Origin of the sequence: Kitasatospora sp. NPDC097643 (genome assembly GCF_040302625.1) — a bacterium.
In the GTDB taxonomy this organism is placed as follows: Bacteria; Actinomycetota; Actinomycetes; order Streptomycetales; family Streptomycetaceae; genus Kitasatospora.
This window is the reverse complement of sequence record NZ_JBEOSA010000003.1, coordinates 1-114,385: the sequence shown is the minus strand read 5'-3', so window position 1 is coordinate 114,385 and position 114,385 is coordinate 1. Positions and strand designations below refer to the sequence as shown.

The following is a 114,385-nucleotide window of genomic DNA, read 5'->3' as shown; positions in this document are numbered from 1 at the left end:
TCCCACATAAATCACATGGGACTACCGCCTGAACTTCAGAACGGCAGGCCAGGGATGCCGCCACCCAGGCCCTGGGTCAGCGGGCCCATCCGCTCGGCCTGCATCTTCTGGGCCGACTGGTTGGCGTCCCGCACGGCCGCCAGGATCAGGTCGGCCAGGGTCTCGGTGTCCTCCGGGTCGACGGCGGCCGGGGCGATGGTCAGCGCCACCAGCTCACCGGCACCCGTCACGGTCGCCTCGACCAGGCCACCGCCCGCCGAACCGTTCACCTTCGCCTCGGCCAGCTCCTGCTGCGCCTTGGCGAGGTCCTGCTGCATCTTCTGCGCCTGCTTCAGCAGCTGCTGCATGTTGGGCTGGCCACCACCGGGGAACACGGCTCACTCCTCGCTGTCGGGCTCGCGCACCGCGCTCGTCGGCGCGGTGCGCTCGCGTTCTGCGCTTGCGTACTGCGCGTGCGTTCTGCGCTTGCGTACTGCGCTTGCTTCGTCACCGGCGAGCCTACGTGCTGCGGTGGCCCATCGTCGCTCAGTTGCCCCGGTGGTGGATCTCCTCCAGGACCGTCGCCCCCAGCTCGCGGATGATCAGGTCCTGACCGGAGAACGCCTCCTCGTTGAGGTCCGGGTCGTCCTCCTCCGGGATGTCGTCCTCCGGCGCCACCTGCTGCGCGGGCGGCGCGGACACCGGCGGCGCGGCCTGGACCGGCGCCGACGCCGGCACCGCCTGCGGAGCCGGGACCTGCGGCGGCGACTGCGGCTGGACGGGCATCGGCGCCGGGGCGGACGCGGGGGCCTGCACCGGGGGCGCGGCGGCGGCCGGACGCGCCGGGGCGCCCCAGCCACCGCTCCCTGCGGGCGGACCGCCGTAGCCGCCGCCCGTACCGCCGGCGGGGGCCCCTGCGCCCGCGCCGCCGGACGGGTCGACGATGCACTCGATCCGCCAGTCCACGCCCAGTGCGTCGGCCAGCGCCTGACGCAGCACGTCGTCGCTGTTGCTGCCGACGAAGCTGTCCCGGGCGCCCGCGTTGATGAACGACACCTGAAGCACGCTGCCGTCGAAGCCGGCCACCTGGCCGTTCTGGCTGAGCAGGATCCAGGTGAAGCGGCGGCGGTTCTTCACCGCCTCCAGGATCTGCGGCCACAGCTGCCGGACCTGCGCGGCACCCTGCTGCGCGGCCGCCGACGGCTGACCGCCCGGCCCGGCGGGGGCGGCGGCGGGAGCCGGGGTGGGCGCCGGGGCCGGAACCACCGGGGCCGGGGCCGCCTGCGGCTGCGGGGCGGGGGCCACCGGGGCCGCCTGGGCCGCGGGAGCCGGAGCCCCGCCGGCGGGCGGGAAGCTGCGCGGGATCGGCCAGGCACCCGGCGCGGGCCCGGCGGGCGCCGCCGGGGCGGGCGCGGGCGGCGGGGCCTGGACCGGCGAGGCCTGGACCGGCGGGGCCTGGACCGGCGCGGGCGCCTCCACCACCGGGGCGGGGCCCTGCGCCTGCACCGGCGCGGCCATCGACACCGGCACGGACATCTCCGGCGCACCCATCGGCGCGGCGAACCCACCGGCCGCCGCCCGGCGCTCCAGCTTGTCCAGCCGTGCCTGGAGCGAGAGCTCGTCGCTGTACGCGCCCGGCAGCATCACCCGGGCGCAGATCAGCTCCAGCTGGAGCCGGGGCGCCGCGTTGCCGCGCATCTCGGTCAGCCCGGTGTTGACGAGGTCGGCCGCCCGGCTCAGCTCGGCCGCGCCGAACGCGTCCGCCTGCGCCTGCATGACCGCGACCCGGTCCGCCGGGGCGTCGATCAGCCCCTTCTCCCCGGCCTCCGGCACGGTGGCCAGGATCACCAGGTCGCGCAGCCGCTCCAGCAGGTCGGTGACGAAGCGGCGCGGATCGTGCCCGCCCTCGACCACCCGGTCGATCACCTGGAAGACCGTCGCCCCGTCGTGCGCGGCGAAGGCGTCCACCACCTCGTCCAGCAGCGCCGAGTCGGTGTAGCCGAGCAACGCCGTCGCCATCTGGTACGTGACGCCGCCCTCGGCGGCACCGGCCAGCAGCTGGTCCATCACCGACATCGAGTCACGCACCGAACCGGCACCGGCCCGGACCACCAGCGGGAACACCGAGTCCTCGACCTGGATGCCCTCCCGGCCGCAGACCTCCGCCAGGTAGTCGCGCAGCGTGCCCGGCGGGACCAGCCGGAAGGGGTAGTGGTGCGTCCGGGACCGGATCGTCCCGATGACCTTCTCCGGCTCGGTGGTGGCGAAGATGAACTTGAGGTGCTCCGGCGGCTCCTCCACCACCTTGAGCAGGGCGTTGAACCCGGCCGAGGTCACCATGTGCGCCTCGTCCAGGATGAAGATCTTGTACCGGCTGTGCACCGGCGCGAAGAAGGCCCGCTCGCGCAGCTCGCGCGCGTCGTCGACACCACCGTGCGAGGCGGCGTCGATCTCGATCACGTCGATCGAGCCTGGCCCACCGGTCGCCAGGTCCCGGCAGGACTGGCACTCCCCGCAGGGCGTCGGCGTCGGCCCCTGCTCACAGTTCAGGCATCGGGCCAGGATGCGCGCACTCGTCGTCTTGCCACAGCCGCGCGGGCCGCTGAACAGGTACGCGTGGTTGACCCTGTTGTTGCGCAGGGCCTGCTGGAGCGGAGCGGTCACGTGCTCCTGCCCGATGACCTCCGCGAAGGTCTCGGGGCGGTAGCGGCGGTACAGGGCTAGGGACACACCCCCGACGATATCGGGACGCACCGACAAACGCGTCGCCCCTCGTCCGCCCCCACCCCCGCGGCGCCCCCCGGTACACCCCCCGGGAACGCAAAGACCCCCCGCGCACCCGCCAGAGCCCTCCTACCCTTGCTGCCTTCCGGCCCTGGGGGGGTTCAGAGAGATAACGCCACACGAGGGGCTGGTCCCCACAGTACCGGATCCCGGCCCCGAGGATCCACAGGCACCCCCCGCCCTCCCGCCTGCGGGATAGCTGGTCGCGACCACCCCGAAACATGTACTAAGCTCTCCCACGGAGGATTCGCCTAGAGGCCTAGGGCGCACGCTTGGAAAGCGTGTTGGGGGCAACCCCTCACGAGTTCGAATCTCGTATCCTCCGCCAGCCTGACCAGGCAAAACGCGGGCCCCGACTGTGCGCAGTCGGGGCCTTCGTCATCTCGTGGTTGCAGTTTTGGTTGCAGTTCCATCGCTGCCGCCGTTACGCCCTCCCACATGCGCTCCTTGCTCGCGGTTCACGAGTTCAATTACGTAGCCCCCACCGAGAAAGGTGGGGGACACGCAGCGGGCGGCCTCCCGAGCCGGGAAGCCGCCCACCGACGCGCACCAGCGTGCCGTCAGTCCCTCACTGCCAGCAGGCGCACGGCCATACGGCGCCCGTCGTGCTCGTACTCGACGCGACTGCCGGCCGTCCGGCCGAGCAGGGCCTGTCCGAGCGGGGTAAAGGGGCTGAGCTTCTCCACGTCCGCCGAGTGCGGCTCCTGGGACGTGATCTCGTACTCCTGCTGCTCCCCGTCGAAATCCACCCGGACCAGACGGCCGGGGCACACGGCGTCCGCCGCGGCCCTGCGGTCGCCGGTCAGATACGCCTTGAGCAGGGCGGCACGCTCCTCCAGCTGTTCGGTGCGCCCGCGCTGCCTGCGCTGCTGGTCGGTACGGGCCCGCGGGCGCGAGTCGTGCCCGGATGTACCGGACTGCTGCTCCAACTCCGCTCGCAGCTGCTCCAGTTCGTGGCGGATCCGTTGTTCCGCGGACGCTGGCAGAGCAGCCACAGTCGACACCTTGCCGCTGGGCGAGGACCGCCGGGGTGTGGGCACGGCCTGCTGGGCGAGCGGTGCTGCCGACGCCCTGGCATCCTCCGACGCAGCGGCGACAGGCGCGGCGCTCCGGTCCGGGGCGACGCTCACGCTCCGGGCGGCAGCCCGCTCGACGGCGGTTTTCAGCCGGGCCTCCGCCTCCGCCCGGTTGCGGTACCAGTCGGTGCCCCAGATACGGTGCAGCGTCCAGCCGAGGCCGGTGAGCATGGCCTCGCGCAGCCGGTCGCGATCGCGGGCGGCCTTGGAGGAGTGGTACATGGCGCCGTCGCACTCGATGCCCAGGGCGTAGCGGCCGGGGCGCTGCGGGTCGCGTACCCCCAGGTCGATCCGGTAGCCGGCGACGCCCACCTGTGGCTGGACGGTGTAGCCCCAGCCGCGCAGAACCTCCAGCACCGATTCCTCGAACGGGCTCTCGGGCACGGCGTCAGCGTCCTCGGCCTCTTGGGCGAGGACGGCGGGCCCGTACTTGGCGTACTTGAGGTAGCGGGCGAAGTGTTCGAAGCTCTCACTCTCGGACGGCCGGAGGTTCTCGGGTTCGAAGGAGGCCACCACCTCGACACGGTAGCGGGCGCGGGTGACGGCGACGTTGAGCCGCCGCCAGCCGTCCTTGCGGTTGATCGGGCCAAAGTTCTGGTTAATCTTGCCGTTCTCGTCCGGACCGTAGCCGACCGACATGACGATCACATCGCGCTCGTCGCCCTGCACGGCTTCGAGGTTCTTGATGAAGAAGCCGTCCAGGCGGTCGTCGGAGAAGCACCCGTCCAGGTGGGGATGCCGCCTGCGCTCCTGATCGACCGCCTCCCGGATCACCTCGGCCTGGGACTGGGAGAGCGCGACGACGCCCAGCGAGCGGTTGGGGCGAGTGCGGAAGTGGTGGATGACGCGCCGGGCGACCTCCACGGCCTCGCCGGGGTTGTTGCGGGCCGCCGCACCGGAGCGGTAGACGCCTTGCTCGGCCTTGAAGAAGGCCACGCCCACGTCGGGTCCTTCGGAGAACGCGCCGGGGAAGGTGGTCATGGCACCCCGGTAGAACTGCCGGTTGCTGAAGGCGATCAGGTGTTCATGGCGGCTTCGGTAGTGCCAGCGCAGCGAGAGCTCCTTGAGCATCCCGTTGCCCTTGGCGAGGGAGAGCAGCGACTCGTAGCGGGGCACCTCCTCCTTGGCGTACGGGTCGTCTTCCTCGTCCTCGCCGGCGGTGAAGAACGCGGTGGGCGGCAGCTGGTTCTCGTCGCCGGCCACGATCAGAGCCTTGGCCCGGTAGATGCAGTTGATCGCGTCCTGCGGCAGGACCTGGGACGCCTCGTCGAAGATCACGACGTCGAAGGTGAAGTCCGGCGGCAGGAACCGGCTGACCGTCAGGGGACTCATCATGAAACAGGGCTTGACCCGCAGCGCCGCCTCGCCGGCCTCCCGAAGGAGCATGTGCACCGGCTTGTGCTGCCTCTTCTTCTTGCCCTCGTACTGGATCAGCCTGGTGCCGGGGCTGCTGAGTACATCGGGCCGGTTCATGTCGCAAGTGCGCGCCACCCTGATCCGGGCGTGCTCGGCCAGGGCATGGTCGACGTCGCGGAACGCGGCGACCTTGTCGTCGCGGTCCTTGGCCCGGTTCCACACCAGGCGGGGGTCGCTCTGGATGACGCGATCGGCCCAGGAGTGCAGCACGGACTTCTCCACCACCAGCGGGAAGTCCTCCGGCGTGACGCCGGCCCGGACGGCGCGGGCGGTCAGGTCGCCCAGACCCGCCTCCTCCAGCGCCCGCTGGCCTCGCTGGTAGGCCGTCCACTCGTCGGGGCCCCCGCGGTCGCCGTCCAACAGGGCCAGTAGCTGCTCGGCCGACGCCGTCACGGACAGGGCGGCGCGCAGCCTGCGGCCGCGTTGCTCGTCGAATATCCCGACCAGCCGGACACAGGAACGGTCCCAGAACCGCTTCGCCTCTTCCAACGCGCTGTCCGGAAGTGCCTGGTGGAGGATCCGAGCCGCCTCGGCAGGGAACACCCCTTCCTCGAGCATGCAACTTTCCCGCAGCCGCTGCAGCCAGGCCGCCGCCTGCCCCAGCGCGGCACGCACGGTGGCGCGGCCGGCATACAGCCCGCCGAGGAAGTCGCGATCCTGCTCGGCATGGACGGCGAACTCCTCGTCGGCGGCGCGGGCGGCCCGAGCAGCCGCGATCGCGGCGCGCGCCTCGGCCAGGGTCCGGCCGTCGCGCCCGGAGACACTGCTGACGTGCTCGAGCAGCCGCGCGGCCTCCAGCAGCGGCGCGACGTGTGCGCTGCTCCAGCAGGCGGCGTCCGCCAGGGTGCCGTCCTCCAGATCACAGGGGGCGCCCAGGAGCGGTGGGAGCACCAGCGAGTCGCGCCACGCGGTGAGCAGCTCTCCGGCGTCCCGGGCTGCCTCGCGGGCCGCCGGACGGGGCTGGCCGCCGTGCGCGAGCTGGGCTCGGAGCGCCTCGGGGTCCAAGAGCTGCGGGGCCAGTTCGGCGGCCCGCTCGGCGCAGCCGAGTGCCTTCTCTGCGGCAGCGAAGTCAGTCTCCTCACCCCGCCAGAAGTGACCGAGGAGCTCACCCTCGCGACGGCCCTCTTGTTCCAGCCGCTGCTGAGCCTGCTGCCAGGCGACGGCGTCCGGCAGCGCCATCAGGACCTGCTTGGTGCACTTGGCACCCTCGGGCAGCAGGGTACGCACGGTGCGGCGGTCTGCCCGGTAGGAGGAGGACATCCGCGCCGTGAGCGAGCGATGCACGGTGGCGAAGCGCTGGGCCACGTCCACCAATGCAGCCTCTTCCAGGACCCGTTCGGTGAACTGCCGCCGGGCCCTGTCGCGGGCCGTACGCAGATCGGCGACTGCGTCGGACAGCCGGTGCAGGGCAGTACGGGCCTGGGCCGCGCCCGCGGGGGTCAGCCACCGTGCGGGGGGCTTCTCGTCCTGCTCCGGCAGGGAGAGCTCGGTCAGGCGGACCAAGCGCAAACCCTGCGCGCAGGTCTCCGGCGTGGGGACGCCGTAAACACGGGCGGCGTTGGCCAACAGCTGCAGTGCACGCTCCAGGTTCTGCGCGTCAGCCGCCAGCCGGTCTGCAAGGGCGGTGGCCTGCTCGGCGGTGGCTCCGGACAGATCCAGCCCGGACGGGATGAGCCCGGCGAGCGCTTGCTCCTGCGGCCCAGGCTCGGAAGAGATGGAGGGACCGGTCAGCTCGGCCCAGTGCGGTCCGAGCAGTTCGTTCGCCACCCGTTCGGCAGTCTCCACGGTGTCGAGCCGCCGCTCGAACGTCCGGATGCCGTTGGCAATCCGGGTCGGATCCGTCTCCAGCCAGGACAGCGGCAGGACAGGCCTTCCGGCACCCAACCGCAGCACCTCAATGAGGCATTCGGCGTCATACAGGCCGTCCCACCCCATGGCCTCCATCAGTGGGGCGTGCGGTGCCAGGGCACCGCGCAGGGCGGCGAAGTCCTCCAGGGCCCTCGCCAATGCGTCCAGTTCGCCGCCGGTCTCGCCCAGTCCGCGCCAGGCGAACGCCTCCCCCTCCAAAGCGGGGCGCCAGGAACGGGACACCCAACGTGCTCCGTCGAGGATGCCGCGCAGGCGCTCCTCGGTGAGGCCGGCCGCGTCGAACTCCGGCTCCGGGGCGAGCTGCTGCAGGGTGTGCAGCAGCGAGACGCGTCCCAGAACCGCGTGCAGGGAGCGGTTCATCCCCTCGTGGTGCTCGTTCATCGCCGCGGCGTAGCCGGAGAGCTCCCGGCGCAGTTCCTTGGCGGTGAGGAGCTCGTCTCGGCGCGCGGCCGGGAAGGAACGGCGGGGTGCGCTGAGCGACCGTCCGAGCTCCTGGGCGACCTGCTTGCGGTTCGCGGTGTTGCTGTGCAGGGCGAGCACGTAATCGTCCAGGCCGACCTCATCGAGGCGGTTGCGCACCACGTCCAGTGCGGCGGCCTTCTCGCTGACGAACAGGACGCTTCGGCCCCTCTCCAACAGACCCGCGATCATGTTGGTGATGGTCTGGCTCTTACCGGTACCGGGCGGGCCGTCCATCACGAAGCTGCGGCCGTCGAGCGCGGCGGCGACGCACTGGCGCTGGGACGAGTCTGCGTCGAGCACGAGCGGAGCCTGCTCCGGTGGCTGATCCTGGTCGATCAGGTCCAGCGGTACCGGATCGAAGTCGAGCGAGTCCGCGGTGCCGGCCGCGTCGGCGCCCAGGCCCAAGGAACGCACCAGCGGGCTCCCCAGGATCCGTTGCATGTTGTCCCGCAAGTCCCGGTACATCACCTCCTTGCTGGAGTTGAAGGCGTCCAGCACGATGCGTTCGCTGACCTGCCAGCCGGTACGGGCCGAGACGGCCCGCCGGACCTGTTCCAGCAGGGCCGGAGCGTCGGTGGGCTCGATCTGCTCCGGAGCGGGCCACTCGATGCCCATCTCCTCCATCTTGACGGCCAGCGCGGGGTTGAAGCTCAGCTCCTCGTCCCCGTTGAGTTCCAGGAGGAAGGAATCCCCCTTCCATCTGCGCAGCCGCACCGGCACCAGCAGCAGGGGCGAGGCGACAGGATCGGCGTCGACAGCCGGACGCCACTGGAGGAAGCCCACGCCGAGGTACAACACCCACAGGCCGTAGTCGTTGTACTTCTCCTGCGCGACCGTAGCCAGGCGCTTGAGATGTCTGTCCTGTTCGGCCTGGGTGACCTTGGTAGTGCGCAGCGCGAGCCGGGTGGTGCTGGCCCCCGTCCGGGAGGCGGGGGTGTCGATGGGGCGGCTTCCAGCCAGGGGCGCGACCACATCGCCGAGGTACCCGGACAAGTCGGGCTTCGGCTGGACAGCAGCGGGGCTTTTCTCCGGCACCGGGGCGAACAGGCAGCCTTGGGGCAGAGCGTCCAGCACCTGCGCCAGCCCCGGTCCGATGATGTCCGCACCCGCCTGCCTGCTGCTGCGCCGGTAGTGCACCAGGCGGTTGCGGAAGCCCAGGTCGATCAGAGACTTCTGCCAGGACTCCAGAATCGACCTCAAAGGGTCGGCGGCGCTGTGCTGTCCGGAGCGGCGGTGGGCCATGCTGGTGACTCCGTTCGAACCGATCAGATGGTGCGAAAATCGTGCATGCTGGGTGGCGGAAGCATAGTGCGTCCGCCCAGTAACCCAGAGAAAAAGTGCGGCGGTCCGTACCGTCCGTCAGAGTGTCATCGGCCGGGGCGTCGTGACGGCCGCGCACCATCGGGCCACAGGTTTCCCGGACGAGATCGTCGACGTCGGCACGCCATTCGGCGACCTGGTAGGGGCCGGGCCCGATCTCGCACTGCTGGTAGTGGCAGCCCAGGCGCGCGTGCGCCCGCAGGGCATCAGTGTGGCGGCCGGTCGCCGCATCCGCGCAGTGCGGGAGGGAGGGAAGCCGCACACTGCGGTCGCACCTCGATCAGGCGATCCGGGGCTGAAGGACCGCACCTGACCACGCCGTCGCCAACGTTGGTAAGGACCTTGCCAACAAAGTAACTTCAAGCGACCTAATCGGACCCGGCCCCCAGGGGAGCCGGGCCCGAAACGGCGATCACCAGTCGCTGGCATCACCGTACTTACCGGGGTTCTGGGCGCGGTCCACAGCCTGCGCCTTCGCCAGGGTGTACGCACCGATGACCGCGTCCTTGTCCGTGCCACGCACCTGGGCTTCCACCAGCTGGTCGCGTCCCGGGCGGCGAGTGGTGCGCCAGGAGACGGGCCGGTCGGTGTAGAGGTCGGTCTCGAAGTCCCACGCGGTGACCGCCCATTGTTCCGGCATCGCCAGGTCAACGCGCTCGCCACCTGGCCGGAACACCGCGAAGGCGTGGAAGACCATGCGTCGCTCCGGAAGCCGGTCACGCGCCACGCGCGACTCGGCAGGGCCGTCAGACTCCCGTTCCGTCCGATCCCACTCCTCCACCCCAGCCACACGGCCCGGCTGCTCGGAGCCCCACTGCTCGACCAGGGCCTGAGCATGTGCGCGGCGGAGGAACGGGATGCGGCGCTCATCGAGGCACGCGACGAACAGCATCGACGGGTCCGAATTGGGCTCGTGGTCCGCCTCGGTGGCGGTCGAGTCCACGTCGGCATCAGCCGGCGTCGTCGGCTGTGCGGGCACAGGAGCATCATCGGCGTTCGGCGGGGCAGGCCAGAGCAGGCCGCCGACCTTGGCTGCGGTCTGCTGGAGCACGGGGCTGGTCATGTGCTGGTAGCGCCGCCGCATCCGGGCGGACTTGCCGGGCTCCCAGCCCATGATGGCGTCGACCACGGCGTCGGGGACGCCGAGGATCAGCAGCACGGTGGCGGCGGTGTGCCGGGCGTCGTGAAGGCGAGCGTCGCGGACCTCGGCGGCCTTCAGCAGGTCCTTCCACCGGTGATAGTCGGTGTTGGGGTTGAGCGGTTCGCCGACCTCCGAGGTGAAGACGTACCCCTTCTCGACCCACAGGTCGCGCGCACGCAGGCGCTCGCGGTCCTGCGTCTCCTTGTGCTGGGCCAGGAGCTTCATCAGCTCCTCGGGCACGCCGATCGGCCGCTTGCCGGCCTTCGACTTGGTGGACTTGGTCTCGCGCCGAATGTTGATCTTCGTCGGGCAGTAGCCGGGCCTGCGCCCGCAGCGGTCACCGCAGCCGTGCTTGTAGCGGGGCCGCAGCCGACCGCGCCGCACGAGGATGACGCCGGCCTCGAAGTCGACGTCCTCCCACTGCAGTCCGAGCACCTCGCCCTGGCGGAGACCCAGCGCGAGGGCGATGACCCAGCGGGCGGTGTTGCGGACCTTGGCCGCTTCGAGCAGGAGCCGCTGGACCTCCTCGACCGAGTACGGCTCGACCTCCGTCTCGTCCAGCACCGGAGCCTTGGCGATCGTCGCCGGGTTCTCGGTGATGGCCTTGCGGCGGACCGCCTCGTTCAACGCCACGCGGACCGTGCGGTGGACCTGGTGAGCCGTCCCCGCCGAGCTGCCGGCCTTCTGCATCTTCGCGTAGAGGCGTTCGAGGTGCTCGGGTTCGAGCTTCTCCAGGCGGTGTGCCCCGAGGCCGGGTATGAGGTGGTGGTAGACGGCGACGCGGTAGCCGTCGATGGTGTTCTCGCCCACGGTGAGGGCCGCGATGTTCTCGACCCAGTGGGTGAGCCAGCTCTCGACGGTCCAGCGCTGGCCGGCCTTGGGCACCTTGCCCTTGTCGCGCTTGGCCTCCAGGTCTCGGACGGCCTTGGTGATCTCCGGGCGGGTCTTGCGGGTGACGTGCCGGCGGTCGGGGCTGCCGTTGTCCTTCACGCCGACCGTGACGTAGCCGTGCCACCGCCCGTCCTTGGCCTGGTAGATGGTCGAATCGCCGTTGGGCTTGCGGGACTTGGTCATGAAGTCCCCCTCAGGCCACGAGCGCGACGGTGGCACCGGCACGGTCGGCGATGTAGTCGCTGAGCGCCTGGGCGGGGATCCGGCGCAAGCGGCCGATCATCACGGACGGCACTTCGCCCGAGGACACGAGGCCGTACATCGTGGTGCGGCCGACGCCGAGGCGGCGGGCGGCTTCCTCGACCGTGAGGGCGACGAGCGTGGGGTCCGGAGCCGTGTCGCAGTTCGCAACGAGGGCGAGCAGGCTCTGCTCGGGCAGGCCAAGGGCCTCCGAGAGGCGGGCAAGGGAAAGGGCGGGCTGAGGCATGGGACTCCTCGTCGACCGCGCAGGGCTGGCACCCCGGGCGGTCTGATCGTGTGATGGGTGGTCATGGCGGCGCGATCCCTCGCCCAGGCGCGCTAACACCTGGAGCGAGACGCGGACGGGTCTGGCGGACCGTCACGCGTGCCGCGCGGTTCGGGGAGCCGGGTCAGATAGGCACTCCCAAGTGCTTACTGCTTGCTGGACAGCCTCGCGAGATGGGTGCCTGAGCACGCCACTCGGCTCTAGATTTCCCCATCCGCAGCAGGCTGGCTGCCGGACGCGTCGGGGGTCTCCTCGGAGACATGCCCCCAGTCGTCGTGGTGGCTGAGGTCGAGGTAGGCAAGTTCTGACGGCAGGGCCGGCGGAGTGATGCCATTCCGGCGCATCGTCGATCTCTGGTCCTGGACGTCCTGCGAGTAGTCGCCGATGATCTCGTCGAACTGGTTGACCAGCTTGACGTTGGCCTCGCGGGTCTGCGGATCACGGGCCGTGGCGACTTTGCGGCGGTACTCCTCCGAGCTGTTGATCGTCTTCTGCAGACCGCGGAGCGTCTCGCTGTAATTGCGGATCGCGCTGAACCGCAGCTCCAGGTCATTGGTCGGCTCGTGATCGAACGGCTGCTCCCCGCAGACCCACTGGAGCGCCTCGCCGGTGGAGTACATCAGGCCCGGGAGAAGCTCGACCTCCCCGACCTCACCCAGGGGAACGAGGAAGACCACCGGGGGAACCTCGAGCACTTTGGCGAGGACCAACACCTCGGCCACGTCGACGCTGGAACGCCGGCCGTTCTCAAGGTTGGCGATGACGTTCCGCGCGATCGGGTAGCCCAGCTTCGCGCAGGCCGCAGCGACGTCCTGCGCGCTCATCCCCCGCTCCTCGCGGAAGCGCCGGACCGCCTCGGCAACGCGGCCCGTCACGCCGGCCTGCCAGTCCTTGGGGTTCGTCATGGCAGCAAGATAGCGAGCCGACACAGGTGAAGTCAACATCCAGCACAGTCACCGTGTCGTAGCGACACAACATCTGCCTTGACGAAGCACAGCAGGTGTGTGTTTACTCTGCGTACGTTGACGGACTCAGGCCAGCACGATCGGCCGCGCGAGCCCGGAAACGAGGGCGGCCCCCGGTGTTAGCGCACCGAGGGCCGTGAAGGCTCCCTATGTGACCACCCATCAAGACGATCAACCGCTGTGCGGCCTGCCAGGGCCTGATGCACGGCGGGAGGGAATCCATGTCCCAGCCTACGGGCCCGGCACACGGGCCGTCGAGCTCCGGTGCGGCCGACGCCGTCTTCGACGACGACCACGCGGTGTTCCCGAAAGGGACACCGCCGAACGACCTGGACGCCGAGAGGGCGGTCATCGGCGCCTGCATGGCGCTGGGCGCGCCCGCCATCGACGCGGCGCGCGCCATCCTCGACGCCGGCGACTTCTACCGGCCCGCTCACGAGACCATCTGGCGCGCGATCCTCGACCTCGCCTTCGAAGGGGCCCCGACAGCTGCGGTGGCCGTCGCCGACCGACTTCGAGGCGCCGGTGTCCTGGACCGCGTGGGCGGCGTGGACTACCTGGTCCGGCTCGCCGCCGAGGCGCCGCCATCGGCGAACAACGCCGACTACTACGCGGTCATCGTGCGGCGCGAGTCGGAGCTGCGGAAGCTGCACGCCACGGGCATCCGGACAGTCCAGCAGGCCCTGTTGCCCGGCGCCCAGCCGGACGAGATCCGCAGCGCGCTCGATGCCGAGGTCCGCGAGGGACGCGAGCGGGCACTGGCCTCCGGGAACAGTCGCCTGTCGCGCTTCATGGTGGACGGCTGGGACTTCGTCACCAAGACCGGGGCGGACAAGGAGCCTCTGTGGGGCACCCGCGGGGAGACCGCGTGGGCAGCCGGGGAGAGCCTGATGATCGTCGGTGCCCCCGGCGTCGGTAAGACCACCATCGCCCACCAGGTGATCTTCGCCCGGATCGGCTTGGGCGAGTCGGCGCTCGGCATGCCCGTCGCCGAGAGCAAGCGCGTCCTGTACCTGGCGATGGACCGGCCCCAGCAGATCGCCCGCGCCATGGCCCGACTGGTCCGGCCCGAGCACGAGAAGCTGGTCCGCGAGCGACTCCTCATCTGGGAGGGCCCGCTGCCGAGCAGCCTGGACAAGGAACCCGGCCTCCTCGCCGAACTGGCCACCGCACACGGCGCCGACACCATCGTCATCGACAGCCTCAAGGACGCCGTCAGCACCCTCGTCGACGACAGCCTCGCCATCGCCTACAACAGCGCCCGCAACCGGGCCCTGCGCGAGGGCATCCAGGTCCTGGAGCTGCACCACCAGCGCAAGGCCACCGCGGACGCCCCGCGCGGCCAGCGCCCCACCCTCGACCGCGTGTACGGCTCCACCTGGCTGACCTCCGGCGCGGGCAGCGTGCTGTTCGTCGCCGGTGAGGCCGGCGACCCCGTCGTCAACCTCCACCACCTCAAGACCGTCACCGGCGAGATCGGCCCGCTCACCATCGTCCACGACCACGAGGCGGGCACCAGCGCCGTCGAGGAGACCATCGACATCGCCGAACTCCTGCGCGCGACACCGGACGGCGTGACCGCCAAGCATCTGGCCACCGCCATGACCGGCGACAAGAAGCCCGATGCCGCAGCCATCGGACGGGCCCGCCGGCGGCTGAACACCCAGGTCAAGTCCGGGCTCGCCGAGGTCGAGAAGGGCTCCGCCGGCGGCATCGGCGGCGGCAAGGAGGACCGCTACTTCACCTCCGCCCGCCACATCAGCGCCAGCGCGCCGCTGACCGCTGTCGAGCAGCCCGCGATCCCGCTGACCGTCGTACCGGCCACACCGCCCACCGGCACCTCACAGGCGTCCTCCGAGCCTCCACTGACCGATGCCGAGAGCCGCCGAGTCGCAGCCGCGACGGCTGCGTCACCGGGAACAGGGCGTTTTCGCGAGCGTTCACGCACCTCCACCACCGCAACCGTCGTACAACCCGTTGTCGCGCCGGACGCTCCCAGGAAAAACCGCAGGTAGAAGCGTTTTCGCGACCGTTTACGCCGTTGTCGCACCCGAGCGTTTTCGCGCGAACCCCCCTTTAGAAGGGGGTTCGCGTAAACGCCCCCGGCAAGCGCGCACCCACCACGACTCGACCCGCGAGGATCACCTTCCGCATGACCGCCACCAACCCCATACGCCCCCGCCTGGACGCCGTCCTCGTACAGGCCGCCATCGCGGGCGCCCTGTCCTTCGCCCACCTCCACGACATCGCCGAAGCCGCCGGACAACACGGCTGGAAAGCCTGGGCCTACCCCGTCTCGGTGGACCTGCTACTCGTCGCCGCCTGGCACCGCATGCGGACCTTGCGCTCCACCGGACGCCCGGCCAGCATCGCCTGGACCTGGTTCGCCATCGCCCTGACCGCCTCCCTCGGCGCGAACATCGCCACCGCCGGGCTCCTCGACCTCGCCCACGTGCCAGCATGGCTGCGGATCCTGGTGGCCGGATGGCCCGCCCTCGCCTTCTTCGGCGGCACCCTTCTCGCACACGGTGCCAGCTCGACCACAGTCGTCGCCGAGCCGCAACCCGCCGAGGCCGAGCCCACGCTCCACGAAGACCTCGAGCCCACTGCTCCTCCCCCAGCGGGCGCACCAGCTCCGCTCACGGAAACGGACCACGACGACCCGCTCGACGACGGGCCGGACGCCGCCCCCGACGACGATGTCCAGCCCGGTGACCGGGAACCGGTGGTAGGGACCAAGCGCACCGGACGCAGGCCCGCCGCCACCATGGACGAACTGGCCGAGATCGTCCGCCCAGCCGTCGAAGAGCACGGCCCCACCCAGGCCGTGATCAAGACGGCCCTGCGCGAGGCCGGCATGCCGATCGCCAGCGACCGCCTCGGGAAGCTGACCCAGCGCTTCAAGGACGAGCAAGCCACGCGGCAAGCAGATGCGCAGGCCAGCCTCTCGGCCGCCTGAAGCCCCTGCCGCTCACCGTGGCTCGCCCGAGCACCGGCCGCTGCCGGAACAGGCGGGCCGCCCACTCTTCCGCGCTGGTGATCACCAACACCCCGCATGCCATTGGCGGGGACACCGGAAGTCCCGAAGCCCGCCTTCTACACCGGACATCCGGCACCGCCAAACCGGACTCCCTGCCCGACCATCACCCCGCACGCCGCATGCACTCCGCGCCTGCACCCGCCCGCCCCGACAGGAAATCCGGAGGACTCCTTGCCCGCCCCTCAGCCCCGCCGCGCTCCCGCCCGTACCGTGCCCGAGGAGGGCACCAAGGGCGGTAGGCTGATCGGCCGTCTGCTCCGCGCGTTCGGTAACTCGGCTCCTGGCGGAGCCAGTTGTACCCAGTCTCCGACACTTCGCGCGGGCCTGGGATCCTCCGCCCCAGGGGTGGCGGAGGAGGCCCGGCGCGAGGGCGCGCCAGACCAGGAAGTCCAGGCCGAGGGCGGCCTGGACCCGGAGAATCTTGACGCGCTGCAGCGCGACATCCTCGCGCGCGTCCGCGCCGACCAGCCGAGCACCGAGACACCCGTCGCCGTCGCCGACGACGAAAGCGTTCGCGCCGCGCGCGCCGCGTTCCTACACGAGAACACCGCAGCCCTCGACGTCCCGAAACTGAACGCTCCCGAAGGCGCCCAACCGATGCCCCAGGGAAAGATCCGGCCGCACACCGGAACCCGCCGTACAGAGCGGGTCGGCCCGGTCGGCTTCACCGAAGCGGAACTCGTCGAGCTGAAGGACGCCGCCGCGCGCCACGGCTACAAGGACACGATCTCCGGATACCTCGGCGACATCGCGCTCGCGTTCATCCGGGGCGAGTTCACCGTCGACCTGCCCCTGCACACCGACCGCCTCGCCCTCCAGGAGTTCCGCGCGGAGGTCCTGCACCAGATCGGCCGCATCGGCAACAACATCAACCAGATGGTCCACGTGCTGCACCGCGACGACCGCGTCGAACCCGACATCGGTGAACGCCTGCAACGCCTCGAAGAGCTGCTGACCGACATCGCCCGAGCCCTGCTGATACCCACGCCCCAGACCGGCCTCGAAGAAGGAGGTGCCAGCGCGTGATCCCCTCCATCAAGGCCCCCGGCGGCAACACCCGTGGCCTGCTCGCCTACCTGTACGGGCCCGGCCGCCACGACGAGCACCTCGACCCGCACATCGTCGCCTCCTTCAGCCCGCTCGGCCTGCGCGATCCCGGCCGCGACCCGGACGCCACCCTCACCCAGCTCGCCCGGATCCTCGACGAGCCGGTCAACCTGCACAACAGCGGCTTCGGCCGGAAGGTCACCGACCACGTCTGGCACTGCCCCGTCCGCGCCGCCAAGACCGACCGCTACCTCTCCGACGCCGAGTGGGGCGAGATCGCCCGCCGCATCGTCCACGCCGCCGGCATCGCCCCCGACCGTGACCCGCACGGCTGCCGCTGGATCGCCGTCCGCCACGCCGACGACCACGTCCACATCCTCGCCACCACCGTCCGCGAGGACGGCCGCCGCCCCAAACTCCACAACAGCGGCAAGCGCGCCCAGGCCGAAGCCCGCGCCATCGAGAAGGAACTCGGCCTCCACCAGGTCCAGCCCGGCGACCGCACCGGCGAGCGCCGACCCACCCAGGCCGAGATGCACAAGGCCGACCGCCTCGGCTGGCAGCAGACCAGCCGCCAGTGGCTGCAGGACCGCATCCGCGACGCCATCCCCCACGCCGCCAGCGTCGAGGAACTCCTCGCCTACCTCCAGGCAGACGGCGTCGAGGTCAAGCCCCGCCGCCTTCCCTCCGGCGACCTCCAGGGCTACGCGGTCGGACGGCCCGGCGACACCAACGCCAAGGGCGAGCAGATCTACATCCCCGGCAGCAAGATCGCCCCCGACCTCTCCCTGCCCAAGCTCCAGGCCCGCCTCACCACCGGCACACCGGAGGAACACCCCACCGCCCGGCGCAACCGACCCTTCACCAGCTGGCAGCGCACCACCGACGCCCTCGACCACGTCCACCAGTACCTGACCGAGGACACCGCCGGCGGAACGGGCTGCGAGGACGGCGGCGCGCTGGCACAGGCGCAGATCACCGCGCTGGGCGACATCATCAACGCCACCGCCCAGACCGCCCCGCACGAGCTGCGAGCCGAACTACGGGACGCCACACGGGCATTCGCCCGCGCCCAGCGCTCGCAGATTCGCGCCGACCACCAGGGCGCCGCCGACCTGCGCCGGGCTGCCCGCGACATCATCCACGCCGGCGACGGGCCAGACGGCAACGCCCTCACCGTGATGATGGCAGCCCTCGTGTGGGCGGCAATCCTCACCAGCCGCTGGCACCAAGCCCGAGGCCACGCCCAGCAAGCCCACGCCGCCCAGCAGGCCGTCCAGCACCTCCAGGCCGCCTACGACCAGGCCGCCGCCGACCAGCTCACCGCCCTCACCCACCGCCAGCCCACCAAGGAGATCACCAATACCCTCGCCGGCGACGTCCGCTCCGCCGTCCCCGACCACGCGAAGCGCATCCTCGCCGACCCCAACTGGCCCGCCCTGGCCACCGTCCTCGCCGACGCCAAGGCCCTCGGCCACCAGCCCCGACAGCTCCTCCAGGAGGCCGCCGCCCGCCGAGAACTCACCACCGCCCGCCTGCCCGCCAAGGTCCTCCTCGGCCGCATCCAGCACACCAGCCGCAACCCCAACCACAACTCTGCCGCCGAAGCCGCTCGCGTCCGCGCCGCCACCGCCCGAACTTCCGCGCATGCCACCCCCACCGACCCGGTCACCCCGATCCCCCGGGCCGCTGCACCGGCGGCCAGCTCTCAGCACCGCACCCGCTGAACCCTCCCGGCCAGGGCCCCCAGGTGCCCAGTCGACCCCTCCCGCACCCCAAGCCACACGAACGCTCATGCGCACAGATGTCGGTTCGATGTCTTCTCCGGCGGCCGGGAACCATCCCGGCCGCCGTGCGTCTTGTGTGCTTGCCAACCGACACCCGACACCGAAGGGCACCACTTGACCAACCCCGACACCGACCACGACGGCCATCACAGAGCCGTCATCCGAGCCGTCCCCCACCCCGGCGAACTCGACGCCCGTGGCATCCCCATCACCTGCCCCAACTGCGGTGCCCGCCGGGACTGGCTCCTCCTCAACGTCCGTCGCCAGGTCTTCGTCCGCTGTCGCTGCGCGGCCGAGTGGCACGAGCCCGACCTAACCCGCGCCTACTTCGACCTGCACTTCGCCGCTCCCGAATACGAATGGGACGACTACGACACCGCCATGCGGGCACTTGCCTTCGACGGCCTGCTCGCCGGCACTACCTGGGACTGATCCTGGAACACCTTCGGGGCCAACACCGGACGACGGTGCTGGCCCCGAAGGAACGGGTGCAGCCCTGCGCAGGCAGTGCACCGGAGGTTGAATCTGCCAGTCCCGCAAGGGTGATGGACCTACCGGCGAGATAGCTGCCAGCCTGCGCGACGGTGGCGGCCGACCCGACGTCCAGTCGCTTCACCGTCACGCCCGCGCGGGAGTGGGCTCGCAGCCTGGCACGATGGCTCGTCGTTGAGCAGGATCGAGCGCCAGACGCGTTCCTGGAGTTCACGGATGCAGGGATCACAGGCATACATGGGCGCCTGCGCTCCGGCGACGGTGGCGGGGCCGATCCACAACACCCGGGTCCACTGCTGGCCGCAGTACAGCCAGCAGAAGCCGTCGACCCAGGGGTTGCCGTCATCGCTCGTGGGCGGGTCAGGCACGCCACCGCGAGCGAACTCGGCGATACCGGGTATCACCATGTGCGACACGGCCGATCCGGGCAACACGGGTCACCTCCCCGGCCTGCGTCCACCGCCGAGCTCGACGCCCCCGCTGGACTCCAGCCCGTCGATCGGCACCCACTCGTGTTCCAGGATTGAGTAGGTGATCGAGTCGCGCCAGGCGCCGCGGACGAAGACGTGGTCGCGGATTCGCCCGTCCTCGGTCATACCGGCTCGCAGTAGGGTGCGCGCCGATGCCTCATTGAGGGGCGACCGGGCGGCCCAGATGCGGTGCAGGCCGAGGACGTTGAAGCCGAGGGCACACAAGAGATGGACGGTCTCCGTGCCGAGTCCCTTACCCCACTCGGCCTGGTGGAGGGCGAAGCCGATGGTGGCGGCCTCCTGCGGCTCGGTGGCCAGGCGGGCGTACCCGACCAGCCGGTGCTCGCCGGGACGGGTGATGGCCAGGCAGTACTCGGTCCTGGGGCTGGCATTCGCGGCGGCGATGGAGCGGTCCGTGATCGCCTGGACCTGCTCGCGGGTGCGGGGTTCGAAGCTGAGGTGTCGGGTGGCCTCGGGGTCGCCGTAGACGGCCAGGAGGTCGTCGGTGTCCTCGGATTCGACTTCGCGCATCGCCAGGCGGGGGCCGGCCAGGTGAACTGGGGTCATGGCCGCGGAGCCTACCTGCGCGTTCACCGGATGAGGACGGACGTCGGGCTGGCGGTGAACGCCTCGATCTCCTCGCGCAGGTCGGCCGCCACGCCGGTGGCCCGTCGACCGCCGGAGGGCAGCGCGGCGTGGACGCGCTGGGCACTGCTGGTGATGCCGAAGTTCCGCTGCTCGATGGGGAGGTCGAGCACGGGGCGGACGGCCTCGGCGGCGCCGTCGATCTCGCCGCGGGCGAGGCGGGCGAGCGCGAGGTCGCTCTGGGCGCCGGCCTCGTCGCCGAAGGCCCATTCCTCCTCGGAGGCGGTGCGGTAGGCGGTGACGGCGGCCTCGGACTGGCTCTCACCGAGGGCGGCGTCCTCGCCGAGCTGCACGGTGGCCTCGGCGACGTAGTAGAGCTGTCGGGGCTCCGGGAAGGTCATGATGCCGCCGAAGCCGTCCAGGTCATCGGGCTGGACGGCGGCGCGGGCGTCCTCGGCGCGCTGGATGGCGGCGCGGGTGGCCTCCCCGTCACCGAGGAGCGCGTGGGCGCGGGCGGAGAGACAGGCCAGCCACACGCTGGTGGTGCCCCGGACGCTGCCGGCGGCAGCCTGCCCGAGGTCGGAGTAGTCGGCGGCCTCAGTCGGACGGCCGGCCCAGTAGGAGATGAGCGACTGGAGCGAGCGGACCCAGGCGCGCATGGCGTGGTGGTCCGCGTTGTCGGCGCAGACGAAGGCGGTGCGGGCCTGCATCATCGCGGCGCTCGGGTTGCCCAGGTCGTGGCTGGCCTTGGCGAGCATGCCGGAGGTGATCCCGGCGAGCAGGTACAGCTCGCGGGCCTGTAGGGGCTTGACCCGGCCGTGCTCCAGCAGCCGGAAGGTGAGGTCCTGGACCTCGACCAGGTCGCCGAGCAGGGTCGGCAGCGCCAGCTTCGGGTAGGCGACGGTCAGCCGCCGTACCTCGTCGTGGATCTGTCCCAGGGTCTCCGGGCCGATGCTGCTGCCCTCCGCCATCGCGGTGAACCGAAGTGCACGACGAGCCGCCATTGCGACCTGCCTTTCCAATTCCGTGGTGCCCGCGTCGAAGCGGGTCTCGCTGTTGGACGGGCCACCAGCAGGCAGTACCGCTGCCTGCTCGGAGGGGAGGAGGACAGGGACCGGCCGTGGCGGCGGGACGACGAACGAGGCGGCGGTTGCGGGCGCAGGCAGCGAAGCGTTCGGTGCGGGCGCGAGGAGCTGCGCGACGCTGACACCGAACATGGCCTCCAGCACTCGGCACTGATCCGGGTAGGGACGGGTCTTCACCGCGCCGCCGTACCAGCGCTCGAACTGCCGCTTGGAGACCGACAAGCCCCGGAGCCGGGGGTCGTTCTCCTGCTCGGCGGCCGAGTTCGCGGTCGCCTCGAACCGGAGGCGGAAGGTCTCGTAGACCTGCCAGTGCCGCTGCAGCGTCAAGACCCTTAAGAGTGTGGGAGTTTCGACCACTGCGGATCCTCTCCGTCCCCGTTCGTCTGCTCTGACGATAGCCATGGTCAGGCGGCAGGAAACACGTTCGAGGACCGTACGGGCCAGATGACGGTAGCCATGACGGCGGTCATGCCGCACGACGCCGTCTGCCACGCGAACCAGCTCCGGTGACGACGCCGCCATGACGGCGGCGATGTCGTATCCATGCCCAACCGCCCGCCGCCATGCTGAACAGCCTTCGCAATCCGCGCACAACCGACAGCGAAGCGTGAGATCGAGGTGGGAGGGATCCGATGGACAACGCCACGACCGAACACACCGCCGAAGCGCGGTCCCTGGCGGATACCGAGACGAACGCAACTGCCGACGAAGGCCGCGTCACTCGCACCGGGCGTCGCCCGGGTCTGACCGTCCGCACTTTCAGCGTCGCCCAGGACGGCACCCGCTACGACGACTCCGGCGTGACCAGCGCCTACCCGGGCCCCGACGAGTACGTCGCCCGGATCGAGGTCTGGCCCGCCTGCACCTGCCCGCAGCATCGCGCCGGCTGATCCGCGCGAGTCGCACCCGCCAACACGGGGGCGCAACAACGCCCCAACCCTTTTCCACTCGCTCGCCCGAGAGGAGAACCAGCCATGCACCGGCTGACCGACGCGCCCGCGCTGCACACCGAACTGGAGCGCATCGACTACCGCACCACCCCCGCGTACTACTTCGACACCGAGCAGATCACCGACCCGGTGGTGCTGCACCTGCTGAGCCGTTGCCCGACCGTTTTCGGCATCAAGAAGGCCATCACCGACCTGCTGGCCGGCAACCTGGACGTCCCGATGCCGGAGGCCACCGGGGCCATCGAACCCGGCGCCACCGTTCGGGGCCACGTGATCGTGGCGCCCGGGGCCGTCATCGCCGAAGGCGCGTTCGTCACCGGCCCGGTGCTGGTCTGCCCCGGCGCGGTGATCGAGGCTGGCGCCCGGGTGCGCGACAACACCGTCGTCGGCCCCGGCTGCCGCATCGGCTTCGGCGCCGAGGTCACCCGCTCCTTGCTGACCGGTGGCGTCTTCATGAAGCACACCAGTTTCGTCGGGGACTCCGTGCTCGGCCTCGGCGTCAACATCGGCGCGTTCGTGTCCACCACCGGCCTGCGGGTCACCTCCGGGCCGGTCACCGAACCGGCCACCGAAGAGGTCTGCGCCCACCTCGACGGCCGGCGCGTCGCCACCGGCCAGACGAAGTTCGGCGCGGTGGTCGGCGACGGCGTGATCGTTCCCGCCGGCACCGTGCTCCAGCCCGCCACCCTGATCGGCGCGCACACCCTGCTCTACCCGAAGACCCAGGTCGGGGGCTTCTTCCCGGCCGGAAGCCAGGGAAGGTGACCATGCCCACCACCGACACCACGACGACCGACCAGCGGGCCGTGCGGATCACCGGAGGCCGCCGCCTGGCCGGCACCGCCGCCGTCCAGGGCAGCAAGAACATCGCCCTGCACCTGTACGCCGCCGCGATCCTCGCCGACGACCCGCTCACCCTGGCCGGTGCGCCCGAGATCCTGGACACCCAGGTCGTCGCCGACATCCTGCACCGCACCGGCACCCGCGCCACCATGACCGGCGACGAGTTCGCCACCCGACCGGCCGACTCCTACTTCCCCGTCATCCCGGACGACCTCGGACGGCGCATCCGCACCACCGCGGTGATGGGCGGAGCCCTGCTGGCCCGCGCCGGCAAGGTCACCTTCCCCACCCCCGGCGGGGACGCCTTCTGCGCCCGCTACATCGACCGGCACCTGGCCGCGATGGAAGCCGCCGGGGCCGAGGTCGAGGTGTACCGGGGCCGGGTGCGGGCCCGCTTCACCGGCAAGCGGCTGCCGTTCATCACCGACGCCGAGACCCGCTCCTGGGGGCCGAGCCTGGGTGCGACGGTCACCGCGATGCTGCTGGCCGCCCGCACCCCGGGCACCTCCGCGATCCTCAACCCCAGTGTGGAGCCCGAGGTCACCCACACCGCCGCCCTGCTCTCGCAGGCCGGCGTCGGCATCGAGTGGCGGGGCAGGACGGCCCTGAACGTCACTGGCACCGACCGCATCCGGGGCGGGGTGTTCACCGTGCCGCCGGACCGGCTGGAGGCCGCCACCCTCGCGCTGGCCGCCGCCATCACCGGCGGCACCGTCCACCTGGACGGCTTCCCGCCGGCCGCGTTCCCGGACGGGCTGGTGTCGGTATTCGCCGACGCCGGAATCCAGCTCGACCCGCTGGACGGCGGCACGGCCGTCAGCCTCCCGGCCGGGCCTCGGCCGGTGCAAATGGCCACCGGCCCGCACCCTGGCTTCCCGACCGACGTGCAGCCGCAGCTGACCGCCTTCCTCACCCAGGCCGAGGGCACCTCCCGCATCGACGAGCGGATCTACACCCAGCGCGACACCCACCTGCCGGCCCTGGCCGCGTTCGGCGCCGCCGTCAACGCGACCGGCTCGGTCATCACCGTCCGGGGCCGGTCCGCCCTCACCGGCGCCGGCGTGGCCGGGGAGGACATCCGGGCGGTGACCGCTCTCGTGATCGCCGCCCTCGCCGCCGAGGGCACCTCTACGATCCGAGGGATGTATCACCTGCGGCGCGGATACGGCAGCCTGCTGCCGAAGTTGGCCGCGCTCGGTGCCGACCTGACGATCGACCAGGAGTAGCCGTGACCAACACCGTGCCGTGGACCCCGAACGCGCTCGCCGACCTGCGCGAGTGCCTGGACCTGATGACCGCAGACGGCACCGTGCCCGGCGGGGTCATCGCCCACGGCACCTTCGACACCGAGCCCGGCTACCTGGCCTCCGGCGTCGTCGCCCCCGAGTGCGGCGACGCCCAGCCGGGGCCGGACACGGTGTACGACGTGGCCTCGCTGACCAAGGTTCTGGCCACCTGGCCGCTGGTCGGTACCTCCCTCATGGACGGCTTCACCCTGGACACCCCGATCCGCGAACTGCTGACCGGCATGCCGACCGAAGCGCCCGGCAGCCGGGTGACGGTTCGCCAGGTCCTGGCCCACACCTCCGGCCTGCGGGCCGACACCCGCCTCGACCAGTACCGCAACCGCGCCGAGCCACTGGCCGAACTGATCTGCGGCGAGGACCTGATCGCAGAGCCCGGAGCCGGTCACCGCTACATCAACCGCGGCTTCATCCTCCTCGGCCTGGCCCTGGCCCACTACCGCTGCCAGCGCCTGGACGAGCTGGCGGCCGAGCTCTGGCAGCACCTCGGCATGACAAGCACGACCTACGGACCGGTGCCCCGCTCCGCTCAGGTCGCTCCGACCGAGCAGCGGTTGACCGGCGGGCCCCGGCTGTGGGGGATGCCGCACGACGACAACGCCGCCCTGCTCGGCGGAGTCGCCGGCCACGCCGGGGTGTTCACCACCCCGGCCGACCTCGCCACCTTCGCCACCCACCTGCTGACCTCGCACGCCACCGATGGGCCCCTGGGCCGCTGGCTCGCCCACAGCATGCAGCCGCAGGCCGAGATCGAGCCCGGCCTCGACCGTGGCCTGGCCTGGATCCTCGCCGACGAGGGCCGGATCGCCTACCACCACGGCTTCACCGGAACCAGCCTCTACCTCGCCCCGGCCACCGGCCGCTACCTGGCCATCTGCACCAACGCCGTCTACCACCACCAGGACAATCGCACCCGCCTCGCCCCGCTGCGGACCCTCGCCCTCAAGGCGATCACCGACGAACCCTAGGAGGGCCACCCGTGCCCCGCACCACGCTCGCGTCCCTCACCACCCTGCGGCTCGGTGGCCCGGCCAACAACGTCCTGCAGGTCGCCTCCCCTGATGACTGGTTCGAACTGGTCCGTACGATCGGCGACCGGCAGGAGGACGCACCCCTCACCCTCGGCCACGGCAGTAACGTCATCGCCTCCGACACCGGCCACGAGGGCACCGTCGCCGTGATGAACGCCCGAGGCATCACCGTGAAGCGGGTGGACGACGACACGGTGGCCGCGACCGTCCAGGCCGGCCACCCGCTCGCCGACCTCGTCCAGTGGGCCGCAGCCGAACAGCTCGCCGGAATCGAGTGCCTGGCCGGCATACCCGGCACTGTCGGGGCTGCCCCCGTCCAGAACGCCGGAGCCTACGGCCAGCAGGTCTCCGACACCCTCGACCACCTCACCGCCTGGGACTGGGACATGGGCCGCCTGCGGACCCTGCCCGCCCAGGCATGCCGCCTCCGCCACCGCGACAGCCGCTTCAAGAACGACCCGGACCGCTGGACCATCCTCACCGCGACGTTCCACCTCACCCGCTCACCGGCTGCCCCGATCAGCTACCAGCCGCTCGCCGAAGAACTCGGCGTCCACGTCGGCGCGCGACCGCCCGTGGCCGAGGTAGCCGCCGCCGTCCTCGCCAACCGCCACCGCCGCGGACTCCTCCTCGACCCCCACGGCCCCGACGCCCGCCAAGCCGGATCGGTCTTCCTCAATCCGCCCGTCACCGCCGCCCAGGCCGCCCGCTGGTCAGCTGCCGGCTGCCCGGTCCACACCGACAGCGACGGGCAGCTGCGGGCCAGCGCCGGCTGGCTGCTCGAGCACACCGGCTACCGCCCCGGCTACAAGATCGCAGGCGGCATCCGCTGCTCGGAACGCCGCACACTCACCCTCACCGCCCACGACGAAGCGACGGCAACGGGCTTCGCCCAGGCCCTCACCGAGCTCTCGGCGCAGGTCGAGATCGCAACCGGGATCAAGCTCCGGCCCGAGCCGACGTTGGTCGGCGCCTGGCCGTGAGGCCCGACGCTGGTTGCAGTTTTGGTTGCATTCACCCCCGTCCGGGGGCGTTCAGCGTCTGACCAACGAGGCGCTCCGCCGCAGGTCAGGACACCTACGGCCGTACCCGGACAGTCGGACGAACATTTGGAAAGCGTGTTGGGAGCAATCCCTCACGAGTTCGAATCTCGTATCCTCCGCCTTGATCGAAGGCCCGGACCGCATCAGCGGTCCGGGCCTTCGTCGTTCACCGGTCTCCTCCACCGGGCGACGGCAGCTACCGCCCCCGCGCAGGCACGTGCCAGGAGGGGCTGCTCGTCAGACGCCGGGGAGGATGTCGGGGAGCACGTCGGCAAAGCGAGGCGCGCCGGGCTCGTACGGCACACGCGCGGCTCGCGCGGCGAAGCTGACCGCGTGGTACCAGCCACACAGCAGGAGCAGGTCGAGCAGCTGGACGTCGTCGAAGACCGAGGCGAGCCGTGCCCACAGCGCGTCGTCGATGTCGGAGTCCTCGTGCAGCGCGTCGACGGCGAGGATGAGCAGCCGCTCACGTTCGGATGTCCAGCACTCGTCGGCGGGGCCGCCGTGGACCAGCGACGCCGTCTGCTCGCGGGTGAGGCCGACCCGCTCGGCGTAGACCATGACGTGGACGCCCCACTCGTACTCGCAGCCGCACCGCGCACACGTTCGGTCGATGACGATCTCGCGCTCCCGCATGGTCAGGGCAAGCTGCCTGCCCAGCTCGTACCGGCCCCACCCGTGCAAGGCGCTGCTCATCGGCAGGTTCCTGGCGAACAGCCGGAACAGCCCGATCGGCGGGACTCCCGCAGGCATCATGCTCGTGAGCTGTGCGCCGACCTGGTCGGTGTACGGCGGCTCCAGCGGCGCTATCCGCGACATGGTCCCTCCCGTTGTCGTGTTTCGAAATCAGAAACGCTACTCGAATGCTAGTGTTTCTGATAACGAAACACAAGGAGGGTCATGCCGACACCGCACCCCGGAACGCCGGTTCGCGGCTCGACGACCGGCCGCCCGATCATGGCCGCCATGGATCTGTTCGGCCGCCGCTGGGCGCTGCGAATCCTCTGGGAGCTGCGCGCGGGCCCGCTCGGCGCCCGCGCGCTGCTCGCCCGGTGCGAAGGCCTGTCGTCCAGCGTCCTCTACCAGCGACTACGCGAACTCACGGCGAACGGGATCATCGCCCCCACGGCCGACGGTTACGACCTCACTCCACTGGGGGCGTCCCTCGGCCACGCCCTCCGACCGCTCGACGAGTGGGCGATCGCCTGGGCGCAGGCACAGGACGCCCGGCCCGAACAGGCACACTGACCTCTGGTTGCAGTCCTGGTTGCATTCGCCCCCGTCCGTCAGCATCCGAGGCACGACGGTCGATTCACTGCAACGCAGGTCAGGACGTACGCGGGCTCCCAAGCCCGGCCTCCCCACCGACAACCCACGCGCTCACCCCACAGGTCCAGCGGTAGAGCCGACTCTCGGGGCCGTAGCCAGGGCTGACTCGGGGCCCGGTCAGGGTTGACCCCGGATGGCCGGGCGGGCCCCGACCGGCAGACTTCTCGGCATCACCAACCGGGCCACGAACCGCTGCCGAGGAGTATCGAGATGACCACCACCGCCGTAAACCGCCGTTCCACCCAACGTGGTTGGGCCAGCGTGGGTGCGATCGGCGCGCTGGTGGTCGCGCTCGCCGCCGGGGCCACGACCGACGCCCAGGCTGCAGGCACGCTACCGCCCCCGAATGCCCAGGCTCTGCGCGCCTCGATATCCGGCCTGCCGAACGCCCAACTGACCAGCGCCGTGGTACTGGTGGACGGTAAGGATGGCCGCTGGTCGGGCACCTCAGGCAGCGGCGAATTGGCCACAGGTCGTCCGGTGGCAGCCGACGGGCGGTTCCGGATCGGCAGCATCTCCAAGGTCTTCACCGCCACCGTGGTACTGCAACTGGCCGCCGAGCAGCGGGTCGACCTGGACGGCACCATCCAGCAGTACCTGCCCGGCACCCTGCCTGCCTCCTACCCGCCAATCACAGTCCGCCAGTTGCTCAACCACACCAGCGGTCTACCGACCGGCGGCAACCTCGGCGAGGACGACGGCAGCGCGCGATGGTTCGTCGACCACGAGGACGAGAGCTGGACGCCGCAGCAGGTGGTGGCCGAGGCCGGCAGCCATCCGATGCAGTTCCAGCCGGGCACCGCCCAGCAGTACAACGGCCTCAACTACTTCCTGGCCGGCCTGCTGATCGAGCAGGTCACCGGTCGCTCCTACACGCAGGAGGTAAACGCGCGGATCCTGCGCCCGCTCGGGCTCCACAACACCTCGGTCCCGGCTGCCGACGACGCCCGGCTGCCGCGCCCGACCGCGCACGCCTACCTGACCGTCACCCGGCCGGACGGCTCCACCGACCAGGCCGACGTAACCGAGCAGAGCCCCTGGCCGTGGGCCGAGGGCGGCATGATCTCCAGCGCGCCCGACCTGGACCATTTCCTGAGCGCCCTGCTGCGTGGCCGACTGCTGCCGCCCGCGCAGCAGGCCGAGCTGTACTCGGTACCGGACGTGCCGAACTTCAAGAACCGGAACTGCGACATCGGCCCGACCACCGGGCGCGCCTGTTTCAGCACCGGACTGATGCGGTTCAGCCCGTCCGACGGTGTGGTGCTCTGGGGCAAGACGGGCAGCCGCCCCGGCTACACCAGCGGCATCTTCGCTACCCGGGACGCGACCCGCGAGCTGGTCTACTCACTCACCCCGACCAGCCGCAATGGCGCCTCTTTCGCCGCCCAGTACGGGATCGCCAGCGCCGCCTTCGACCTGGCCGGCCACTGACGCTCCCCGCACCGACCAGCCGCACCACCGGCATCGGCGGGTTTGGGTCGGTCTCAGTTCTGGTCTCATTCACCCCGTCCAACGGAGTCCAGACCTCACCCAAGAGAAACCTCCGCACCAGGTCAGAGCAGGTGCGCACGTTGCTGAACAGCGCCGCGCAGAATTGGAAAGCGTGTTGGGAGCAATCCCTCACGAGTTCGAATCTCGTATCCTCCGCCTTGATCGAAGGCCCGGACCGCATCGCGGTCCGGGCCTTCGTCGTTCATCCCCCCTCCCCTGTGGTGAATCCTTTCCGGGCCTCCCGGCCTCTCATGCACGTGACCGGCCGGACGGGCCGGTGGACATGTGGACAGCAGGAGGAGAAGCACCATGGTGGTCGTCGGGATCGCAGTGATCGGCACGCTGCTCGTGGGTACGTGCACCTGGCACCTGGTGAAGCGCGTCAAGGGCCGGGTCTGACGAGTGCGCTCCGGGAGTGAGGAGGGCACATGAACCAGCGTCTGCGCTGGCCGGACGAGCGGCTGATCGAGGCCGCCCAGGCCGGCGACATCGCGTCGCTCACCGCCGTCGTCATGGAGTCCCAGCCCCATGTGCGCAGGTTCGCCCTGTCCTTGTGCGCCTCGCCGCAGGACGCCGAGGACGCGGCGCAGGAGGCGCTGATCATCCTGTACCGGAAGATCGGCAGCCTGCGGGCGACCGGTGCGCTCGCCTCGTGGGTGTTCCGGATCGTCCGCAACGAATGTCTCCGGCAGGTGCGGCTGCTCGTCTCGCGCGCCGACGAGGCGTCCGTCGAACCGAAGGCCGGCGCGGAGCCGTCCGCCGAGGAGGCGGTGCTGCGCAGGGTGGAGGCGGAGCGGATCGCCGCCGCGGTCGGGGCGCTGCCGCGCGACCAGCGGCAGGTCCTGATCATGCGGGACGTGCAGGGCCTGCCGGGGAAGACCGTGGCCCGTTCGCTCGGTCTGAGCACGCCGGCGATGAAGTCGCGGCTGCACCGGGCCCGCGCGGCACTGCGCCACGCCTTGGCCGTGACCGATGACGCCGTCGATCCATCAGTCGATCCATCAGTGGAAGGAGAACGGTGACCGTGCCACCCACCGAGGTTCCCACCGCGCCCGGGGCGGATTTCGCCAGCAGGTCCGTTCCGCGCCACCTGGCACGCGGCCTCGTCGGCTTCGGGCTGATCACCGGCTCGATCGCGCTGACCCCGCTGGTCGGCCCGGTCGTCCTGCTCGCGGCGCCGCTCGGCCTGCTCGCGCTGCGCGGCTGCCCCGTCTGCTGGACCATCGGCCTGGTGCAGACGATCTCCCGCGGCCGTCTGAAGCGCGAGTGCACGGACGGTGTGTGCACCCTCACCGCTGTGCGGCGGCCGGGCTCGGCGGGCTAGCCCCGGGCTCTACCCGGGGGGGGCAGCACGGGTCAGTCGGGTTCGTGGCCGGGCCACGGGCGGAGTTTCTCCGGGTTGCGGACGGCCCAGATGTGGGTGATGCGGCCGTCGGTGAGGCCGAAGGCGGCCACGGTCACGGTGACGCCGGTGTGCTGGGCGACCAGGCCGGGGCGGCCGTTGACGGTCCGCTCCAGGAGGGTCAGCCCGGGGGCCTTGCCGGCGATGTGGATCAGGTACTGGGCGATGCGCTCGCTGCCCTCGACCGGGCGGAGGACGGCCCCGACCAGTCCGCCGCCGTCCGCGACCATCGTGGCGCCGGGGTCGAGCAGGCCGACGAGGGCGGCGATGTCCTGGGCCTCCCACGCCTCCTTGAACCGCCGCACCAGACCGGCCTGTTCGGCGTCCGGAGCCGACGACGCCCGGGCGGCGCGGACCCGTCGACGGGCCGACGAGGCCAGCTGCCGGCAGGCCGCCGGGGTCCGGCCGACGATCCCGGCGATCTCGGCGAAGGGGTACCGGAAGACGTCGTGCAGGACGAACGCCACGCGTTCGGCCGGTGTCATCGACTCCAGCACGACGAGGAAGGCCATGTGCACCGACTCGTCCAGGGTGACCCGGTCGGCGGGGTCCGCCGTCCCGCCGCCGGCCGGCGCACCGGTCCACTCCGTACGGTCGGGCAGCGGCTCGGGGACCCATGCGCCGACGTAGCGCTCGCGCCGGACCCGCGCCGAGCCGAGCTGGTCCAGGCAGATGCGGCCGGCCACCGTCGTGAGCCAGGCGCCGGGCGACTCGACGGCCTCCTGCCGGCGGCGCGGCATCGCGTACCAGCGAGCGTAGGTCTCCTGCACGGCGTCCTCGGCCTCGGTCAGCGAACCGAGCAACCGGTAGGCGAGGTTGATCAGGTGTCGGCGCTCACCGACGACGGTGCTGAGGCTCGGCTCGGGATCGGTCGGGGTGCTCATCGTCGGCGCCGTTCCCTGACTCCTCGTCGTCCTCCGGTCGACTTCGCCTCACATTTCGCGGGCCCATGTCGTCGGACTACCGAGACACTACCGATCCATGCCGAGAGGCAGAAGAGGGGACCGTGCCATGGCCGTCCGGACGACAGCAGCACCCCGCACCCCAACGTTCCTTCAGATCACCATCTCGCTACAGACCTTGGCCATCCTCTTCCAGGCGGTCACCGCCCTGGTGACGGTGACCACGGCGCACGGCGAGGTGCTGCACAGCGTCGGGGCGCGGGTGATGTACGGCGCGTCGATGGTGTACCTGCTGGCCGCGGTCCTGGCGTGGCGGCCCGGCGGCGGACCGGCCCGCCCCGTCCTGTACGCGACCGGGTTCCTCGTCCTCGCCTCGGCACAGGTGGTACTGGGCATCGCGCACGTGCTGTGGGTCCATGTCCCGCTGGGCGTCCTGATGTTCAGCCTGAGCGTGCTGGCGCTGGGCCGGTCGCTGTCCGGGCGCCGGCTGTCGGCACGCCCCGTCGCCCGGGTGTAGCCAACACGGTGGTGACGGGCGCGGCGGCTCCCCTCGTGACCGCCGCGCCCGGACCACACCGACCCCGACCGGCTCCCGGTCAGCCCCGCAGGTGTCCGAGGACCGACGCGGCGGCCCGCGCCACGGCCTCCCGGACCTCGTCGGTGTGGTCCGTCGCCTCGAAGCCGTGCCGCCCGTTCGGCACCTCGACCAGTTCCAGCTCGGCCTTCCGCTCCTCGGCCGCCGCGACGAAGCGCTCGACGGTCTCCGCGATGGCCGCCGTCTCCAACCCGGCCCGGGTCAGCACGATCGGCAGCCGTCCGGCCCCGGCGAGCGCCTCGACCGGGCGGAAGCGCCGGTCCACCCCGTCCCAGCCGGGCAGCGGTGCCAGGATCGGGTAGCTGGCGGCCAGGCAGCGCAGCCAGGACGGCGGCGCGGCCAGGTAGTCGGTGGTCAGCAGGCCCGCGCCGGAGAAGAACCAGAGGGCGATCCGGTCGCCGTCGACCCGGGGGTCGGCGCGCAGCGTCTCGACGGCGGCGGCCAGGGCGTCGGCCGCCCGCGGGTAGCGGTCGAGGTCGTGCAGCGGGTGGTCGACGACCGCGCCGACCACGCCGAGGCTCGCCGCGTACCGCCCGTACCCCGTGAACGTCGGCCAGTCCCGCGGGGTGGGCCGCAGGTCGGCGGGGACGGGGCCGCCGTGGACGAAGAGCACGGCCGGCTGCGGGCCCTCGGCCGGCGGCAGGTACAGGTCGAGGGTGCCGATCCGCTCGCGCGGGCAGTCCGGCAGCGGACGCTCGGGCGTGTCCAGGACGCTCGGCCGCAGGAAGGACGGCGTCTCGTCGGCGGCCGGCGGGGTGATCGAGTGGCCCTCGCCGGCGGCCGCCCGCAGCAGTGCGTCGGCCAGCTCGCCCGGGCGGGAGAGCATCGGCCAGTGGCCGGTGTCCAGGTCGAAGAAGGTGATCCGCGGGTCGGCGAGCGGCCGGAACTGCGGCAGCCCGGACGCCACCATGGCCTCGACGGTGGCGGTGCTGACGCCGCCCGCGGTGCCGAAGATCCCGGAGGTCGGCACGGTGGCGAGGGCGCCGGTCAGCCGCAGCGGTTCGGTGAGGGTGGCCACCGGCTGGCCGGCGGCGGCCGCCGTGAGCCGGTCCACGTCCTCCTCGGTGAGACCGGCCACGCTGCCCCAGCGGTGCCACTCACCACGGCCGGGCGTCGGCAGCAGGCCGTCGGCGGGGGTGCGGGCCGGGTCCAGCAGGAGCTCGCGGACCGTCTGGTCGGGGACCAGCTGGACGGCCCGGTCGCCGTCCTGCGGCAGGCCGGCGTCGAGGTGGACGATCCGGGCGATCCGCCCGGCCCGCTGGTCGGCGGCGCCGAGCACCGGGTGGATGCCGTACTCGTGGCCGACCAGGACGAGTTCGGGGTCGGCCACCAGGTCGATCAGCCGCAGCACGTCCGCGATGTGGGTCCGCAGGCCGGCGTCCGGCGCGGCCCGCTCCCCCAGCCCGGTGAGCGTCGGCGTGTGTACCTCGGCGCCGGTCGCGCGCAGCCGCTCGGCCACCTCCTGCCAGATCCAGCCGCCGGTGAAGTGGCCGGGCACCAGTACGAACGCCGTCATGGTGGTCTCCTCGCAGGTCGTCTCTCTCCCCGGCGGCCGACCGGCCGTCCGGGCTCGCCGGTACGGTAGGAACTCCCCCTGAGGGAGGTTCAAGTCGTGCCACCAGTCACGTTGTGGAGCATCGGGGAGCTCGCCGAGCACGCGGGCGTCACGGTCAAGACGGTCCGCTTCTACTCCGACCGCGGGCTGCTGCCCGAGGCCGGCCGCAGTACCGGCGGCCACCGCCGGTACGGGCCGGAGGCGCTCGACCGGCTGCGGCTGATCCGGTCGCTGCGCACGCTCGACCTGCCCGTCCCCGAGGTCGGGCGGCTGCTGGAGCAGGACGAGGTGCTGGGCGACGCCCTGGAGGACGCGGTGGCCCGGCAGTTGCGCGAGCTCGGCTCCCAACTCACCGCGCTGCGCTGGCGCGAGGCCGCGCTGAAACTGCTGCACGACTGCCCGCCGCAGGAGCGCGCCGAACGGCTCACCCTGATCGGCGGGTTGAGCACCCCACCGGACACCACCGCGCTGGCCCGCTTCTGGCGCCGCACGCTGCCGCCCCGGATGCCGGCCCGGCTGACCGCCTCGATCGTCGAGGCGGCCGTCCCGCAGCCGCCGGACGACCCGGCGCCCGGCCAGGTGCTGGCCTTCGCCCGGCTGCACGCCCTCGCCCTCACCGGCTGCTCCGGACAGGGCCACTGCCCGAACGAGAAGGCCCGCAGCAACCAGGACTACCGGGCGGACGTGCTCTACCAGGGCCTCGAAGAGGCGTACGCGCTGGCCTCGACGCAGCTGCTGGCCGGGCGCGACCCGGACGAGGGCGAGGCGCTCGACAGCTTCGTCGCCGCCCACGCCGCCTCCTGGCGCACCCGGGACACCCCGGCCTTCCGCACCCGGCTGAGCGCGCTGCTCACCCTCACCGATGACCCGGTGATCGACCGGTACTGGCGGCTCGCCGAGGAGCTCACCGGGCCCGGCGAAACCACCCTCGGCACCGCCCACAGCTGGCTGCGCACGGCGCTGGACGGGCAGTTGGGCCGGGAGGGGCTGACGGCACCCGAGCCGTGGATGCCACTGCCGAAGGCCCCGGCGGGAGCTCCGGCAGGAACCCCGGCCGCGTGACGCGGGCGGGGGCGAGTACCTGCCGGTACGAGGAGGCACGGCGGGCCGACCGCTACCGCTCACTCAGCGCCCGTACCTCGGCGTAGCCCGGCACCGGCCCGACCGGCCCGCCGGTCGCGACGGCCGTCGCCGTGGCCACCGCCGCCGCGAGCGCCGAGCGGTACAGCAGCGACCCCAGGCTGACCCGGGCGACCCCCAGGGCCCCGAGTTCGGCGACGCTCGGGCCGGTCGGCGTCCAGAGGACGTTGAGCGGGACAGCCAGCCCCTCGACCAGCCGGGCGACGGCGTCCCGCTCGCCCACCCCGGGGGCGAACACCCCGTCCGCGCCCGCCTGTTGGTAGGCGAGGAGGCGGCGGAGCGCCTCCGGCCCGGGGTCGGGGTGGCCGACCCAGTAGGTGTCGGTACGGGCGTTCAGGAAGAGCTCCGGTACGGCCGACTTCACCGCCGCGACCTTCGCCGCATGCTCGGCGAGCGGTGCCATCGTGCCGTCCGCCCGACCGTCCTCCAGGTTGATGCCGACCGCCCCCAGCTCGGCCAACTCCACGGCCAGGTCGGCGACTTCGGCCGGGTCGTCACTGAAGCCGGACTCCACGTCGACGCTCAGCAGGAAGTCCCCGCCGCCCAGCCGGCGGACCAGCCGGACGGTCTCCGCGCGGGTGGCGGCCGCACCGTCGGGCAGACCGGCGGCGGCCGCCACGCCCAGGCTGGTGGTGCCGATGGCGGTGAAGCCCTGGGCGGCGAGGGCCACCGCCGAGGCGTGGTCCCAGGCGTTGGGGAGCAGCAGCGGGCGGCCGGGGCGGTGGTGCAGGTCGGCGAAGGGGGTCATCGTGCGGTCTCCAGTCCGTCCGGGGTGTCGGTGGCGACCTCGTCGGAACAGGCGCCGAGGAGGATGCCGGAGGCGATGGCCAGGGCGTGCTCCCGGCCCGGGCAGCGCCGGGGCGGCGCGCCGAAGGTGAGCGGCTCGCGGTCGGGCGCCCCGCCCTCCCGCTGCGCCGCCGCGATGTCGAGCAGGACGTGCGTCCCGGCGGGCACCGGGATCCCGCCGATCTCGGTGTCCCGGACGGCGAGGCGTCGCATCGCCCGTACCGGCGGGTCGTCCCGGAGCGTCGGCTCCGGTCGGCCGGTGCCCCGGCGGGCGTTCTCGACCAGGGTGGCGGTGGCGTCGCAGGCCTGGACGAGCAGGCCGATCCGGTTCGCGGCTGCCTCCGCGGCCCGGCCGGCACCCGAAGAAGCGTCCGACGAGGCTCCGGACGAGGCACCCGATGGCGCCCCCACCGCAGGCAGCAGCCGGGCCACCGCCGCGTCCGCCGCCGGATCGTCCGGCGCGTCGGCGAAGTACGCCCGGGCCACCAGTGCCACGTCCCGCGCGACCGCCGCCGGATCGGCCAGGCCGAGCGCCGCCGCGAGCACCTGGACGACCCGCAGCCGTGGGTCCGGCTCGGTGGCCTCCGCGGCGGCGGCCCGGAGCGCGGCCGGGTCGAGCCGGTCCAGCTCGACCTGGACCAGTCGTCGCCGCCGGACGTGCGGCTCGCCCGAGCTGAACCGGGCGACGGAGGCCCGCAGCCAGGCCACTCCGCCGGGTGGTCCGGAGGTCGTCGCCGGCACCGGCACCAGCGCCGGGTCGGCCAGGGCGAAGGTCACTTCGTCGTACCGGTCGAATTCGTACCGGTCGGAACCGCGGCCGGAGTCGCCGCCGGAACCGCGGCCGAAGCTGCGGCCGTGGCACCGCTCGGCACCGCCGTCGAACACCGTGGGGTCGCTCATGCCGCCATCCTGGCGCCGGCTCGTTTCGGTCCCGGCCGAAGTGTTCCGGCGCCACCATGGAGCCATGTCCTTCGCCCCGCTCGCCGCGCTGCTCGCCGACCCCACCCGCGCCGCGTTCTGCACCGCGCTGCTCGACGGCCGCGCCTGGACGGCCGGTGAGCTCGCCCGGCAGGCCGGGGTCGCGCCGTCCACCGCGAGCGAGCACCTGTCGCGGCTGATCGCCGGCGGGCTGCTGGTCGAGGAACGGCAGGGCCGGCACCGGTACGTCCGGCTGGCCGGCCCGACGGTCGCCACCCTGATCGAGGACCTCGCCGGCTTCGCCGCATCCACCGAGGGCGGCGGCCCGCCCGCGCCTCGGAGCCTGCGCGAGGCCACCCGGCAGAGCGCCGAGGCCCGGGCCCGGACCTGCTACGACCACCTGGCCGGCCGCCTCGGCGTGGCCGTCACGGACGCGCTGCTGGACCACGGCCTGCTCACCGACGACGCCGGGCTCGCCGTCACCGAACGCGGCCGGGCCTGGCTCGCCGCCCAGGCGATCGAGCTGCCCGAGCGGCCGGGCCGGCGGAGCGGCCGCCCGCTGGTGCGCAGCTGCCTGGACTGGACCGAGCGCCGCAGCCACCTGGGTGGGGCGCTGGGCGCGGCGCTCTGCCGGACGGCGCTGGACCGCGCCTGGGTGGAGCGGATCGGCTCCGGCCGGGCCCTGCGGGTCACCGCGGACGGCGACCGCGCCCTGCGCGAACTCCTCGGCGTGCGGCTCTGATCCGCCTCCTCGGCGTGCCGCTCTGATCCGCCGGACGACCCGACCGCATTGCCCGGCCTAACCCATCGTCTTCTGCCCGTCCAGCGACTCCCGGATGATGTCCGCGTGCCCGGCGTGCTGCGCCGTCTCGGCGACGATGTGCAGCAGCACCCGCCGCACCGACCAGGTCGCCCCCGGCTCGAACCAGGGCGCCGACGGCAGCGGGTGCGCCAGGTCGAGGTCGGGCAGGGTCCGCAGCAGCTCGTCGGTCTCCCGGGCCACCCGCTCGTAGTCGGCGAGCAGCCCGGCCAGCGTCTCGCCCTCCGCCATCCGGAACTGGCCCGCCCAGTCGATCGCCTCGCGGTTCATCGCCTCCGCGCCGCCGACCGCGAACCGCATCCAGCGCGCCTCGACCCCGGTCACGTGCTTGATCAGGCCGCCCAGGCACAGTTCGCTGACGGTGGTGCGCCGGGCGGCCTGCTCGTCGGTGAGGTCGCGGACGGTGTACCGGAGGAAGCCGCGGTGCTTGTCGAGCGTCTCGGCGAAGTCCTCGCGCTCCCCCATCAGGCGTCCGTCATGGCCGGCACGTCGCCCTCGGTGGTGCCCAGGTCGATGATCCCGAACGCCGCACCCTGTGGGTCGCCCACCACCGCGAACCGGCCGAACGGGCTGTCCATCGGGCCGAAGTACACCGTGCCGCCGCGCGCCTGCAACCGCTCGATCGCGGCGTCGGTGTCGTTCACCGCGAAGTAGACGCTCACGTACGAGGGCACCTCGGGCGGCAGGGAGGCTTCCGCCGCCGTCATCCGGCCGAGCACCGGCTGCTCGCCGGCGTGGAAGATCTTGTAGTCGACCTGCTCGGAGTCCATCCGCTTCACGGTGAGCGGGAAGACGGCCGGGAAGAACCGGTCGGTGGCCGCCGGGTCGCGGCTGATCACCTCGGCCCAGCTGTACGCGCCGGGTGCGGCCTGCTTCTCGAAGCCCTCGTGGGTACCGGCCTGCCAGACGCCGAACACCGCCCCGGCGGGGTCCCTGGCGATCACCATGGTGCCGAACTCGCCGACCGCCATCGGCCCCATCACCACCTCGCCGCCGTTGCCGCGGATCCGCTCGGCGGTGGCGGCGGCGTCCGGCGAGGCGAAGTACAGGCACCAGGCGGACGGGGCCTGTACACCGGGCTCACCGGGCATCGGCGGGACGATCGCGGCCACCGCCTTGCCGTCCGAGTACGCCTGCGTGTAGTTGCCGTACTCCGACGAGCTCTCGCCGAAGGTCCAGCCCAGCACGTCGCCGTAGAACGCCTTGGCCCCCTCCAGGTCGGCGAACATCGCGTCGGCCCAGCAGGGTGTGCCCTCAGGTAGCGCAGCCATCTCTCTCGCCCTCTCGTGCGGTTGAGGTGCGCGCGGGGGGAACGGCGCGCACGGCCCCCCGGATGGCCACCCTAGCCAGTGCCCGGCGTACCCGCGCGCTGCCCGACCCGCGCGGGTACACCGCCCGACCCGCGCGGGTACACCGCCACCGGTCAGCCGAGCAGCACGCGGGCCGCCGCCGTCCCCAGCCCGGTCGGTCCGAGCGGCACCACACCCGCGGCCGCCACGGGCACGGCAGGCACCACCGCCTCGGCGGCGCGCCCCGCCAGCACCCGCTCCTCGCCGAAGTGCCGCCGCAGGTCCTCCTCCCGGTACCGCCGGCAGCCCTCGTGCCAGACCAGGATGCCCGCGAGCCAGTTCTCCAGCTCCTTCAGGTACCCGTCCAGCACCGCCCGGGCCTCCGCGTCCAGCGCGAAGTCCTGGTACAGCAGCGGGAGTTCCTCCGCCCCGACGTGCTGGAACTGGGCCAGCCGCGAGTGCATCAGGTCGTCGACGATCCGGACCGCGGACGGGTAGTCGCAGTTGAAGAAGTTCTGCACCACCAGGACGGCGTTGTGCAGCTCGCCCTCGTACTCGACCTCCTTCTGGTACGAGAAGAGGTCGTTCATCATGGCCGCGTAGTCCATCGCCGAGTTCTCCAGCGAGCGCATCGAGCCGTGCTCGTACACCTCCTGCGGGACGGCCCGCCCGTGGCCGAGGCGGCTCAGGCTCATGGTCAGCTCGGAGCCGAAGGTGGCGCGGCGCATCTCCAGGTAGTCGACCGGGTCCGGAATCCGGTTCTGCACCTGGTTGTTGAGCTCCCAGGTCCAGCTGAGCGTCATGCTCTCCACGGCCTGGCGGAACCGGCCCCGGGCCTCGACGGTCATCGGTCCGGCGGTCCGCTCCCAGAGGTCGGCGAGGCCGCGTTCCAGCGCGTTCGCGGGCTCGGGCACGGGGGTGCCGTCCAGCGGCATGAACAGCGGGAGCCGCTCGTTGGCGCGCTTGGCGCCGGCCAGGTCGCGGGTGCGCCCGAAGACCGCCGGGAAGTAGTCGTCGGCCCAGGTGCCCCAGGCCAACCAGGCGGAGTCGAGGTCGAGTTCGTCGGCGGTGGCGTCCGGGTGGATCCCGGCGGCGCAGAGCGGGAGGTCGTAGTCCCGCATGGACTCGGCGTCCCAGACGTCCGACCCCGGGACGCCGGGCTGCTCCCGTAGGAGGCCCATCCGCTCGGCCCACTCGACCACCCGGTCCCGAGCGCCGTCCAGGTGCGGGCTCAGCTCGACGCCGAACGGCAGCTTGAACTCCGGCAGTCGGGACGGCCCGACGGCCTGGAACGGCACATGGGCGTGCGAGCGCGCCCGCCGGACGGCCGGGTCGACGCCGCCGGAACGCACCGGCGCGGCGACCGGAACGTCGACCGGGACGGCCCGCATCGCCCCGGAGCGCAGGATGTCCAGCGCCGAGGTGCCCACCCCGCCGATCGCGAACGGGTCCCACCAGTTGCCCGACCCCGGCAGAGCACCCGGCGGAGAACCCGGCAGCGCCTCAGCCGCCTCAGCCACCTCAGCCGCCTCGCCGGCCGAACCCGCCGCCGCGCCACCGCCGTTCATGTACCGGCTGGAGCGCAGGTGCCACTCATGGCCACCGGCCTGCCAGTCCTGCAACCCCTTGACGTACGCCATCACCCGCGCGCAGCCCACCGGACCGAGCCCGGTCTCGGCGAACAGCACGGGCAGTTCGGTGAACACGGTGTTCTCGAACTGCTGGAGCCGTGAGGTGAGCAGGTCGTTGACGGTGTCGGCGGCCTCCTGGGTTGAGCACTCCAGGAACTTCTCCAGCACCAGGACGCCGTTGCTCAGCTCGCCCTCGTCCTCGACCTCCCGCTGGTAGGAGAAGAGGTCGTTGCGCAGGTGCACGCCGTCGGCGAAGGCGTCCATCAGCACCCGCAGCGCGCGCGAGCCCGAAACCTCCTTCGGCACCTCGGCGTTGGCCGCGAACTCGACGAGCTGCGCGGACCAGGGCGCGCCGCCGACCTTGCGGCGCATCTCGATGTACTCCAGCGGGTTGGCGACCCGGCGGGCGTTGATGTTGGCGAGCTCCCAGTCGGACTCGTTGAGCAGGTTGCGGGTGCTCTCGGCGAACCGGATCCGCCAGTCCTCGCCCATCGCCGGCACGGTGCGCCGCCACAGGTCGGCCAGGCCCGCCTCGACCGGGTTCTCCGGCTCTGGCACCGGGGTGGCCGGGTCGGCGGGCATGAACAGCGGCAGCCGGTCGAGGTGCGCCTTGCCGCCCTCGCGGTCGTTGGTGCGCTTGTACAGGTCGAGGAAGTGGTCGTCGAAGAAGAAGACCCACACGTACCACTCGGTGACCAGCGACAGCACCTCGGCGGAGGCGTCCGGGTGGGTGTAGGCGCAGAGCAGCCCGTAGTCGTGGGCGTCCAGGTCCGCCTGTTCCCAGATGCCGGACCCCTCCAACATGCCCATCTCCCGGGCCCACGCGCTGGATTGGGCCCGGGCCCGGTCCAGATGGGGGTTGCGGCGGGCCGGGTGCGGCACGTAGAAGGACGGCAGTTCGAACGGCTGTGTCACGGCGGCGAGCCTTTCTGGACGCGTCGATTGGACCAAGAATGACCCGCCGCCGGGGCCCCGCAGGGGCACAACGAGAACAGTCATATGAAATGACCCATCCGCTCGAAACGGCGCCCGGGCCGCCGGGCCCACGCCGGGCAACACCCCGCGACCACCCGCCCGGCCGAGCGCGGCCCGACCTCGCGAGCGCCCCCGCGCGATCCGGCGCGCAGAACCGCTCCGCCAACGAACAAAGCAGTCCGGCCAAGGCCGGGAACACCAAGACTTCCCCTGCTACGGGCGTGTTGACCGCACCCGGCCCCACCCCGTCGATCAGACTGGGCGCCGACCCGACGTCAACTCCGAGGAGGGCACGCCCATGAACGTCACCGTGCGGCTCGCACAGCAGCCCGAGGCCGACGAACTGCTCGGACGGAGTGCGCTCGCCGCGCTCGTCGGCATGCTGCTGGACCAACAGGTGCCGATGGAGTGGGCGTTCACCGGCCCGCTGACCATCGCGCAGCGCCTGGGCCGGGACGACCTGGACGCCCACGAGATCGCCGTGTACAACCCGGAGGAGTTCGTCGCCCTGCTCTCCGCGAAGCCCGCCGTCCACCGCTACCCGGCGGCGATGGCCAAACGGGTGCAGCAGCTCTGCCAGTTCCTGGTCGCGCAGTACGACGGGGACGCCGCCGCGCTGTGGAAGGACGCCCGCTCCGGCAAGGAGCTGCTCAGCCGGCTCAACGCCCTTCCGGGCTTCGGCAAGCAGAAGTCGCAGATCTTCCTGGCCCTGCTCGGGAAGCAGTACGGCGTGCGGCCCGAGGGGTGGCGCGAGGCGGCCGGCGGGTACGGCGAGGAGGGCGCGCACCGTTCGGTCGCGGACATCACCGGACCCGAATCCCTGGCCCTGGTCCGGGAGTTCAAGCAGGAGATGAAGCGCGCCGCCAAGGAGGCCAAGGCCGCGGCGAAGCCGCGGACCACCACCCGTACGACGGCCGTCACCCCGACCGGCGCGCGCTGACGCCGGTCGCCCCGAGCAACCCGCCGACCGACGCGCGCGGGCCCCGGCCGCCGCAACGCGACGACCGGGGCCCGTTCCGGATGCCATCAGACCAGCGCGGGCTCCCGCTCCTGCGCCTCCGCCACCGGCGCGGCGGCGGCCGCCTTCCGGCGCGGCAGCGCGAACATCAGCAGGAACACCGCCACCAGCACCCCGGCGACCCACCACATCGCGTGGACGAACGCCCCGCTGAAGGCCGTGCCCACCGCCTCCGGCGCGACCACGTCGTCCATCGCCCCGAAGAAGGCCACCGACACCAGCCCGAGCCCGAGCGCGTTCCCCACCTGCTGCACGGTGTTGATCAGGCCGGACGCCGAACCGGCGTGCTCGCGCGGCACCTCGGCCAGCACCGCGTCGGTGATCGGCGCGACGATCAGGCCCATCCCCAGGCCCATCACCACCAGCGGCAGCGCCATCTGCCAGGGCGCGATCGCCGTCCCGTACCGGTCGGCCTCCCAGATGTAGGTCAGCACGCCCGCCGCCATCACCAGCGCACCGGCCTGGAGCACCTTCCGCCCGAACCGCGGCACCAGCTTCTGCACCGAGAGCCCGGCCGCGGTCGAGACCGCGAGCGAGAACGGGATGCCGGTGGAACCGGCCTTCAGCGGGCTCCAGCCGAGCCCGATCTGCATGTAGAGCGTCCAGACCAGGAAGAAGATCCCGCAGACCACGCCGAAGGTCAGCTGCACACCGATGCCGGCCGCGAAGCTCTTGACCCGGAACAGCGACAGCTCGACCAGCGGCGAGCCGTCCCGTCGCGTCTTGACCCGCTCGTACGCCACGAACAGCGCGAACACCGGCAGGCTGCCGACCATCGACACGTACCCCCAGAGCGGCCAGCCGGCCTCCCGCCCGTGCGTCAGCGGGTAGATCAGCATCAGCAGGCCGACGCTGGCCAGCGCCACCCCGACAAGGTCCAGCTTCAGCGCGCGCTCGGCCCTGGACTCGTCGATGAACCGCCGCCCGAGCAGCAGCCCGGCGACGCCCACCGGCAGGTTGATCAGGAAGATCGGCCGCCAGGCCAGGCCGAGGAGGTCCCACTCGGTCAGCAGCGCGCCGATCATCGGACCGGAGACCGCGCCCAGCCCGACCACCGCGCCGAACATCCCGAACACCTTGCCGCGCTCCTCCGCCGGGAAGGTCGCATGGATGATCGACAGCACCTGCGGCACCATCATGGCCGCCGTCCCGCCCTGCAAAAGCCGCATCGCGACCAGCATCTCCGGCCCGGACGCCAGACCGCACAGCGCGGACGCCAGGGTGAACCCGCCGATGCCGATCAGGAACAGCCGCTTGCGGCCGTAGATGTCGCCCAGCCGGCCACCCGTGATCAGCCCGATCGCGAAGGCCAGCGCGTAGCCACCGGTCACCCACTGGATGGCGCTGAAGGAGGCGCCGGTGTGCTCCTGGATGCTCGGGATGGCGATGTTCACGATGGTGACGTCGACCAGGTCCATGAAGGAGGCCACCATCACGATCGCCAGCGCGATCCACCTCCGCCGGTCCGTGTCCGCGGTCTTCATTCGGTACTCCTCGTCGTCCTGCTCGTCCTGCTCTCCGGCAACACCGGTCACAGTAGGGGGCATGTAGGTCAGATCCTGTCCGCGTTGTCCGGCATGCTGGACGGCATGACCGACACCCCTGCCCGGCTGCTGAGCCTGCTGTCGCTGCTCCAGACCCCGCGCGAGTGGCCCGGCAGCGAGCTCGCCGAACGGCTCGGCGTCAGCCCCCGCACCATCCGCCGCGACATCGACCGGCTGCGCGACCTCGGCTACCCGGTGCAGGCCACCATGGGCGCGGTCGGTGGCTACCGGCTGGTCGCCGGGACGGCGATGCCGCCGCTGCTGCTGGACGACGAGGAGGCGGTCGCCATCGCGGTCGGCCTGCGGGCGGCCGCCGGGCACGCCGTGGTCGGCATCGAGGAGGCCTCGGTCCGGGCGCTCGGGAAACTGCTCCAGGTGCTGCCGGGCCGGCTGCGGCACCGGGTCGACACCCTCAACACGGCCACCCTGCCGCTGCTCACCGGGGACGGCCCGACCGTCGAACCGGAGGACCTCACCGTGCTCGCGAACGCCGTCACCAACCGGGAGCGGCTGCGCTTCGCCTACCGGGCCGGGGACGGCGCCGAGACCCGCCGCCACGTCGAACCCGAGCGCCTGGTCTCGACCGGGCGCCGCTGGTACCTGGTCGGCTTCGACCTGGACCGGGACGACTGGCGGCTCTTCCGGGTCGACCGGCTCAGCGGCCCCCTGGCCACCGGCGCCCGCTTCACCCCGCGCCCGCTCCCGGCCGAGAACGCCGCCGTGTTCGTGGCGAGCAAACTACGCCGCCGGTCGCACACCCACACCATGGTCGCCACCGTGCACCGCCCCGCCGCCGAGGTCGGCAGCCGGCTGCCCTGGACCGGGGACCACGAGGTCGAGCCGATCGACGAGCACAGCTGCCGGCTGGTCTCCCGGGCGGAGTCCCTCAAGTGGCTGGCGAGCGGACTGCTGCTCCTCGACTGCGACTTCGAGGTGCACGAGCCGCCGGAGCTGCGCGACCACCTCCGTCTGGTCGCCGCCCGCGCCAACCGCGGGGCCGGCGCGGCGGGTTAGGGGGTGAACGCGCTCCCGGTCGAGGTCGGCCGGGCCCGGACCTCGACCGGTTCGCTCATCCGGTCACCGCCTCAGACGCCGTATTCGGCGGTGAGCAGCGCCCTCCCCAGGGTGTGGAAGGTGATGTTGAAGCCCACCTGGGCCGGCGGGGTGTCGGCCGAGACGTCCAGCTTCTCGACGTCCAGCGCGTGCACCGCGAAGACGTACCGGTGCGGGGCGCCGGGCGGCGGGGCGGCGCCGTCGTACTTGGTGCCGGGGAAGTCGTTGCGCCCGTGGAAGGAGGCCGCGCCCGGCAGGGCGTCGTCCGAGGAGCCGGCGCCGCGCGGCAGTTCGACGGTGTCGGCGGGCAGGTTGAGCGCGAGCCAGTGCCACCAGCCGGAGCCGGTGGGCGCGTCCGGGTCGTAGCAGGTGACGGCGATGCCGCGGGTGCCCTCCGGCAGTCCGGACCAGGCCAGCTGCGGCGAGAGGTTGCCGCCGGCGTAGGTGAACTCCTTCGCCAGCGTGCCGCCTTCGGTGATGTCGGTGCTGGTCAGTGGGAAGGACGGCACCTGCGGCAGGAACTCGTACGGCAACGGCGGGCGGACGCTCATGGGGTGGTCACCTCTCAACGGGCCTGGCACGGCCTCGGACTGAACGACGCTGTTCACCATAACGGGGTGCCGGTACGAACCGGCGGCGCCTACAGTCGGGTCATGGCCTCCTCGTTCCCGCGCCTGCTCGCCGACTCCCGCCGCGCGCTCTTCACCATGCTCGGCATCCAGGCCGTCATCTGGTCGGTGCAGCTGGTGAACTGGCTGGACGACTACCAGCTCTCCCAGGAGTACGGCCTGCGCGCGCAGCAGCTCGACGACCTGCCCGAGATGTTCACCATGCCCTTCCTGCACTTCGGCTGGGGTCACATCGAGGCCAACTCCTGGCCGCTGTTCGTGCTCGGCTTCCTGGCCGCCTACCGGGGCATGCGGAGGTTCCTGCTGGCCAGCCTGGTGATCGCGGTGTCCGGCGGGCTGACGGTCTGGCTGCTGGAGAGCCCGGACACGGTCACGGCCGGCGCGAGCGGCATGGTCTACGGCTACCTCGGCTACGTGGTGCTGCGCGGGCTGCTGGACCGCAAGCTGCTGGACGCGGCGGTCGGCGTCGTCGTGGCCGCGGTCTACTCGACCCTGCTGTTCGGCGTGCTGCCGGGCGCCCCGGGGGTCAGCTGGCTGGGCCACCTGGGCGGGCTGATCGGCGGGCTGGCCGCCGCCGTCCTGCTCCGCGACCGCACCCCGAAGGCCGTCCCCGCCCGTCCGGCCCACCAGGTATAGACCAATCCCACCCCTGCGGCTAGCGTGAGCAGCGCCCCCGCCCCCGCCCCCTGCTCCGGAGCCGCACCGTGGAGTCGTCCGTCCTCGCCTTCGCCACCGACCTGCTCGACGAGGGCGCCGACACCTTCTTCGGCAACCTCGTCGACCGCGCCGGGGTCGGCGGCCTCACCCTCGCCGCCGTCTACCACGAGGCCCGGGACGTCTTCCCGCACAACCCCCGCCGGGTGATCCGCTACCTGGAGCCCGGCGCGGCGTACTTCCGCCCCGACCCGGCCCGCTGGCGCGGCCGTCGGCTCGCCCCGGTCCCGTCCACCGCCCTCGGCGAGCGCGACCCCTTCGCCGAGGCCGCCGCCGAGACCCGGCGGCGCGGTCTCGCGCTGCACGCCTGGACGGTGTTCTGCCACAACGACCGGCTCGGCTTCGCCCACCCGGACTGCGCCCCGGCCAACGCCTTCGGCGACCGCCACCTGACCGAACTGTGCCCGGCGCACCCGGAGGTCCGGGAGTACGCGCTGACCCTGGTCACCGAACTGGCCCGGTACGGCGTGGACGCGATCCGGGCCGAGTCGCTGCACTTCCACGGGCTGCGGCACGGCTACCACCACGAGCGCTACTTCGAGGAGCTGGGCCCGGCCGCCGAGGCGCTGCTCGGCCTCTGCTTCTGCCCCCACTGCCGCACCGCCGCCGCCCGGGCCGGCATCCCGGCCGAGGAGGTGGCCGCGGCCGTCCGCGCCGAGCTGCGCCGCCGGCTGGCCGACGAGCGGGCCGCCGCCGAACCCGCCGCCCTGGACACGCTCGCGGACGGCGCCCTCGCCGCCTACGTGGACGCCTCCGCCACCACCGTCACCGCGCTCGCCGCCGACCTGACCGAGCAGGCGCGCCGTCACGGCATGCGGCTGAGCTTCATGGACGGCGGCGGCCCGGGCAAGGGCTGGCTGTCCGGCATCGACCTGCCCGCCCTCGCCGGGGTGACCGACCAGATCGAGACGCTCGGCTACGCGCGGACCCCGGAGGCGGTCCGGGAGCGGATCGCCGCCTTCGCCCTGCACGGCGTCCGCCCGCAGCAGCTGGCGGTGATCCTGCGTCCGATGGCCGCAGACTGCGACGGCCCGGAGAACCTCGCCGCCAAGATCGCCGTCCTGCGCGAACTCGGCGTCCCCGAGGTCGAGTTCTACCACTACGGCCTGATGCGGCTCTCCTCGCTGGACCGGATCGGCGCCGCACTCGCCGGGTGACGCCCCTGGCGCTTCCGCTTGGACGTCCGGAACAGGCTCCGCGAGATCTCCCGCCCGGCCGGCGGGGTGACGGCGGAGGACATCGGAGCACACTCCTGGGCAGAGCGGGATCGGGCGGAGCCAGTTCGGGCAAAAGGGAATCAAAACCTGGGGAAGAACTTCGCGACATTTCCCCTCAAACAGCCACATTCGTCCACCCGCAGATCACACCCGAGCGCGTGGCGGGGCCGCGGCTGCTGCGCCATCCGCCGCCCAAACGGTAGGCTTTCCGTGTGATCTTCAAGCGCATCGGCAATGGGCGGCCGTACCCGGATCACGGCCGGACGAGCACCCGCCAGTGGGCTGACGTCGCCCCGCGCCCGGTGCGACTCGACCAGCTGGTGACCACCAAGGGCCAACTCGACCTCGAAACCCTGCTGGCCGAGGACTCGACGTTCTACGGGGACCTCTTCGCCCACGTGGTGAAGTGGCACGGCGACCTCTACCTGGAGGACGGGCTGCACCGGGCCGTACGGGCCGCGTTGCAGCAGCGCCAGGTGCTGCACGCCCGTGTCCTCGAAATGGAGTGACGAGGCCCCGCCCCGGGACCGACGGGCCGCACCGGCCCGCTCCGCAGGCTTCCGGACCGCCCCCTCGCCACCCGGCGGAGGGCGGTCCGTGCGCACCCCGGTACCTCCATTCGGGTACCGGGATACTCCAGATGATGATCATTTAGTACCTTCGCAGCCAGACCGCACTAATCTGCTGACTACGGCCGCGACCAGGGGATCCGCCCGCACCGGCCGACCCGTCATCCCGACCCCGCCCTGGCACGAGGGGGAGACAAACCGTGAGCATGTTGACTCCCCAAGGCCTCAAGGGGAAGCAGTACCGCATCACCGGCAACGCCTACCCGCGGCTCGGCCGGCCGCCGAAGAAGAGCCGCAAGGTGATCGCCGGGATCGCTGCCCTGCTCGCACTGGCCCTGATCGGCCTCGGCGGCGTGCAGCTCTACGACATCTTCACCGGCAAGAACAAGAACTCCTCCGCCCAGGCCTGCGCGACCCCGTCCGGCAAGGCGCTGGCCGCCCCCACCCCGACCGCCGCACCGGGTGCCCCGGCCGCCTCCGGCGCGCCCGCCGCGCCCCAGGGCGACCCGCACGCGATCCCGCAGCCGGCCGCCGTCACGGTGAACGTCTACAACGCCACCACCAAGGCGGGCCTGGCCGGGCGCACCGCCGAGGAGCTCAAGAAGCGCGGCTTCACCATCGGCAAGGTCGGCAACGCACCCGCCGAGCTGGACAAGAAGGTGCCCGGCACCGCGCAGGTGATCGCCGGTCCGGGCGGCGCCGGTGCGGCCACCCTGCTCGTCTCGCAGATCGCCGGGGCCACCGCCACCGCCGACGCCCGCACCGACGCCAGCGTGGACTTCGTGGTCGGCGACAGCTACAACGCCCTGCTGGACGAGACCCAGGCCGCCGCCGCCCTCGCCCTGGCCACCAAGCCCTCCCCCACCCCGACCGCCACCGGCAGCTGCTGAGCGGCCCCGGACGCACTTCCGAACGCACGAGAGCCCCCGGCGCATCCGCCGGGGGCTCTCGGTCGTTCCGGGAGGCTCGGGCTCAGCCGGCGGTGCCGTACAGGCGGTCGCCCGCGTCGCCCAGGCCGGGGACGATGTACCCGTTCTCGTTGAGCCGCTCGTCCAGGGCCGCGGTGACCACGGTGACCGGCAGCCCCGCCAGCGCGCGCTCCATCACCTCGACGCCCTCCGGCGCGGCCAGCAGGACGACGGCGGTGACGTCGGTGGCGCCGCGCTCGATCAGCATCCGGATCGCCGCGACCAGGGTGCCGCCGGTGGCCAGCATCGGGTCGAGCACGTAGACCTGACGGCCGGAGAGGTCGTCCGGCATCCGGGTGGCGTAGGTGGAGGCCTCCAGGGTCTCCTCGTTGCGCACCATGCCGAGGAAGCCGACCTCGGCGGTCGGCAGCAGGCGGGTCATGCCGTCCAGCATGCCGAGACCGGCCCGCAGGATCGGCACCACCAGCGGACGCGGGTAGCTGAGCCGGGTGCCCTGGGTGACCGCCACCGGGGTGGTGATCTCCACCTCCTCGGTGCGGACGTCCCGGGTGGCCTCGTAGGCGAGGAGGGTCACCAGCTCGTCGGTCAGGCGACGGAAGGTCGGCGAGTCGGTGCGCTCGTCGCGCAGGGTGGAGAGCTTGTGGGCGACCAGGGGGTGGTCGACGACGTGGAGACGCATGTACCGAGGTTAGCCCGGCGCTGGACGCCTGTACGACTCGCCGCGTGCCACCCGCGCCCCCGGGCACCCCGTCGGCGGCCCCGGCCGGGGTTCACGCTGCCGTGACGCGCCGTGACGCACCGCGAATGTCCGGACGAAAGCGTCTCCTGTGGTATCAACCGGGCCGTTCTGGGAATGTCAGGTCCTATGACGAGCAACCCGAACGCGGGGGACGGCTCGGCGGACGAGCCCGCGGGGCGGCCGGGCGGTCGCACCGGCCCGCCGCAGGACCCTCCGGAGACCGAGGCCGAGCGCCGCAAGCGCCGGGCCGTCTTCCTGCGCGAGCTCACCGAGGCCCGCGAACTACGGGAGCGGGTCCAGCCCCGGCGGACCAAGGAGCGGCGCATGCGCGAGGCCATGCGGATGCGAACCTTCCGGATCTGACACGGATCCGGGGGCCGATCCGCCCGGATCCGCCCGGATCCGCCGGGCCCGACCCGGTGCCGCCCGGGCTTCACCGGCCGTCGGCCAACCCTTCCGACACGACCTGCAAAGACGCGCTGCCGAACACCCCCCGCAAGGGCGGGCTTTCTGTCACGATTCCGATGGGACGGTCCGAACAAGCGGACCGCCTCTGGCGCGGGGGCGGCCAGATTTTCGCGTTGCCCGAGCGCGCCGACAGCCGAGACCGGATGATCTTGGGAGTGTCCCTGGTGGCGTACTTCGCTGCAGTGCTTGCTCGCACCGAGGACGGGTGGGATGTGAGCGAGACGGAGCTCGACGACGTCGAAACCCTGGCCGATCTGGCCGACCTGGCCCGCGACAGCGCACAGGACGACGACAGCGTCCTGATCTTCATCGAACAGGAGGACGCCTGGTTCGCCATCGTCCGCGTGGACGGCGAGGAGGACCCGCGGATCTTCGTGTCGGACGGCGCCGCCGCCGCCCGCAGCTCCTACGGCTCCGTCCTCACCGACGAGCTGGTCGACCAGGCCGGCGAGAGCGAGTTCGGCGACCTGGACCACCTGGTCGTGGAACTGGAGGACAGCGAGGAGGAGCAGGAGCAGGACGACGAGGAGGCCGACGCGCGCGGCGGCGTCCCGGTCGGTCCGCTCGGCGACGCCCACCTGCTCGCCGAGTTCGGCCTGCCCTCCGAGGAACTGCTCGCCCTCAGCGGCGAGGGCGCCGTCCCGGGCGACGCCCTGGAGGAGATCGCCGAGGCGCTCGGCTGCGGCGAGGTCCTGGAGGCGGTCCGGTAGCGGACGGCGGCATGCCGGTGCCCGCCGCCGGATACCCGACACTGGATGCCATGCAGCCCGCTTCCCCCGCAGCCCCGCTGATCGCCCCGCTGCCCGCCCCCGTCCGCCCCGACCCGGTCCGCGACCGCTGGGCGGCGCCGATGCGCCTCGCCATCGCCGAGGCCGCCCTGGCGCCGGCCACCGGGGACGTCCCGGTCGGGGCGCTCGTCCTGGGCCCGAACGGCGAGGTGATCGGACGCGGCCACAACGAGCGGGAGGCGGTCGGCGACCCGACCGCGCACGCCGAGGTGGTCGCCATCCGCCAGGCGGCCGAGGAGCTCGGGGAGTGGCGACTGAGCGGCTGCACCCTGGTCGTCACCCTGGAGCCCTGCACGATGTGCGCCGGCGCCATCGTCCTCTCCCGGATCGACCGGGTGGTCTACGGCGCCCTCGACGAGAAGGCCGGCGCGGCCGGCTCGCTCTTCGACGTGATGCGCGACCGCCGGCTCAACCACCGCCCCGAGGTGGTCTGGGGCGTCCTCGCCGAGGAGTGCGGGGCCCAACTGCGCGAGTTCTTCGACACCCACCGCTGACCCACCGCCGACCCCCCTGCGGACGGCCGTCCCGATACGGATTTCGTGACCGCGCCACCCGTCCGGTAGAGTTCCCCTCGGTAGCGTGTCCGAGCGGCCAAAGGAGCACGCCTCGAAAGCGTGTGTGGGGGCAACTCCACCGTGGGTTCGAATCCCACCGCTACCGCTGGAAAGCCCGAGGGCCCGTCCGATTCCGGACGGGCCCTCGGCGTTTCCGCGCACCCTCGGACGCGGAAAGGGCCCCGCACCCCGGGCTGATGACCACCAACGCCCGGCGGGTACGGAGCCTGGAGGGGGGAGCGGCTCGGGGGACTGGCCGCTCCCCCGGCGGAGTCCCACAACCGGCGCCGCGTCGGGGGGAAGCCGCGGCGACCGGTCCCACAGCGGGGAGCTCCGGATCCACGTACCGGAATTCCTGCCAGATCCGCGGTACGTCACCCAGCATGCCGCCCGGACCGCACCGGGGCACCCGGAGAAGGGCCCCACTCGCGGGGACCTTCGTCCCGCCGGGCGAACGCGTCGCACACTTGATAGCCCGTCCGGTGGATAAGCTGCCCCCTGCAAGGGCCGCTCGGGGACCCGGATGACGGCGGCCCACAGCAGGGAGGAAGGTCACCCGATGGCGCAGGCGAAGAAGATCGGCATGGTCCTCCTGCTCATCTTCGTCCTCTACTCGATCATCACCTCACCGGCCCGCTCCGCCGAACTCGTCCAGCTGGGGTTCGAGGGCATCTCCAACGCCGCCAAGGCGGTCGGCACGTTCATGACCGGGCTGATCAAGTAGCGGACGGCGGTCGTCGGCCCCCGCCGCACCGACTACGGTGGGCGGGACCCTCTACCCCCCGTCCGCGAGGAGCGGCAATCGTGATCCGGCACCTGGTCCTGTTCAAGCTCAACGAAGGCGTCCGCAAGGACGACGAGCGCGCCCTCGCCGGCGCCAAGGCGTTCGAGGAGCTCGGCTCGCTGATCCCCGAACTGCGCGAGTGGCAGTGCGGCTGGAACACCACCGACCGCGACATCGCGTACGACTACGCGATCAACAGCCTGGTGGAGGACCGCGACGCCCTCCAGGCCTACCTGACCCACCCGGCCCACCAGGCCGCGGGCGCCCAGTGGCGCGAGTTCGCCACCTGGGTGATCGCCGACATCGAGGTCTGATCCACCCGGACCCCAGGGCCGTCCCCCGGACGGACCGCAGCGCCCCGCCCGGCACCCTGGCGGGGCGCCTTGCTCTGTCCCGGAACCACCCGTGCGGGGCGCCGCCCCTCGGCCCCGCGCGGCACCGGCACCGCACCAACACACCTCCGTCGGGTGCTTGCCCGACCTGCGCCCGCCTTGTGATGCTATGACCGGTTTTGCCGGACATGGCGAGGTGGTGAACGAGCCGCGACACCCGATCCGCAGGTCCCGCCGCCGTAGTCGACTTTGGGAGGGGTGACGTGTCCGTGGACGAGGTGCTGGCGGCGATCATCAGCCCGGCCGGCGAGCTGCGCCCGGGCGGTCTGCGCGGCCCCGGCGGCCGCCCCGCGGTGGACGTCCGGACGCTGACCCGGGTGCTGTTCGAGCGGCTCGCGGAACTGCCCCCCGACGCTCCCGAGCGCGAGCGGGTCCGGGCCGCCCTGATCGAGGTGAACATCCCGCTCGTCCGCTACGCGGCCACCCGCTTCCGCAGCCGCAGCGAGCCGATGGAGGACGTCGTCCAGGTCGGCACCATCGGACTGATCAACGCGATCGACCGCTTCGACCCGAGCCGTGGGGTGCAGTTCCCCACCTACGCGCTGCCGACCATCCTCGGCGAGATCAAGCGCTACTTCCGGGACAACGTCCGCACCATGCACGTCCCGCGCCGGTTGCAGGAACTCTGGGTCCAGGTCAGCGGGGCCATGGAGGAGCTGACGGTGCTGCACGGGCGGGCCCCGAAGGTGCCCGAGATCGCCGCCAGCCTGCGGATCCCCGAGGAGGACGTCCGGGCCTGCCTGGACGCCGGACGGGCCTACAACGCGGCCTCCCTGGAGGCCGCGCAGGAGCACGAGGGCGGGCTCGCCCTGCTCGACCGGCTCGGCTACGAGGACGCCGCGCTGGCCGAGGTCGAGCACCGGGACATGGTCCGCCACCTGCTGGTGCAGCTCCCCGAGCGGGAGCGCCGGATCGTCATGCTGCGGTTCTTCGCCAACCTGACCCAGTCCCAGATCAGCACCGAGCTGGGGATGTCCCAGATGCACGTCTCACGACTGCTCTCGCGCATCCTGACGAGGCTTCGGACCGGCAACTCATGGGAAGAGTGAGATTGCAGCGCGTTACCCCCACGTGACATCTTGCGACGTTCGGGTTTGCCGAGGACCGTGTGCCGGTATGGAGGGGGAGGGCCCGCGCGGGGAACCTCGGCGCGAGGGCCCCCGTTCAACTGTCAGTCACAAGGGGGTGGGTGCATGGCCGGAGACCTGGGCACTGCGGGGATCCACGCTGGTCAGGCCAACGGCACGGTGGTCGCCGAGGAGCGGATCCCGCTCCAGCGGGTCCCGTCCGCCGCGTCGCCCGGCCCCGAGGCGCCGCCCGAGACGCCGCCCGGCGCCGGGCTGGACACCCGGACGCTCTCCCGCTCGCTGTTCCTGCGGCTGGCCGCCCTGGAGCCCGGCAGCGCCGAGCACACGTACGTCCGCGACACCCTGATCGAGCTCAACCTGCCGCTGGTCCGGTACGCCTCGGCGCGCTTCCGCAGCCGCAACGAGCCGATGGAGGACATCGTCCAGGTCGGCACCATCGGCCTGATCAAGGCGATCGACCGCTTCGACCCGGAGCGCGGGGTGGAGTTCCCCACCTTCGCGATGCCCACCGTGGTCGGCGAGATCAAGCGCTTCTTCCGGGACACCAGCTGGTCGGTCCGGGTGCCGCGGCGGCTCCAGGAGCTGCGGCTGGCGCTCACCAAGGCCGGCGACGAGCTGGCCCAGCGACTGGACCGCTCCCCCACCGTCGCCGAGCTGGCCGCCTGCCTGGGGGTCAGCGAGGAGGACGTGGTCGAGGGCCTGGCGGTCGGCAACGCGTACACCGCCAGCTCGCTCGACTCCAGCCCCGGCGAGGAGGACGGCGACGGCCCGCTGGCCGAGCGGCTCGGCTACGAGGACCTCGCGCTGGAGGGCGTGGAGTACCGGGAGTCGCTGAAGCCGCTGCTGGCCAAGCTGCCGCCGCGCGAGCGCCGGATCATCATGCTGCGGTTCTTCGGCAACCTCACCCAGTCGCAGATCGGCGAGGAGATCGGCATCTCGCAGATGCACGTCTCCCGGCTGCTCACCCGGACGCTGACGCAGCTGCGCGAGGGCCTGATCAGCGAGGGCTGACCGGGCCGACGGGGGCCGGGTCCGAGACCGGACCCGGCCCCTTCACACGCTGCCGTCCAGCAGGTTGGCCCGCAGGCCGGCCAGCACCTCGTCGTCCAGCCCGAGCCCGTCCCGCCAGAACGCGTCGAAGCCGGACCAGCCCGCCTCGACCTCCTCGAAGGCCGCTTCCAGGTAGCGGGGGTCGGCCCGGAACACCGGGAGCAGCAGCTCCGGCTCCCGCATCAGCCCCCGGGTGCCGAAGTCGTCCATCACCCGGCCGACGACCGGGGCGGAGCGCTCGTTGGTGAGCAGGTAGTCCGCGAGGACGGTCTCCCGGTCCACGCCGAGGGCGGTCAGCAGCAGGGCGGCGGCCCAGCCGGTGCGGTCCTTGCCGGCCGAGCAGTGGAACAGCAGCGGCGGCCCGTCCGGGGCGGCCAGCAGGCGCAGCACCACGGCGAAGCGCTCCCGGGCGACCGGGTCGGTGACGAACCAGCGGTAGAGACCGGTCATCATGGCGGCCGCCCGGCCGTCCCCGAGCAGGGCGTGCTGCTTCTGCGGGCTGCGGTCGGCGAGGGCGTCCCGCAGCGTCACGTAGATGTCGAAGTCCGTTGCGAACACCGGGAGATGGTGCAGGGTGACGCCCTCCGGGGCGGCCGCCTCGACGGTCAGCGCGGTACCCGCGGGGGCGATCCCGGCCAGGTCGGCGACCGGGAGGCCGGGGAGCCGGTCCGGGCCGGCCTCGCGGACCTCGTCGAGGCTGCGCAGATCGACCACCCGGCGCAGGCCGAGGGCGCCCAGCGGGCCGAGGTCCTCGGCCGTGACGTGGTTCAGGCCATCGCTGCGCAGGGCCACCCCGTGCCGCAGGAGCCGTCCGTCAGCCGTCCGGTAGCCGCCCAGATCGCGGGCGTTGATCGCGCCGCGCAGCCCGAGACTGCGCCCGACCTGGGCCGTTCCGTCCGATTCCGGCACCGCATTCCGAGTGCCCCCGATTGGCCCGAAGTCGGTCTGCTGATCGGCCACTCGGGCGCCTCCATTGCATATTCGGACGGTCACATGGCACAGCGGTAGCCGATATTGCATGAACCTGCCCAATGGATCGGCAAGTTGTGCAAGAGTGTCATGCGCAACGACGACAGTGTAGGTCTCCAGGGCAGCCCCACCACGCCGCACGTTCGGTAGCCGGTCGTAGCGCTCAGCGTCCGGTTTTTCATTTTCAATTCATTATTTGCGTAGCCGGTCCGGTTCCGGTCACAATCAGCGCCTTCATGGCATCGCCATGAACGTTGGTAACAGGTTCGCTGCACTCTCGCCCATTTGGTCCCTCGCAGACCCCAGCCTCGACCAGGATGGGCGCCGGGCAGCCTGCCTGCCCGCGAACAGCTACAGGGCCGGTGTTCGCCGAGCAGCGATGCGCCTGCCCCAAGGGGAGGAACACCATGGGTCGAGCGACCCGAAGAGTTGCCGCCTGCGCGGCAGCAGTTCTGCTGGCCAGCGGCCTGCAGATCACCCTGGCCCACGGCGACACCACGCCGCCCAGGATCGACCTCACCGTCCTGGTCATCGACGACGGTGGGCCGTCGGTCGCGGCGATCACCGCCGAACTCAAGAACCAGGGCACCCCGTACAAGGTCGTCAGCCTCAGTGACACCAACCGCCCCACCATCGACGCCGCTTTCCTCAGCGACACGGTGAACGGGCAGCCCCGCGGGAAGTACCAGGGCATCGTCCTTCCCAACGAAAACCCCTTCCCCAACACCGCGTCGGGCACCGCCGAGATGGCGGCCATCGCGAGCTACGAAGCCGCTTTCAACGTTCGGCAGATCGACGCGTACACGTGGGCCAGCCCGGCGGTGGGGCTGAACTACGCGGCAAATCCCGGTTACGTCGGGACTCTGGACGGTTTCCAGGGCGCCACCACCTCGGCCGGAACCTCCGGTCCGTTCGGGTACCTCAAGGGCAGCGTTCCGTTCGAGGACAACGACCCGAAGATCGGCGAGAGCTACGGCTACCTCGCCACCCCGCTGGCGACGCTGCCGGCCGGCGCCTCGTTCACCCCGCTGGTGGACGCGCCGATCCCGAACAGCACCACGCGCGGCTCGCTGGTGGGCGAGTACACCCACGACGGCCGCAAGGAACTGGTCGTCACGTTCGTCTACAACCAGTACCAGCAGCAGTACCGCCTGCTGGCCCGCGGCATGGTCGACTGGATCACCCAGGGCGTCCACCTCGGTTACGACCGCAACTACTTCGCGGCCCACATCGACGACGTCTTCCTGGCCGACGACCGCTGGGACACCACTCTCAAGTGCACCCCCGGTGACGTCACCTGCCCGCCCGGCACCCCGGACACGGCCAACCCGATCCGGATGACCCAGGCCGACGCGCAGTACGCCAAGCAGTGGCAGACCGCCAACAACTTCACCATGGACATGGTGTTCAACGGCGGCGGCAGCGAGGACTGGAAGGCCGACCACCAGACCACGGTGGACCCCACGGCCAGCCAGATGATCGCCGACCAGACCAGCTACCGGTGGGTCAACCACACCTACACCCACCCGTACCTGGGCTGCGTCCAGGACGTCAGCGTGGTGCCGTGGCGCTGCACCAAGGACGCGACGGGCAACACCGTCTGGGTCGACCAGAACACCATCTCGACCCAGATCAAGAACAACTTCGACTGGGCCAAGACCAACGGCCTGAACGTCGACCCGCAGGCCCTGGTCACCGGTGAGCACTCCGGTCTGCTGACCGCCCCGCAGGAGACCAGCGACAACCCGTACCTGGCGCCGGCGCTGGCCGCCAACGGGATCAAGTTCACCGGCAGCGACGCCTCCCGCGAGCCCGCCCAGCGGGCCGTCGGCTCGTCCACGCTGACCGTGCCGCGCTACCCGATGAACGTCTTCTACAACGCCGGTACGGCGAAGGAGGAGGCCGACGAGTACAACTGGATCTACACCAGCAAGGCCAACGGCGGCAGCGGGATCTGCGAGAACAACGCGAACTCCACCTGCCTGCCCCAGCCGCTGGACGTCAACACCGGCTACCAGTCGTACATCGTCCCGCTGGAGGCCCGGATCGACCTCGGCCACGTGCTGAGCAACGACCCGCGCCCGCACTTCATCCACCAGTCGAACCTCTCCGAGGACCGGATCCTGTACCCGGTCCTGGAGAAGATCCTCGGCACCTACCGGGCGCTGCACGCCGACAACACCCCGATCGTCAACCTCGGCGAGAAGGAGATCGGCCAGGAGTTCCAGAAGCGCGCGGCCTGGAACGCGGCCCTCGCCGCCGGCCAGGTCACCGCCTACCGCATCGGCAACACGGTCACCGTCAACGCCCCGTCCGGCGTTCAGGTCCAGGCCACCATGCCGACCGGAACCACTCAGAAGCTGGTCATCGGTTCGACCGCCTTCGGTTCGGCCTACGCCGGTACGCTCTCGGGCTGGGTGTCCAAGGGCTCCCTGCAGAGCAGCGTCACCCTGCAGCTCCCGAGCGCTCCGGCCGCCCCGGCCGCCGTCGCGCCCAACGTGGCGGCCAACTCGGTCACCGCGCCGGCCCCGGCCGACAAGAAGGTCGTTCCGCAGGGTGTCGCCACTCCCGTTCCGGTGGCCCCGAGCGACACGACCCGCACGAAGGCCCCGACCCTCGTCCCCGGCAGCGGAACCCCGGTGCCCGGGAAGGGCGTCGCCAAGAACGGCAACGGCGCCACGCACGCCGCGGCCAAGAGCGGTAAGGCCACCGGGGGGGCGGCCTCGCTCGGCACCACGACCACCGGAAGCTCCGGCACCCGGTAACCAGTAACACCCGATGGCGGGGTCGGACCGGCGACGGTCCGGCCCTGCCACGGCTCCCGTTCCGGCCACCCAGGCCGGACACCCGACGCAAGGAACAGGAGGGGGGACAGGAGATGCGCGTCACCCTGCTCACCGAGGGGACGTATCCGCACCAGCACGGCGGCGTGAGTGTCTGGTGCGACCAGCTCGTTCAAGGCATGCCCGACGTCGACTTCGACATCATCGCCGTCACCGGAACCGGCCACGAATCACTCGCCTGGGAGCTGCCCGCCAACGTGCGGTCGGTCACGACCGCTCCGCTGTGGGGGCCGGCCTCGGAGGCCAGGCCGCCCCGCGGCAAGGAGATGCGGCGCTTCCTCAACGCGTACGAGCGCTTCCTGCACTCCATCCTCGACCCGGTCTACACCACCCACTTCGGCACCGAGCTGTACGGCTTCGCCGACCTCGCCCGGCGCGGGCTGCTCAGCCCGGCGCTGCGCAGCGAGCGCGCCCTGCGCACCCTCCAGCACGTCTGGACCCGTGACTACCTGCCCACCGCCGTCTCCCGGCCCACCCTCCACGACGCCCTGAACGCCACCGACCTGCTGGAGCACGCCCTGCGGCCGCTCTCGGTCGACCCGCCCACCGACGGCGTCGCGCACGCCGCCAGCGGCGGCCTGGCCACCCTGCCCGGGCTGATCGCGGCCCAGCAGTTCGGCGTGCCGTTCCTGCTCACCGAGCACGGCATCTACCTGCGCGAGCGCTACCTCGGCTACCGCACCGGCCCGTACCGCTGGCCGGTCAAGGCGCTGCTGCTCGGCTTCTACCGGATGCTCGCCGAGGAGAGCTACCGTCAGGCCGCGCTGGTCACCCCCGGCAACCGGTACAACCGGCGCTGGGAGGAGCGCGGTGGCACCCCGTCCACCCACATCCGCACCGTCTACAACGGCGTGGACCCGGCGGCGTTCCCGCCCGCCGGCCCCGAACCCGGGACGCCCACCCTCAGCTGGGCCGGCCGGGTCGACCCGATCAAGGACCTGGAGACGCTGATCCGGGCCTTCGCCATCGTCCAGCGCGAGATCCCCGAGGCGCGACTGCGGCTCTTCGGGGGGACGCCCAAGGGCGGCGAGGCCTACCGGGACGGCTGCATAGCCCTGGCCGCCGAGCTCGGCGTCGCCGACTCGGTGGCCTTCGAGGGCCGCGTCGCCGACATCACCGACGCGTACGCGGCGGGGAACGTGGTGATGCTCTCCAGCATCAGCGAGGGCTTCCCGTTCACCCTGATCGAGGCGATGTCCTGCGGCCGCGCGACCGTCTCCACCGACGTCGGCGGCGTCCGCGAGGCCGTCGGCGACACCGGCCTGGTGGTACCGCCGCGCGAGCCCGAGCCGATGGCGGCCGCCGCGATCGAGCTGCTGCGCGACGCCGAACGGCGGGCCCGGCTGGGCGAGCAGGCCCGGCTGCGGGTGATCGAGCAGTTCACGCTCCGGCAGAACATCGACGGCTTCCGCGGCATCTACACCGAACTCCTCGGCACCGCCCGCTGGATGCCGAACGGCGTCGTGGCCGTCACCGACCAGGTCCCCAGCCCCGACTGGGACCAGCAGCTGGCCGCCGCCCGGCCCCAGCCGAGCGAGGTGGGCGCGTGAGCGGTCCCTTGCGTCTGGTTCCGGACGAGGGCGGCGCGGAGCGTACGGTGCAGCTGCGCACCCTGCCGCTCAAGCGCCGCCGGCCGGCCCCGCCGGCCGAGCCCGAGCCCGCCGAGCAGCTCGGCCTCTCCGCCGACCCGCTGGACGAGCTCGCCGAGCGCCTGCGCGACATCTGCGCCGACGCCGTCCACCCGTACGAGATCGCGGCCTTCCTGGAGTCCGACGGCCTCTCCGACGAGCAGGCCGCCCTGCTCTACGGCCGCCCCGACGCGTTCACCGTCGCCGAGGAGCTGTTCGAGAAGGTCGAGCGCCGGTACCCCGGCCCGAGCTCCGAGTTCGCCAACCCCTGGCGGGCCGACCCCTGGCGCTGCGTCGTGCGCGGCCTGGTGTTCGCCCTGCCCGGCCTCGGCTACCTGCTGGGCGCCAACCTGTTCGCGGCCACCCGGATGCGCTTCGGCCTGCCCTCGGGCATGCTCGCGCTCTCGGTCGCCACGCTGGTCAGCTGGAGCTTCAACCAGGCACTGGCGCACCGCGCGTACCGCTGGCTGGGCCGCGCCCGGCGCCGGGAGGCGGCGATCTGCCTGTCCGCCGGCGCACCGCTCGGCGCACTGCTGGCGTCCGCCGCCGCGTACGTGGTCGGCGGGCCGCTCGGTGCGCTGTCCTTCGCCGCCGGACAGTCCCTCTACCTGGGCGCGGCCACCGTGCTGCTGGTGCTCGGGCGGGAGAAGTTCCTGCTGCTGGCGCTGGCCCCGGCCTCGGTCGGCGCGGGCGTGGTGCTGGCGACGGACGTCCCGCAGCTCGTCCGTACGGTCGTCCTGCTCGCCTCGCTGGCGCTCGCCGTCGGCCTGGCCGCCCGGGAGCTGCTGTTCTGCATCCGGCGCGGCGAGAAGGAGGGCGTGGAGCTGAAGCTGCCGATCCGGCAGGAGATCCCGCACCTGCTGTTCGGCCTGGCCTGCGGCTCGCTGACGCTGATCGCCGGCCTCGGGGTGACCATCCACCAGGCCGTCCGGACCGGCGCCGCGCACGGCGCGAACGCCACCCCGACCGGGCCGGCCATGATCGCGCTGACGCTCAGCCTGGGCCTCGCCGAGTGGCTGCTGTTCCGCTACCGGGCCCTGGCCGTGGCCGCCCTGCGCACCAGCCACACCACCGGCCAGTTCACCCGCCGGACCGGCGGGGTGCTGCTCGGCTGCCTGTTCATCTACCTCACCACCGTGGCCGCGCTGGACGCCGCCGCGACCGTGCTGTGGCCCGGCGCTCCCGCGCTCGGCGTCCCGCAGCTCGGCGCGCTGCTGCTCCTCGGCGGCTCACTCTGGCTGGCGCTGCTGCTGAACGCCTTCGGGCTCAGCTGGAGCACCGCCCTCATCTGTCTGGCCGCCGCGGGTGCCGAGAGCGCCGGGCTGCTGACCGGTGTGGATCCGACCCTCCTACAGCTGATCGGCTGCGGGACGGCCGCCGTGGTCCTCACCGCCATCGCCGGGCCCGTGCTCGGCCGCACCACCCAGCACCGCTGACCACCGGGTGCAGAACAACACACACGCGCCCGAACCGGGCACGTGCACAACAGAATCCGCTCCGACGGAGCGGCAGAACCTCCGGCCGGCCACCACCGAGAGCCCGGCCAACCCCGAGATCGAGAAAGCGAATCACGCATGAGCAGCGTCGCGGTTACCGGAGCCGAGGGCTTCATCGGCTCCCACCTCGTCGAGACCCTGGTCGCCGACGGGCACCACGTCCGCGCAATGGTCCAGTACAACTCCTTCTCCTCCTTCGGCTGGCTGGAGACCCTGCCCAAGGAGGTGCTGGACTCGGTCGAGATCGTCCTCGGCGACGTCCGGGACCCGGGGTCGGTCAACGGCCTAGTCAAGGGCACCGAGGCGGTGTACCACCTGGCCGCACTGATCGCGATCCCCTACTCCTACCGGGCCCCGCACTCGTACGTCGACACCAACGTCACCGGCACCCTGAACGTGCTGGAGGCGGTCCGTCACCTGGAGATCCCGCGCCTGGTGCACACCTCCACCAGCGAGACCTACGGCACCGCGCAGACCGTGCCGATCACCGAGGACCACCCGATCAACACCCAGTCCCCGTACGCCGCCTCCAAGGCCGGCGGGGACCGGCTGGCCGACAGTTACCACGCCAGCTTCGAGACCCCGGTCGTCACCCTGCGCCCGTTCAACACCTTCGGCCCGCGCCAGTCGATGCGCGCCGTCATCCCGACCGTGATCGCCCAGGTCGCGGCCGGCGAGACCGAGATCACCCTCGGCGACCTGCGCCCGACCCGCGACTTCACGTTCGTCAAGGACACCGCGAACGCCTTCCGCACGGTCGGCACCGCGCCCGCCGAGACCGTGGTCGGCAAGACCTTCAACGCCGGCACCGGCGGCGAGATCTCGGTCGGCGACCTGGTCACCCTGGTCGGCAAGCTGATGGGCGTGGACCTCCTGGTGAAGGAGGACGAGCAGCGCATCCGTCCGGCCAACTCCGAGGTCATGCGCCTGGTCGCGGACGCGACCCGGCTGCGCACCGCCACCGGCTGGGCGCCGCGGTTCAGCCTGGAGCAGGGCCTGGAGCAGACCATCGAGTTCTTCCGCGACCCGGCCAACCTGGCCCGCTACAAGACCGACATCTACAACGTCTGACGTCGCACCGATTCTCCGTCCTGACAACCAAGGTTCGTGTCCTGCTCATCCTTTCCGTGGGGGAAAAACATGCATGCAGTGATCCTGGCCGGCGGTAAGGGCGTCCGTCTCCGCCCGTACACCACCGCGCTTCCCAAGCCGCTCGTTCCGATCGGCGACCAGCACGCGATCCTGGAGATCGTGATGCGCCAGCTCGCCGCCGCGGGCTTCAAGTCCGTCACCCTGGCCATCGGCCACCTCGGCCACATCATCCGCGCCTACGTCGGCAACGGCTCCCAGTGGGGGCTGCGGGTCGGCTACGCCGTCGAGGACAGCCCGCTCGGCACCATGGGCCCGCTGCTCACCATGCAGGACCGCCTGCCGGAGCACTTCCTGGTGATGAACGGCGACATCCTCACCGACCTGGACTTCGCCGGGGTGCTCAAGCACCACGAGGCGTCCGGGGCCCCGCTGACCATCGCCACCTACGCCCGCCAGGTGAAGATCGACTTCGGCGTGCTGACCGCCGAGGCCGGCAACATCACCGGCTTCCAGGAGAAGCCGAGCATCGACTACCGGGTCTCGATGGGCGTGTACGGGGTGTCCCGCTCGGCGCTCGCCAAGTACACCCCCGGTCTGCCGCTGGGCTTCGACGAGCTGGTGCTGGACCTGCTCGCCGCCAAGACCCCGCCGTCCGCCTACGAGTTCGGCGGCTACTGGCTGGACATCGGCCGCCCGGACGACTACGACCGGGCCAACGCCGAGTTCACCTCGATCCGCCCGGTGCTGATGCCCTTCGAGTCGGCCGGGAGCGTCCCGGGCGTGGCGGAGCTGCCGGTCCCGGCCGTCCGCACCGCCCCGGACGACGCGGCCGAGCAGCCCGTCGCCGCGGGCGCCGAGAGCGACGGACGGGCCGCGTGAGGATCCTGCTGCTCGGCGGTGACGGCTTCCTCGGCCGTCACGCCACCGCCGTCCTGCGGTCGCTGCCCGGTGCCACCGTGCTGACCGCGGGCCGACGGCCCAGTCACGACCTCCGGCTGGACCTGGCCACCGCCCAGGCCGGGCCGCTCGGCGAGGAGCTGGCCGCGCTGGCCCCCGACGCGGTGGTCAACTTCGCCGGCGCGGTGGCCGGCAGCGCGGTCAAGCTCGCCGAGGTGAACGCGCGCGGTCCGGCCGTGCTCTGCGAGGCGTTGCAGCTCGGCGCCCCCAAGGCCCGGCTGGTGCACATCGGTTCGGCCGGCGAGTACGGCGTCTGCGAGGCCGGCAGCTCGCTGTCGGAGGAGTCCGACGCCCGCCCGGTCGGCGTGTACGGCGCGACCAAGCTGGCCGGCTCCCTCGCGGTGGCCGGCTCGCCGCTGGACGCCGTGGTGCTCCGGGTGTTCAACCCGGTCGGGCCGGGGGCCCCGGCGGGCTCGCTGCCCGGCCGGCTGGCCGCCGAACTGCGCCGGGCGGCCCCCGAGGGGGCCGCGGGCGTGGTCACGGTCGGGGACCTCTCCGCCTACCGCGACTTCGTCGACGCCCGCGACATCGCCCGCGCGGTCGGCCTGGCCGTCACCGCGGACGGTCCGCTCCCCCGGGTGCTCAACCTCGCCTCCGGGCAGGCCAAGCCGGTCCGGGCGATCGCGGACGGCCTGGTCGCCGCGGCCGGCTTCACCGGCCGGATCGACGAGAGCGGGGCGGGTTCCGAGCGTTCCGCCGCGGTCTCCTGGCAGCAGGCCGACGTGTCGGCCGCCGCCCGGGAACTCGGCTGGCACCCGGAGACCGACCTCGCCGACACCCTGCGCGACCTCTGGCTCAGCACCACCGAGCCCGCCACCACCCCGGTCGTCGCATGACCGGGGCGACCACCCTCGACGGCCGCCTGCTGGTGCCGCTGTACGTCCACCCCGCGGTGGACCCGGCGGCCTGGCGGGCGGTCGCCGCCGCCGATCCCGCCCGGATCGCCGCCGTCGTCCTCAACCTCGCCGACGGTCCGGGCGAGCTCCCGGACAACGTCTTCGCCGAGGCCGCCGACGAACTCCGCGCCGCCGGGCTGCCGTTGCTCGGCTACGCCGACACCGACTACGGCCGCCGGCCCCACGCGGCTGTGGTGGCCGATATTCTGACGTATCGTCAGCGACATGGCATCACCGGCGTCTACCTCGACCAAGTGGCCACCCACCCGGGCGCGTTGGCGCACTACCGGCGGCTGGCCACGGCCGCTCGGGCGGCCGGCTGCGGCACCGTGGTCTTCGGCCACGGCGAGCACCCGGACCCGGGGTACGCCGAGGTCGGCCTGGCCGACCTGCTGGTCACCTTCGAGGGCGACTGGGACACGTACCGCGCGATGACGCTCCCGCTGTGGACCGGCCGCCACGCCGCCTCCCGCTTCTGCCACCTGGTGTACGACGTCCCGGCCGACCAGGCCCGGGACGCCACCGCGCTGATCGCCGCCCGTCGGGCCGGCGTCGGCTGCGCCGTCCCGGGCGCCGGGGAGAACCCCTGGCGCACCCTGCCCCACGGTCTGACCGCCGCCGAACTGACCTGACCCGATCCGGAGTTCTACCACCGTGAACCGCCGCACCCGGCTCCTGCCGGCCGCCGTAGCCCTCGCCACCGCCCTGCTGGCGACCTCGTGCAGCAGCTCAGGCTCGGACGACAACGACTCCTCGGCCGAGGACTCCCCGAGCAGGCCGCCCGCGGCCACCGCCCCGGGCACCACCAGCGCCCCGGGCACCCCCGACGCCAGCACCGCACCCGCCACCCCCGGCTCGCCCACCACGCCCGGCGCGACCACCGCCCCCGGCACCCCGGGCGGCACCACCGCCCCGGGCACCGCCACTCCGGGCACCCCCAGCGGCGGCACCGGCAGCAGCACCGCCCCGCCGCCGGCCGGCGCCCGCTGGCAGCCCACCCCGGGCCTCACCTGGCAATGGCAGCTCGGCGGCAGCGTGGACCAGTCGGTGGACGTCCCGGTCTACGACATCGACGGCTTCGAGAACGACGCCTCGGTGGTCGCCGCGCTGCACGCCAAGGGCCGCAAGGTGATCTGCTACATCAACGCCGGCTCCTGGGAGAACTTCCGCCCCGACGCCAACGCCTTCGCCAAGACCCTGCAAGGCTCCGACACCGGCTGGAAGGGCGAGAAGTGGTTCGACATCCGCAAGCTCGACCAGCTCAAGCCGCTGATGGCGGCTCGCTTCGACATGTGCAGGAGCAAGGGCTTCGACGCCATCGAGCCGGACACCATCGAGGCGTACAACCAGAACAGCGGCTTCCCGCTGACCGGTGACGACCAGATCAAGTACAACCGGATGCTGGCCCAGCTCGCCCACGAGCGCGGTCTGGCCATCGGCCTGAAGAACGATCTGGACCAGATCCCCGCGCTGCTGGGCGACTTCGACTTCGCGGTCAACGAGGAGTGCTCGCAGTTCGACGAGTGCGAGCGGGTCGCGCCCTTCATCAAGGCGGGCAAGGCGGTGTTCCACGTCGAGTACAAGCTCGGAACGGACCAGTTCTGCGCCAAGGCCAAGTCCCTCGGCTTCAGTTCGATGCAGAAGAAGCTCGAACTGGACGCCTGGCGGCGGCCCTGCTGAGCACCGCGGAGCTGTGCCGGCACCGCCAGGCGTTCCACCGCGAAGGTCGGGGGATCGTGAGGGTCGTCAGGATCGGTCGTACGGAATGCGCGAGGATCACCCCGCGCGGGGGTTACTTGACCGCCAGCCAGATGACGCCGGCCAGCACGGCCAGGACGAGGACGGCGATCACAGCGATCACGCCGGTGCGGTTGCCGCTGCTGCGGCCGTAGGTGTTGACGGAGCCCGGTGCCTGAGGCGCCGGGCTCTCGTCGACGAACGCCCGGAACATCTGGGTGCTGCCGGCGGGGTCGTAGTCGTTGTCAGCCATGGCAGGGACTCTAACGAATCCACCCACCTCCGGACACCCCGGACCCTCCTCCGGGGCCCGCAACCCCGGTCGTGCAACAGCGGGACGACGAGTTCGTGAAGCGCGCCCGGCGCCCGGAATGCCGCCCGGCGCGATCCGGTTGACTGCCACCATGACCGGATACCACAGCGACGCCCCCGGCCGGGTCCGCCTCGGCACCTCCGACCTGTCCGTCTTCCCGCTCTCCCTCGGCGGCAACGTCTTCGGCTGGACGGCCGACGAGGAGCAGTCATTCGCCGTCCTGGACGCCTACGCGGCGGCCGGCGGCAACTTCGTCGACACCGCCGACGTCTACTCCGCCTGGGTCCCCGGCAACACCGGCGGCGAGTCCGAGACCATCATCGGCAACTGGCTGCGCAGCCGCGGCAACCGCGACGACGTCGTGATCGCCACCAAGGTCGGCCTGCACCCCGAGGCACGCGGCCTGGGCGCGGCCACCATCAAGGCCTCCGCCGAGGGCTCGCTGCGCCGCCTCGGCGTCGAGCGGATCGACCTGTACTACACCCACCAGGACGACGACACCCCGGTCGAGGAGTTCGTCACCGCCCTGGACGAGCTGGTCCGCGAGGGCAAGGTCGGCGCGGTCGCCGCCTCCAACATCGGCGCCCAGCGGCTGGCCGAGGCACTGGCCTTCGCCGAGCGCGAGGGCCTGGCCAAGTACGTCGCCGTCCAGCCGCACTACAACCTGGTCTCGCGCGGCACCTTCGAGGGCCCGCTCGCCGACGTGGTGGCCGAGCACGGCCTCGCCACCGTCCCCTACTACGCGCTCGCCTCCGGCTTCCTCACCGGCAAGTACCGGCTGGGCGGCCCCGGCGTGACCAGTGCCCGCGCCGAGGGGGCCGCCCGCTACCTGGACGACCCGCGCGGCCCCAAGGTGCTGGAGGCACTGGACGCGGTCGCCGCGGAGCACGGCGTCGAGCCCGCCTCGGTGGCCCTGGCCTGGCTGACCGCCCGCCCGACGGTGGCCGCCCCGATCGCCAGTGCCCGGACGGTCGAGCAGCTCCCGCCGCTGCTGGCCGCCGCCACGCTCCGGCTCACCCCGGAGCAGACCGCACGGCTGGACGCCGCCTCCGCCTGAGCAGCCGGCCGAACAGACGCCGGGGCCCCCGACGGCACACCGCCATCGGGGGCCCCGGCACGATCCAGGAGCTAGGGCCGCCCGAAATGGGTCGGGTAGTAGCCCGCGTCGAGGGTGGATATCCGGACCGTCCGGCCCGGCCGGGGCGCCTCGACGAACCGTCCGCCGCCCAGGTAGATCCCCACGTGGTGGATCCCGGAGGCCCGGCCGCTGTCCGACCAGAACACCAGGTCGCCCCGGCGCAGCTGCCCCGCGCCGATCGGCGTGCTCGCCGCGTACTGGTCGTCGGCCACCCGCGGCAGGCTGATCCCGCTGCGCTCGTACGCCTGCTGGACGAGCCCCGAGCAGTCGAAGCCGGACGGACCGTCACCGCCCCAGACGTACGGCTTGCCCAGCTGGGCGAGCGCGAAGTCGACGGCCGCCTCCCGGCTGCCGGCGGCCGACGCCCCGTCCGAGGAGGGCTGGGTGACGGGCTTCGCGGGGGCCTGGTCCGAGCCGCCGGACTGACCGGTGCGGCTGAGGTAGACGTCGTAGTGGCCGGTCCACCGCCACTCGCCGCCGGAGTTCTTGAACCAGTACTTCGAACCGTCCCAGCCCTGGCGCGGGCCGGCGGACGAGGCCGGGCCGTTGGACCCGGCGGCCGGCTTGCCACCGGAGCCGCCGGAAGCGCCGGAGCCGCCGGACTGACCGGTGCGGCTGAGGTAGACGTCGTAGTGGCCGGTCCACCGCCACTCACCGGCGGAGTTCTTGAACCAGTACTTCGAACCGTCCCAGCCCTGCTTGCCGGCCGCGGCGTGCGCCGTCCCGGCGCCGGCCGTCAGACCGACGACCCCGGCGCCCGCCAGCACGGTGGTGGCCAGGCAGGTACTCCGCACGGCCCGGTGTATTCGGCTGCCGCCGGCCGCCGCGGGGCGGGCGGTGCGCGGGCGGGCCGCACAGTTCGGGCAGCCGCAGCCCGCCAGCGCGGGGATGCTGCCGAAGCTCTCCTCGAAGCCGATCAGGCCGAGGTCGAGCTCCAGGTCCAGCTCGAGGTCGGGGTCGAGGTCGAGGTCCGGTTCGGCGTACGCGCCGGTGGCTATCCTCATGCGGGTCGTCCTTCCTTCCGCCCGGCCCGGGCGGCCGGGGGCGGTACCGAGGCGGCCACTCCGGCCGGGGCGACGAAGACGACCAGCAGCTGCTCCATCAACGCGCTGCGGGCGGCCTCGTCGAGTTCGTGCGCGGTGGCGCGCTCCAGCCGGCGGACGGCGAGCGCCGCCGCCTCCACCGCGTCGTCGACCAGCACCGTCCGCAGACCCGCGTCCAGGTCGGCCAGCCGGCGACGACGCATCGACTCGGCGACCTCGGGCGCGTAGTCCAGCGCCAGCGGCTGCACCGAGTACACCTCCAGGCCCGCCGGGGCGACCTCGGCGGCCAGCGCCCGGGTCAGCTCGTCGGCGAACCACTGCCCGTCGCGCAGCGCGGGCCCGGGCGCCGCGTTGCTGTCACACGGCAGGGTGGACGCCGTCCGGGTGAGCACCGCCTGGACCTGCTCGCGCAGGTAGTCCTCGTGGTCCTCGATCGCCAGCAGCGCCCGCGCGGTGTCCTTCACCCGCCAGACGATCAGCAGCCGGACCACGATCGGCGTCCCGGTCCGGTCGACCACCTTGACCGGCTCGCTGCGCCAGTGCCGCAGCCGGACGTCCACCCGGCGCCGGCGCAGCAGCGGGTTGACCCAGACCAGGCCGGTGCGGCGGACGGTACCCCGGTAGCGGCCCCAGCGGGTGAGCACCCGGGTCTCGCCGCCCGCGTTGGCCAGCAGCCCGGCCAGCGCGAGGACCACGAGCAGTCCGGCGGCGCTGACGGCGGCGACCGTCCGGGCGTCCACCTCGGCCTGACCTCTCGTCCGCGCGGCGGCGCCGCGCAGGTCGGGCAGCGCGTCCCAGTGCGGGATGACGCCGTCGTGCAGCAGCACCGCCAGCACGGCGGCCAGCCCGACCAGCACCGCCAGCAGGGCGATCCAGCCCGGCAGGGTGGCGGCGCCGTGCTCGCGCAGCGCCTGGTCGGCACGCGGGGGCCGGCGGGAGGTGACCGGCACGGAGGCACCCGCCGGGGTGGCCTCCGGAACCTCCGGCAGCTCCACGGTGGCGTTCTCCAGCGGGTCACGCGGGTCGGCGGCGATGCCCACGGCCGGACCGGGGAGAACAGCCATCGGGGTGGTCGCCGGTCCGGTGTCGGCCCCGCCGACCGGTTTGGCCGGCTTGCCGGCGGTGGCCCTGACCAGCGGGCTGGCGCCGGAGGCGAAACGTTCCGGCAGAACCGGCGGGAGCGCCTTGGGCAGATGGTCGGGTCGCTGCGAAGAATCGCGGGTGACGTCCATGCACGGATCCTCGGGGTCGGTGTGTCGCGCAACGGGCGGCCCGGATCTGACGGGCAGTGCCAGGGTCAGGCTAAGTTCATACGTCATCAAATGCGACATTTGAGTAGAGGTGTGTCGACATTTGCTGACGTATCGTCCGAAGCCGGACCTGACGCGCAGGCACATGAACGGATGGTCGGGACGGTTGGTCTCGGGCTCAGCGCCGCCGGGCGCCGTGCCCCGGGGCGAACACCCGGCGGGTGATCAGCCCGATCGCGGTGAGCAGCAGCAGGACTCCGGCGAGCCCGCCGCGCCAGCCCGACGACGCGGGCCGCTCGGCCGCCGCCGACGAGGCCTCCCCGGCCGCATCGGCCGCACCGGGCGGGGTCACGGCGGGCGGCACCGGCCGCGGCCTGGCCGCGGCCCGGGCGGACGCGGTCGGCTCGACGACCGGTGCCGAGGACGGCGCCACCGACGGCGCAACAGTCACCCCGACGGCCGCACCGGACGGGCTGACGCCCGGAGTCGGCGGGGCGGACACCGCCGACGTGGCGGGCGAGGCTCCCACCGTCCGCACCACGCCGGCCGGTGCCGACGGAACCAGCGGCGCGGGCGGAACCGGCGGCACGACGATCGGCAGCAGCCCGGCCGGCACCGGCGCGAACACCACCACCTCGGGCGCCGACGGCACCGCCGGACTCGGCGCGGCAGCAGCCGTCGCGGAAGCCGACGCCGCCGACGGACTCAGGCTCGGACTCGGACTCGCGCTCGGCACCGCGGACGCCGACGGAGAGGCCGTGACAGAAGCAGCCGGCGAACCCGACGCCGACGGGCGCGAAGCACTCGGGGCGGCCGACACCGCCGCACTCGGCGAGGCGGCAGCCCCCGCCGACGCCACCCCCGACGCACTCGGCGTCACCGCCGGACTCGACGTGGCCGCCCCCGACGCCGTCGCCGTCGCACTCGCCGCCCCCGACGCCGTCGCCGCGCCGCCCGGCACCGCGACCCGGACCACCACCGCCTCCGCCGCCGTCCCGTTCCCCGCCAGGTCGGTCGCCGTGACGACGAGCCACTGCTCCCCGTTGCCCAGGTCCCGGTTGGCGGTGCAGCTCCAGCTCCCGTCGAAGGCCACGGTCGCCCCGCACAGCACCGTCCGCTCGGCCGAGGCCGACTCCCCGGTCCGCGCGGTGACCAGCACCTTCGCCCCCGGCTCGGCCCGCCCGGCGAGCCGGGGCCGGGCGACCCGCAGGGTCTCCCCGGCGGCCGGCGAGACGAGCACCGGCCGGTCCGGCGGCGCGGTGTCGACGACCAGCGTGACCGCCTTCCCGCTCGCCCGGTTCCCGGCCGCGTCCACGGCGCTCGGGGTGAGCTGGTGGCGCCCGTCCGCCAGGTTCTCCACCGGCAGGCAGGACCACTCGCCGTCCGCCCGCACCGCCGTGCTGCACAGCTCGGCCCGCCCGGCGGCGGCGTCCGCGCCGCGCGCCCCGGCGGGCTGGTCGACGACCGAGACGGTGCTGCCCGGCTCGCCCGTGCCGGTGAGCTGGAGCCCCGGGTCGTTGGTGTACTCCGGGAGGGTGAGCACGGGCACGGCGGGCGGGGCGGTCTTCACGGTGACCCGGACGGCCTCGCCGCGCAGCACCACACCGCCGCTGGTGGTCTCGACCGGGGTGAGGCCGTGCGGACCGGCGGCGAGCGCGGCGCCGGGGCGGCAGGACCAGGCGCCGCCGCGCTCGACCCGGGCCCGGCAGAGCGCGGTGTCGCCGTCGCGGATCTCCACCGTGGCACCGGCGATCGCGCCCTCGCCGCGGATGGTCGGCCGGGCGTCGGCGAGCACCGCGCCGTCGACGGGCTCGGCGATCTCGGGCCGCGCCGCCCCGACGGTCAGCTTGATCCGCTGGTCGGAGACCTGGCCGGAGTCGGCGAAGCCGCCGGGGGCGATGAGCTGGCCGGCCTCCCGGGCGATCCGCAGCCGGGCCCAGGTCTCGCCCGAGGCGGCGCCGGTCGGGACCGTCCACTCCAGGGTGGCGGTGTCGGCCCCGGCCGGGACCTCGGTCTGCACCCGCTCGGCGGGGTCGAAGCGCCCGTTGTGGTCGAAGTCGATCCAGCCCGCCAGGGTCGCGGGCTGGTCGTCCACCGCGACCGGGACGGTGAGCCGGTAGTAGCGGCCGATCGCGGCCTCGGCGGGGTAGCTGACGGACGGGTCGGCACCCTGGTACTCGCCGCGGCCGGGCTGCAGCTTGGGCGGCACCGGGCTGGCGAAGACGCTGCGCCGACCGGCCCCGCGGTCGAGCCGGACCAGCGGCCCGTCGCCCGCCGCGCCGGCCGACCCGGCCCGGGCACGGTGCGACGGGTTGGCGGCGTCCGCGCCGAGGAAGAGGTCGGAGAGCACGTGCGAGGCGTTGCCGTAGCCCTGCGGGGCGGTGCCGAGGTCCTCGTCGACGGTGACGGTGTAGGCCTGGGTCAGGACGGGCGCCGCGGTGGTGCTGCCGGCCCGGGCGGTGGAGCGCTGCTCGACCCGGAACACCGCGGTGCGGAAGGTGCCGACGAGTTCCACCGAGCCCTCGGCGGCCGCGCCGCCGCTGCCGTCGGAGGCACCGTCGGCCCCGGCGGGGCCGAGGGTGTTGGCGTCGACCGTCCAGCCGGGGAAGTCGGTGCGGTTGACCAGGACGGGGGCGGCGGGCGAGCCGCCGGTGAGGGTCAGCCGGGCCGCGGTGCTGGTGGTGCCGCTCTTGCCGGTGGCGGTCGCGGCAAGTCCGCTGAGGTGCAGCCGGGGATTGCGGACCGGTCGGGAGAAGGTCAGCCGGAGCGTTCCGAGGGTCCGCCAGGAACCGTCCGCCTGCGGACGGTCCTCGGTGGCGCGGAAGGTCTGGGCGGGCTCTCCGGGGTGCATTCCGTCCGCGTAGAGGCCGGCCGAACGCCCCCCGCCGGCGCGGTCGGCCAATTCGCCCGCCCCGGCGGTGACGGCGACACCGGGGACGGCGGCGAATTCGAGCTCGACGGAGAGGCCGGACGGCAGGACGGCCCGCTGTTCGCCCGACCAGGTGTCGGGGGACTGCTGGGCCAGCGAGAACGGGGCGTTCCAGCCGATCAGCAACCCGGCCGCGAGGACGGCCACGGTGACGGGTGTACGGGGAAACCGTCGGCTCATCCGGCTCTCCTTCGCGGTCGGCTGCCAGGTGGCGGGCAGTCTGGGCACAAGATCCGACAAAACGGAATCACGACCCCGAACCGGCCGTACCGCGATACCTGCGCTTGCCGCCGTGTCCCACCCGTTCGGCGGTCATCCGAGCCGGCCGGGCGGGATGTACCCGAAACAACCGCATTTCATCCATTGGGCGGTGTTCGTGGCCTGACGACGGGAAGGCCCGATCGAAATCAGCCGAAACCAACCGGTCGGCACCGTCCGGTACCTGACCATTCATCGACGAAGTCTGTTCGAATTACCGTCCCGCTCAGTAGAGTCGGGGCCCGTGACCATGGACCCCTCCCTCGTGCAGAGCAGCTTCGCGGCGACCACCGTGCGCACGGTGGTCGGTGGCACCACGGTGGTCGGTGACACCACGGGCGCGGCGCTCACCGAAGCCCGGACGGCCTAGCGGGCGGCGCGCGGTGCCCTTCGACCCCGCGGTCCTCCGCGCCAGCTTCGCCGTCGTCGAGCGCCGCGCCGACCACCTGACCACGTACTTCTACGCCCACCTGTTCACCCACAACCCGGGGCTGCGGGCGCTCTTCCCCGCCGCCCTGCACGAGCAGCGGGACCGGATGTTCGCCGCCCTCACCCGGATCGTGCAGCGGCTCGACGAACCCGACCGGCTCACCGAGTACCTACAGGCGCTCGGCCGCGACCACCGCAAGTTCCAGGCCGCGCCCGAGCACTACCCGGCCCTCGGGGCCAGCCTGATCGCCGCGCTGCGGCAGTTCTCCGGCCACTCCTGGACGCCCGAGATCGAGAAGGCCTGGACCGAGGCCTACACCGAGATCGCCCGGATCATGACCGAGGCCGCCGCCGGCCTTCCGGCCGAGCGCCCCGGCTGGTGGGAGGCGGAGGTCGCCGGCCGCCGCCGGGCCGCCGCCGACCTGGTCGTGCTCACCCTCGCCCCGATGCACCCGTACCCGTTCGTCCCCGGCCAGTACCTCACCCTGAGCAGCCCGCGGGCGCCCCGGGTCTGGCGGCCGTACTCGCTCGCCAACGCGCCGCGACCGGACGGCAGCCTGGAGCTGCACGTGCGCCGGGTGCCCGGCGGGCTGCTGAGCACCGCCCTGGTGGAGGACGTGATGCCCGGCGAGCTGCTGCGGCTCGGACCGCCGCTCGGCGACGCCGTCCTCGACCCCGGCTCGTACCGCCCGCTGCTCCTGGTGGCCGGGGGCAGCGGCTGGGGGCAGACCAAGGCCCTGCTGGAACAGCTCACCGCCGAGCGGCCGGACCGGGAGGCCACCGTGCTGCTGGCGGCCCGGGCGACGGCCGGGCAGTACGACCTGGACGCCGTCCGGCGGCTGCTCGCCCGCAATCCCCGGCTGCGGATCCTGTCCGCCGCCCCCGAGCAGCCCTGCGGCCCGTACGGGGGCACCGAGCTGCTCCGCGAGGCCCTGCGCCGGCACGGCGACTTCACCGGCTGGGACATCCACCTCAGCGGACCGCCCGAGCTCGCCCCGGACCTCACCGGGCTGCTGCTCGACCTGGGCGCCGACCCGGCGCTGATCCGGCACGACCCGGCGCCCGCGACCTTCAACCGGGCCCGGCCGGTGACCTCCTCCGACTGGTTCCTAGACCACCGGGACGTGCCGTGGATCAACCGGACCGAACTGGACTGAGCCGGGACCGGCGCCGAAAAACGGCCCCGGGAACGGGAGAAGCCCCCGGCCGGTGGCCGGGGGCTTCTCGCTGGTGCGCTCAGCAGGATTCGAACCTGCAACCTCTTGATCCGTAGTCAAGTGCTCTATCCGTTGAGCTATGAGCGCAAGGAACGGGCGAACCCGATCTTGCGGAGTTTGGTGCGCTCAGCAGGATTCGAACCTGCAACCTCTTGATCCGTAGTCAAGTGCTCTATCCGTTGAGCTATGAGCGCTCGCCCTGGTGAACGTTCCACCGGGGCGGTGCGGGGACAACATTACATGACCTGCGACGTGGGGCGAAATCGATTGATCCCGCCCCTCCCGGGCGCCCGGGGGCGCACCCCGGCGGACCGGGCCCCGACATGCGGAAAGCCCCGCCGACGAGATCGTCGGCGGGGCTTTCCGGCTGGCGGAGGCTGAGGGATTTGAACCCTCGATCAGGAATAACCCCGAAACCGCATTAGCAGTGCGGCGCCATAGACCGGACTAGGCGAAGCCTCCTCCACATGGAGCGCACCCGACTGGCGGACCCGTTCCGTGTGCCTGTGATGATGCCACAACCCGGGGGCTCGGCACCAACCACCGCTCACGTTACTAGGCGGGTCGTCCCCGCCGCAAAGAAGAATGAGATACTGCCGTCTCCGGAGGAGCTGCCCTGAGCCGAGGAGACCTGTCGACGTGAGCAGCAGGCCGATCCGAGGCGCTGCTCGCCTCGCCGCCATACTCGACGCCCTGCCCGATGCGTTGTTGCTGGTGAACAGCAACGGCACCGTTGTGGATGCCAACAGCGCGGCGGTCCAACTGCTACAGGCCCCGGGCACGTCACTGGTCGGCATGGGCGTGCTGGGCCTCCTGCCCGAGTTCGACCCCAGCCGGATCCCCGGCTCGATGCGCCCGGCCGCCCGCGAGGACGAGGCGCTCGACCGCCCGGTCCGGATGACCGCCCACCGCACCGACGGCACCACCCTCCCGGTCGAGGTCTCCGGCAACGACTTCGCCGACGACGGCGCCGGCGAGGCCCGCGGCTACGCACTCTCCCCGCTCGTCCCGTACGACCCGTACCGCGACGGCTCCCGGCCGTCCTCCGCGAGCGACCTGCTCCTGCTGCTGGTGCGCGACCTCTCCAGCCGGCTCGGCGTCGAGGCCGAGCTGCGCCGCCAGCACAAGCAGACCGAGATGATCCTGCGCGCCGCCGCCGAGGGCGTGCTGGGCGTGGACCTCGAAGGCCGCTGCGTGCTGGTCAACCCGGCCGCCGCGCACATCCTGGAGTACCGGGCGAGCGAGCTGGGCGGGCGCGAGCTGCACCCGCTGATCCAGCACTCCCGGGCCGACGGCACCCCGCTGGCGCTGGAGGAGTCCGCGCTGCTGGACACCCTGACCTCCGGACGCAAGCACCGGGTGCGCGGCACCGTGCTGTGGCGCAAGGACGGCCGCCCGGTCACCGTCGACCTCACCACCGCCCCGGTCCGGGACGGCGACCAGCTGGTCGGCGCGGTGATGACCTTCACCGACCGCAGCCGCGAGCTCGCCCTGGTCGCCCGCAACGAGCACCTCACCGCCGTCCTGGAGAGCGAGCTCGGCGGCGCGCTGACCGCGCTCAACCAGCGGCTGGACGCGCTCGCCGCCGACCCGGCCGGACAGCTCTGGCCGGAGGCGAACTGGACGATCCGCCGGCTCGCCGACGAGTGCCGCCGGTTCGGGAAGCTGATCGACGGCGTCCTCGCCCACCAGCGCTCGGAGGCCGGCGAGAGCGCCCCCGCCGACGGCAAGGGCGGCCGGAAGCCGGCCGAGCAGCGGGGCCCGGTCGCCCTGGACAAGGTCGTCCGGCGGGCCGTCGAGGAGGCCGGCGAGCTGGTCGGCGCGGGCCGGGTGCGCTTCTCGGTGCACGCCGCCGCCGTCGAGGTGATCGCCGACGAGAAGCGGCTCGCCCAGGCGCTGGCCCACCTGGTGGCCGACGTCAGCGGCGTCGGACTCTCCCTGGACGCCCCCGGCACGCCCTCCCCCGGCCTGGCCGCCCCCGGCACGCCGCCCGTCCTGCCGCCGTCCGGCGGCGAGGCGCCGACCGTGGTGCTGGCCGCCGCCCAGCGCGGCGAGGTCGCCCGGGTCGAGATCCGCGGCCCCGGACTGGGCGGCAGCCCCGTCCACCTGCCGATAGCCCGCGCGGTGGTCGAGCGCCACGGCGGCGTGCTCCAGCCGCACGAGCTGCCCGGCAAGGCCGGCACCACGTACGTCGTCGAGCTGCCGCTGGACCCGGCCGCCGCGAAGGCCGCCGCCGAGCGCGCGGCCGCCGAGGGGCGCTCCGACCGGCCCAAGGAGAGCGACAGCGCCGTCCTGCCCGACCTCCCGGGCATCCCGCAGCTGCCCAGCAGCGGGGAGTCCGCGGAGCAGCCCGCGCCCGGCGAGGGCCACGAGGCGCCCGCCGGCGAGCCGGAGCGCGCGCCCGCCGAGGAGCCCGCCGCCGAGCGGCGCGGCCGCCGTGGCCGCCCGGCCGCCGAGGCCCCCGCGCTCCCGGCCCCGACCGATCCCACCGCCCCCGCCGACCAGTGGCCGAACGCCCCCGCCCGGGTCGAGCGGGCCGTCCCCGAGCAGTGGAACGGCACCGGCAACGACCCCGCGTACGGGCGGCAGGGCCTGCCCGGCCCGGACGGCACCCAGGACGACCCCTGGGGCAAGGACGACGGCCGCTCCGGCCCCGCCTACGCCGTGCCGGTCGGGGGCGCGCACCCGCAGGGCGCCCGCACCGGCGGACGCGAACCCCTCGCGCTCGGCCCCGGCACCGGCGCAGGCGTCGGCAGCACCGACGGCACCCCGGCCGGCGGCACCCGGGTCGACGGCACCCCGGCCGGCGGCACCGCGGTCGGCGAGGGCGGCCCGACGGCCGACGGCGGCGAGACCAGACCCCGCCGGCGCCGCGCACTGCCCGCCGCCGAGGACTCCTCCGGCGGCTTCGCCCTGCCCGGGATGCCCGACGCACCGGTCTACCCGGGCCTGGAACACGCCCTCCCGGTCGGCCCCGCGCCCACCCCGCCCGAGCCGGCCGCCGCGCCGACCGGCCGCCGTCGCCGCCTGGCCGTCCCGCCCGGGCCGGGCCCGGACGCCCCGGCCGGCCGGTCCGACGGCCCCGGCACGCCGGAGGCCCAGAGCGGCCCCGCCGCGCTGGAACCCGCCCGCCCGGCGCTGCCCGCCGCCGAGGAGAGCGCCGACGCCGGCCCGCGCCCGGTCGGCACCGGCCTCGCCGAGCTCGCCCCGCCGCGCCCGCTGGGTGCGGTGGGCACTCCGCTCGGCGCCCCGCCGATGCCCGCCCTGCCCCCGCAGCCGCCCGTCCCGGCCGAGGCCAGGACGGCCCCGCGCCCGATGGCCGAACTTCCCGCCGCCCCCGCCGACCGCCCCGGCGCCGAGCAGCCGCCCGTCGGCCCCGGCGAGGACGGCGGCACCCGCCGCCTGCTGGTCTGGCCCGAGCCCGACCCGGCCACCCGGCAGGCCCTCCAGGACCGCGGCTACCACCCGGTGATCGTCCGCTCCCGCGAGGAGGTGGACGCCCAGGTCGCCGCCTTCCCCGCGGCGCTCTTCGTCGACCCGCTGACCGGCCCGATCACCCGCACCGCGCTGCAGTCGCTGCGCACCGCCGCGAGCAACAACCGGATCCCGGTGATGGTCACCGCCGGCCTCGGCCAGGCCACCCGGGACGCCGCGTACGGCGCCGACCCGGCGGTGCTGCTGCGCGCCCTCGCACCGCGCGACGGCGAGCACCACGCCCCGCGGGTCCTGCTAGTCGAGGGCGACCCGGACATCGCCGCCGCGATGATCAGCAGCCTGGAGCGGCGCGGCATGCACGTCGAGCACGCGGCGGACGAGAGCGACGCCGTCGCCCGGGCCAGCAGCGTGCAGCCCAACCTGGTGGTGATGGACCTGTTCCAGATCCGCCGCCGCCGGGTCGGCCTGCTGGACTGGCTGCGCGCCAACGACCGGCTGCACCGCACCCCGCTGGTGGTCTACACCTCCGTGGACCTCGACCCGCGCGAGCTGCCCCGGCTGCGCACCGGCGAGACCGTGCTGTTCCTCGCCGAGCGCTCGACCGGCGCGGACGTCCAGTCCCGGATCGTCGACCTGCTCGGCCGGATCGGCTCGATGGGCGAGGCGGGCGTCGCCGCGGCCGGCTGACGCCCCCGGACACGCGTGCGGGCCGGCTCCCCTCCCCGGGGGGCCGGCCCGCACGCTTCAGCTGGCTCCTTGCCTCACTCCTTGCCGAGCACCGTGACGTCCAGTTCGTCCGCGGCGTAGCTGGCCCGGATCACCTTCTTGTCGAACTTGCCGACCGAGGTCTTCGGCACCGACTCGACGATCGACCAGCGCTCCGGCAGCTGCCAGGACGCGATCCGCTCGGCCAGGAACGCCCGCAGCTGCGGCAGGCCGACCGTGGCGCCCGGGCGCAGCACGACGGTGGCCAGCGGGCGCTCGCCCCACTTCTCGTCCGGGACGGCGACCACGGCGGCCTCGGCCACCTCCGGGTGGGCCATCAGCTGGTTCTCCAGCTCGACCGAGGAGATCCACTCGCCACCGGACTTGATCACGTCCTTGGCCCGGTCGGTGAGGGTCAGGTAGCCGTCGGCGGTGATGGTGCCGACGTCCCCCGTGCGCAGCCAGCCGTCCTCGGAGAACTTGTCGTCCGGGCGGACCGGGTCCTGGCCGGCGCCGCCGTAGTACGCGGCGGCGATCCACGGGCCGCGCACCTCCAGCTCGCCCGCCGCGACACCGTCGTGCGGCATCCGCTCGCCGCCGGGGCCGATCAGCCGGGCCTCGACGGAGGCCGGGAAGATGCCCTGGGTGACCCGGTACGGCCACTCCTCCTCCGGGGTGAGGCCGCCCGGCGGCTGGGCGAAGCAGCCCAGCGGGGAGGTCTCGGTCATGCCCCAGGCGTGGATGACCCGGATGCCGTGGCGCTCCTCGAAGCCCTTCATCAGCGACGGCGGGCAGGCGCTGCCGCCGATGACCACCATGCGCAGGCTGGAGGTGTCGTAGTCGCCCGCGTCGAGCTCGTCCAGCAGACCGCTCCAGATGGTGGGGACGGCGGCGCTGACGGTGGGCCGGACGGCGGCGATCATCTCGGCCATCGGCTTCGGCTGGAGGAAGCGGTCCGGCATCAGCAGGTTGGCACCGGACATGAACGCGGCGTGCGGGATGCCCCAGGCGTTCACGTGGAACATCGGGACCACCGGCAGCGCGGTGTCGCGCGGGGTGAAGGCGAAGTTGTCGCCGGTGTTGACCTGGAGGCAGTGCAGGTAGACCGAACGGTGGCTGTAGAGCACGCCCTTCGGGTCCCCGGTGGTGCCGGAGGTGTAGCAGAGCACGGCCGCCTGCCGCTCGTCGATGTCCGTCTGCCAGGGGTAGGCGGTCGGCCGGTCGGCGATCAGCTCCTCGTAGTCGTGCACGGTGCCCGCGAAGCCGGCCAGCAGCGAGCGGTCGCCGGGGCCGCTCACCACGATGTGCTTCAGCGTCGGCGCGAGGTCCCCGAGGACGGCAGCCAGCAGCGGGAGCACGCTGCCGTTCACGATGATCACGCGGTCGGCGGCGTGGTTGACGATGAACGACAGCTGCTGGGCGGGCAGCCGCAGGTTCAGGGTGTGCAGCACGGCCCCCATCGCGGGGACGGCGAGGTACGCCTCCAGGTGCTCGGTGTTGTTCCACATCAGGGTCGCCACGCGGTCGTCCCCGGCCACCCCCAGCTCGTCCCGCAGCGCGTACGCGAGCCGCGCGGCGCGGGCGCCCACCTCGGCGTACGTACGGACCACCGGGCCGGTGCCGTCCCAGGTGGTGACGGTGGACCGGCCGTGGATCGTGGACCCGTGCTCCAGGATCCGGGCGACGGTGAGCGGAACGTCCTGCATCGTGCTGAACACGGGTCCTCCTTGACCTGGCGGCACTCGGCGGCGCAGACGGCGAGCGCGCGGGCACCTACCGGGCGGTAATGCACGCGGATGTGCCCGATTGTGCCGCCCCACCCGCCGCCTGTCAGCATCCCGACCCCGTTGCACGGATCACTGGTTCGCCCCGTTTTCTCCCCCCAGCCGCCGACGCAGCTCCGGCGGCAGCGCGGTGCGCACGTCCGCCGGGACGGTCGGGTACTGCCCCGCGGTCAGGGTCCGGCTCCGCCAGACGCCGTCCGGGCCCGGCTCGACCACCCGGATCTCGTCCTCGGCCCCGACCGCGGCGCGGTGCCGATCGGTGAAGATCCACACCTGCGCACCGCCCTCCTGCCAGCGGTACTGCGGCTGGTCCTTCTTGCTGGCGTAGAGGGTGTCGTCGGTCCACAGCACGTCCCCCAGCGTGCCCTCGCCGCGCGCTGAGGGCGTGTACGACCGAACCATTCCGCGCCACCGGGTACCGCCGGGGTCCGAGGCCTGCCCGGTCTCCTCGACCAACAGGGCGAACCGGTCGTAGGGCGCCCGCACCCAGTAGTCGGGCCGGGCCTCGCTGTCCGTGTGCAGCCGATTGGTGTGCTGGACGGGCGGTTCGTCCGACGTTCCGCCGCAGCCGCCCAACGCCACCAGCACCAGGACCGACATCAGTCCGCCCAGTCGAGGCACCATCCGACGTCGCATCACTTCTTCGGCTGCCCACTGGCCGTGGTGAGCACATTCCCGTCCGCGTCGAGCCGCACCACCGACTCCCGGGGCCACGTCAGGTGGAGCTGGTACGACTCCGCCTGCCCAAGGGAGATGACGTCCCCGATGCCCGCCTTCTTCTGGTCCGAGGAGTACTTGGGGTTCGGGTCCATGATGTCGTTCCAGGTGCACGCGGACTTGATGTGGACCTCGTACGTACCGTCGGGCAGCTTGACCACCTGACGGTTCCCCTTGATCCCGAAGCCGCCGACGGTGCTGTCCGTACCGTGGAGGTACTGGTAACCGACCATCCCCTCGCCGTTCTGAATCACCATGCTGGTCGTGCGGTCGAAGGCCCCCGTACCGCCCTCCGGATACTGTTTGACCGCCTCCTGGGCGATGTCCTCGAAGTGCTCGTCCAGCTTCGTGTTGAGGAGGGGGTTCGCGCTCATGTAGTCGTCCCAGGACCGGTCGTTGACGATTGTCCAGTCACCGCCGCCGGTCAGGTAGCGCTCCAGGATCGCTCGGCCCGCCCAGTCGTTGTTGAAGTTGTCGTTGCTACCGTCGCCGCCCTGGTCCCGGTCGGCTGCACGGTCACTCTCCTGCCGGCGACCGCCACGCTCGTCGCTGCCACGGAGCCAGCCGTTGGTGTTCGACGAGGCATCAGGGGTGGCGAGGTCGAACGAGAGGGCCGCCGAGAGCTCCTGGTCCGCCCGGTCGGCCAGTGCGAGCGCGGCGACCACCCGGTCACGGATGGCCGTTGCCCCCCGGCGCATGGCCGGCTCGTACTCCGGATCATGCCGGTCCGCGAAGCTGGCTTTCGGCCACTCGACGGAGGCGTCGTCCCGAACCGTGAAGTCGGCTTTCCGCGCGCTGTCCAACGCGTCGTCGAGCCCCTTCTGGGCGACGGAGAGGGCCCGGTGAGCACGGCGCAGGGCCTGCGAATTGGCGCGGGTGACCCGGGCTCCGGCGTGCAGCGCCTCACAGATCGCGCCGACTCGCTGCTTCGCGACCTCGGCCGGGTCGCCCTTCCAGCCGGACTCACCGAGGGCACCCTTGAGGTCCCGGTCGGCATCGTTGGCAACGCCGTCCAACCTGGTCGCGACGGCATCCCAGGACTCGGCAGCGCCGAGCAGGGCACCGAGGGAGATGTCTCGGAGCTGCGGCAGGGTGACCATGCTCAGTTGCCTCCGCCGAAGGTGCCCGCTGCCGCCTGCTCATGGGCGACATAGGTGTTGACGGTCTGCCGGATGTTCTCCGCGGTCTGCCCGAGATCGTTCTTCAGGGCAGCCAGGTTCTTCTCCCAGGCGTCGAGAGATGAACCCACCACCACGCCGGACGGCCAGGCCTCAAGCTGCTTCTTCGCGGCTCCGACTCTCTCCGACACCTCGCCCGGGCTTGCCTGGAGTCTGGCGAACAGGGCATCCGCGTGCTCCCCGATCGGGCGGAGCTTCTCAGGGTGCACCTCAACGTCGGGCACCGTCGGCACCGGGCCCGGAGAGGGCGACGGCACCGGGCTCCCGGCCCTCGCCACCGGCTCGCCGCCGAAGGCCTCCCAGATCTTGTTGGTCATGGATGATCCCCCCGGATTTCCAGATCCGTCCTTCCCGTGACCCTATCCGGAGCGCTACCGACCATCCGTCGAATCGTCAGGAGACTCCACCGACAATCCTGGTGGGAGCGGCATCAGTGGTGGTCGGGGCGGCGGAGGCGGAGGCAGGTGGCGGGGTCGGGGGTGTAGGCGGGGTCGAGGGTCCAGCCGGCCTCGGCGGCGATCCGGAGGGCGTGGTGGGCGCCGATGCCGCGGTAGGTGGCGCGGTTGATCCGGATGCGGCGGTGGAAGGTGCCGTCCGGGGCGGTGAGGGTGCGGTACTGCTCGGCGGGGCGGGCGAGTTCGCGGCGGGTGTCGCGGGCCAGGATGCGGCGGACGTGGTGGTCCCAGGCGGCGGTGCGGTGGCTGAACTCGGGCCAGAAGGCGCGCGGGCCGACCGTCCAGCGGGCGCCCCAGCGGTCCCAGTGGTCGTCCGGGCGGGTCACCCACCCGGTGAGCAGGCAGTACGCGCCGTAGAGGGGCACGTAGCCGATCTGTAGCAGCATGATCAGCGGCAGCAGCGGCGCGAAGCGGTGCGGCTGCGGACCCCACGGGGTGCCCGGGGCGGCTGGCGGATCGTGCGGGGCGGGGGCGTCGATCCGGGCCGGGGCGGGGAAGCTGCGGCCGAGCCGGACGTGCACCTTGTCCTCGGCCGGCACGCCGTACCAGCCGTGGCGCTCGGCGATCCGCACCACGCCGGCCGCGCCGAGGCCCCGGTAGAGGCGCAGCGCGAGCCTGGTGCCGACCAGCCGGGCGCCGTCGGCCCGCAGCTCGCCGCCGCCGGCCGCGTACTCGGCCTCGGCGGTCGCGAACCGGCGCACCAGGATCGGGGTGACGTACCGTTCCCAGTCCTCCGGACGGCCGGTCAGCTCGGCCTTGAGGCGGCGCGGCGGGATGAACGTGCGGTTGACCTTCAGCCAGGTGCCGTCACCGCCGGACGGGCCGGTGCTGTCCGAGAAGAGGAGCAGCAGGAAGAACGCCACCAGGGCGGCGATCCAGAGCGGGGCGTAGATCCACTGGAGGGCGAACTGGAGCAGCACGCCGGTCCGGCTGCGGCGCGGCGCGGGGCCGGGGTAGCCGTCGGGCCCGGCGGCCGACCCGCCCTGCGGCGGGACCTGCCGGGCGGGAACGGGCTGGGGAGGGACGGGCTGGGGAGGGACGGGCTGGGGCGGGACGGGCTGGGCGTAGGGGTTCGCGGGCACCGGCCCTTGCTGCGGGTACGGGCCGCCGGCGTACGGGTTGGGACCGTACCCGCCCTGCTGCCCGTACGGGTGCTGCTGCGGCCCGGGGCCGTACCCGCCCGCCGCGCCGCCGTACCCCTGACCGTCCGACATGCCGCCCCCTCCGCTGGACCGGGGCCACCCTACCGGCGGGTGGCTCAGCCGGCGGTCGGCCCGTCGACCTGGTTGCGGTCGACGGTGAGGGTGGCGCCGCCGTACGTCTCCTCGACGTTGCCGCGGTACTGGTGGACGCGCTGGTGGGAGACCCACAGATCGGGGGTGAGGGCGCCGGAGCCCGCGGTGTCGGCCTGGTCGTCCCAGCGGGCGTACCAGAGCACGTCGGGCAGCGGGGAGCTGCCGACCCGGGCGGCGGCGGCCAGGTCGGCGACGCCGGAGTCGAGGCTGGAGTAGAAGCCGGCCCGGTGGCCGGCCGCGTGCAGGGCCTGGGTCCAGCCGAGCGAGAAGTCGACGACGGCCTGGCCGCAGCCGGGGTCGTTCAGCGGGTACGCCTCGATGTCGAGGTAGACCGGGCCGCCCTTGCCGAACCCCAGCGAGCGCAGCGCGCGGACCGCCTCGGCGGCCTCGTCGCGGCCCTGCTGCACCGCGTTCGCCGGATCGATCCGCTTCGGCTTGCGGCTGAGCCGGCTGCACGGCGCCTGGAGCCCGACGTGCACCGGCAGGAACCGCCAGCCCATCGCGCGCGCCTGGCGGATCCAGTCGGCGGTGAGCCGGGGCTGGGCGCAGCCGCGCTGGGCGCCGCTGGTGTAGATGCCGAGCGCGCCGTACGGGGAGGTGCCGTACCAGGCCCGCAGGGTGTCGAGCGGCGGCGCGGTGCAGGCGTCGAAGGCGGTGCCGGTCCAGGTGTCGCGGGCCCGGGGCGGGCCGGGGCGGTCGGGCAGGGTGAGCGCCCGGATGCGGGGGACGGCGGCGGCGGCCGGGGCGGTGGCCCCGGCGCTCACGCCCGTCCCGTCGACAGCCAGCAGGAGGACGAGGGAGGCGGCGACGAGGGCCGCGGGGCGGAGATAGCGCACCCGGCCTTGATACTGACGGACCATCGGATGAATCCGGCAACCACGCCGTGGGCTCCGCGCGAGCCCACCCATTCGGACGCACCCGTCCGCATCCGTCCCGATATTTGTAACGAGCTTGCCCGTTCCTCACTCCTTACGGCAAACTCGCCAGCATGCCCACGCCCCACCCCAGTGAAACCGCCGCCCCGACGCCGGCCGCCGCCGTCGCCGAGGCCCTCGCCATGCCGCCCGCCCCCAAGGGCGAGCCCGCCGGTGAGCGCGGCGGCTGGCGACGAGGCGGGGCGTCCGGCTCCGCGGCACCACCCGAGGCACACCCCGGCCGGTCCACCGGCCGGTTCCCGAAGGTCCTGCGGCGCCCGGAGAGCATCCCGGCGCCGCTTCTCTGTCTGACCGCGATGTTCCTGGTGCAGACCGGGATCGCCCTCTCCAAGCCGCTGTTCGGCCCGCTCGGGGTCGGCGGCACGACCTTCCTCCGGCTGTCCTTCGCCGCGGCCGTCCTGCTCGCCGTCACCCGGCCCCGGCTGCGCGACAAGCGTCCGCGCGACCTCGCCGCGGCCGCGCTGCTCGGGATGGCCTCCGCCGGGATGACCTGCCTGTTCGCCGGGGCGATCGACCGGCTGCCGATGGGCACCGCCGCGACCATCGAGTTCCTCGGCCCGCTCGCGGTGGCGCTGGTCTTCGCCCGGCGTGCCAGCCACCTGCTCTGGGCGCTGCTCGCGGCCGGCGGGGTGGTGCTGCTGACCCTGCTCGGCGAGGGCGGGGGCGACGGCCTCGGGCTCGACCCGGTCGGCCTGCTGTACGCCTTCGGGGCGGCGGCCTGCTACGCCGCGTACATCCTGTTCACCGACAAGGTCGGCGCGACCTTCCAGGGCTTCCAGGGGCTCGCGGTGTCGATGACGGTCGGCGCGCTGGCGCTGGCGCCGTTCGGGCTGGGTCAGGCCTGGGACGGGCTGACCGCGCCCGGCGCCTCGCCGCTGGTGCTGCTGGCCTCGGTGGCCGGGGTGTCGCTGCTGCTGCCGGTGATCCCGTACGCGCTGGAGATGACCGCGCTGCGGCGGATGCCGCAGCGGGTGTTCAGCGTGCTGGTCAGCCTGGAGCCGGCGGTCAGCGCGCTGGTCGGCCTGGTGGTGCTGGGCCAGCTGCTGGGCGCGGCGCAGCTGGCCGGGATCGGCTGTGTGGTGCTGGCCAGCGTGGGCGCCACGCTGACCGGTCGGCGGTAGCCGGCCGGTCCTACGGCCAGAGCAGGGTGCGCGACCACTCCGGGGTGCGGACCGGGCCGGTGCGGGTGTAGCGCAGCCGGACGTGCCGGCGCTCCGCGTCGCCCTGCCAGAACTCCACCTCGTGCGCCCACAGGGTGTAGACCGCGTGCCCGGCCGCGACCGCGTCCGGGGTGGCCTCCAGCCGGCGGCGGGCGACCGCGACGGCCTCGTCGTACTCGCCCAGCGAGGCCAGCGGCTCGCTCTGCCGCCCGACCAGCGCGCCGACCCGGGCGGCCGGGGAGCGGGTGGCGAACTCGGCGGCGGCGACCAGGTCGGCGGCCCGCTCGACGGTGCCGCGGACCCGGACCTGACGGCCCAGCTGCGGCCAGTAGACGGTCAGCGCGGCCGCCGGGTGGTCGGCGAGCTGACGGCCCTTGGGGCTGTCGGCGGCGGCGGAGAAGACCCAGCCGGTACCGGCCGCGTCGACGTCGCGCAGCACCAGCACCCGGGCGTCCGGCATGCCGTCCGCGTCGACCGTGGACAGGGTGACCACCTGCGGGTCCGGGACGCCGGCGGCCAGCGCGGTGGCCAGCCAGTCCACGAACAGCGGGCCGGGCTCGGCGGGGGCGGCCTCGGCGTCGAAGGACGGCAGCGGGCGGGCCATCGGCGGGCGGCCGAGCAGCAGCTCGGGGACGGACCTGGGCTCGGGGCGGTGCTCGCGGCCGGACTGCTGGCCGGACTGCTGGCCCGGCGCGCGGTGCGGGTCCTGGCTCGGGTCGCGGTTCGGCTCCGGTGCGGGCCAGGCCTCGCCCGGGCCGGTCAGGCCCTCCTCCTCCGCTGCCATCGCGCGCCCTTCCTTCCGGTTGCCGCGGTCGCCGCCCAGGCCGGGCCGCCCTCGCGGGCCCGGGCACGTGGTGCGCTGTCGGAGCGCAACCGTACCGCCGTGGGCTGACGGCTCAGGGCGCGGGCCCTGGATGGGCGCGTCCGGATGGTCCGGGCGGGTGGTCCGGGCGGGTGACCCCGGACGGGTACGGACGGTTCGTACCGGGCGGACGGCGGCGGTCGCCCCGACCGGCCCGGACGCACTCGTGGGCGGGCCCGGACACCCCTGGGCGGTGCCGGACGCACTCGTGGGCGGTGCCGGTGACGGCACCGCCCACGAGGCCGGTTTCGCGGCGACCCTTTCCGCTGGCCGGTCATGCGCTCGTGGATCCCCGCGGACCTCGTGGATCCGCCGGACCCGTCGCCCGGGCGGGACAGCGCCCGGGGCCGGTTTCGAGCCCCTCCGCGAGTGCTCAGCTCACCCGCGGTCCGCCACCTCAGGCGCCCCCGCCGTCGGTGGTGTCCGAGGGGATCAGTGGAGGACCGGAGCGAAGAGGACGTTGATGTTCTTGTTGCCCTGGCCGGCCAGGATGGCGCCCGCGTTGTCCTTCACCGCGAGGGTGTTGTTCTGGTTCGAGGCACCGGAGCCGGTGGCGGTCTGCTGGGTGGAGACGTAGTTGCCGTCGACCCCGCCGAAGACATTGCCGGTGCCGACGTTGGACACCACACCGGCGTTGGAGCCGGTGGCGGCCCCCGCACCGTTGTCGGCGGCCGCGACACCGGCACCGGCCAGCAGCAGGCCGGCCGCGAGCGGGGCGGCGAGCAGGAATCCGGCCACCCGTTGGGAGTGAATGCGAGCCATATGAGCCTCCAGGAAAATCTGTCAATCGTGTCATTGCCGTACAGGAAGTGCGGGGTTCGCCGGCCAGACGAACACCTGCGGGCTGCGACGCCGAGAGACAGGCTTCCGCAACAAATCGACAAAGCACCAGCACCCGGAACAGTTTTCGCCCGTTAGCGTGATATCCACCGGGGGCGCGCATAACGACCAAGGGGGGCCGAAAGTGCGCCGACACACCCGCCCTGAACTGCGTTTTCACCAGAACGGCCGCCGCCCGCAAGGGCCAGGAAAACGGCGCTCGGGAACCGCACGAACGACCGGGTGCACCACACAGGCGCGAACGAACCTTGAACGCGCCCCCAAAAGGTTCGGCCACCCTCCCGTATCGACATTTCCAGCCATTCTTGGACGATCGGAAAGTCGTACCACGACGCCGGGAAAAGGCACTCGCCGGGCGCGCGTGAGGCGCCCGTGGGGCGCCCGTCGGGCGCCCGTCGGGCCGGTATTACATCACACCATCTTGCCCGGGTTCAGAATTCCCAGCGGATCGAAGACCGCCTTCAGCTGCCGTTGCAGCTCCAGCCCCACCGGCCCCAGCTCACGCGCCAGCCAGTCCCGCTTGAGCAGCCCCACCCCGTGCTCCCCGGTGATCGTGCCGCCCAGCTCCAGCCCCAGCCCCATGATCTCGTCGAAGGAGTGCTGCGCCCGCGCCGTCTCCTCCTCGTCCGAGGCGTCGAAGATCACGATCGGGTGGGTGTTGCCGTCCCCCGCGTGGCTGACCACGCCGATGGTCAGCCCGTACCGCTCGGCGATCACCGCGACGCCGTTCAGCATCTCGGCCAACCGGGAGCGCGGCACCGCCACGTCGTCGATCATCGTGGTGCCCAGCCGGTCCAGCGCGGGCAGCGCCAACCGACGGGCCTCCAGCAGCAGGTCCGACTCCGCCTGGTCGTCGGCCGGCACCACCTCGGTCGCCCCCGCCGCCCGACAGAGCTCCGCCACCCGGGCCAGCCGGTCCACCCGGTCCGGCCCGTCGAAGGCCACCAGCAGCAGCGCCTGGGTGGACTCGGGCAGGCCCATCCGCCCCAGCTCGTTGACCGCCCGCACGGTGACCGCGTCCATCAGCTCCATCAGCGACGGGGTCAGCCCGGCCGCCATCACCGCGCAGACCGCCGCACCGGCCGCGTCCGCGCTCGGGAACTCCGCCGCCAGCGCCAGCTGCGGTTCGGGCGCGGGCCGCAGCGCCAGCACCGCCCGGACCACCACGCCCAGCGTGCCCTCCGACCCCACCAGCAGCCGGGTCAGGTCGTACCCGGCGACGCCCTTGGCCGTCCGGCGCCCGGTGGACAGCAGCCGACCGTCCGCCAGCACCACGTCCAGCCCGAGCACGTACTCGCTGGTGACGCCGTACTTCACGCAGCACAGCCCGCCCGCGCCGGTGCCGATGTTGCCGCCGATCGTGCAGGACTCCCAGCTGGACGGGTCCGGCGGGTACGACAGGCCCAACTCGGCTGCGGCCCGGGAAAGTTCGGCGTTCACCACACCGGGCTCGACCACCGCGATCCGGTTCACCGGGTCGAGCTCCAGGATCCGGTTCAGCTTCACCATCGAGAGCACGATGCAACCGTCCACGGCGTTCGCCGCACCCGACAGCCCGGTCCGCGCCCCCTGCGGGACCACCGGCACGCGCAGTTCGGTCGCGGTTCGCAGCACGTGCTGCACCTGCTCGACGGTCTCCGGGAACACCACCACGGCGGGGGTGCCGGCCGTGCAGAACCCCGCCATGTCGTGGCGGTAGGCGGCCGTCACGTCCGGGTCCACCAGCACCGCTCCGGGCGGGAGTCCCTGCGCCAGCCGGTCCGTCAGATCGCTCATCGCCGCCTCCGCTCACCGCCCGCCGCCACCACCTCCGCACTCTGCCCGCCCCCGGGAGAGCGGGCAAGTGGGCCGTCCGGGTGCCGGTCCGGCAAGATCCGCCGGACCGGCACCCCGCCCGACCGGCCCTACGCCCGGACCACCGGTTCCTGGAGCTCGGTCACCCACTGCGCCGGGTCGTCCGGGCACTCCAGGTAGAGCTCCCGGGCGTAGCCGGCCGAGCGGTAGCCGTTGGCGTCGATGAACCGGGCCAGCTCCTGGAAGCTGCCCATCGACTCGTCCATCGAGCCGCGGTGCACCACCGTCGCCGCCGCCTCGATCGGCGGCAGGTCGAGCACGTCGAAGTCGTGCCCCTCCGCCGCCACCGACGACCCGACCGGGACGGCGACCCGGATCAGCACCCGGCCGTCGCCCTCCGGCGCGTCCTCGTAGCGGGCGACGGACGGGCCGGTCCCAGCGATCCCGGCCTCCGCCAGCCGCCGGCAGAGCTCCGCGAACAGCGGCCCGATCACCGGCGTGATGTCCTCCGGCTGGTAGCTCACCGCCACCCCGGTCAGTTCGGCCACCCGGACGGACGGCACCCGCTTCACCACGACATCGTGCGTGGACATGGTCCCCTCGCTCTCGATCGTCCGGAGCCTCGCCTCCACCCGGGCCAGCCGCTGCTCGTCCGCCGCGATCGCCTCGGCGAGCTGGGCCCGCCGCAGCCTGAGCATCCCGCGCAGTTCGCCGGCGTCCACCTCCTCGTCGAGGACGGCGCGCACCTGCTGGAGCGTGAAACCGAGCTCCTTGAGCGCGATCACCCGGTTGAGCCTTGCGAGTTGGGCCGCCTCGTAGAAGCGGTACCCGCTGAGCGGGTCGACCCTGGCCGGGCGCAGCAGCCCGATCGCGTCGTAGTGCCGCAGCATCCGCACCGACACCCGGCCGTGGCTGGCGAAGTCTCCGATGTTCAACATGATGCTTCCACTCCACGGCCTCTCACGGTGTCAGGGTCAAGCCCGCCGCCCCGGAAACACCGAAGGCGGGTGCCGAGTGGTCTCGGCACCCGCCTTGCGCAGGTGGTTCTCCTACCGGCGGAGAGCGTGGGATTCGAACCCACGGTGACGGGTCACGCCACGACAGTTTTCAAGACTGTTCCCTTAGGCCGCTCGGGCAGCTCTCCAGGCGGAGGTCAGCCTAACGGGTCCGGCGGGGTTCGGCGCACACGGTTTCCCGGGGGGTGGGGTCAGTTGTCGCCGTCGCGCTGGCCGAGGGTGACCTTGGTGGTGAGGGTCTGGCCGTTGCGGGTGTACTCGACGTCGACGGTCTCGCCGGGCTTGTGCGTCCAGATCCGGCTGACCAGGGCGGGGCCGTTCTCGATCGGCACGCCGCCGAGCTTGGTGATGACGTCGCCGGGCTTGAGGCCGGCCTTGTCGGCGGCACCGCCGGGGGTGACCGGCGGCTGGCCCTGGATCTCGCGGGTCTCGATCTGCGCGCCGTCGCCCTTGTAGTTGTCGTTGCGCAGCACGTCGAGCTTGGCGTAGACCGGCTTGCCGGTCTTGATCAGGGTGTCCGCGACCCACTTGGCCTGGTTGATCGGGATGGCGAAGCCCAGGCCGATGCTGCCGGCCCGGCCGGTGGGGGCGGCGTTGGACTGGATCGCCGAGTTGATGCCGATCACCGCGCCGCTCGAATCCAGCAGCGGGCCACCGGAGTTGCCGGGGTTGATCGAGGCGTCGGTCTGCAGGGCGTTCATGTACGAGGACTGGCCGCCGGCCTCGTCGCCGGAGGCGACCGGGCGGTCCTTGGCGCTGATGATGCCGCTGGTGACGGTGGACTCCAGGCCGTACGGCGCGCCGATGGCGACGGTCGCGTCACCGACGTTGACCTTGTCGGAGTCGGCGAGCGGCAGCGGGTTCAGCTTGTTCTTCGGCGGGTTGTCGATCTTGATCACGGCGACGTCGTAACCCTCGGCGTGACCGACCACCGAGGCGTTGTAGGAGTTGCCGTCGGCGAACTTGACGGTCAGTTTGCCGCCGTTGAGGGTCGGCGCCACCACGTGGTTGTTGGTGAGGATGTGGCCCTCGACGTCGAAGACGAAGCCGGTGCCGGTGCCCGACTCGCCGTTGCCCTGTGCCTTGATGGTGACGACGCTGGGCAGCGCCTTCTGCGCGATGCCGGCGATCGAGCCCGGGGCGGGCTCGTTCTTCTGGGTGCTGGCCTGGACCGTGGTGCTGCGGTGGTCGTACGCGGCGCTGGGGCTGTTGCTGTCGCGGTCCGCGACGGCGACGCCGAGCGCGCCGCCGGCGATCCCCGCGACCAGCGCGACGGCGGCGACCAGGGCGACCAGGGCGCCGCGCTTCTTGCCGGGGCGGCCGGGGCCGCCGGGGTAGTCGCCCACGTAACCGACGACCGGACCGCCGGGGCCGCCCGGGTAGCCCGGGCCGCCGGCGGTGCCGTCGTGCCCGGCGCCCCAGCCGCCGAGCGGCTGGCCGCTGCCGAACGGGTGGTGGCCGTGCGCGGCGGGCATGCCGGGGGCGTGCGGGGCGCCGTACGGGTCGTGCGCGCCGGCGGCGGGGACGCCGTGGGTCGGGGTGGCGTACGGGTTGGCACCGGGCGGCAGGGCAGCGGCGGCGGCCTCCGGGTCGACCGGGGCGGCCGGGGCGGCGGACGGAGCGGGCGGCAGCACCGGCGGCGGCGCGTCGATGTAGCCGGTCGCGGGGTCGACGACGGGCGCCTCGGCGGGGACGGCCGACGCCTCGGCGGCCGGCGCCTCGGCGGCGGGCGCCTCGACCGGGACGGCCGGGGCGGCCTCCGGCGCGGGAACCTTGGTGAAGGCGACGGTGGGCCGGTGCCCGCCCTCCGCCGGAGCGGCGTCGGTCACCGCGGCCTCAGCAGCATCCGCGGCCTCGACGGCCTCAGCAGCCTCGGCAGCCGGGGCGGCCTCCGGCGCGGGCACCCGGCTGAACGCCATGGTGGGCTTGTGGCCGCCGTCGGCCGCAGCACCCTCGGCAGCCGCATCGGCCGCGTCGGCGGCACCCTCGGGCGCCGCGGCCTCCGGCTCGGGGATCCGGCCGAAGGCCATGGTCGGCGTGTGCCCGCCCGGAGCGGCGGCATCGGACGCCGGGCCGACCGCAGCCTGTCCGCCCGAGGGCTGCTCCCCCTTCGGCCCGGTGGGCCCAACCTCGCGCTCGGTGCTCACGGACGACCTCCATAGCTGACAGAACCAAGGACCATAGTTTTTCGCACTGCCGATTCGATTGCCGTAAGGACCCCTCTGAAGAACTCATAAGAATCCTTAGCCGGGGCCGACAGCCGCGCCCGACGACCTTCCGGCCGGGGCTCCCCACCCCTCGCCGAATTGTCCCGCGATGCGGACCGCACACCCCCTGGCCTTGGCGTTCACCCTGCTGGCGGTTAGCCTGTCGCTCCAAACTGACACGCGGGAGCTTGGACCCACCAGGCTGAGAGTGCGCTGGTCGACCGTACGCCACCGGATTCCCGGGCAAACCGTCGAGGGGGCGCTGACCGCCGGAACCTGTCCGGGTAATGCCGGCGTAGGGAGTATCGGCCATGCCGCCTGCTTCGCCATCCTCTTCCGTGCTGGACCGACCGGAAGACCCCGCACGGGTCGAGGCGCCGCTCGTCCTCGACACCGAGCCGCCGCGCACGCTGCGCTTCCGGGACCACTTCGCGCTGTGGATGAACCTCGGCGTCAGCCTGATCGGCTTCAGCACCGCCGCCTCCGTGCTCGGCACCCAGGGCAGCGAGCTGTCGCTGGCCGCGTCGATCACCGCGATCGTGGCCGGCACCGTGGTCGGCACCGCGATGCTCGGGGTGGCCGCGCTGATCGGCGCCCGTACCGGCGCGCCCGCGATGGCCAGCCTGCGCGGGCTGTTCGGCACCCGGCTCTCCTACCTGCCGACGGTGCTGAACATCGTCCAGTGCATCGGCTGGGGCGTCTTCGAGCTGCTGACGATCGCGGCCGGGGCACAGACCGTCGCCCACACCGACGGCTACCGCTGGCTGTTCGTGCTGCTCGCCGGCGCGCTGACCACCGTGCTGACCATCTGGCCGCTCGGCTCGATCGCGGTGCTGCGCCGCTTCGTGGCCGGGGCGGTCGCGGTGGCGATGGTGTACTTCACCGTCCAGCTGGGCCGGCAGGGCGTGCCCGACCCGGGCGCGGGCAACTGGCACGGCTTCCTGAAGGCGACCGACACGATGATCGCGGTGTCGATCTCCTTCGTCCCACTGGCCGCCGACTACACCCGGCACTCGCGCACCGCGCGTTCGGCCTTCTGGGGCAGCTTCTCCGGTTACACCCTGGCCCAGGTCTGGTGCTACGCGCTCGGCCTGGTGGCGCTGCTGCAGTCCGGCGGCGACCCGGCCAAGATCTTCGACTCCTTCCTCGGCGTGTGGGCCGGCTGGCTGTTCCTGCTGGTGCTGGTGCTGCGCGAGACCGACCAGTCCTTCGCCAACGTCTACTCGACCGCGATGTCGGTGCAGAACCTGCTGCCGAAGGTGGACCGCCGGATCCTGACCGGCGGGATCGGCCTGCTGACCACGGTCCTGGGGCTGCAGATCACCGAGTTCACCGAGACCTACACCAACTTCCTCGGCCTGATCGGCTCGGTGTTCGTGCCGCTGCTGGCCGTGCTGGCGGTGGACTACTTCCTCGGCGCCGGCCGGAAGGGCTGGAACCTCGCCGCCGACGCACCGTCCCGCTGGCTGATGCTGCTGCCGTGGGCGCTGGGCTTCGCCGTCTACCAGTTCATCGCGCCGACCCCGGTCTCCGACGGCTGGACGGAGTTCTGGACCAAGGCCCAGGAGACGCTGCACTTCACCCCGCAGGAGTGGACCTCGGCCTCGCTGTTCGCCTTCCTGGTGCCGGCCCTGGCGACCTGGGCGCTCACCCCGCTGACCCGGCGCGCACCGCAGGACTGACCCCGCACACCGCCGGAGCGGTCCGGCTTCGGCGCGGCAACCTCCGGCACGGCACCGAAGACGGCCCCACAGGTTGGGGCCGTCTTCGTCTCCGCGTCACCTCCGCCGCTTATCGTTGGGCGTGTGACCAGCCCAGACCTGTCCCCGGCGGCGCCGCGCACCGCGCAGCCCGTCCAGGTGATCGCCCACCGCGGTTCCTCGCACGCCCTGCCCGAGCACACCCTGGCGGCCTACCGGCGCGCCCTCGACGAGGGCGCGGACGCCGTGGAGTGCGACGTCCGGCTGACCGCCGACGGCGAGCTGGTCTGCGTGCACGACCGGCGGATCGGCCGGGTCTCCAACGGCCAGGGCACCGTCTCGGCGATGACGCTCGCCGAGCTGGAGGACTACGACTTCGGCGCCTGGAAGACCGGCCGCCCCAGCACCGACCCCGAGCTGCGCGGCGTGCTGCGGCTGGAGCGCCTGCTGGAGCTGGTCGTGGACTGCGGCCGCCCGGTGGACCTGGCGATCGAGACCAAGCACCCGGTGCGCTTCCGCGGCCGGGTGGAGGCCGAGCTGCTGCGGATGCTGGAACGCTTCAAGATCGGCGCCGAGCAGGAGCACGACCGCCCGTCCGCCCGGATCATGAGCTTCTCCTCGACGGCGCTGAACCGGGTGGCCGGGGCCGCGCCGGAGTACCGCCGGGTGTTCCTGTTCGAGCGGACCCTGCCGCTGCTGGGACGGCTCCGCCCGGGCTCGCCGCTGCCGGGCGGGGCGCGGATCGCCGGTCCGGGCATCGACCTGGTGCGGGCCCGCCCGCAGCTGGTCACCCGGCTGCGCGAGCTGGGCCACCAGGTGCACGTCTGGACGGTGGACGAGCCGGCCGACGTGGAGCTCTGCCTGGAGCTCGGGGTGTCGGCGATCATCACCAACCGGCCCGCCGAGGTGCTGGCGCAGCTCGGCCGGTGATCCGCCCGCGGCTCCCGGGGATCTGATCGTTCTGGTCGGCGGCCAAACCTTCCGCGCACGTTTATTGCCGGAAATTGCTCAGCCGGGCGACAGAGGGTGAGCACGGATTGACCTCTCGTCCACCCTCGGTCGCGTCGCTCGAAATGGACTCGCGGGATCGTCCGGTGGTCGTTTCCGACGCATTACCAAGGGGCATCTCTCCCTCGGCATACGCTGAAGGAGGTCCGGGGGTGGCGTTGATGGTGGCGCGTGAAGTGCCGACTTCATCGACCATGGCAGTGCCGCACGGCCCAGCGAGTGTCGGGGTCGCACGGCGCCGGCTGCGTCGAGATCTAGGCGATCGGGAGATACCAGAACCGGTCATTGATGATGCCGTACTGATCCTTTCCGAACTGTTGAGCAATGCCTGTCGGTACGCCCGTCCGCTCGGGCCGCTGCCCGCGCTCGGCCGCAGCGCCCGGGCCGAGGTGGTGGACCAGGTGCTGGTCGGCGTCCCCTCCGCGGCGCACCCCGCGCCGGGCGGCCGGGAGCACGAGGAGGACGGGAGCGATCCGGACGGCGGGGTGCTGGTCCGCTGGCAGATGCACACCGACGGCGTGCTCACCCTGGAGGTCACCGACGGCGGCGCGGTCACCCGGCCGGTGCCCGCGAGCCCCTCGCTGACCTCGCGCGGCGGTCGCGGCCTGAGCATCGTCGACCAGTTGGCCAGTGACTGGGGCGTGCGCGACGCGCCCGGTGAGGTGACGGTCTGGGCGGCACTGCCCTCCCGGGCCCGACACGCCCGACGCGGCGGTGGTGACGCCCGGAGCGCGTGAGACCCGACCGGCCCACCCCGGCGCGTGCCCGCGCGCCGGGGGAACGTCAGTAGGCTTCCCGGAGTACAGGACCACCGTTCCCGGGAGAGCCGCACCATGGGCAAGAAGGCCGCCAAGAAGGCGCCGCAGCGTCAGTCCACCACCGCCGTCACGGGCGAGGTCCCCGTGGTCGGGGCCCGCGAGAACTGCCCGTGCGGTTCGGGCCGCCGGTACAAGGCCTGCCACGGCCGGGAGGCCTCGCACGCGGTGCAGGAGCTGGTGCACCGTCCGTTCGAGGGCCTGCCGGGCGAGGCCGACTGGGTGGCGCTGCGCGAGCTGGTGCCGGCCGCCACGGTGCCGCTGACGCTGGCCGCCGGGGTGGCCGAGGGCGCCAACGGCGAGGTCCCGTCGGTGACCCTGGCCACCGTGCTGCCGCTGGCCTGGCCGGCCCTGCGCCGCCAGGACGGCTCGATCCTGCTCGGCCTCCAGACCCAGTCCGCCTCCGGCGACCTCAGCCGCGACCTCGCGGACGCCCTGGAGCTGGCCCTGACCGCCGAGCCGGGCAGCCCGGTCCCGGCCCGCCGGACCGTCCCGGGCGGCCGCCGCCTTCAGGACCTGCTGGACGTCACCGCCGCGTTCACGCCCGCCGTGCACACCGGCTTCGAGTTCTGGCTGGAGGACGCCGAGACCGCCACCGGCGAGGTCGCCGCCTCGCTGGAGCGCGCCAACGCCTCGGCCATCCCGACCGAGAAGCTGAGCAGCGTGGACTCCGCCTACTGGTGCGGCACCCCGGACAAGAACCACCTGCGCTGGGTGATGACCGTCCCCGAGGAGCAGCTGCTGGACGCGCTGGCCCGGCTGAACGCCGCCGGTGACGCCTCGCTCGGCGCGGACACCCGCCTGGTCGGCTCGTTCCGCGCGCACGGCCTGACCGTGCCGGTCTGGGACCTCCCGCTCGCCATGACCGCGGCCGACTGCGAGAAGCCGGCCGCCGAGTTCGCCGAGCGGCTCGCCGCCGTCCTCGCGGACGAGACCCCGCTGACCGCCGAGGAGCGGCGCGCCCGCGCGAACCTGGTGAACCGTCAGGTCACCTTGAACTAAAGGACGCCGGGATCAGGGTGATACGCGTCACATTGTCGCGGTGGACCCGCAATTTCCGGGCGTGGAAGGCGTCTTGGAAATTGGCGCGGGCGCAGATCCTTGTTACTGTCTAAAGAGTCCGGTCGCTGGTGCATCCCCCGTCGCCAGCGGCCGGATCTTTTCATTTTCCGGGCGGTGCCGGATCCGTTGCCCGGAAGGCGTCCTGTCGATCAGTAGGCCGAGCGGCCGCGGTCCAGCCGGACCGCCGCCTCCACCAACTCGCCCAGCAGCGGCCCGACCTGCGGCAGCCACACCCCACCGTCGGCAGCCGGTCGCGGCGCCAGCACCCAGCGCACCCGGGCGGCCGCGCCGCCGGGCGGCAGCGGTAGGAAGCCGCCCGGCCCGTGGTAGTGCAACGAGCCCGGCACCCACGGGAGTTGAGCCAGCATCTCGCCGAGCACGTCGAGCGAGTACGGCGCCACCAGCATCGCGTACCGGCCCGGCATCGCCAGCACCGGCCCGAGCGGCAGCCGCAGCGCCCCCAGGTAGGCGAGCGCGCGGGCGCCGGCCGCGGCGGGCAGGCTGACCGCCGAGACGGCGGTGCCGGTGGCCGCCAGCACCGGGGCGTCCGGGCTCTGCCGCTCCCACCACCAGCGCACCATCCGGGCGTCCGTGGTGGCCGCCAGCAGCGCGGGGTCGTGCGGGTGGCCGCCGGGGACGGTGCAGTCCGCGTCCCCGCAGGAACAGCGCCCGCCGCGCAGCACCGCGCCCGGCACCACCGGCCAGCGGTGCTCGACGGCGGCCGTCAGGGCCGCGGCCAGCCGTTCCGGGCGGCCGCGCACGGCGTCGGCCCCGGCGGCGTCCTCGGTGGCATCCTCAGCCGGGCTCTCGACGGGGCCCTCGGCGGGCTGCGGACGGGTGGCGGGCGGACGGGCCTCCGACCGGTCCCTCGGGTTCTCACGCATGGCGCTCGTTCCTTTCCTGACCGCTCGGTTCACTCCGAGCCACCGGCATCCCTCGGGACTCACCAGGCGGGCCCGCCGCGGCACGGCCCCGGGACAGCGCGAAGCGGGGCGGGCGGCATGACGGACGGCGCGGCGACGACGTGGAGCACGGGTGGAGCACGACATGAGAAGGGCCGCGCACTGGAAAAGCCCTTGGAACGAGAATCCCGTATGCGACCGGATGGACGCCGCCCGGGCGCGCTTGGTTCCACCGTACGAGTGAGAGACTTCCGGCCAGCCCGGCTCCCCGGCGGCGCGGGCATACGATCCGGACGGCCGCCGGGTCCGTTCTCCCGAGTCTGCCCGCTTCCGGCCCGCTCCATGCCTCGCGGCCCGACCGGCGCGCACCCGGACCGGACGCGCCCCCCGACCGGGTCGCGGAGGACGTGGAACCGGCCACCGCGTCGTCCCGGATCTGGACATGCCCCAAATGGCCTGTGTAGAAGTGGTGGCATTGCTGTCGATCAATGACGAGTAGTAGCGATTCGAGGCGAAACACGCCCTTTGGCCGTGCTCGCTCCACATCGGCCGTACCTGGGGGTTCCGCATGGCACGTAGCACCGCGTCAGGAGTGGCGGCATGACCGAGTCCCACCCGTCGTCGACACCCTCCGAGCCGGCCGAAGCCGGCTGCGCCGGCGGGCTCACCGTCCTCGACCCTCCGGGCTTCCCCGGGCCCGTCGACACGCCGGACACGCCGGACGGCGCGGCGGAGGACCGCCCGCTGCCCGCCGCCGGACTGCAGGACCGTTTGGCCGGACGCCTGTCCGATTTCACCAGCCTGCACCAGCACACCGAGCAGCTCGCCCGCGCCCGCGGCCTCGCCACCACCCTGGACACCGTCCTGGCCTCCGGCGCCGCCCTGCTCGGCGCCCGTCGCGGCGTCCTGGTCACCCTGATGCCCGGCGGCGGCCCCGGCCAGCCCGTCGGCCTCGGCCTCGACCGCGCCAGCCTCGGCGCGCTGGAGACCGTCCCGCCGGAGCAGAGCCTGCTCGCCCGGCTGCTGCGCGAACACGACCGGCCCGAACGGCTGTACTGCCCCGACCTCACCGGGGACCCGGCCACCGGCGAGCGGCTGCGCGAACTCGCCGGCCACCTCGGCCTCGGCGGCTGCTACGGCCTGCCGCTCGCCACCGAGGAGGACGGCCCGCTCGCCGCGGCCGTCTGGTTCTACGACGAGCCCGCCGAGCCCACCGAGCGCCAGCGCGAACTCGCCCACCGCTACTGCGAGATCGCCGCCCCGCTGCTCGCCAAGCAGCTGGAGGCCGACAAGATCCGGCGCACCACCGAGGCGCTGCGGCGCGGCCTGCTGCCCGACCGGCTCCCGCAGACCACCGGGCTGCGGCTGGCCGCCCGGCTCGTCCCGGCCGGTCTGGACCGCTCCTGCGGCAGCGACTGGTACGACGCCATTCCGCTGCCGGACGGCACCGTCGGCCTGACCGTCGGCTCGGTCTCCGGCGACGGCCCGGGCGCCGGCCCCGGCTCCGCCCCCGGCGCCGCCGCCGCGATGGGCCGGATCCGGGCGGCGCTGCGCGCCTACGCCGTGCTGGAGGGCGAGGACCCGGTCTCCGTCCTCGGCGACCTGGAGCTGCTGCTCAAGACCACCGAGCCCACCCGGACCGCCACCGCCGTCTACGCCTGGGTGGAGCCCGAGGAGCGCCGGGTCACCCTGGCCGGCGCCGGGCACTGCCCGCCGGTGCTGGTCGGCCGGCACGGCGCCGAGTTCGTGGAGACCTCGCTCTCCGCCCCGCTCGGCATGCTGGCCTGCTGGGAGGCGCCCGGCGTCGAGTTCACCGCCGAGCGCGGCGACACCCTGCTGCTGTACACCGAGGGGCTGGCCCGCCGCTGCGGCCCGACCCTGCACGCCGGGCAGGCCAACCTGCGCCGGGCCGCCGCCGACGCCCCGCGCGACGTGCGGATCGACCCGGACCGGCTCTGCGCCCACCTGCTGGCCGGCTGCCCCGCCCCGGACGCCGGAGCGGCCACCGACGACCTGATGCTGCTGGCGGCGCGGTTCGAGTAGCGGCTCCGGTTCGAGCGGGAGCCGGTCCGAGCGGGAGCCGGTTCGAGCGGCGGCTCCGGCTCGGGCAGGGGTTCCGCCCCCGAACAACCGGGCGGCCGGTCGTCCGTACCATGGGACGCACGGCCGCCCGCGCGTGTCGCGATCCGACACCTCCCCCCGAGGGCGGCGGTACCACCCCCAAGGAGGCGTTGCACGTGACCGAGGACCGCACCCCCGGCGTGGCCGAGAACCCCGAGGCCGTCGGCGGCGAGGAGCCGCAGCAGTTCAAGGGCCGCAAGAACGGCCTGTACGGCGAGGTCTCCGACGAACTGGCCGCCTCGATGAAGTCCGGCTGGGCCGACACCGAGCTGCACGGCCTCACCCCCGTCGCCCAGGCCCCGTACGCGGCCGAGCGCCGCGCCCGGCTCTCCGCCGCCTACCCCGGCGAGCGCCTGGTGGTCCCGGCCGGCAACCTGCGGGTGCGCTCCAACGACACCGACTACAACTTCCGCGCCGCCAGCGAGTACGTGCACCTCACCGGCGACCAGACCGAGGACGCGGTGCTCGTCGCCGAGCCGACCGGCGAGACCGGTCACGCGTTCACGCTCTACCTGCTGCCCCGCTCCGACCGCGAGAACGGCGAGTTCTGGCTGGACGGCTACGGCGAGCTGTGGGTCGGCCGCCGGCACAGCCTGAGCGAGCAGGAGCAGCTGCTCGGCCTGCCGGCCCGCGACGTCCGCAAGGCCGCCGAGGAGCTGGGCGAGCTCGCCAAGGCCTCCGCCGTGCCCACCCGGATCGTCCGCGGCTACGACGCCGGGCTGGAGGCCGCCCTGGCCGACGCGCTGGACGCCGACCGGGACGCCGAGTTCAAGGAGTTCCTGAGCGGCCTGCGGCTGGTCAAGGACGAGTGGGAGATCGGCGAGCTGCGCGCCGCCTGCGACGCCACCGTCAAGGGCTTCACCGACGTGGTCCGCGAGCTCGGCCAGGCCGTCGCCACCTCCGAGCGCTGGATCGAGGGCACCTTCTGGCGCCGCGCCCGGGTCGACGGCAACGACGTCGGCTACGGCACCATCGCCGCGGCCGGCCCGCACGCCACCACCCTGCACTGGGTCCGCAACGACGGCGACGTGCGCCCCGGCGAGCTGCTGCTGCTGGACGCCGGCGTGGAGACCCACACCCTCTACACCGCCGACGTCACCCGCACCCTGCCGATCAGCGGCCGCTTCGACGAGTTGCAGCGCAAAATCTACCAGGCCGTGTACGACGCCCAGGAGGCCGGCATCGCCGCGGTCAAGCCGGGCGCCCGGTTCCGCGACTTCCACGAGGCCTCGCAGCGCGTGCTCGCCGAGCGGCTGCTCGCCTGGGGCCTGCTGGACGGCTCGCAGTACGACGTCGAGAAGGTCCTGGAGCTCGGCCTCCAGCGCCGCTGGACCCTGCACGGCACCGGCCACATGCTCGGCCTGGACGTCCACGACTGCGCCCACTCGCGCCGCGAGGAGCACGTCGACGCGCTGCTGGTGCCCGGCATGGTGCTCACGGTCGAGCCCGGCCTGTACTTCCAGCAGGACGACCTGACCGTGCCGGAGGAGTACCGCGGCATCGGCGTCCGGATCGAGGACGACATCCTGGTCACCGCCGACGGCAACGAGAACCTCTCGGCCGGCCTGCCGCGCCGCGCCGAGGACGTCGAGGCGTGGATGGCCTCGCTGGCCTGATCCCGCGCCCTGACCGCGCGGCCTGATCCGCGGGCTGCTCCCGCGAGCTGATCCGCCGGCCCGGTGAACGGCCGAGGGCCCGGCTTCCCCGGTGGGGAGGCCGGGCCTTCGTGCGTCGTTCGAAGGAGATTTCGGGCCGGCCGGAACGGCTACACTCACCGCCGTCCCGCCACCGTCAGCAGGGGGTTCGCATGACCGGGCAGCGCGATGAGCAGCAGGTCGAGGGGCCCGCCGGGGCCGGCGGGTACCCGGTGGCCGTCAGCATCGGCCGCCGGCCGGAGCCGGTGCACGACGTCGCGGTGTACGCCTTCGCCGGCATGGCGCCGTTCGAACTCGGCGTGGTGGTCGAGGTGTTCGGGCTGGCCCGGCCCGAGCTGAGCGGGCTGCTGGCGGCGCCCTGGTACGGGCTCAAGGTGTGCGCCGACCGGCCCGGAACGGAGCTCGACGCGGTGGGCGGCTTCGCGCTGACCGCCCGGCACGGGCTGGACGAGCTGGCGGCGGCCGACACCGTGGTGATCCCCGGGGTGCCGAACGCCTTCAGCGGCGTGGTGCCCTCCGGGCTGGTCGCCGCGCTGCGGACGGCGCACGAGCGCGGTGCCCGGATCGTGTCGATCTGCTCGGGCGCCTTCGCGCTGGCCGCCGCCGGACTGCTGGACGGCCGGGAGGCGACCACCCACTGGCGGTACGCCGAACTGCTCCAGCAGCGCCACCCGGCCGTCCGGGTCAACCCGGACGTGCTGTACGTGGACAACGGTGACGTGCTCACCAGCGCGGGCAGCGCCGCCGGGATCGACCTCTGCCTGCACCTGGTCCGCCGCGACCACGGCGCCCGGGTGGCCAACAGCGTGGCCCGCCGGTTCGTGGTGCCGCCGCACCGGGACGGCGGGCAGGCCCAGTTCATCGAGGCGGCGGTCCGGCCGGTCGAGCAGGAGGACGACGGGATCGCCCGCAGCATGCAGTGGGCGCTGGACCACCTCGCCTCCCCGCTGACCGTCCCGCTGCTGGCCCGGGCCGCCCGGATGTCCGACCGCTCCTACCTGCGGCACTTCACCGCCCGCAACGGCACCAGCCCGATGCGCTGGGTCGTCACCCAGCGCATCGCCGCCAGCCTGCCGCTGTTGGAGTCGCCGGACGGCACGGTGGAGGAGATCGCCGCGGCGGTCGGCTTCGAGAGCGCCGCGACCTTCCGCCACCACTTCGGCCGGGTGATGCGCACCTCCCCGACCGCCTACCGGCGCTCCTTCGGGCGCGGGGTGGCCTAGCGCCGGTCTGGCAATTCCCGCCGGGCGCGAATTGTCAGACCGGCCCTACAGGGCGGGTCTCACGGATCTCGCCCTAGGACCTGTTCGATCGCACGGTCACGCGTTCTCGTGCCGGTCCGCGTTGGCGGTCATCGCGTCGTGCAGCCACTGGGCCAGGCCCGGGGCGAGCTGCTCGTAGGTCGCGGTGAAGCGCGGGTCGGCGACGTACATCCCGGCGATGCCCCGGTGGATGGCGTACGTGCAGTCGTAGAAGTGGTCGCAGATGTGCCGGCGGTGCTCCTCGGCGAGGTCCATCGCGGCCACGCCGTCGGCGGGCCGGCCGGCGGTGAAGGCCGCCACCAGCCGGTCGTTGAGCGCGTCCGCCTCGGCCTTGATCCGCAGCCAGTCCTCCTTGCCGTACTCGCCGGTGCGGCGCTGGGACTGCGCCCAGGCCTCGGTGTCGCCCCAGCGCTGCTCGGCCTCGCTCTCCCACTCCTCCTGGTAGTGCTCGCCGAAGACCTCGAACTTCTCCTCCGGGGTCAGCTGAATGCCCATCTTCTTTGCCTCCATGGCGTGTTCGACGGCCGCGGCGAGTTCCTGGAGACGGCTGATCCGGTCCGTCAGCAGCTCGTGCTGGCGCCGGAGGTGCTCACTCGGGCTGACCGAGTCGTCGTCCAGGATCGCCGCGACCTCCTCCAGGGGGAACCCGAGTTCGCGGTAGAACAGGATCTGCTGCAGCCGGTCGAGGTCGGCGTCCCCGTACCGGCGGTAGCCGGCGGGGGTACGGCCCTCGGGGGACAGCAGGCCGATCTCGTCGTAGTGGTGCAGGGTGCGGACGGTCACCTTGGCGATCTTCGCCACGGCGCCGACCGTGTAGCCGTCACTGCCGCTCATCGGGGTCGCTCCCTTCGTCCTGCCACCACACTCGGCCCTCCCGTCGCGTGAGGGTCAAGTCGTTTCGACCGAACCCACAATTGCCGGGCCGGACGGTACGCCCCGACGATGTGCGCCATGACCACGATCACCGCGCCGCCCACCCCCCTGGTACGACCTCCCCTGCTGCGACGGCTGGCCGCCGAGGCGGTCGGGACGGCGGCGCTGGCCGCCGTCGTGGTGGGCTCGGGCATCCGGGCGAGCGCGCTCAGCGCGGACGGCGGGGTGCGCTTCCTGGCCAACGTGGGCGCCTCGGCGCTGGCCCTGATCGTGCTGATCGAGCTGCTCGGCCCGGTCTCCGGGGGCCACTTCAACCCGCTGGTGACGGCGGGCGCCTGGTGGACCGGGCGGCGCGGCGGCAGCGGCCCGTCGCTGCCCGAGCTGGCCGGGTACGTCGGCGCCCAGCTGGTCGGGGCGGTCGCCGGGACGGGCCTGGCCAACGCGATGTTCGCGCGGCCGTTCGTCGAGCTCTCCGGACAGGACCGGGACGGCCCGGCGCTCTGGCTCGGCGAGGCGGTGGGCACCGGGGTGCTGCTGCTGGTGGTGTTCGGGCTGACGGCCGCGGGGCGCGGACGGCTGGTCCCGGCGGCGGTCGGGCTGTGGATCGGTGCGGCCTGCTGGGCGACCTCGTCCGGCAGTTTCGCCAACCCGGCGGTGACCTTCGGCCGGGCCCTCACCGACAGCTACACCGGGATCGCGCCCGGGTCGGTGCCCGGCTTCGTGCTCGCCCAGCTGCTCGGCGCGGCGGGCGGGCTGACCCTGGTGGCGCTGCTGTTCGGCCGCGGCCGCCGGACCTCACCGAAGCAGGTCCCGAGCGACGCCCGGGACCTGCTGGAACACCGCTGAGCCTGCCGAGGCGCTGAGCGCGCGCCGGGGCGGGCGCTCAGGCTCCCGCGCCGACCAGGACGCGCTCGCGCCGGCGGGACGCCCGGCCGCCGCGCCCGTGGCCCCCGTCGGCCGGTGGACGCGGCCGGCGGGTCTGCTGGGTGGGCCAGAGCAGCACGTACGCCGCCGAGACCACGACGAAGGCGAGCCGGACGAAGCCGCGGGCCGGATCGGACGGCAGCAGCAGCGTGCCGCCGTACAGCGCCGCCAGCGCGATCCAGCTCCACCACGGGACGAGCCGCTTCTGCCCGACCGCGTCCCAGAGCAGCGTGCCGAGCAGGATCGAGGCCGTGTAGTAGGTGTAGACGCTCGGGTCGAGCAGGATCCGGGCGTCCGCGCCCAGCAGCACCACGGCCGGCCAGCGGCCGCGCCAGACGGCGACGCTGCCGAGGCCGATCCCGAGCGCGAACTGGGTGGGGCGGTCCCACCAGGGGGTGGCCGGGTCGGTCACCCCGAACCAGCGCAGCGCGGAGGCCGGCTGGTTGGGGATGGTGAACTTGGCGGCGGCCATGGTGTCCAGGTTGCCCAGGTAGAACGGCAGCCAGGCGACCGCCACCAGGCCGGCGAAGCAGAGCGCGGTGCGCAGCCAGGCGGGCCGCGGCAGGGCCAGGATCAGCGGGGCGAAGGCGATCGCCCAGGGTTTGGAGTCCACCGCCAGCGCCAGGTAGACGCCGACCATGGGGGCCCGGCCCCGGGCGAGGGCGTGCGCGGCGAGCGTGGTGAAGAACAGCGCCAGCACGTCGTCCAGGTGCGCGAAGCGGACCGAGACCTCGACCCACATCGGGATGAACGCCAGCCCGGCGATCAGCAGCCGCTGCTGGAGGCGGCGGTGGTTGGTGCCGGTGCCGAGGTAGTAGTGCGCGGCGGTGCGGCCGACCAGGACCAGCATCACCAGGCCGAGCAGGGACATCGCCGCCTCGGCGAGCAGCTGGCCGGTGTGCGCCGAGAACGGGGCGGTGAGCCGGGCGGCGGCCAGGCTGACCGGGCCGATCTGGAGCTCCGGGTGGCGGGCGTAGAGCGAGAGCCCGCCGTCCGGCTGGTCGCTGAAGAGCAGCTGCTCGCCCTGGCGCAGGTAGTGCCAGGAGAAGCCGCCGCTGGGCTCGACCAGGAAGAACCAGAGCACCGTCCAGCCGACCAGCAGAATGTGGTGTCTACGGACCGGAAGGCCCGCGATCCGCCCGGTCGCCGCCTCGTAGTCGGTGGTGGCCCGTCCCGTGCGCACTTCCCGCACCTGTCCCTCTCCCCGCCGGATCCGCCCCCCTCCGGCCGGACATCCTATGTGACGGAGGAGTACCGTCCGCGCCGCCCGGATGTCCGTCCGATGGACGGCCGGGCGGCGCGGCGGGTACGTGGAGCCTCCGGCGATCGGCGGGCAGTGTCGCGGGCCGGTTGCCGGAGGCTCTCAGGCGGCGGGCCGCCTCACGCCCCCTCGGGGTCGGTGCCGGGTCAGCCCTGCTGGGCGGACTTGCGGCGGCGCAGCACCACGAGGGTGCCGACACCGGCGACCAGCACGGCGGCACCGGCGCCGGCGATGGCGGTGGTGTTGTCACCGCCACCGGTCTGGGCCAGCGCCTTGTCGCCGTTGTCGGCGGTGGTCTTGGCCTTGGTGACGGCGGCCGGGGTGATCTTCGGCGGGGTGACCTTCGGGACGGACACCGGGATGTCGACCGGGCCGGCGGCGTCGGTGCTGCTCTCGGCCGGGGCCGGGGCGGCGGTCGAGGCGGACGCGGACGGGCTGGCGGCCGTGGTGGTCGGCTCGGCGGTGGGGGTGCCGGTCGCGGTGGCGGTGGCCGTCGCGGTGGCCGTGGCCGTGGCCGTGGCGGTCGCGGTGGCGGTGGCGGTGGCGGTCGGCGAGGTGGTCGCCGTCGGCGTGTGGGTCGGCGTCCCGGTCGCGGTCGGCGTGTGGGTCGGCGTGGTGGTCGCGGTCGCCGTCGGGCTCGGCTTGCCGGTCTTGGTCGGGGTGGGGGTCGGGCTCGGCTTGTCGCCCTTCGCCTTGATGACGAAGCCCGCGCCCTTGATGCCCTCGCAGCTGAAGCCGCCCTCGTCGACCGGCAGGTGGGTGTCGTCGTCGAGCTCGGCGGAGTAGACGACCGGGACGACGGCGGCCTTGCCGAGCGGGGCCTCCGGGGTGAAGGCGACCCGGACCTTGATCTGGACGTTCTTGCCGCGGTTCACGGCGAGCAGGTCGTCGTCGACCGGGTTGCCGTTGTCGCCGACGTTGCCGAGCAGGAAGAGCGCGGCGTCGTCGTCGCTGTCACCGCCACCGGGGGCGACCACACCGGTCTGCCACTGCCCGCCGGGCAGCTGGTACTGGACCTTGAGGTCCTTCGCCTTGAGCGAGCCCGCCTTGTTCTTGAACTTGAGCAGCGGGAGGAAGACGAAGTCGTGCTTCGTCGAGTTGTCGATCTTGAAGGTGAAATCGCGGGCGTCACCGCCGGCGATGAACGAGCCGGGCACGCCGTTCAGCGTGAGACCGAGCTCCTCGCTCTCCGCCTTCTTCGCCTGCGTGGCGGCGGCGGACGGGGTGGCGGTGGCGCCGACGGCCATGGCGCCCTGGGCGCCGGTCAGCACGAGGGAGGAGGTCAGCGCGACGGCGCCGGCCACGGCAAGACTGCGACGTATGGACAAGGAGACCTCACGGAGTATCCGGGCGAGGCCCGGGGCGCGGCGGGACGGCTGAACGCGCCGCATACCCCCCGCGAAGCTTGAAAGTCCGACGGAGATTACCGAACGATCCGGCCGATCCGGAAGGCGGGTGTCACGTCGCGCCCCGCTCACGGGACAAGCGCGCCCGAATCGCCCAACTCCGTCCCTCGACAAGGCTTTTGATCTTTACCAAAAGATGACCGCGAGGGGTGACGGGTACACGCCCGAAAGACCGTATCGCACGGCCCCGGAAGGCGTGAAGCCGCCGGGCGCGCGCCCACGGGCGTCGCCGGGCGCTGGCGTCGCCGAACGCGCGCCGGGGGAACGCCTCGGTGCGCGTCCGGGAGAACGCCTCGGGGGCGCCGCCCGCCGGCACGCCTCAGTCGGCGAAGAAGGACTTGGCGGCGATCAGCGCCCGCTCGTCGCGCAGCACGTCCCCCGGGCGGGTGCCGTTGCCGAGCAGCGCGCCGCCCCAGCGCATCCCCATGTACTCGGCCGTCAGCCGGAGCGTGCCGATCAGCGGATCGGCCTTGTCGTCCCCGCCGGCCAGGGCGGTGACGCCCCAGATGGTGCCGCCGGCCATCCCGGCCCGGAACTCCACCCCGGGCACCCGGAACCAGGCCGACCAGTAGTCGAGGTAGAGCTTCGCGGTGGTCGGCAGCGAGTACCAGTACAGCGGCGCGACGAAGACCAGGTCGGTGGCCGCCAAGGTGGCGTCCAGCAAGGTCCGTTCGTGACCGACCGGCTCGGGGTAGCGGCCGTCCCCGGTGTGCCGCAGGTCCTGGAAGGGCGGCAGCGGGTGCTCGGTCAGCCGCAGCCAGCGCTGCTCGGCGCCGGCCGGCAGGCTCGCCTCGGCCGCCAGCCGGGCGAGGCGCTCGGAGTTGCCGTCGGTGCGCACGCTGGCGTTGAGGAACAGGAACCTGCGCGGCGCGTCGGCGCCGGTCGGCTGGTCGGTCATCGCAAACTCCCCCGGTCGGACGGTACGGACGGAGGTGCGAGCACCCGCCCAGCGCCGGTTATTCCGGGCTGCCGACGGCGGGCGCGCCGTTCACGCCGGGCGCGTGCCACCACGACGCACGCCCCCGGTCGAACCGTCAACGCCCTGGGAACCCCGCTCAGGTGGGGAGACCGGCCCGGCGCCGGGCCACGGCCGCGACGGCGGCCCAGTCCTTGTCCCCGTCACCGTGGGCCAGCGCATCCAGGAAGGCGTCCCGCAGGAGGCTGCCGAAGGGCAGCGGGACGTTCCGCGCGGCCCCCGCCTCCAGCGCCAGGCCGACGTCCTTGAGCCCCAGCGGCAGCCTGAACCCGGCCGGTTCGTAACGCTGTTCGGCCACCATCGCGCCGTACCCGGCGTAGATCGGCCCGGGGAACAGCGTCCCGGAGATCATCTCGATCAGGTCGACGGGCCGGACGCCGTTGGCCTCCGCCAGGCTGCACGCCTCGGCCATCGACTCGATCGCGCAGGCCAGCAGGAAGTTGGTGCTGATCTTGGCGGTGTTGGCCTGCCTCGGGCTGTCGCCGAAGCGCCAGGTGCGCTCCCCCATCGCGGCGAACAGCGGCTCGGCCCGGTCCAGCAGCGCCGGCTCCCCGGCGGCCAGGATGTTCAGCCGCCCGGCCGCCGCGACCGGCGGCCGGCCGAGGACGGGCGCGGCGACGTAGCCGACGCCGTGCGCGGCGTGCAGCTCCTCGGCGCGCCCGGCGAGCGCGACCGAGACGGTGGCCATGTTGACGTGCAGGGTGGTCGCGGCGCCCGCCAGCAGCGCCTCGTCCAGCAGCAGCCGCTCGACCGCCTCGTCGTTGGCGAGCATGGAGACCACCGTGTCGGCGGCGAACACCTCGGCGAGCGAGCCGGCCGGCTCGGCGCCCTGGGCCACCAGGGCGGCCACCGGCTCTGGCGAGCGGTTCCAGACCCGTACGGCGTGACCGGCCCGCAGCAGACTGCCGGCCATGCCGCTGCCCATCGCGCCCAGCCCCACGAAGCCGACCGTCGTCCCGGTCATCGCCCCACTCCCGTCGCCACTGCCGCCACCAATGTCGCTGACTGTACGTCAGAACGCCTGGTCGGCAGGCGCGCGGGGTGGGGCCTTGGGGCGGAGTGCGGGCCCGGGATCAGGCGCAGGCGCGCTGCGGCAGCGGGAACCGGGAGTGGCCGCGCGCCAGCTCGACGGCCACCCGGTCGCGCAGCAGCTCGTACTGGGCCTGGAGCCGGCCGGGCCGGGCCGGGCGGGCGACCGGGCGGCCCGGGCTGACCAGTTCGTCCGGCCCGAACTGCTCGCGGGTGAGGTCGATCTCGATGCCGGTGGCGAAGCGGTTCCACCAGTGCAGGTCCGTCCGGACCCCACCGACGTGCACCTCGCCCATCATCAGCTCGCCGCCGAGCAGGTCGTGCACCACCAGCGCCGTCACCCCGCACTGGCCGCGGGCGGGATTGTCGGGACGCCAGAGGGCCAGGTCCTCGGGCGCACAGGTGTCGACACCCCAGGAGGAGCGGATCGCACGTTCGATGTCGTTGAGGGTCCACGCCGTCATACCGGGAAGCCTGCCACGGGCCACTGACAGCGGCACCGGCTTTTCAGAGGGCCACCCCGTGTTCTGCGGTGACCTTCTCGATCTTCACCCGAACGAGGAGTTCCCCCGGCACGCCGTTCCGGGCCCCGTACTGCTCGGCGAGGCCCTCGCCCATGTACCGGGCGGCGATCCGGGTGGCCCACTCGCGCACCTCGGTCAGCTCCTCGCTCAGCCGGGCGGTGCCCTGCACCAGCACGTACGAGAAGGGCGGCCGGTCGTCGTCCACGCAGATCATCACCCGGCCGTCGCGGGCCAGCGTACGGCCCTTCACGGTGGCGGCGCCCGTGTTGAAGACGAGCTCGTCGCCGTCCAGCAGGAACCAGACCGGGGCGACGTGCGGGCGGCCGTCGGCGCGGGTGGTGGCGAGCCTGGCGGTGCGGGTGCCCTCGGCGAGGAACGCCCGCCACTCGGCATCGGTCATCTTCGGCATGGTGATCATCCTGGCCGGTCGGGACGCCCCGCGCAGCGGAAACGCGCCGACCGGCCGGGAGGCTCAGGCCGCCGGCCGCGTCACTTCGCCAGTTCGGCGACGCCCGCCTGCGCGAACTGCTCGTCCAGGTCGCCGCTCGGCGCGCCCGCGACACCGATCGCCGCGACCGGGGCGCCCTTGGACTGCACCGGGGCGCCGCCGGCCAGGAACAGCGTGCCCGGGATGTCCTTGAGGTTCGGGGCCTGCGCCAGCCGCTTGGCCAGCTCCGAGGTCGGCGCGTTCCAGGAGACCGCCGTGAACGCCTTGCGCTGCGCCGACTCGGGGGACTGCGGGCCGGCCCCGTCGCCCTTGAGCAGCACCCGGGTGACGCCGTCCCGGTCGACGACCGCGACCGACACGTGCTGGCCGGCCTTGGCCGCCGCGTCCAGGGTGGCCTGGGCGGCGCGGGTGGCGGCGTCGATGGTCAGGCCGGTGCTCTGGGCGAGGTTCTTGTTCTGGGTGTCGACCTTGACCGCGGCCGGGGCGGCCGGGGTCTCGGCGGTCTCGGCGCTGGCCGAGACGGCGCCCACGGTGGCGGCGGCGAGCGCGGCGCCGGCGACGGCGCCGGTCAGCACCCGGGTGCGCACGGAGGTCTTCTTCATGGTCCAGCTCCTCAACGGGTCCGGTACGGGGATCGGGGGGGCGGTACCGGGCGGGGCGGGGCCCGCCCGGCGGCACGTTCCGATCCTCCGGCCGGGCCGGGCGCCGCCACATCGACGGACCGGCGCGAGCGCCCGGGCGGGACGGCGGACACCGGTGTCAGCCGATCGGCTGATGCGGGACCGGGCCGGACGGGTCACCATCGAGGGATCGGCGCAGGTCAGTGCACTCGGGTCCGCGTCCGCGCCACTACCCCCGTCCCGCCTGTGCCCGTCCCGCCGGTGCCGGTGTCCGCACCCCCGCCGGACACCGCCGGCCGCCTCCGGTGAGGAGTCCCCCGTGCAGCAGCCCCGCCCCGCGGCCGGCCCCACCGCCGGTCCCGCCGCCGACCGGCCGGCCGGTCACGAGGGCGGCGACGGTGGCGACCCGGACGCGGGCCGGCTGGCGCTGCTGCTCGACTCCGCCTTCCTGCTGCTGCTCGTCGCCTCGCTCAGCCGGTACCTCACCCACCACGCAGGCAGCCCCCGGATCCCCTGGGTGATCGGCCTGAGCGCCACCCTGGCCGTCGCCCAGCCGGCCGGTTCCTGGCTGGCGCACCGCCGCCCGCCCGGGCCGCACCGGCGACGGCGCTGGCCGCTGGCACTGGTGGTCGCCCTGTGGGTGGTGCTGGTGCTGCTCGCGCCGAGCTTCGCGTGGTGCGCCGTCCCGCTGATCTACACCGGGCTGCGGACGCTCCCCGCCCGGGCGGCGATCCCGCTGGTGGCGGCCCTGACGCTGCTGGTGGTGATCGCCGAGATCCGGCTGCCGGGCGGGGCCGACGCCACCCTGGTGCTGCTGCCGCCCGCCGTGGCGGCACTCGCCACCGGCGTGTTCCTGTTCATGGCCCGGCAGGCCGACCGGCAGCGCGCGCTGATCGCCGATCTGGTCCGCACCCGCCGCGAACTCGCCGCCACCGAGCGGCGGGAGGGCACCCTGGCGGAGCGCGAACGGCTCGCCATGGAGATCCACGACACCCTGGCGCAGGGGCTGTCCAGCCAGCAGATGCTGCTCCAGGCCGCCGAGCGCACCTGGGACGCCGACCAGGCCACCGCCCGTACCCACGTCCGGACCGCCGCCGAGGTCGCGGCCCGCAACCTCGCCGAGGCCCGCCGCTTCGTCCACGACCTCGCGCCGGCCGAGCTGGCCGACGGCCGTCCGCTGGACCAGGCGCTGCGCGCGCTGGCCGGGCGGGAGTCGGCGGAGAGCGGGCTGCCGGTCCGCTTCCACCTGGACGGCACGCCGGTGCCGCTGCCCGCGGCGGCGCAGTCGGCGCTGCTGCGGATCGCCCAGGGCGCGCTGGCCAACGTCCGGGAGCACGCGGGCGCGTCGGCCGCCGCGATCACCCTGTCGTTCCTGGGCGACCAGGCCGTGCTGGACGTCGCCGACGACGGACGGGGCTTCGAGCCGGGTCCGCCGGGGTCGTCCGGCTCGACGGGCCCGACGGGCGATCGCCGGGAGGGCCGCGGCTACGGGCTGCCGGCGATGCGCGCCCGGCTGCGGCAGCTCGGTGGCACGCTGACCGTGGAAAGCACCCCGGGCGAGGGCACCGTCGTCTCCGCCATGATCCCCCTGGAGCACGGATGAGCCCGGCCGTCACCCCGCCCCCCGCTGCCTCCGCCGGGTCCACCGCCCCCGTCCGGCTGCTGGTCTGCGACGACCACGCGGTGGTCCGGGCCGGCCTGCTGGCTCTGCTCGCCAGCGCCGGCGACATCGAGGTGGTCGGTGAGGCGAGCACCGGCGAGGAGGCGGTCGCGCTGGCCGCCCGGCTGACGCCGCAGGTGGTGCTGATGGACCTCCAGCTCGGCGAGGGCATCGACGGCGTGGAGGCCACCCGGCGGATCACCGCCACCCCCGGCGGACCGCACGTCCTGGTGCTCACCACGTACGACACCGACGCCGACATCACCCGGGCGATCGCCGCGGGCGCCACCGGGTACCTGCTGAAGGCCGAGCGGCCGGAGGAACTGTTCGCCGCGGTGCACGCCGCCGCGCGGGGCCGGACGGTGCTCTCGCCGCCGGTCGCGTCCAAGGTGATGGCGCAGATGCGGGCGCCGCTGCCGCAGCTCACCGAGCGCGAGCAGGACATCCTGGCCCAGCTGTCGCAGGGTCTGGGCAACCGGGAGATCGCCCGCGCGCTGTTCATCAGCGAGGCGACGGTGAAGACCCATCTCGGGCGGATCTACGACAAGTTGGGCGTCGACACCAGGGCCGGCGCGGTCGCGGTGGCCAAGGAGCGCCGATTGCTGCGCTGAGCACTCGCGCAGTGTCACTCCGTGCTGTCATGATGCTCGGAATGTTGGATTCCGCGGCGGCGCGCGCCCGGCCCGAGACCCGTCCCGGTGTCCGCCGTACGACCGCGGATGCCCCGACGGGCCCACAACTGCCTGGTCCAGCGGGTTCCGCCCGGCGGGAACCCGTCACCACGATTGTGGATGTTTCGTGGAACCGAGTATTGACAAACCAACCACGCGGTTTGTTAGCGTGAGATCAACGACGTCCCCGGGGGTGGGGGCTCGCCGGGGCCTGTGCGGACCGCTCTCGCCGGAGGGTGCTGCCAGGGGGGAACGGCGGGTTGCCGGGGAGTCGGGGGGAGCGGCAGCGCCGAGGCCGCGCGACGAGGCGGTGCGGAGCGAGTCCGGGGGGACTCGCTCCGCGGGATCGGAAGAGCGGGGGGGGGGGAAGGAGTGTGGGGGCGGGTGTGTTGATATCGGTGGTGGGGGGAGCATT

Annotated in this window: 95 protein-coding genes, 6 tRNA genes, 1 other RNA gene, 2 pseudogenes and 1 riboswitch; of the genes and pseudogenes, 55 read left to right on the top strand and 49 right to left on the bottom strand. The window is 73.1% G+C overall.

What is annotated here, in order from left to right:
* Nucleotides 1-35: 35 nt before the first annotated feature.
* The 3 genes from ABTY15_RS03650 to ffs all read right to left on the bottom strand — a co-directional run bounded on the left by ABTY15_RS03650 (nt 36) and on the right by ffs (nt 2,892).
* The gene (locus tag ABTY15_RS03650) at nt 36-374 is read right to left on the bottom strand and encodes a YbaB/EbfC family nucleoid-associated protein (RefSeq protein WP_350575388.1); all 339 of its coding nucleotides are present in this window, start codon (nt 372-374) and stop codon (nt 36-38) included.
* 151 nt (nt 375-525) lie between these two features.
* A complete protein-coding gene (locus ABTY15_RS03645) occupies nt 526-2,709 on the bottom strand; it encodes a DNA polymerase III subunit gamma and tau (protein ID WP_350575384.1) in 2,184 nt (727 codons plus the stop codon).
* A gap of 92 nt (nt 2,710-2,801) precedes the next feature.
* Nucleotides 2,802-2,892: signal recognition particle sRNA small type (ffs, locus tag ABTY15_RS03640), an RNA gene on the bottom strand.
* A 111-nt stretch (nt 2,893-3,003) separates the two neighbouring features.
* Between ffs and ABTY15_RS03635 the strand changes: the two genes are divergently transcribed.
* Nucleotides 3,004-3,091: transfer RNA gene (locus ABTY15_RS03635), tRNA-Ser, on the top strand.
* A 232-nt stretch (nt 3,092-3,323) separates the two neighbouring features.
* Here the strand turns inward: ABTY15_RS03635 and ABTY15_RS03630 are convergent.
* The 4 genes and pseudogenes from ABTY15_RS03630 to ABTY15_RS03615 form a co-directional block, all read right to left on the bottom strand.
* The gene (locus tag ABTY15_RS03630) at nt 3,324-8,828 is read right to left on the bottom strand and encodes a PDDEXK-like endonuclease domain-containing protein (protein WP_350575381.1); all 5,505 of its coding nucleotides are present in this window, start codon (nt 8,826-8,828) and stop codon (nt 3,324-3,326) included.
* Nucleotides 8,829-9,891: 1,063 nt separating this feature from the next.
* Nucleotides 9,892-11,121 (bottom strand): annotated as a pseudogene (locus ABTY15_RS03625) (tyrosine-type recombinase/integrase); the annotation flags it as partial.
* Between the two features lie 10 nt (nt 11,122-11,131).
* Nucleotides 11,132-11,425, bottom strand: coding sequence for a helix-turn-helix domain-containing protein (locus ABTY15_RS03620; protein WP_350575373.1), 294 nt, complete (start codon nt 11,423-11,425; stop codon nt 11,132-11,134).
* Between the two features lie 239 nt (nt 11,426-11,664).
* Nucleotides 11,665-12,369: a helix-turn-helix domain-containing protein gene (locus tag ABTY15_RS03615; RefSeq protein ID WP_350575369.1), complete on the bottom strand. Its 705-nt coding sequence runs from the start codon at nt 12,367-12,369 to the stop codon at nt 11,665-11,667.
* Nucleotides 12,370-12,650: 281 nt separating this feature from the next.
* Here ABTY15_RS03615 and ABTY15_RS03610 point away from each other — a divergent pair, with 281 nt between their 5' ends.
* The 5 genes from ABTY15_RS03610 to ABTY15_RS03590 all read left to right on the top strand — a co-directional run bounded on the left by ABTY15_RS03610 (nt 12,651) and on the right by ABTY15_RS03590 (nt 18,735).
* Nucleotides 12,651-14,444 carry a DnaB-like helicase N-terminal domain-containing protein gene (locus ABTY15_RS03610; protein WP_350575366.1) on the top strand — a complete coding sequence of 598 codons (1,794 nt, stop codon included), beginning with the start codon at nt 12,651-12,653 and terminating at the stop codon, nt 14,442-14,444.
* Between the two features lie 137 nt (nt 14,445-14,581).
* Nucleotides 14,582-15,388, top strand: a complete 807-nt coding sequence (locus tag ABTY15_RS03605; RefSeq protein ID WP_350575363.1) for a DUF2637 domain-containing protein — start codon at nt 14,582-14,584, stop codon at nt 15,386-15,388.
* A gap of 426 nt (nt 15,389-15,814) precedes the next feature.
* Nucleotides 15,815-16,495, top strand: a complete 681-nt coding sequence (locus ABTY15_RS03600) for a MobC family plasmid mobilization relaxosome protein (RefSeq protein WP_350575361.1) — start codon at nt 15,815-15,817, stop codon at nt 16,493-16,495.
* A complete protein-coding gene (locus tag ABTY15_RS03595; RefSeq protein ID WP_350575358.1) occupies nt 16,492-18,243 on the top strand; it encodes a relaxase family protein in 1,752 nt (583 codons plus the stop codon). Before ABTY15_RS03600 ends, ABTY15_RS03595 begins: the two co-directional genes overlap by 4 nt.
* A 174-nt stretch (nt 18,244-18,417) precedes the next feature.
* A complete protein-coding gene (locus ABTY15_RS03590; protein WP_350575355.1) occupies nt 18,418-18,735 on the top strand; it encodes a hypothetical protein in 318 nt (105 codons plus the stop codon).
* Between the two features lie 497 nt (nt 18,736-19,232).
* On the opposite strand, the gene ABTY15_RS03585 is transcribed toward ABTY15_RS03590, so the two are convergent.
* Both ABTY15_RS03585 and ABTY15_RS03580 read right to left on the bottom strand, forming a co-directional pair.
* On the bottom strand, nt 19,233-19,832 hold the full coding sequence (locus tag ABTY15_RS03585) for a GNAT family N-acetyltransferase (RefSeq protein WP_350575352.1): 600 nt from the start codon (nt 19,830-19,832) through the stop codon (nt 19,233-19,235).
* Nucleotides 19,833-19,855: 23 nt separating this feature from the next.
* Nucleotides 19,856-21,262 carry an NsdA family TPR-like regulatory protein gene (locus tag ABTY15_RS03580; protein ID WP_350575350.1) on the bottom strand — a complete coding sequence of 469 codons (1,407 nt, stop codon included), beginning with the start codon at nt 21,260-21,262 and terminating at the stop codon, nt 19,856-19,858.
* Between the two features lie 305 nt (nt 21,263-21,567).
* Between ABTY15_RS03580 and ABTY15_RS03575 the strand changes: the two genes are divergently transcribed.
* The 5 genes from ABTY15_RS03575 to ABTY15_RS03555 all read left to right on the top strand — a co-directional run bounded on the left by ABTY15_RS03575 (nt 21,568) and on the right by ABTY15_RS03555 (nt 26,046).
* Nucleotides 21,568-21,825: a hypothetical protein gene (locus ABTY15_RS03575; protein WP_350575343.1), complete on the top strand. Its 258-nt coding sequence runs from the start codon at nt 21,568-21,570 to the stop codon at nt 21,823-21,825.
* An 84-nt stretch (nt 21,826-21,909) separates the two neighbouring features.
* Nucleotides 21,910-22,650, top strand: coding sequence for an LbetaH domain-containing protein (locus tag ABTY15_RS03570; RefSeq protein ID WP_350575340.1), 741 nt, complete (start codon nt 21,910-21,912; stop codon nt 22,648-22,650).
* Between the two features lie 2 nt (nt 22,651-22,652).
* Nucleotides 22,653-23,954 (top strand): UDP-N-acetylglucosamine 1-carboxyvinyltransferase, encoded by a 1,302-nt coding sequence (locus tag ABTY15_RS03565; RefSeq protein WP_350575338.1) that lies wholly within the window; start codon nt 22,653-22,655, stop codon nt 23,952-23,954.
* 2 nt (nt 23,955-23,956) lie between these two features.
* The gene (locus tag ABTY15_RS03560) at nt 23,957-25,000 is read left to right on the top strand and encodes a serine hydrolase domain-containing protein (RefSeq protein WP_350575334.1); all 1,044 of its coding nucleotides are present in this window, start codon (nt 23,957-23,959) and stop codon (nt 24,998-25,000) included.
* 11 nt (nt 25,001-25,011) lie between these two features.
* Nucleotides 25,012-26,046, top strand: coding sequence for a UDP-N-acetylmuramate dehydrogenase (locus tag ABTY15_RS03555; RefSeq protein WP_350575328.1), 1,035 nt, complete (start codon nt 25,012-25,014; stop codon nt 26,044-26,046).
* Between the two features lie 297 nt (nt 26,047-26,343).
* Here ABTY15_RS03555 and ABTY15_RS03550 read toward each other — a convergent pair whose 3' ends face one another.
* A complete protein-coding gene (locus ABTY15_RS03550) occupies nt 26,344-26,925 on the bottom strand; it encodes a carboxymuconolactone decarboxylase family protein (protein ID WP_350575325.1) in 582 nt (193 codons plus the stop codon).
* A 138-nt stretch (nt 26,926-27,063) separates the two neighbouring features.
* Between ABTY15_RS03550 and ABTY15_RS03545 the strand changes: the two genes are divergently transcribed.
* From ABTY15_RS03545 to ABTY15_RS03530, 4 genes are all read left to right on the top strand, one after another.
* A complete protein-coding gene (locus ABTY15_RS03545) occupies nt 27,064-27,354 on the top strand; it encodes a winged helix-turn-helix transcriptional regulator (protein WP_350575670.1) in 291 nt (96 codons plus the stop codon).
* 291 nt (nt 27,355-27,645) lie between these two features.
* Nucleotides 27,646-28,866: a serine hydrolase domain-containing protein gene (locus ABTY15_RS03540; RefSeq protein WP_350575322.1), complete on the top strand. Its 1,221-nt coding sequence runs from the start codon at nt 27,646-27,648 to the stop codon at nt 28,864-28,866.
* 488 nt (nt 28,867-29,354) lie between these two features.
* Nucleotides 29,355-29,948, top strand: a complete 594-nt coding sequence (locus ABTY15_RS03535) for an RNA polymerase sigma factor (protein WP_350575319.1) — start codon at nt 29,355-29,357, stop codon at nt 29,946-29,948.
* Between the two features lie 2 nt (nt 29,949-29,950).
* Complete coding sequence (locus ABTY15_RS03530; protein ID WP_350575316.1) at nt 29,951-30,250, top strand: hypothetical protein; 300 nt, start codon at nt 29,951-29,953, stop codon at nt 30,248-30,250.
* A 32-nt stretch (nt 30,251-30,282) separates the two neighbouring features.
* Here ABTY15_RS03530 and sigJ read toward each other — a convergent pair whose 3' ends face one another.
* Nucleotides 30,283-31,212 (bottom strand): RNA polymerase sigma factor SigJ, encoded by a 930-nt coding sequence (gene sigJ, locus ABTY15_RS03525; protein ID WP_350575314.1) that lies wholly within the window; start codon nt 31,210-31,212, stop codon nt 30,283-30,285.
* Nucleotides 31,213-31,339: 127 nt separating this feature from the next.
* Between sigJ and ABTY15_RS03520 the strand changes: the two genes are divergently transcribed.
* Nucleotides 31,340-31,747, top strand: coding sequence for a hypothetical protein (locus ABTY15_RS03520; RefSeq protein ID WP_350575312.1), 408 nt, complete (start codon nt 31,340-31,342; stop codon nt 31,745-31,747).
* A gap of 79 nt (nt 31,748-31,826) precedes the next feature.
* Here the strand turns inward: ABTY15_RS03520 and ABTY15_RS03515 are convergent, their stop codons facing one another.
* Complete coding sequence (locus ABTY15_RS03515; RefSeq protein ID WP_350575309.1) at nt 31,827-33,341, bottom strand: alpha/beta hydrolase; 1,515 nt, start codon at nt 33,339-33,341, stop codon at nt 31,827-31,829.
* Nucleotides 33,342-33,437: 96 nt separating this feature from the next.
* On the opposite strand from ABTY15_RS03515, the gene ABTY15_RS03510 reads away from it, so the two are divergent.
* A complete protein-coding gene (locus tag ABTY15_RS03510; protein WP_350575306.1) occupies nt 33,438-34,442 on the top strand; it encodes a helix-turn-helix domain-containing protein in 1,005 nt (334 codons plus the stop codon).
* A gap of 52 nt (nt 34,443-34,494) precedes the next feature.
* On the opposite strand, the gene ABTY15_RS03505 is transcribed toward ABTY15_RS03510, so the two are convergent.
* Together ABTY15_RS03505 and ABTY15_RS03500 are read right to left on the bottom strand one after the other, a co-directional pair.
* Nucleotides 34,495-35,268, bottom strand: coding sequence for an isocitrate lyase/PEP mutase family protein (locus tag ABTY15_RS03505; RefSeq protein ID WP_350575303.1), 774 nt, complete (start codon nt 35,266-35,268; stop codon nt 34,495-34,497).
* Entirely contained in the window at nt 35,265-36,206 is a 942-nt protein-coding gene (locus ABTY15_RS03500) for a cytochrome P450 family protein (RefSeq protein ID WP_350575300.1), read from the bottom strand. Before ABTY15_RS03500 ends, ABTY15_RS03505 begins: the two co-directional genes overlap by 4 nt.
* Nucleotides 36,207-36,270: 64 nt before the next feature.
* Here ABTY15_RS03500 and ABTY15_RS03495 point away from each other — a divergent pair, with 64 nt between their 5' ends.
* On the top strand, nt 36,271-36,966 hold the full coding sequence (locus tag ABTY15_RS03495; RefSeq protein WP_350575297.1) for an ArsR/SmtB family transcription factor: 696 nt from the start codon (nt 36,271-36,273) through the stop codon (nt 36,964-36,966).
* Nucleotides 36,967-37,023: 57 nt separating this feature from the next.
* Here the strand turns inward: ABTY15_RS03495 and ABTY15_RS03490 are convergent, their stop codons facing one another.
* The 3 genes from ABTY15_RS03490 to ABTY15_RS03480 form a co-directional block, all read right to left on the bottom strand.
* Complete coding sequence (locus ABTY15_RS03490; protein ID WP_350575294.1) at nt 37,024-37,509, bottom strand: DinB family protein; 486 nt, start codon at nt 37,507-37,509, stop codon at nt 37,024-37,026.
* A complete protein-coding gene (locus ABTY15_RS03485) occupies nt 37,509-38,315 on the bottom strand; it encodes a VOC family protein (protein WP_350575291.1) in 807 nt (268 codons plus the stop codon). The genes ABTY15_RS03490 and ABTY15_RS03485 overlap by 1 nt, the downstream gene beginning before the upstream one ends.
* A 152-nt stretch (nt 38,316-38,467) precedes the next feature.
* Nucleotides 38,468-40,879, bottom strand: coding sequence for a terpene synthase family protein (locus tag ABTY15_RS03480; protein WP_350575288.1), 2,412 nt, complete (start codon nt 40,877-40,879; stop codon nt 38,468-38,470).
* 358 nt (nt 40,880-41,237) lie between these two features.
* On the opposite strand from ABTY15_RS03480, the gene ABTY15_RS03475 reads away from it, so the two are divergent.
* A complete protein-coding gene (locus ABTY15_RS03475) occupies nt 41,238-41,879 on the top strand; it encodes an HhH-GPD-type base excision DNA repair protein (RefSeq protein WP_350575285.1) in 642 nt (213 codons plus the stop codon).
* Nucleotides 41,880-41,965: 86 nt separating this feature from the next.
* Here ABTY15_RS03475 and ABTY15_RS03470 read toward each other — a convergent pair whose 3' ends face one another.
* Nucleotides 41,966-43,441, bottom strand: coding sequence for an MFS transporter (locus tag ABTY15_RS03470; protein WP_350575282.1), 1,476 nt, complete (start codon nt 43,439-43,441; stop codon nt 41,966-41,968).
* A gap of 105 nt (nt 43,442-43,546) precedes the next feature.
* Here ABTY15_RS03470 and ABTY15_RS03465 point away from each other — a divergent pair, with 105 nt between their 5' ends.
* Nucleotides 43,547-44,515 (top strand): helix-turn-helix transcriptional regulator, encoded by a 969-nt coding sequence (locus tag ABTY15_RS03465; protein WP_350575279.1) that lies wholly within the window; start codon nt 43,547-43,549, stop codon nt 44,513-44,515.
* Nucleotides 44,516-44,586: 71 nt separating this feature from the next.
* Here ABTY15_RS03465 and ABTY15_RS03460 read toward each other — a convergent pair whose 3' ends face one another.
* A complete protein-coding gene (locus ABTY15_RS03460) occupies nt 44,587-45,105 on the bottom strand; it encodes a YbhB/YbcL family Raf kinase inhibitor-like protein (RefSeq protein ID WP_350575276.1) in 519 nt (172 codons plus the stop codon).
* Between the two features lie 102 nt (nt 45,106-45,207).
* Between ABTY15_RS03460 and ABTY15_RS03455 the strand changes: the two genes are divergently transcribed.
* The 4 genes from ABTY15_RS03455 to ABTY15_RS03440 all read left to right on the top strand — a co-directional run bounded on the left by ABTY15_RS03455 (nt 45,208) and on the right by ABTY15_RS03440 (nt 48,573).
* Nucleotides 45,208-45,819 carry a rhomboid family intramembrane serine protease gene (locus ABTY15_RS03455; RefSeq protein ID WP_350575273.1) on the top strand — a complete coding sequence of 204 codons (612 nt, stop codon included), beginning with the start codon at nt 45,208-45,210 and terminating at the stop codon, nt 45,817-45,819.
* Nucleotides 45,820-45,887: 68 nt separating this feature from the next.
* Entirely contained in the window at nt 45,888-47,054 is a 1,167-nt protein-coding gene (locus ABTY15_RS03450; RefSeq protein ID WP_350575270.1) for a hypothetical protein, read from the top strand.
* Between the two features lie 272 nt (nt 47,055-47,326).
* On the top strand, nt 47,327-47,623 hold the full coding sequence (locus tag ABTY15_RS03445; RefSeq protein ID WP_030061387.1) for a type II toxin-antitoxin system VapB family antitoxin: 297 nt from the start codon (nt 47,327-47,329) through the stop codon (nt 47,621-47,623).
* A gap of 266 nt (nt 47,624-47,889) precedes the next feature.
* On the top strand, nt 47,890-48,573 hold the full coding sequence (locus ABTY15_RS03440) for a LytR C-terminal domain-containing protein (RefSeq protein ID WP_350575667.1): 684 nt from the start codon (nt 47,890-47,892) through the stop codon (nt 48,571-48,573).
* Nucleotides 48,574-48,655: 82 nt separating this feature from the next.
* On the opposite strand, the gene upp is transcribed toward ABTY15_RS03440, so the two are convergent.
* Nucleotides 48,656-49,291: a uracil phosphoribosyltransferase gene (gene upp, locus ABTY15_RS03435; protein ID WP_350575267.1), complete on the bottom strand. Its 636-nt coding sequence runs from the start codon at nt 49,289-49,291 to the stop codon at nt 48,656-48,658.
* Nucleotides 49,292-49,477: 186 nt separating this feature from the next.
* On the opposite strand from upp, the gene ABTY15_RS03430 reads away from it, so the two are divergent.
* The 8 genes from ABTY15_RS03430 (at nt 49,478) to ABTY15_RS03395 (ending at nt 54,436) form a co-directional block, all read left to right on the top strand.
* Nucleotides 49,478-49,714, top strand: coding sequence for a hypothetical protein (locus tag ABTY15_RS03430; protein ID WP_350575264.1), 237 nt, complete (start codon nt 49,478-49,480; stop codon nt 49,712-49,714).
* Nucleotides 49,715-49,962: 248 nt separating this feature from the next.
* Nucleotides 49,963-50,529 (top strand): tRNA adenosine deaminase-associated protein, encoded by a 567-nt coding sequence (locus tag ABTY15_RS03425; RefSeq protein WP_350575261.1) that lies wholly within the window; start codon nt 49,963-49,965, stop codon nt 50,527-50,529.
* Nucleotides 50,530-50,579: 50 nt separating this feature from the next.
* The gene (gene tadA, locus ABTY15_RS03420) at nt 50,580-51,101 is read left to right on the top strand and encodes a tRNA adenosine(34) deaminase TadA (protein WP_350575258.1); all 522 of its coding nucleotides are present in this window, start codon (nt 50,580-50,582) and stop codon (nt 51,099-51,101) included.
* A 79-nt stretch (nt 51,102-51,180) separates the two neighbouring features.
* A tRNA-Ser gene (locus ABTY15_RS03415) sits at nt 51,181-51,267 on the top strand.
* Nucleotides 51,268-51,720: 453 nt separating this feature from the next.
* A complete protein-coding gene (locus tag ABTY15_RS03410) occupies nt 51,721-51,885 on the top strand; it encodes a hypothetical protein (protein ID WP_167344920.1) in 165 nt (54 codons plus the stop codon).
* Between the two features lie 80 nt (nt 51,886-51,965).
* Entirely contained in the window at nt 51,966-52,259 is a 294-nt protein-coding gene (locus ABTY15_RS03405; RefSeq protein ID WP_350575255.1) for a Dabb family protein, read from the top strand.
* A 329-nt stretch (nt 52,260-52,588) separates the two neighbouring features.
* Nucleotides 52,589-53,386, top strand: coding sequence for an RNA polymerase sigma factor SigF (locus tag ABTY15_RS03400; RefSeq protein WP_350575664.1), 798 nt, complete (start codon nt 52,589-52,591; stop codon nt 53,384-53,386).
* 144 nt (nt 53,387-53,530) lie between these two features.
* Nucleotides 53,531-54,436, top strand: a complete 906-nt coding sequence (locus ABTY15_RS03395) for an RNA polymerase sigma factor SigF (protein ID WP_350575252.1) — start codon at nt 53,531-53,533, stop codon at nt 54,434-54,436.
* A gap of 42 nt (nt 54,437-54,478) precedes the next feature.
* Here ABTY15_RS03395 and ABTY15_RS03390 read toward each other — a convergent pair whose 3' ends face one another.
* Nucleotides 54,479-55,384 carry a tyrosine-protein phosphatase gene (locus ABTY15_RS03390; protein ID WP_350575250.1) on the bottom strand — a complete coding sequence of 302 codons (906 nt, stop codon included), beginning with the start codon at nt 55,382-55,384 and terminating at the stop codon, nt 54,479-54,481.
* Nucleotides 55,385-55,851: 467 nt separating this feature from the next.
* Between ABTY15_RS03390 and ABTY15_RS03385 the strand changes: the two genes are divergently transcribed.
* The 8 genes and pseudogenes from ABTY15_RS03385 (at nt 55,852) to ABTY15_RS03350 (ending at nt 66,036) form a co-directional block, all read left to right on the top strand.
* On the top strand, nt 55,852-58,209 hold the full coding sequence (locus tag ABTY15_RS03385; RefSeq protein WP_350575247.1) for a hypothetical protein: 2,358 nt from the start codon (nt 55,852-55,854) through the stop codon (nt 58,207-58,209).
* 113 nt (nt 58,210-58,322) lie between these two features.
* Entirely contained in the window at nt 58,323-59,837 is a 1,515-nt protein-coding gene (gene pelF / locus ABTY15_RS03380; protein WP_350575241.1) for a GT4 family glycosyltransferase PelF, read from the top strand.
* On the top strand, nt 59,834-61,351 hold the full coding sequence (locus tag ABTY15_RS03375; RefSeq protein WP_350575238.1) for a hypothetical protein: 1,518 nt from the start codon (nt 59,834-59,836) through the stop codon (nt 61,349-61,351). Before pelF ends, ABTY15_RS03375 begins: the two co-directional genes overlap by 4 nt.
* Nucleotides 61,352-61,489: 138 nt before the next feature.
* Nucleotides 61,490-62,482 (top strand): SDR family NAD(P)-dependent oxidoreductase, encoded by a 993-nt coding sequence (locus ABTY15_RS03370; protein ID WP_350575230.1) that lies wholly within the window; start codon nt 61,490-61,492, stop codon nt 62,480-62,482.
* A 69-nt stretch (nt 62,483-62,551) separates the two neighbouring features.
* Nucleotides 62,552-63,253: pseudogene (locus tag ABTY15_RS03365) on the top strand (nucleotidyltransferase family protein); the annotation flags it as partial.
* Between the two features lie 125 nt (nt 63,254-63,378).
* A complete protein-coding gene (locus tag ABTY15_RS03360; RefSeq protein ID WP_350575227.1) occupies nt 63,379-64,296 on the top strand; it encodes an NAD-dependent epimerase/dehydratase family protein in 918 nt (305 codons plus the stop codon).
* Nucleotides 64,293-64,988 carry a spherulation-specific family 4 protein gene (locus ABTY15_RS03355; protein WP_350575224.1) on the top strand — a complete coding sequence of 232 codons (696 nt, stop codon included), beginning with the start codon at nt 64,293-64,295 and terminating at the stop codon, nt 64,986-64,988. Before ABTY15_RS03360 ends, ABTY15_RS03355 begins: the two co-directional genes overlap by 4 nt.
* Before the next feature lie 22 nt (nt 64,989-65,010).
* Nucleotides 65,011-66,036, top strand: a complete 1,026-nt coding sequence (locus ABTY15_RS03350) for an endo alpha-1,4 polygalactosaminidase (RefSeq protein ID WP_350575221.1) — start codon at nt 65,011-65,013, stop codon at nt 66,034-66,036.
* A gap of 112 nt (nt 66,037-66,148) precedes the next feature.
* Here ABTY15_RS03350 and ABTY15_RS03345 read toward each other — a convergent pair whose 3' ends face one another.
* A complete protein-coding gene (locus ABTY15_RS03345; protein ID WP_350575219.1) occupies nt 66,149-66,346 on the bottom strand; it encodes a hypothetical protein in 198 nt (65 codons plus the stop codon).
* A gap of 151 nt (nt 66,347-66,497) precedes the next feature.
* On the opposite strand from ABTY15_RS03345, the gene ABTY15_RS03340 reads away from it, so the two are divergent.
* Nucleotides 66,498-67,463, top strand: coding sequence for an aldo/keto reductase (locus tag ABTY15_RS03340; RefSeq protein ID WP_350575216.1), 966 nt, complete (start codon nt 66,498-66,500; stop codon nt 67,461-67,463).
* A gap of 71 nt (nt 67,464-67,534) precedes the next feature.
* Here the strand turns inward: ABTY15_RS03340 and ABTY15_RS03335 are convergent, their stop codons facing one another.
* The 3 genes from ABTY15_RS03335 to ABTY15_RS03325 all read right to left on the bottom strand — a co-directional run bounded on the left by ABTY15_RS03335 (nt 67,535) and on the right by ABTY15_RS03325 (nt 72,946).
* Entirely contained in the window at nt 67,535-68,548 is a 1,014-nt protein-coding gene (locus tag ABTY15_RS03335; protein WP_350575213.1) for a C40 family peptidase, read from the bottom strand.
* The gene (locus ABTY15_RS03330) at nt 68,545-69,819 is read right to left on the bottom strand and encodes an SPFH domain-containing protein (RefSeq protein WP_350575210.1); all 1,275 of its coding nucleotides are present in this window, start codon (nt 69,817-69,819) and stop codon (nt 68,545-68,547) included. The genes ABTY15_RS03335 and ABTY15_RS03330 overlap by 4 nt, the downstream gene beginning before the upstream one ends.
* Nucleotides 69,820-70,015: 196 nt before the next feature.
* A complete protein-coding gene (locus ABTY15_RS03325) occupies nt 70,016-72,946 on the bottom strand; it encodes an Ig-like domain-containing protein (RefSeq protein WP_350575207.1) in 2,931 nt (976 codons plus the stop codon).
* Nucleotides 72,947-73,268: 322 nt separating this feature from the next.
* Between ABTY15_RS03325 and ABTY15_RS03320 the strand changes: the two genes are divergently transcribed.
* Complete coding sequence (locus tag ABTY15_RS03320; RefSeq protein ID WP_350575204.1) at nt 73,269-73,394, top strand: hypothetical protein; 126 nt, start codon at nt 73,269-73,271, stop codon at nt 73,392-73,394.
* Nucleotides 73,395-73,407: 13 nt separating this feature from the next.
* The gene (locus tag ABTY15_RS03315; protein ID WP_350575201.1) at nt 73,408-74,610 is read left to right on the top strand and encodes a globin domain-containing protein; all 1,203 of its coding nucleotides are present in this window, start codon (nt 73,408-73,410) and stop codon (nt 74,608-74,610) included.
* A 71-nt stretch (nt 74,611-74,681) separates the two neighbouring features.
* On the opposite strand, the gene ABTY15_RS03310 is transcribed toward ABTY15_RS03315, so the two are convergent.
* The 3 genes from ABTY15_RS03310 to ABTY15_RS03300 form a co-directional block, all read right to left on the bottom strand.
* Nucleotides 74,682-74,757, bottom strand: a tRNA-Arg gene (locus ABTY15_RS03310).
* A 31-nt stretch (nt 74,758-74,788) separates the two neighbouring features.
* Nucleotides 74,789-74,864 (bottom strand) — tRNA-Arg (locus tag ABTY15_RS03305).
* Nucleotides 74,865-75,038: 174 nt separating this feature from the next.
* A tRNA-Ser gene (locus ABTY15_RS03300) sits at nt 75,039-75,132 on the bottom strand.
* Between the two features lie 177 nt (nt 75,133-75,309).
* Between ABTY15_RS03300 and ABTY15_RS03295 the strand changes: the two genes are divergently transcribed.
* The gene (locus tag ABTY15_RS03295) at nt 75,310-78,792 is read left to right on the top strand and encodes a PAS domain-containing protein (RefSeq protein WP_350575198.1); all 3,483 of its coding nucleotides are present in this window, start codon (nt 75,310-75,312) and stop codon (nt 78,790-78,792) included.
* A gap of 74 nt (nt 78,793-78,866) precedes the next feature.
* On the opposite strand, the gene ABTY15_RS03290 is transcribed toward ABTY15_RS03295, so the two are convergent.
* The 6 genes from ABTY15_RS03290 to ABTY15_RS03265 all read right to left on the bottom strand — a co-directional run bounded on the left by ABTY15_RS03290 (nt 78,867) and on the right by ABTY15_RS03265 (nt 85,075).
* Nucleotides 78,867-80,528 (bottom strand): long-chain fatty acid--CoA ligase, encoded by a 1,662-nt coding sequence (locus ABTY15_RS03290; RefSeq protein ID WP_350575195.1) that lies wholly within the window; start codon nt 80,526-80,528, stop codon nt 78,867-78,869.
* A gap of 138 nt (nt 80,529-80,666) precedes the next feature.
* Nucleotides 80,667-81,218 carry a hypothetical protein gene (locus ABTY15_RS03285; protein ID WP_350575192.1) on the bottom strand — a complete coding sequence of 184 codons (552 nt, stop codon included), beginning with the start codon at nt 81,216-81,218 and terminating at the stop codon, nt 80,667-80,669.
* Nucleotides 81,219-81,229: 11 nt separating this feature from the next.
* Nucleotides 81,230-82,411: a hypothetical protein gene (locus ABTY15_RS03280; protein WP_350575189.1), complete on the bottom strand. Its 1,182-nt coding sequence runs from the start codon at nt 82,409-82,411 to the stop codon at nt 81,230-81,232.
* A 2-nt stretch (nt 82,412-82,413) separates the two neighbouring features.
* Complete coding sequence (locus ABTY15_RS03275; RefSeq protein WP_350575186.1) at nt 82,414-82,806, bottom strand: hypothetical protein; 393 nt, start codon at nt 82,804-82,806, stop codon at nt 82,414-82,416.
* A 113-nt stretch (nt 82,807-82,919) separates the two neighbouring features.
* Nucleotides 82,920-84,158, bottom strand: a complete 1,239-nt coding sequence (locus tag ABTY15_RS03270; RefSeq protein WP_350575183.1) for a hypothetical protein — start codon at nt 84,156-84,158, stop codon at nt 82,920-82,922.
* A 44-nt stretch (nt 84,159-84,202) separates the two neighbouring features.
* The gene (locus ABTY15_RS03265) at nt 84,203-85,075 is read right to left on the bottom strand and encodes a DUF1906 domain-containing protein (protein ID WP_350575178.1); all 873 of its coding nucleotides are present in this window, start codon (nt 85,073-85,075) and stop codon (nt 84,203-84,205) included.
* 152 nt (nt 85,076-85,227) lie between these two features.
* Here ABTY15_RS03265 and ABTY15_RS03260 point away from each other — a divergent pair, with 152 nt between their 5' ends.
* A complete protein-coding gene (locus ABTY15_RS03260; protein WP_350575175.1) occupies nt 85,228-86,295 on the top strand; it encodes an EamA family transporter in 1,068 nt (355 codons plus the stop codon).
* A gap of 10 nt (nt 86,296-86,305) precedes the next feature.
* Here the strand turns inward: ABTY15_RS03260 and ABTY15_RS03255 are convergent, their stop codons facing one another.
* The 6 genes from ABTY15_RS03255 to ABTY15_RS03230 all read right to left on the bottom strand — a co-directional run bounded on the left by ABTY15_RS03255 (nt 86,306) and on the right by ABTY15_RS03230 (nt 92,993).
* A complete protein-coding gene (locus ABTY15_RS03255; RefSeq protein WP_350575170.1) occupies nt 86,306-87,118 on the bottom strand; it encodes a pyridoxine/pyridoxamine 5'-phosphate oxidase in 813 nt (270 codons plus the stop codon).
* A gap of 510 nt (nt 87,119-87,628) precedes the next feature.
* Nucleotides 87,629-87,958 (bottom strand): hypothetical protein, encoded by a 330-nt coding sequence (locus ABTY15_RS03250; protein ID WP_350575165.1) that lies wholly within the window; start codon nt 87,956-87,958, stop codon nt 87,629-87,631.
* Nucleotides 87,959-88,447: 489 nt separating this feature from the next.
* Nucleotides 88,448-89,812, bottom strand: a complete 1,365-nt coding sequence (locus ABTY15_RS03245; RefSeq protein WP_350575163.1) for an FAD-binding oxidoreductase — start codon at nt 89,810-89,812, stop codon at nt 88,448-88,450.
* A 128-nt stretch (nt 89,813-89,940) separates the two neighbouring features.
* Nucleotides 89,941-90,768 carry a MerR family transcriptional regulator gene (locus tag ABTY15_RS03240; RefSeq protein WP_350575160.1) on the bottom strand — a complete coding sequence of 276 codons (828 nt, stop codon included), beginning with the start codon at nt 90,766-90,768 and terminating at the stop codon, nt 89,941-89,943.
* Nucleotides 90,769-90,886: 118 nt separating this feature from the next.
* Nucleotides 90,887-90,974, bottom strand: a tRNA-Ser gene (locus tag ABTY15_RS03235).
* A 63-nt stretch (nt 90,975-91,037) separates the two neighbouring features.
* Entirely contained in the window at nt 91,038-92,993 is a 1,956-nt protein-coding gene (locus ABTY15_RS03230; protein WP_350575157.1) for a S1C family serine protease, read from the bottom strand.
* A gap of 230 nt (nt 92,994-93,223) precedes the next feature.
* A riboswitch (TPP riboswitch) is annotated at nt 93,224-93,372 on the top strand.
* Between the two features lie 19 nt (nt 93,373-93,391).
* Between ABTY15_RS03230 and ABTY15_RS03225 the strand changes: the two genes are divergently transcribed.
* From ABTY15_RS03225 to ABTY15_RS03210, 4 genes are all read left to right on the top strand, one after another.
* Nucleotides 93,392-94,735: a purine-cytosine permease family protein gene (locus ABTY15_RS03225; RefSeq protein ID WP_350575154.1), complete on the top strand. Its 1,344-nt coding sequence runs from the start codon at nt 93,392-93,394 to the stop codon at nt 94,733-94,735.
* Nucleotides 94,736-94,858: 123 nt separating this feature from the next.
* Nucleotides 94,859-95,683, top strand: coding sequence for a glycerophosphodiester phosphodiesterase family protein (locus ABTY15_RS03220; protein ID WP_350575150.1), 825 nt, complete (start codon nt 94,859-94,861; stop codon nt 95,681-95,683).
* Nucleotides 95,684-95,922: 239 nt separating this feature from the next.
* Entirely contained in the window at nt 95,923-96,498 is a 576-nt protein-coding gene (locus tag ABTY15_RS03215; RefSeq protein ID WP_502893416.1) for an ATP-binding protein, read from the top strand.
* Between the two features lie 96 nt (nt 96,499-96,594).
* Nucleotides 96,595-97,578, top strand: coding sequence for a DUF5926 family protein (locus ABTY15_RS03210; protein WP_350575144.1), 984 nt, complete (start codon nt 96,595-96,597; stop codon nt 97,576-97,578).
* A 209-nt stretch (nt 97,579-97,787) separates the two neighbouring features.
* Here ABTY15_RS03210 and ABTY15_RS03205 read toward each other — a convergent pair whose 3' ends face one another.
* Nucleotides 97,788-98,522 (bottom strand): bifunctional DNA primase/polymerase, encoded by a 735-nt coding sequence (locus ABTY15_RS03205; RefSeq protein ID WP_350575141.1) that lies wholly within the window; start codon nt 98,520-98,522, stop codon nt 97,788-97,790.
* A 618-nt stretch (nt 98,523-99,140) separates the two neighbouring features.
* Between ABTY15_RS03205 and ABTY15_RS03200 the strand changes: the two genes are divergently transcribed.
* The 3 genes from ABTY15_RS03200 to ABTY15_RS03190 all read left to right on the top strand — a co-directional run bounded on the left by ABTY15_RS03200 (nt 99,141) and on the right by ABTY15_RS03190 (nt 103,539).
* On the top strand, nt 99,141-100,583 hold the full coding sequence (locus ABTY15_RS03200; protein ID WP_350575138.1) for a PP2C family protein-serine/threonine phosphatase: 1,443 nt from the start codon (nt 99,141-99,143) through the stop codon (nt 100,581-100,583).
* 194 nt (nt 100,584-100,777) lie between these two features.
* Nucleotides 100,778-102,277, top strand: coding sequence for an aminopeptidase P family protein (locus ABTY15_RS03195; protein WP_350575135.1), 1,500 nt, complete (start codon nt 100,778-100,780; stop codon nt 102,275-102,277).
* Between the two features lie 284 nt (nt 102,278-102,561).
* Nucleotides 102,562-103,539, top strand: a complete 978-nt coding sequence (locus tag ABTY15_RS03190; protein WP_502893415.1) for a helix-turn-helix domain-containing protein — start codon at nt 102,562-102,564, stop codon at nt 103,537-103,539.
* A gap of 96 nt (nt 103,540-103,635) precedes the next feature.
* Here the strand turns inward: ABTY15_RS03190 and ABTY15_RS03185 are convergent, their stop codons facing one another.
* Nucleotides 103,636-104,412 (bottom strand): MerR family transcriptional regulator, encoded by a 777-nt coding sequence (locus tag ABTY15_RS03185; protein ID WP_350575129.1) that lies wholly within the window; start codon nt 104,410-104,412, stop codon nt 103,636-103,638.
* A gap of 117 nt (nt 104,413-104,529) precedes the next feature.
* On the opposite strand from ABTY15_RS03185, the gene ABTY15_RS03180 reads away from it, so the two are divergent.
* Entirely contained in the window at nt 104,530-105,297 is a 768-nt protein-coding gene (locus ABTY15_RS03180; RefSeq protein ID WP_350575126.1) for an aquaporin, read from the top strand.
* 37 nt (nt 105,298-105,334) lie between these two features.
* Here ABTY15_RS03180 and ABTY15_RS03175 read toward each other — a convergent pair whose 3' ends face one another.
* The 7 genes from ABTY15_RS03175 to ABTY15_RS03145 all read right to left on the bottom strand — a co-directional run bounded on the left by ABTY15_RS03175 (nt 105,335) and on the right by ABTY15_RS03145 (nt 111,621).
* Nucleotides 105,335-106,558 carry a hypothetical protein gene (locus ABTY15_RS03175; protein ID WP_350575123.1) on the bottom strand — a complete coding sequence of 408 codons (1,224 nt, stop codon included), beginning with the start codon at nt 106,556-106,558 and terminating at the stop codon, nt 105,335-105,337.
* A 224-nt stretch (nt 106,559-106,782) separates the two neighbouring features.
* The gene (locus ABTY15_RS03170; protein ID WP_350575120.1) at nt 106,783-107,964 is read right to left on the bottom strand and encodes an LAETG motif-containing sortase-dependent surface protein; all 1,182 of its coding nucleotides are present in this window, start codon (nt 107,962-107,964) and stop codon (nt 106,783-106,785) included.
* A 397-nt stretch (nt 107,965-108,361) separates the two neighbouring features.
* Nucleotides 108,362-108,940: a flavodoxin family protein gene (locus tag ABTY15_RS03165; protein WP_350575117.1), complete on the bottom strand. Its 579-nt coding sequence runs from the start codon at nt 108,938-108,940 to the stop codon at nt 108,362-108,364.
* Nucleotides 108,941-109,097: 157 nt separating this feature from the next.
* The gene (locus tag ABTY15_RS03160) at nt 109,098-109,982 is read right to left on the bottom strand and encodes an NAD(P)-dependent oxidoreductase (RefSeq protein WP_350575114.1); all 885 of its coding nucleotides are present in this window, start codon (nt 109,980-109,982) and stop codon (nt 109,098-109,100) included.
* Nucleotides 109,983-110,091: 109 nt separating this feature from the next.
* The gene (locus ABTY15_RS03155) at nt 110,092-110,511 is read right to left on the bottom strand and encodes a YunG family protein (protein WP_350575111.1); all 420 of its coding nucleotides are present in this window, start codon (nt 110,509-110,511) and stop codon (nt 110,092-110,094) included.
* A gap of 43 nt (nt 110,512-110,554) precedes the next feature.
* On the bottom strand, nt 110,555-110,971 hold the full coding sequence (locus ABTY15_RS03150) for a PPOX class F420-dependent oxidoreductase (protein ID WP_350575108.1): 417 nt from the start codon (nt 110,969-110,971) through the stop codon (nt 110,555-110,557).
* A gap of 89 nt (nt 110,972-111,060) precedes the next feature.
* Complete coding sequence (locus tag ABTY15_RS03145; RefSeq protein WP_350575105.1) at nt 111,061-111,621, bottom strand: GlcG/HbpS family heme-binding protein; 561 nt, start codon at nt 111,619-111,621, stop codon at nt 111,061-111,063.
* Nucleotides 111,622-111,958: 337 nt separating this feature from the next.
* Between ABTY15_RS03145 and ABTY15_RS03140 the strand changes: the two genes are divergently transcribed.
* Nucleotides 111,959-113,242 (top strand): sensor histidine kinase, encoded by a 1,284-nt coding sequence (locus ABTY15_RS03140; protein ID WP_502893410.1) that lies wholly within the window; start codon nt 111,959-111,961, stop codon nt 113,240-113,242.
* On the top strand, nt 113,239-113,910 hold the full coding sequence (locus ABTY15_RS03135) for a response regulator (protein ID WP_350575102.1): 672 nt from the start codon (nt 113,239-113,241) through the stop codon (nt 113,908-113,910). Before ABTY15_RS03140 ends, ABTY15_RS03135 begins: the two co-directional genes overlap by 4 nt.
* The last annotated feature ends 475 nt before the right edge of the window (nt 113,911-114,385 follow it).

Coding starts and splice junctions, on each gene's coding strand:
- pelF (WP_350575241.1), top strand. CDS start 58,323: ATGCGCGTCACCCTGCTCACCGAGGGGACGTATCCGCACCAGCACGGC.
- ABTY15_RS03455 (WP_350575273.1), top strand. CDS start 45,208: ATGGCCTCCTCGTTCCCGCGCCTGCTCGCCGACTCCCGCCGCGCGCTC.
- ABTY15_RS03285 (WP_350575192.1), bottom strand. CDS start 81,218: ATGGTGCCTCGACTGGGCGGACTGATGTCGGTCCTGGTGCTGGTGGCG.
- ABTY15_RS03345 (WP_350575219.1), bottom strand. CDS start 66,346: ATGGCTGACAACGACTACGACCCCGCCGGCAGCACCCAGATGTTCCGG.
- ABTY15_RS03275 (WP_350575186.1), bottom strand. CDS start 82,806: ATGACCAACAAGATCTGGGAGGCCTTCGGCGGCGAGCCGGTGGCGAGG.
- ABTY15_RS03565 (WP_350575338.1), top strand. CDS start 22,653: ATGCCCACCACCGACACCACGACGACCGACCAGCGGGCCGTGCGGATC.
- ABTY15_RS03165 (WP_350575117.1), bottom strand. CDS start 108,940: ATGACCGACCAGCCGACCGGCGCCGACGCGCCGCGCAGGTTCCTGTTC.
- ABTY15_RS03340 (WP_350575216.1), top strand. CDS start 66,498: ATGACCGGATACCACAGCGACGCCCCCGGCCGGGTCCGCCTCGGCACC.
- ABTY15_RS03245 (WP_350575163.1), bottom strand. CDS start 89,812: ATGAGCGATCTGACGGACCGGCTGGCGCAGGGACTCCCGCCCGGAGCG.
- ABTY15_RS03180 (WP_350575126.1), top strand. CDS start 104,530: ATGACCACGATCACCGCGCCGCCCACCCCCCTGGTACGACCTCCCCTG.
- ABTY15_RS03135 (WP_350575102.1), top strand. CDS start 113,239: ATGAGCCCGGCCGTCACCCCGCCCCCCGCTGCCTCCGCCGGGTCCACC.
- ABTY15_RS03240 (WP_350575160.1), bottom strand. CDS start 90,768: ATGTTGAACATCGGAGACTTCGCCAGCCACGGCCGGGTGTCGGTGCGG.
- ABTY15_RS03355 (WP_350575224.1), top strand. CDS start 64,293: ATGACCGGGGCGACCACCCTCGACGGCCGCCTGCTGGTGCCGCTGTAC.
- sigJ (WP_350575314.1), bottom strand. CDS start 31,212: ATGAGCACCCCGACCGATCCCGAGCCGAGCCTCAGCACCGTCGTCGGT.
- ABTY15_RS03550 (WP_350575325.1), bottom strand. CDS start 26,925: ATGTCGCGGATAGCGCCGCTGGAGCCGCCGTACACCGACCAGGTCGGC.
- ABTY15_RS03440 (WP_350575667.1), top strand. CDS start 47,890: ATGTTGACTCCCCAAGGCCTCAAGGGGAAGCAGTACCGCATCACCGGC.
- ABTY15_RS03630 (WP_350575381.1), bottom strand. CDS start 8,828: ATGGCCCACCGCCGCTCCGGACAGCACAGCGCCGCCGACCCTTTGAGG.
- ABTY15_RS03250 (WP_350575165.1), bottom strand. CDS start 87,958: ATGGCTCGCATTCACTCCCAACGGGTGGCCGGATTCCTGCTCGCCGCC.
- ABTY15_RS03325 (WP_350575207.1), bottom strand. CDS start 72,946: ATGAGCCGACGGTTTCCCCGTACACCCGTCACCGTGGCCGTCCTCGCG.
- ABTY15_RS03270 (WP_350575183.1), bottom strand. CDS start 84,158: ATGTCGGACGGTCAGGGGTACGGCGGCGCGGCGGGCGGGTACGGCCCC.
- ABTY15_RS03485 (WP_350575291.1), bottom strand. CDS start 38,315: ATGGCTGCGCTACCTGAGGGCACACCCTGCTGGGCCGACGCGATGTTC.
- ABTY15_RS03150 (WP_350575108.1), bottom strand. CDS start 110,971: ATGACCGATGCCGAGTGGCGGGCGTTCCTCGCCGAGGGCACCCGCACC.
- ABTY15_RS03370 (WP_350575230.1), top strand. CDS start 61,490: ATGAGCAGCGTCGCGGTTACCGGAGCCGAGGGCTTCATCGGCTCCCAC.
- ABTY15_RS03185 (WP_350575129.1), bottom strand. CDS start 104,412: ATGAGCGGCAGTGACGGCTACACGGTCGGCGCCGTGGCGAAGATCGCC.
- ABTY15_RS03500 (WP_350575300.1), bottom strand. CDS start 36,206: ATGAGCGACCCCACGGTGTTCGACGGCGGTGCCGAGCGGTGCCACGGC.
- ABTY15_RS03535 (WP_350575319.1), top strand. CDS start 29,355: ATGAACCAGCGTCTGCGCTGGCCGGACGAGCGGCTGATCGAGGCCGCC.
- ABTY15_RS03410 (WP_167344920.1), top strand. CDS start 51,721: ATGGCGCAGGCGAAGAAGATCGGCATGGTCCTCCTGCTCATCTTCGTC.
- ABTY15_RS03395 (WP_350575252.1), top strand. CDS start 53,531: ATGGCCGGAGACCTGGGCACTGCGGGGATCCACGCTGGTCAGGCCAAC.
- ABTY15_RS03505 (WP_350575303.1), bottom strand. CDS start 35,268: ATGACCCCCTTCGCCGACCTGCACCACCGCCCCGGCCGCCCGCTGCTG.
- ABTY15_RS03145 (WP_350575105.1), bottom strand. CDS start 111,621: ATGAAGAAGACCTCCGTGCGCACCCGGGTGCTGACCGGCGCCGTCGCC.
- ABTY15_RS03490 (WP_350575294.1), bottom strand. CDS start 37,509: ATGGGGGAGCGCGAGGACTTCGCCGAGACGCTCGACAAGCACCGCGGC.
- ABTY15_RS03200 (WP_350575138.1), top strand. CDS start 99,141: ATGACCGAGTCCCACCCGTCGTCGACACCCTCCGAGCCGGCCGAAGCC.
- ABTY15_RS03515 (WP_350575309.1), bottom strand. CDS start 33,341: ATGACGGCGTTCGTACTGGTGCCCGGCCACTTCACCGGCGGCTGGATC.
- ABTY15_RS03620 (WP_350575373.1), bottom strand. CDS start 11,425: ATGCCTCAGCCCGCCCTTTCCCTTGCCCGCCTCTCGGAGGCCCTTGGC.
- ABTY15_RS03425 (WP_350575261.1), top strand. CDS start 49,963: ATGATCTTGGGAGTGTCCCTGGTGGCGTACTTCGCTGCAGTGCTTGCT.
- ABTY15_RS03280 (WP_350575189.1), bottom strand. CDS start 82,411: ATGGTCACCCTGCCGCAGCTCCGAGACATCTCCCTCGGTGCCCTGCTC.
- ABTY15_RS03610 (WP_350575366.1), top strand. CDS start 12,651: ATGTCCCAGCCTACGGGCCCGGCACACGGGCCGTCGAGCTCCGGTGCG.
- ABTY15_RS03570 (WP_350575340.1), top strand. CDS start 21,910: ATGCACCGGCTGACCGACGCGCCCGCGCTGCACACCGAACTGGAGCGC.
- ABTY15_RS03430 (WP_350575264.1), top strand. CDS start 49,478: ATGACGAGCAACCCGAACGCGGGGGACGGCTCGGCGGACGAGCCCGCG.
- ABTY15_RS03385 (WP_350575247.1), top strand. CDS start 55,852: ATGGGTCGAGCGACCCGAAGAGTTGCCGCCTGCGCGGCAGCAGTTCTG.
- ABTY15_RS03330 (WP_350575210.1), bottom strand. CDS start 69,819: ATGGACGTCACCCGCGATTCTTCGCAGCGACCCGACCATCTGCCCAAG.
- ABTY15_RS03520 (WP_350575312.1), top strand. CDS start 31,340: ATGGCCGTCCGGACGACAGCAGCACCCCGCACCCCAACGTTCCTTCAG.
- ABTY15_RS03335 (WP_350575213.1), bottom strand. CDS start 68,548: ATGAGGATAGCCACCGGCGCGTACGCCGAACCGGACCTCGACCTCGAC.
- ABTY15_RS03210 (WP_350575144.1), top strand. CDS start 96,595: ATGGGCAAGAAGGCCGCCAAGAAGGCGCCGCAGCGTCAGTCCACCACC.
- ABTY15_RS03255 (WP_350575170.1), bottom strand. CDS start 87,118: ATGGCAGCGGAGGAGGAGGGCCTGACCGGCCCGGGCGAGGCCTGGCCC.
- ABTY15_RS03585 (WP_350575352.1), bottom strand. CDS start 19,832: ATGACCCCAGTTCACCTGGCCGGCCCCCGCCTGGCGATGCGCGAAGTC.
- ABTY15_RS03470 (WP_350575282.1), bottom strand. CDS start 43,441: ATGAAGACCGCGGACACGGACCGGCGGAGGTGGATCGCGCTGGCGATC.
- ABTY15_RS03545 (WP_350575670.1), top strand. CDS start 27,064: ATGGCCGCCATGGATCTGTTCGGCCGCCGCTGGGCGCTGCGAATCCTC.
- ABTY15_RS03155 (WP_350575111.1), bottom strand. CDS start 110,511: ATGACGGCGTGGACCCTCAACGACATCGAACGTGCGATCCGCTCCTCC.
- upp (WP_350575267.1), bottom strand. CDS start 49,291: ATGCGTCTCCACGTCGTCGACCACCCCCTGGTCGCCCACAAGCTCTCC.
- ABTY15_RS03605 (WP_350575363.1), top strand. CDS start 14,582: ATGACCGCCACCAACCCCATACGCCCCCGCCTGGACGCCGTCCTCGTA.
- ABTY15_RS03540 (WP_350575322.1), top strand. CDS start 27,646: ATGACCACCACCGCCGTAAACCGCCGTTCCACCCAACGTGGTTGGGCC.
- tadA (WP_350575258.1), top strand. CDS start 50,580: ATGCAGCCCGCTTCCCCCGCAGCCCCGCTGATCGCCCCGCTGCCCGCC.
- ABTY15_RS03615 (WP_350575369.1), bottom strand. CDS start 12,369: ATGACGAACCCCAAGGACTGGCAGGCCGGCGTGACGGGCCGCGTTGCC.
- ABTY15_RS03160 (WP_350575114.1), bottom strand. CDS start 109,982: ATGACCGGGACGACGGTCGGCTTCGTGGGGCTGGGCGCGATGGGCAGC.
- ABTY15_RS03465 (WP_350575279.1), top strand. CDS start 43,547: ATGACCGACACCCCTGCCCGGCTGCTGAGCCTGCTGTCGCTGCTCCAG.
- ABTY15_RS03475 (WP_350575285.1), top strand. CDS start 41,238: ATGAACGTCACCGTGCGGCTCGCACAGCAGCCCGAGGCCGACGAACTG.
- ABTY15_RS03495 (WP_350575297.1), top strand. CDS start 36,271: ATGTCCTTCGCCCCGCTCGCCGCGCTGCTCGCCGACCCCACCCGCGCC.
- ABTY15_RS03215 (WP_502893416.1), top strand. CDS start 95,923: ATGGTGGCGCGTGAAGTGCCGACTTCATCGACCATGGCAGTGCCGCAC.
- ABTY15_RS03205 (WP_350575141.1), bottom strand. CDS start 98,522: ATGCGTGAGAACCCGAGGGACCGGTCGGAGGCCCGTCCGCCCGCCACC.
- ABTY15_RS03575 (WP_350575343.1), top strand. CDS start 21,568: ATGGACAACGCCACGACCGAACACACCGCCGAAGCGCGGTCCCTGGCG.
- ABTY15_RS03260 (WP_350575175.1), top strand. CDS start 85,228: ATGCCCACGCCCCACCCCAGTGAAACCGCCGCCCCGACGCCGGCCGCC.
- ABTY15_RS03460 (WP_350575276.1), bottom strand. CDS start 45,105: ATGAGCGTCCGCCCGCCGTTGCCGTACGAGTTCCTGCCGCAGGTGCCG.